The sequence below is a fragment of the Mesoterricola sp. JemC181 genome, assembly GCF_055384585.1.
The window spans coordinates 2,546,610-2,657,333 of sequence record NZ_AP045076.1 but is presented as its reverse complement, the minus strand read 5'-3'; the positions used below and the strand labels follow the sequence as shown (position 1 = coordinate 2,657,333).

Below are 110,724 nucleotides of genomic sequence, written 5' to 3'. Positions count from 1 at the left end.
ACGCCCACGCTCCAGCAGTTCTCGGGCATCTTCCGCAGGGGGATGAGGACGATGAAGAACGTGGGGCGCACGCCTTCGGGGAACGTGTGGTAGCGGGGGGCCTCGCCCCGGGTGATCTCCAGGTAGAGCTCGCCGTCCAGGACGCCGTTGCGCCGGGACAATTCCCGGCAGGCCTCCAGCAGCTCGGCGTCGGAGTAGGGGAATTCCATGCGGAGGGCGGCGGCGCTGTCGCGCATTCGGGCGATGTGCTTGGCGAAAAGCAGGAACCTGCCGTTGACGCAGCGGATCACTTCGAACAACCCGTCGGCGAAGCACAGACCGCGGTCCTGGATGCTCAGGAGCTTGTCGGTCTCCTCGTGGAACCCCCCGTTGAAAAAGATCTGCCGGCCCATGCGACGCTCCCTTTCCTGCGATGATAAATTTGTTACTCGGCGAAGATGCCGTGAAAAATATTTATCAAATGATACCCCCTCATGCCCGGGAGAGCACATCATGGTTGAAGGAAACCCATGATCGAGCCCGAACGGACGTTTTGCGACGGGTCGGCATGTTGCTATGGCCTGGGCACCTTCCTGACGGCGAGTTGAACATGGATCTAGCGCGTGGAATCACCAGAATGCTTCTGGTTCCGGCCCTCTGGCTGGCCCTGGCCGCGACCCTGACCGCGGATGCCGGGGGCGTGCTCCGCATCGGAGGGGCGGGCGCGGGACTGGGGACCTTGCGGATCCTGGCCGGGGAATTCGAAACAGCCCATCCGGGGACCCAGGTGAAGATCGTCCCCAACCTGGGGACCTCCGGGGGGATCAAGGCCCTTCTGGCCGGCGCGGTCGATCTGGCCATCAGCGCCCGGCCCCTGCTGCCCGCCGAAATCCAGGCCGGAGCCCGGCTCCACCCCTATGGCCGGACTCCGTTCGTCTTCATCGCCAACCGGGACGTTCCGGAAACGGACCTCACCACCGCCGGGCTGGCCCGGATCCTGAAGGGCAGCCGTACGGCCTGGGCCGATGGCGGGCGCATCCGGGTGATCCTCCGGCCGGTGACGGATGTGGACACGGCGATCCTCATCGCCCTCTCGCCGGACCTGGGTCCGGCCTTGAAGGAGGCCCACGACCGGCCGGGCATGTTCGTAGCGGCCACCGATCAGGAGGCCCTGGCCTCGGTGGGCCGGATCCCGGGCGCCCTGGGCACCACGTGCCTGGCCCAGCTCTCCACCGAGCCGCATGCCGTGAAGGTGCTCAGCCACAACGGCGTGGTGCCCGGCCTCCAGGCCCTGGCGGAAGGCCGCTATCCCTTGGCCAAACGCATGGCCCTGGTGTCCGCGCCCCGGTCCCCTGCCCTGGCCCAGGCGTTCCTGCGGTTCATCCGCTCCGGCCGGGGCCGCGCCCTGCTTTCGGCCACGGGCCATCTGCCGGAAGAAGGTGCGCCTTGATCGGCCCGGACGGCAGGATCCTGACCCGGGCCGTCCTGTTCACGACGATCTTCTCGCTGGTCGCGGGGTTCGTCCTGCCCGCCGTGTTCGTGGCCCGGTCCATCGGCAGCCTCAGGGGCATCATGGAGACCGAGGCGGAGCTGAACGCCGACCTGGTCAGCCGGATCATCACCGCGAATCCGGACCTGTGGCGCTACGAGACGGCCCGCCTGGAGGAGCTGCTGGCGCGCAGGGGGCGGTCCCGGACCCCGGAGGCCCGGCGCCTGTTCGACAGTCAAGGGACCCTGATCTGCGAAAGCGCTGAACGGCTCCGGTTCCCCACCGTCCGGATCGCCTTCCCCATCCTGGACGCAGGGGCGGCCGCGGGGCGTATCGAGATCGAGCGTTCCTTCCTGCCCGCGCTGGCGGCGTCGGTGCTCCTCTCGCTGGCGGGACTGGCGGGGGGCCTCTGGCTGCGCCGTTTCCTGCCCTTCCAGGCTGCGGCCCAGGGCCATGCCTTCCTGCGGGAGGTCATGGAGGCCTGCAGCAACGCCATCGTGGTGCTGGACCGCCAGGGGCGGATCAGCCACTTCAACGGGCGGTTCAGGACGCTGGCGGGACGGCCCCGGGCGGACCTTGCGGGGCGGACCATGGCCGGCTTCTTCGAAGGCGAGCACCGGTCCCAGGTGGAAGCCCAGCTCCTGGACCTGGCCACCGGCAGGACCGCCAAGGCGGAATTCGAGACTCTGCTCCGCACCCCGGAGGGCGCCTCCCGGAACCTCCTGTTCGACGCGATGCCCCTTTCCGGTGAAGGCATCGTCCTTTCCCTCCTGGATATCACCGAGCGCCGGGCCGCCGAGGCCGGGCTTCGGGAAAGGGAACTCCAGGTTCAGCGTGCCCAGAAGATGCAGAGTCTCGGCAGCCTGGCGGGAGGGGTGGCCCATGACATGAACAATGTCCTCGGGGCCATCCTCGGCCTGGCCTCGGCCCATCTGGAAGTGCAGCCGGCCGGAAGCCCCGTACGGCAGGCCTTCGCCGTCATCGCCCAGGCCGCGGAACGCGGCGGGAAGGTGGTGAAGAGCCTCCTGGGCTTCGCCCGAAGCAAACCAGCGGAGGAGCGCAGGCTGGACATCAACACCCTGCTCCGGGCCCAGGCGAGTCTCCTGGAGCTCACCACCCAATCCACGGTTGAGCTGGAAATGGTCCTGGCAGAGGACCTCCCGCCCATGCTCGGGGACGCCGCCGCCCTCACCACCGCCGTGATGAACCTCTGCTCGAATTCCATGGAAGCCATGGACGGACCCGGCCGGATCACCCTCCGCACCCTGAGGGGCGAGGACGGCTGGATCGAGGTCCGGGTCGAGGACAACGGCCGGGGCATGGCCCGCGAAGTCCTGGAACGCGCCCTGGATCCCTTCTTCACCACCAAGGAGGTGGGCAAGGGCACGGGGCTCGGACTCGCGATGGTCTTCAGCACCGTGCGGGCCCACCGGGGCGAGATGGACCTCCAGAGCGAACCGGGCCACGGCACCTGCGTCCGGATGCGGTTCCCGCCCCTCGCCGAGGGGGCGGAACCGGCCCGGAACCGGCCCGCGGGCGCGGGCCTGAAGGTCCTGCTGGTGGACGACGACGAACTGATCCAGACGTCCCTGGCCCAGGTGCTGGGCATGGGAGGGCACGCGGTGCAGGGGGCGGTCAGCGGCGAGGAGGCCCTGGCGCGGGTCCAGGCCGGTTGCAGGCCCGACGTCGTCATCCTGGACCTGAACATGCCCGGACTGGGGGGGGCCGGATCCCTCCCCCGCCTACGGGCCCTTCTGCCGGACGTGCCGGTCCTCCTGGCCACGGGGCGGGCCGACCAGACCGCCCTGGATCTGGCCTCCGCCTACCCCGCGGTCCTTCTCGTTCCCAAGCCCTTTTCCGCAAGCGACCTGGAGGCGGCCTTCGCGCGGATGGCGCCCTGGAGGGAAATCCCTACTTAGGCACGGTGGCGATCACGTACTCCGAGATCTCCCGTTCGCAGTCCGCGGGCGTCTCCACGAACTCCACGCCGGCGGTGATCCACTGGTCCTTGGGCCCCGCGGCGTCCCTGTGCCAGGCCACCTTGCCCTTCAGGGAGTATTTCTTGGCGTCGGAGTGGAAGAGGATCATGTTCTCCAGGATCGGCTTGCCCTTGAGATACTGGGCCGAGCCGATGGGCAGCTTGACGCAGCACCCGTGGGTGCCGATGTTCGACACCTGGATCTTGTTGAATTCCTTGCCGCCCAGGTGGAACTGGGTGGTGTAGTCCGAGACGAGGGACGTGCGGGAATACTTTCGCTTTTCCATGGAATCCTCCTGGAGGCGCGGTTTCGACAGGCCCTCCCCGCTTGTCGGAGGGGAGCGTCAACGGTGGAACAGGAGGTTAGATGACCCCGGCCACCCCCTGTGACCGCGGGCCGTTAAAAAACCTAAGTCGTGGCGCTGTTAGAGGATATCCACCAGCTCCACGTCGAAAACCAGCATCCCGGCGGGCATCCCCTTCTCGCCCCGGTAGGCCAGCTTCTCGGGGACCCACAGGCGGGCCTTGGCGCCGGGGGAAAGCATCGGGATGGCTTCGGTCCAGCCGCGGATGACCTGGTCCAGGGCGAAGGAGGCGGGCTGGCCCGTCTTCCAGGAACTGTCGAACATGCGTCCGTCGGTGGTCCACCCGGTGTAGTGCACCTGGACGCGGCTCTTGTAGGTGGGGTGGGGCCCCTTCCCCTCCTTGAGGATGCGGATGGCCAGGCCCGAGGACAGGACGCGGGCGCCCTCGCCCGGACCGGCAACGTCGGCCGGGGCCTTGAAGGGGGAAGGCGCGGTTTCCACCAGTTCCATTTCCAGGACGAGGGTTCCGGTTGGGCGGCCCAGGGCCGGGGGAATCCAGAAGCGCCGCTGCTCCCCCGACCGCATGAGCTGGAGCCCTTCGGCCATGCCCTTCATGAGCCGCGGCAAGGGCCGCGTGAAGGGGCCGTCATGGCGGGCGGTGGAATCCACCACCTTGCCGTCCGGGCCCCAGAGGGTGTATTCGACCGTCACCAGGTCCTCGGGGCCGGGCCTGGGCCCGGTGCCGGGGCGGAGCACCACCGAGGCCAGGCCCGTGGCGGTCAGGGCGGCCTGGGCGGGAGCGATCAGGTCCGCGGGGACGGGCGGCACCGGGTAGCGGTCGGCGGCGGAGAGCAGGGCGCAGGGGAGGAGGAGGGCATGGAGTCGCATGGAAGCCATGCTCTCCTGGATGGGGGTCGGGAGGCAAGGTGCCCACCCGCGCGAAGGAAGAGCGATTCCCGGTCCGCCAGGAGCTTGACAAGCCTTCCATTTTGTTGAGAATGAGTCTCATGTCTTTCCTCCCCCCCCTCCTCCTTCCCCTGGCCGTCCTGGGCGCGCCCGCCGCGACCCTGGACCGGGAGGTCCTCTGCATGGGAACCCGCCTGGGCATCCACCTGGAAGGCCCCGGGGTCACCGAGGCCTCGGGCCGCATCCTCCGGGAGCTGGACCGGATCGAGCGCGCCTGCTCCACCTGGGACCCCGGCACGCCCTGGAGCCGGCTCAACGCCGCCAAGGGCGCGCCGGTGAACCTGGACGCCGAGTGGCTGGACCTGCTGGGCGCGGCCAAGGCCTGGAGCCGGCGGACCGGGGGCGCCTTCGATCCGGTGCTGGGGCGGCTCCTGGCGGCCTGGGGCATCCGGTCGGGGGGGCGGGTCCCTTCGGCGGCGGAGCTGGACCGGGCCCGCCGGGCTTCGGGCAGCGCGCTCCTGGTGCTGGAGCCCGGCAGCGCCCGGCTCCTGGATCCGGAGGCGGCCCTGGAGGAGGGCGGCTTCCTGAAAGGCTACGCGCTGGACGCGGCCCGGCGCGTTGCGTCCGGAACCTCGGGCTGGCTGGACTTCGGGGGCCAGATCCTCGCCTGGGGCGCGCCCCGGGAGGTGGGGGTGGCCGACGCGGACGACCGCGGGGCCACCCGGTTCACCCTGGTGCTTCCGGACGGCATGTCCCTTTCCTCCAGCGGCTGCGCGGAACGGGGCCGGCACATCCTGGACCCCGCCACGGGCGGGCCCTGCCCCGACTGGGGCGCGGTGGCCGTGGCGGCGGCCTCCGCGCTGGACGCGGACGTGCTCTCCACGGCCCTCTACGTCATGGGGCCGGACCGCGGGTTCCTCTGGGCCACGGACCACGGGGCGGCCGCGGCCTTCCTCCTCCACGGCGGCGAGGTGCGCGAAACGGCGGCCTTCGCGGCCCTGAAGGCGAGGTGACCGCATGCGCCGGCTTCTGTTCCTCTGCGCCCTGCCCCTCGCGGCCGCCCTACCTTCCCAGCAGGAGGCCCTGGCCCTGGCCTTTCCCGGCGCGACCGTGACCCGCAGGGACCACCCCGCGGCCTTCGAGGCCCGCAGCGGCGGGAAGCTCGTGGGGGTGGCCTTCTTCGACACGCACCGGGTGCGCGCCCAGATGGAGACGGCCATGGTGGCCATCGGCGCGGACGGACGGATCCTCCGGGTGGAGGTGGTGGCCTTTTCCGAACCGGCCGAATACATGGCCCGGGGCGCATGGCTCAGGCAGTTCGACGGGAAGCGCGAGGAGGTGGTCCTGGGAAGGACCATCAAGCCCCTGGCCGGATCCACCCTCACGGCCGCCGCGCTCACGGATGCGGCGAAACGCGCCCTGGCGCAGTTCCAGGCGCTCTACGGAGCGGCGAGATGAGGCCCCTGGAAAGGTGGAGCCTGCATCTGTCCGCCGCGGGCATGGCGCTCACGGGCCTGCTGTACGGCTGGCTCAAGTACTTCCACCAGCGCGCGGGGGATTTCGGCCCCGAACCCTACCGGCTGCAGGGCTGGAGCCAGCACGCCCACGTGGTCCTGGGGCCCCTGCTGGTCTTCACGCTGGGAGTGATGGTGCGGGGGCACGTGGTGCCCGCACTTCGGTCGGGCACCCGCAGGGGACGCCGGTCCGGGCTCTGGGTGGCGGGCATCCTGGCCCCCATGGTGATGGCGGGCTACGGCATGCAGGTCTGCGTGGATCCGGCGTGGCGCGCGGCCCTGGCCTGGGTCCACGGTCCGTCGTCGCTGTTGTTCCTCGCCGCCTACGGCTTCCATCTCCTGGGACGGGCCCGGCGGGAGCGCTTCGACCGGAGGGCGGGGCGAAGGGGCCGGCCGGATTACCTGGGTAAGGACCGGGCGGCCTACCTTCCGGCGGGCTCCGGCCGATAAGGAAGCCGGATACGCAAGCGGCTGGCGATTCCGGATCTTCTGGACCCGTGGGCCTAGCCCTGGGCGCCCAGGCGTCCCAGCACGTGGTGGAGCAGCATGTCCAGGGCCGTGGTGTTCTCGACGCCCACGGGGACGATCAGGTCGGCCCAGCGCTTGCTGGGCTCCACGAATTCCAGGTGCATGGGGCGCACGGAGTTCAGGTACTGGTCGATGACGCTCTCGATGGAGCGGCCGCGCTCGGCGGTGTCGCGCTGGATGCGGCGCAGGATCCGGATGTCGGCGTCGGTGTCCACGAAGATCTTCACGTCCATCTGGTCGCGCAGCTCGGGCAGCGCGAAGAGCAGCAGGCCTTCGAGCACCACCACCTGGCCGGGGGAGAGGGGTTCCTCCCAGCCCACCCGGTCGGAGGTCTTGAAATCATAGATGGGTTTGCGGATGGGCTGCCCCTGGGCCAGGGCCTTGAGGTGGGAGGCCATGAGCTCCAGGTCGAAGGCGTGGGGATGGTCCCAGTTGATGGGGCCGCCGTGGAAGCGGGCCTTCACGACTTCCAGGGGGGCGTAGTAGGCGTCCATGTCCAGGAGGAGGGCGTCGACGCCCTCCTCGCCCATGCGCCGCAGGAGCGCGTTGGCGATGGACGTCTTGCCGCTGCCGGAGCCGCCGACGATGCCGAAGAGCAGGGTCTTGTTTTCCATTCCGTTCACTCCTTGCCCATCCCCCACACCAGGACGGAACCGTCGTTGAGCTTCAGCCCCGCCGGCCGGGCGCGCCGGATCCTCATGGATCCGGCGGGGACGAGGGTCTTCTTCCTGAGGTCGAGGATCTCCACGGAGCCCGAGGGCGCGTCGGGGGAACCGCCGCCGACCACCAGGGCCCGGGTCTTGTCCAGGGGCACCACGGCCGCGCCCGGGCGATCCTTCACGTCGGGACCGGCGGGCGCGGGCCGCAGGGTCGCCAGGAGCGCCTGCAGGTCCTCCCGCCAACCGAGGGGCGTCATGCTGCCGGTGCGCGGATCCACCTGGTCCACCACCTCCCCGATGGCCAGGACCCGGCCGTCGGGCAGGAGGCCCAGTTGGGTCGTGCCCTCCCGCAGGGTTCCGACCACCGCCCCCTGACGGGTGCGGGCGTCCCAGCGGTCCAGGGGATCGCCGAAGGCGGGAGCGCCCATCACCAGGACGCCGCCGTCCTTGAGGGGCACCAGCACGGGACCCAGGTAGCCGTTGGCCAGGCGGGGGCCGGGAACGGCCGCGGGCAGGGCCAGGGGATCCGCGCAGGCGAGGATGCGCAGGCTTCGCTCCGCCAGGTAGAAGCCGCCGTTCCAGGCGGGGCTGGGATTGCCCTGGAGGTCCAGGGCGGGGCCGCGGGTGACCGTCTCCTTGACGGGATCCAGGATGTCCATGTCCGCCACGGGAACATCGGGGTCCAGGCCCACCCCGGCCCACAGGCAGACCCGGCCATCGGCCAGCACTTCGGCCTGGTGCCGGGCCCGGGGCTGGGGGGCCTGGGACCAGGAGGAGAGCGTGGACCAGCGGGGATTGAAGACCTCCACGGGGAGGCTGGGGCCGGAGGCGGCACGCCGGCCACGGACCTTCTGCTCGGAAGGCCAGCCTCCGGTGATGGCCACCCGGCCGTCCTTCAGGCGCACCAGCCGGAAGAAGTTCCGGGGACGGGCCAGGGTGCCCTTGGAGGAGGGGCTTTTCCGGCCGTCCCAGGTGAACAGGGATCCGGAGGCGCCGTCCACCAGGAGCACCCGGTCGTCCAGTTCCACGGCATCCGCGGAAAGGGCGAAGGCGGCCTCGGGCAGGGCCTTGAAGGCCGCGGCGCCCGGTTCCAGGACCTCGGCCGGGGCCGGAGCCTCGGTGCCGCCCAGCACCAGGACCCGGCCGTCCTTCAGGGCCAGGGCGCGGTGGCCCTGCCGGGCCCGGGTCAGGGGAGGGCCCGGGGTGAAGCGGTTGGTGGCGGGATCGAACCACTCGGTGGTGGGGCCCTTGAGGGTGCCGCCGGTGATGAGCACGCGGCCGTCGGGCATGGGGGTGGCCTGGAAGTCCGTGCGGGATTCCAGGAAGGAGCCCACGGAGCGGCCCCGGCCCGTGGCGGGGTCCACGCGCTCGGCAGAACTGCCGGCCGCCGGTACGGTGGGGTCGCCCTTCACGGCGGGGGCGGCGGCCCTGGGAGCCTTGGGGGGCCGGGGCTTCACGGCTCCCGGTGCCAGGACCAGCGCCAGGCTGAGTGCGGTTCCGAGGACCATGGTCAGGCCACGGGATGGTAGATGTTGTCCCGCTGCCAGGGTTCGAAGCCCGCCCCGCGGATCATGCGTTCCATCTCCTCCCGGTTCACCGAATAGCAGGTGCCGGCGGCGCTCACCACGTTCTCCTCCAGCATGAGGCTGCCCATGTCGTCGCAGCCGTAGTGGAGGGCCATCTGCCCGGTCTTGCGGCCCATGGTGACCCAGGAGCTCTGCATGTGGGGGATGTTGTCCATGTAGATGCGGGCGATGGCGATGGTGCGCAGGTACTCGGAGTCGGTGGGCCGGGGCACCTTGCCTTCCCAGAGGGTGTGCCCGCTCTGGAAGGGCCAGGCCGCGAAGGCCGTGTGGCCTCCGCCGTTGGCCCTGGCCAGGGCCCGGTCCTGCTGCTCGCGCAGCACCCGGAAGTGCTCCACCCGCTCGGCCAGGGTCTCGGTGATGCCGAACATCATGGTGCCGGTGGTCTTCATGCCCACGGCGTGGGCGGCCTCCATGACCTCCAGCCACTTCTCCGGTCCGCCCTTGAGGGGGGCGATGCGCTTGCGCACGCGCTCCACCAGGACCTCGGCCCCGCCGCCCGGGATGCTCCCCAGGCCCGCGTCGCGCAGGTCCAGGATCGTCTTTTCCAGGGACTGGCCGCTCAGCTTGGCCATCATCTGGATCTCCACCGGGCTGAACCCGTGGACCCAGATGCCCAGGGACCGCAGGTACGAGCACAGCTCCAGGTAGTAGCTCCAGGGCAGGTCGGGATTCACCCCGCCCTGCAGCAGGAAGCCCGTGCCGCCCACCGCCTTGGTCTCCTCGGCCTTCTGGCGCAGCTGCTCGCGGGTGAGGAGGTAGCCGTCGCGGCTGCCGGGCTTGTGGTAGAAGGCGCAGAAGGTGCAGTAGACGTTGCAGATGTCGGTGTAGTTGACGTTGCGGTCCACCACGTAGCTGACCCGGGCGGGGTCGTTCAGGCGCCTGCGCACGGCGGAGGCCGCCGCGGAGAGGTCCGGGAGGCTGGCGTCCTCGAAGAGGCGCAGGGCCTCATCCTCGTTGATGCGCCGGCCCGCCATCACCGCCTGGAGGATGGACGAGGTGCTCGCTGCCATGGACTCCATGGCTATACCTTGTATCCCATCACGGCCAGGCACCGGCGGCAGATGCACTCCTGGCCCTCCACGGCGTGATTGAAGGCCTCCAGGGGATACTCGATCCTGCACTTCTGGCAGACCTGCTTGGGGACTTCCTGCTTTTCCGCTGCGGGCGTGGCGGGCACTGCTTCGGCCATGCGTTCCTCCATCGCGTCCAGGATACCATCCCCGCGGAATCCAGCCACGCCGGGGCCTCCGGGCATTCGATCTTTTAATCACGAATGGCTGGAATCCTGTTATTCTGCATGCATTCCCAGGGATTCCATGCCCCGCAGCGCCCTGTCCATCTTCCCCATCACCGAGGTCCGCAACCTGCGCTTCCAGTGCAGCGAGCCGGCCCTGCACGCGCACCCCTTCCACCAGATCTTCGTGCTCACCCGGGGCGGGGGCACCCAGACCATGCACGGCGAGACCGTGGCGTTCAAGGCCCCCTGGGTGCTCGTGATCCCCCGGGGCCAGGCGCACCTGTACCTCCCTTCGGCGGACTCCGAGGGCTGGTCCATCGGGTTCACGGACGAATACCTCCCCCCCGGAAGCACCCTCCTTGCGTCCAATGCCTTCCCGGCCGGGGGCGTGGCGGTGGCGGTCCCCGGCATCGCCGAGCGCCTCTGCGGGCTGGCCCGCATCCTCCACGAAGGCGAGGGGGAGGCCAGCGGCAGCTGCCCCACGGTGCAGTTCCACGTGCTGGCCGCCTTCCTGCAGCTGCTGCACCACGCCTGCCAGCTGCAGCAGCCCGCCGACCGGAGCCTGCCCCTGGCGGACCACCTCCTGTTCCAGCGTTTCACCCGGCTTCTGGACGAGGCCTACCGGTCCCGGTGGGAGGTGGGGCGCTTCGCCCGGGAGCTGCGCTGCTCCCAGCGCAAGCTGGTCACCATCTGCCAGCGCACCCTGGGCAAGTCCCCCCACGCCGCCCTGGAGGAACGCCGGATGATCGAGGCCCGGCGGATGCTCACCCAGGGCGCGGAGTCCGTGCAGCAGATCGCCCTGGACCTGGGCTTCGAAGACCCGTCCTACTTCGCCAAGGCCTTCCGCCGGGTGGTGGGCCAGACGCCCACGGACTACCGCAACCAGCGCCTGGGCCTGAACCCGGAATGGGCCAGGAATTACCAGCCCGCGACCCATTAATACCAGGACCTCGCCGGGCCCAGCCCGGGAAGGGTCCGCCCCTTCGGTGAAACCCACTGCCGGCGCGGTTCCAGGGGCCCGGTAAACCAGCCGGGATTCCACCGGAACCTGAGTGATTGTTCCCTGGGTCGCCCAGACCCCCAGCCCTAGGATTAATAAAAGACCTGCTGGTCAATTGACACGGGTCAAGCCTGAAACCTCTACCCCACCTGGGCGGCCAGCGGCCTGCCCATTCAAAGGAGTTACAATGATTTCAAGGCGTACGCTCTCACTTGCCACCGGTCTCCTCGCGGTTGCCGCCGCCGGCCAGGCCCAGGACAAGCCCAACGTCACCATCTACGGCACCCTCATCGCCTTCGCGGACAACGTGCAGGCCTCGGATGCCAGCACCCGCGCCGCGGACGGCAACTCCCTGGTGACCGTCTCGCCCACCGCCACCAACGTCCCCTCCAAGCTGCGCATCACCTGCAGCACGTCCAACCTGGGCTTCAAGGGCGACTTCAAGATCAAGGGCGACGACCTCAAGCTCATCTGGCAGGTGGAGAGCTCCGTGAGCGTGGACGGGGACCAGCCCAGCGTCCTGGCCGGCCGCAACAGCGCCATCGGCCTCTCCGGCGCTTCCTGGGGCACCGTCCTCGTGGGCAACTGGGACACCCCCTACAAGTTCCCCACCCTTTTCACCGGCACCCAGCGCGGGCTCTTCCCCTTCGACAACAGCCTGACCGGCAACCCCGGCTTCAACGTGCCCGGCACCGTCACCAACTCAGGCCGCGCCGGCACCAAGAACGACGCCTCCTTCAACCGCCGCCAGGGCAACAGCCTCCAGTACTGGACCCCCGACATGTCGGGCTTCAGCGCCCGGGTGGCCTACTCGGTCAACGAGACCAAGCCCACCTCCGACGCCCCCACCCAGGTGCAGTACTCCCCCACCGTCATCTCCGCCCTGCTGAGCTACCGCACCGGCGGCCTCACGGTGCACTACGGCTACGAGCGCCACAACGACTACTTCGGCCTCAGCCAGCTCACCGCCGGCGCCACCGCCCCCAGCCTCACCAACGCCTCGTCCAAGGACGAGGGCCAGGAACTGGCGGTGTTCTATGCCATCCCCTCCGCCGGCACCCGCATCACCGGCATCGTGGAGCAGCTGACCTACCGGAACGACGAGACCGTGGCCGGCAAGGTCAGCGAATACAAGCGCACCGCCTGGGGCGTGTCCGCCCAGCAGAGCTTCGGCCAGCACAAGATCTGGGGCCTCTACGGCACCGCCGACAAGGGCAGCGCCAAGCTCGTGGGCGGCGCCGGCGCGAACGTCGAGGGCCTGGGCGCCACCCAGGTGACCCTGGGCTACAACTACGCCATCACCCGGACCGCGGACGTCTTCGCCACCTACTACACCGTCGTCAACAAGGCCGCCGCGACGTACGGCGCCTTCCCCGTCCTCGCCGGCATCAACCCCGGCGCGGACACCCGGGCCTTCGGCGTGGGCGTGCTCTACACCTTCTAACCGCAGAATCCGGGCCCGCGGGCCCGCAAGGAGGAACATCATGAGTGACGAGAAGAACGGACTTTCGAGGCGGGGCTTCCTGGGCGCCGGCGGCGCCATCATGGGCGGCCTGGCCCTGACCCAGCTGCCCCTGGAGGGCGCGGCCCCCAAGGGCGGAACGGTCGTGGATTCCACCATGCCCCGCAAGTGGGACGAGACCTTCGACGTGGTGATCGTGGGCAGCGGCTTCGCCGGCCTGGCCGCGGCGTACGAGGCCAGGAAGGCCGGGGCCTCCGTGGTGGTGCTGGAGAAGATGCCCACCCCGGGCGGCAACTCCATCATCAACGGCGGCATCGTGTCGGCCGCCGGCAGCCCGCTGCAGGCGAAGATGGGCATCAAGGACTCCCCCGAGCTCATGGCCAAGGACATGATGGTGGCGGGCCTCGGGCTCAACCACCCCGGCCTGGTCAAGCTCATCTCCGAGAAGTCCACGGAGACGGTGCTGTGGACCATCAGCGAGCTGGGCGTGAAGTACCTGGACAACGAGCTCGTGCAGGAGGGTGGCCACACCGTCAAGCGCAGCTACAAGACCTACAACTCCAGCGGCTCGGCCATCGTGCTGCCCCAGCTTGCCAAGCTCAAGGCCCTGGGCGTGGAGCCCCGCCTGGAGACCTTCGTCACGAAGATCTACCGGGACAAGGACGGCCGGGTCAAGGGCCTGCAGGTCCGCGAAGGCTACGAGTTCCCCAAGGCCGACAGCGGCAAGCTCAGGACCATCCGCGCCCGCAAGGGCGTCGTGCTGGCCCACGGCGGCTTCGGGCAGGACGTGGCCTACCGCATGATCCAGGACCCCAAGCTCACCGCCAAGGTCGAGAGCACCAACCAGCCCGGAGCCACCGCCGAGCTGTGGCGCGAGGCCTCCCGCATCGGCTGCAACATCATCCAGGGCGACTGGATCCAGGTGGGCCCCTGGGCCAGCCCCGACGAGAAGGGCTTCGGCCTGGCTCCCCACTTCGCCCAGGAGGCCGCCTCGATGTACGGCATCTGGGTGGACGCCACCACCGGCAAGCGCTTCATCGACGAGCTGGCCAACCGCAAGATCCGCGCCGACGCCATCATGATGCTCATGAACCAGGGCCACAAATGCATCGCCTTCGCCGACGCCAAGGCCGTCTCCCGGCTCACCCCCGGCGTCATGGACAAGCTGCAGAAGTCCGGCGTGGTCAAGGCCTTCAACAGCCTTGAAGCCGTGGCGGACGCCTACGGCATGCCCCGGGCCGCCTTCCTGGAGACCGTCGCCAAGTACAACACCAACATCCGCAACAGCGATCCCAAGGATCCCAAGGACGACATCAAGGTCAGCACGAAGCTCCCCCAGGGCACCCTGCCCCTGGAGACCGCGCCCTTCTATGTCTCCCGCCTGCTCCCCAAGGTCCACCACTGCATGGGCGGCATCTACACCAACACCGAAGCCCAGGCCATGGACGTCTCCACGGACAAGGCCATCGAAGGCCTCTACGCGGCCGGCGAAGCCACGGGCGGCGTCCACGGCGCGGTGCGCCTGGGCAGCTGCGCGGTCATCGACTGCCTCGTGATGGGCCGGGCCGCCGGTTCCAACGCCGCCAAGGCGAAGGCCTGGGGCTAGCCATGAAGCTCGTCTCCATCCTCCTTTCGCTGGGGATGCTCCTGCCCCTGGCTGCCGCCCCCAAGCGGCAGCCGGGGGTGGCGGCCACCCAGTGCGCCACCTGCCACGGCAAGGAGAAGGTGCTGCCCGCCGGCCACGCCGAGATCCGCAAGGCCAAGGCGGGCTCCTGCGGCGAATGCCACTCCGGCGAGACGGCCCTTCGGGCCAGGCTCCCCCTGTCGCACCGCCACGCCCTCGCGGGCGTCACCTGCGCGGACTGCCACGGCAAAGGCAGGCCCGAGGCCAAGGCCAAGCCCGAAGCCTGCGTGCGCTGCCACGAAATGGACGCCCTCATCGCCAGGACCGCCCAGGCCAAGGACCACAACCCCCACGCCGACCAGCACGGCTACGCGGCGAACTGCAACCTCTGCCACCACCAGCACAAGCCGTCCAAGAACCACTGTCTGACCTGCCATTCCTACAACTGGCCCGTGCCCTGAGCACGAGCGACCTTTTCCGGAGCACACCATGGGCAACCTGGGCATCACTGAAATCCTTCTGATCGGCGTCTGCCTGCTGATCTTCTTCGGGCCGTCCAAGCTGCCCGAGCTGGGCAAGTCCCTGGGCAGGGGCATCCAGGAATTCAAGAAGGCCAGCAAGGAGCTGACCAGCTCCGTCACCGACGAAAAGGCCTAGGCCATGGACTCCGCCGCCGTGACGACCGCCGACGAACGCATGTCCTTCCGGGAGCATCTGCAGGAACTGCGGGTGCGCCTGGTGCGCTCGGCCCTCACGGTGGCGGGGGCCTTCGCCCTGACCTACGCCTTCCGCCTCCGCCTGTGGACCTGGGCCCAGTGGCCCTTCCTGCAGGCCATGGGGCGCCAGCTGAAACAGGACCCGGCGAGGCTGCAGCCCTGGGCCTTCACCGACCTCACCGAACCCTTCTTCAGCCTCATGCGCCTGAGCGTCTGGGTCGCCGCCTTCCTGGCCGCGCCCGTGATCTTCCTGCAGGTGTGGGGCTTCATCAAGCCCGCCCTGGGCCCGCGGGAAAAGCGCCTGTTCATCCCCTTCATCCTGGCCACCAGCGGCATGTTCCTGCTGGGGCTGGCCTTCGCGTACACCCAGGCCTTCCGGTTCCTGGGGGACATCCTCTTCCAGGAGGCCGCCGGGGCGGGGCTTCGGGCCAACCTCCACATCGACAGCTATCTGGATCTCTTCCTCTCCACGCTGGTCGTCACCGGGCTGATGTTCGAGCTGCCGGTGCTCACCTTCTTCCTGGCCCGCTTCCGCATCGTCACGGCGAAGATGATGCTGAAGTACTGGCGCCACGCCACGCTGGCGATCGTGGTGGCGTCGGCCTTCTTCACGCCCGGCGACGTGGTGCTGACGACGCTCTTCTTCAGCTTCGTGCTCCTGGGCCTCTACTTCGTGTCCGTGCTGGTGGCCTGGGCGGCTGAACCGCGGCGGGCGCGCGGCTGAGGGTGTTCGCAAGGGCGCTGGAAAGGGGCGTCGGCATTTCCCGAACGCACCATCAGGAAGGCGCGCCGTCCGTCCCGCCGGGTCCCCACTGTTTCCAGACGATGTAGCCCCCCCAGGCCAGCGCGGCGAGCATGAGGCCGGCTCCGGCGAGCCAGAACAGCCGCGCGATGCGGACATCGTGGAGCAGCAGCCCGGTGCGGGAGAGGAGCTGGAACCAGTCGTGGCCCTCCCAATCCGTCTGCCCGGTCTCCCCGCTGGTGAGCAGCAGCTGGCGCACCCGGGCATCGGCGATGTAGGGCGCGCAGTCCAGGAGGCTCTGGCCCAGCCACCACGCCCCCGAACACGCTCCGAACGGGTTGTCCTGCTTCAGGAAGACCCCCGCCACCAGGAGGGGCACCAGCAGCTGCCCCAGGGTCCCCCCCAGGATCTGGAGGAAGGTGCCCAGGGGGCTGAAGACCACGTGGCCGGCCTCGTGGAAGGGCAGGTCGATCCAGTGGAGGAAGGACCCCATCAGCCAGGGCCCCTGCATGGGAAGGAGCAGGATCCGGAGGGTGACGATCCCCAGGAGCACCAGGAAGGCCCCCCGCACCGCCACCAGGCCCCGGTCCTCGCTGGGCCCGATGTGGAACATCCGCTCCTCCAGCCAGGAGGGTTCCCGTTCCTCGGGCCTGGGCCGGGGGCGGTAGCGGCTGAAGACGACGCCGCAGTGGACGCATTCCTCGAGCCCTTCGTCCTGGGGCTTCTGGCAGCGGGGGCAGAACATGGCCGGGAGCCCTCCTTCAGGAAATCAACAAAAAAGGCTTTCGGAATATGGGATCCATTGGTGTTTTTGTTGTACGATTTATATTATCCCATCAACCCCTGGAGGGTTGCCATGTCCGCGAACATCTGCCCCATCTGTTCCGGGGAGATCATGACATACAGGCGGTTCATGAAGGAGGCCGAGCCTTCCGGGGTCTCCGTTTGCCAGTGCTGCGGAGCCCGCCTGCGGCGCAGCCGGGGCGCGTCGCCCCTGCTGGTGTTCCTGGGGCTGGGCGCGACGGCGCTCTCGGCCCTGGCGGTGAACCTGGCGGTGCGGGAGGCGATTTCCATCGAGGCTTCGACGGCGATCGTGGCGGCGCTGGCCGGAGGCTACGTCCTGGTGGTCACCTTCCTCGGGAGGCGGCTGGCGGGATGGGTCGTGGACCGCCTGCACGTCGGGAGCATGGCCCTTGGCCGGAAATGAGTCGCGCATTCTATTGGGTTGGTCCTGGGCCCAAGGGATTGTAAGGTTTTCGAAGGAACCCCCTCCCGAGGTCCGATGACCCAAGCTCTGACCGTCAGCCAGCAGGCCAGAATCCTGAAATGGGCCATGGAGCGGGGCCTGCTGACGCAGGAGGAGATCGGGCTGTCCACCCACGCGGATGCGGCCACCCTCTCCGAATCGGACCTGTCCGACCGCTTCAACGCCCTCCATGCCGCCGGCCGCCTCAAGGGCGTGCTGGACACGGCCATCGCCTGGGACCAGGAGGTGACGGCCGTCACCTCGGGCACGCCGGACTGGCTCCGGGCCATGGGCGAGGTGGCCGCCGCCATGGATCCCGAGGACCTGGCCGGTTTCGCCCTGCCCCGCGACGGGCGCTACCTGCCCCTGGCCTTCCTGGGGGACGGCGGCATGGGCTGCGTGTACAAGGCCTTCGACCAGCAGCTCAAGCGGGTGGTGGCCCTGAAGTTCCTCAAGCGCCTGGAGCGCGCGCCCATGGAGCGCTTCATCCAGGAGGGCCGGTCCCAGGCCCGCATCGAGCACCCCAACATCTGCAACGTCTACTCGGTCGATGAGTTCGAGGGGCAGCCCTACCTCTCCATGCGGTTCATCGCCGGCCCCACCCTCAGGGCGGCCCTGCCCCGCCTGAGCCTGGAGCAGAAGGTGCGCATCCTGGTGCAGGTGGCCCAGGCGCTCCACAGCTGCCACCGGGAGGGCATCGTCCACCGGGACATCAAGCCGACCAACATCATGCTCGAGGCCCGGGAGGACGGCTCCTGGTGGCCGTACCTGATGGACTTCGGCCTGGCCCGGGACCTGGGCGACGAGGGCCTGACCGTGCCCGGGATGCTCATCGGCACCCCCATCTACTGCAGCCCCGAGCAGGTGCAGGGGCGCATGGGGGAGGTGGACCGGCGCTCCGACGTCTATTCCCTGGGGGCCACCCTCTACGAGTGCCTGGTGGGCGCGCCCCCCTTCCCTTCCGGCGGCGCCCTGGTGGATCTCATCCGGCGCATCGCGGAGGAGGAACCCGTTCCGCCCCGCGACCGGGTCCCCGGCATCCCCAAGGACCTCCAGACCGTCGTCCTGAAGGCCCTGGAGAAGGATCCCGGCAGCCGGTACGAATCCGCGCGGGCCCTTGCGGAGGACCTGCAGCGGTACCTGGACGGGGATCCGATCCTGGCCCACCGCACCAGCCTGGCCTACCGCATCAACCGGCGCATCCGCAAGAACCGCGCCCTGGCCCTGGTCCTGGCCGTCTCCTCCCTGGCGGTGGTGGGCTTCGCGGCCTTCGGCGTCACCATGGCCGTGCGGGGCCGGGTCCAGAGCCAGAGCATCCAGCGCTACGGCCGCGAGGCCGAATACATGGAAGGCATCCTCCTCAAGGCCTACACCCTGCCCCTCCACGACGTGCGCATGGAGCGCGCCTATGTGCAGCAGCAGGTGGACCGGATCCTCGCCTCCATGGGAACCCTGGGACCCTGGTCCCGGCCCGCGGCGCGCCAGGCGCTGGGGCGCGGCTACCTGGCCCTGGACCGCCTGGAGGAGGCGCGCCGCGAACTGGAGCCCTCCCCGGGCGCGACCCCCCAGGACCCGGACAACGCCCTGGCCCTGGGCCTCACCCTCACCCGCCTCTACCAGGCCGAGCTGGAAGGCCTGCGCGGCAAGGCCCTGGAAGACCGGAAGAAGGAAACCGAGCAGGACCTGCGGCGCCCCGCCCTGGCCTGCCTGCGCCGCGCCCAGGGCGCCCACCAGGACGGCCCCGCCTACGTGGAGGGCATGCTGGCCCTCGTGGAGGAGCGCTACGAGGACGCCATCGCCAAGGCAAAGGAATACCAGCGCCTGGCCCCCTGGGCCTACGAGGCCTGGCTCCTGGAGGCCGACGCCCACCGGGCCCTGGCGGCCCAGGCCTACGGCACCGGGGACTTCAACGGCACCGAGCAGCGCCTGGCCCTGGCCGGCGAGGCCCTTCTCCAGGCCCGCAACGTGGCCCGCAGCGCGCCCCTGGCCTACCTGGGGGAGGTGCAGCGCCGCATCCTCCTGTTCCAGGTGAGGATGGACCGGGGCCGGGGCACCGAGGCCGACCGGGACTGGGCCCTGGAGGCCGCCGACCTGTGCCTGAAGGCCAACCCCGGGGACTGGAAGGCGCTGGGCTACCGCGCCGCCATCAACCGGCGCTGGGGCGTCGCCCTCATGAATCGGGACCAGGACCCCACGGCCAGCCTCGACGCCGCGGTGGCCGACGCGGAGAAGGGCCTGGCCTTCCGCCCCACCGACAATCCCCTGTGGAACAACCTGGGCACCTGCCTGCGCAACCGCGCCGACTGGGAACAGCGCCGGGGCCTGGACCCCACCCGCACCCTGGCCCGGGCCGTGGAGGCCCTGGGCAAGGCCCTGGACCGGCCCCAGTACAAGGACTGGCTGCTGGACAGCATCGGCAACTGCCACGCCCTCCTGGCCCGCTACCAGCTGGAGCACGGGCAGGATCCCACCGCCTCCGTCCTCATGGCCGTGGACCTGCTGGGCCAGGCCGCGGCCCTCAAGCCCTGGGTGGGCCACAACTCGTCCCAGGGCTATGCCCTGACGGACCTGGCCGCCTACCTCAAGATGAAGGGCCAGGATCCCATGCCCCGCTACGAGGAGGCCCGCAGGGCCTTCGAGGCCGGCCTGAGCCTCAACGCCAATTCCTACCTTTCCCGGCTGGGCATCGCCAACCTCCTGCTGGACCGCGCCGAGACCTGCCTGGAACGGGGCGTCTCCCCCGGGGACGACCTGGTCCGGGCCGCCGCCCACCTGGAAGCCGCCCTGAAGGTGAACCCCCGCGTGAGTCCCGAGGCCTACCCCGCCAGGGCCCGCTGCCGCGCCCTGGAGGCCCTGGCCGCAAAGTCCGCCGCCCCGCTGGCCGCGGCCCGCGCTGACCTGGCCAGGGCCGCCGCCGTCTCGGCCGACCGACCCGAAGTGGCCCAGGCCATGGCCCAGGCCTGGCTCCTGGTGCACCGGGCCGACCCCCAGGGCGGTGCCGCGGCCCGGGGCCTCGAGGCGCTGCGCCCGGCCCTCAAGGGGCATCCCTGGTCAGCGCAGGCCCTGTTCACCCAGGGCAGGCTCCTGGCCGCCCTGGGCCGGCGCGCCGAGGCGGAACGGGCCAGGGCCAGGGCGGTGGCCCTGAATTCCAACCTGGCGGGAGCCTGAAGGGCGTTCCGCGCCACCACAGCCAGGAGGTGATCCGCTCGAACAGGCCCCTGGGCTCCTCCCCGGTGACGGCGGGGACACCGGGCGTGGAGAGCGCGAGGTTCATCTCCCAGGCCGTCTCGTCCGCCGCGCGGTCCGCACGGCCCGGCGCGTCGAGGTGCGGCCCCATCGCCAGCCTCAGGTCGTTCTCGCTGAAGACCACCTCGTCACCCGTGCGCACGTCCAGGTGGTCGCAGTTCCGGCGAGTCCGGCCGCGGACGCGCCCCTCAAGCGCCGAGCCGGTTGATGGAATACATCGTCAGGGCAGCGAAACTCCAGACGGAAAGGATGATTGCGATCTCGAGACCAGTCATTGGGTCCTCCTTGAGCATGAATTGCGTATTAATGGCCCTTGGTTCCTTTGTTGAATTCCCAGGCCCGGGGGCGAAGAATCCAGGATGTTTCCGTACGGCCCCCAAAGGCCGATAAAGTCTAGGCAGGAGGCCCAGGTGCACTATCTACTGATCTACGACTACATCCCCGAAATCATGGAGCGGCGCGGCGCGTTCCGCGCCGAGCACCTGACCCTGGCGCGGCAGTACCAGGACCGGAACGAGCTCCTGCTGGGCGGCGTGCTCACCGAACCCGTGGACACCGGCCTGCTGCTGTTCCAGGGCGACGGCCCGGAAGCGGCCGAAGCCTTCGCCAAGGCCGACCCTTATGTGAAAAACGGTCTGGTGACCAGGTGGCAGGTGCGCCAGTGGCTGACCGTCGTGGGGCGCGACGCGGCCAGTCCGGTCCAGTAGCCATGGGGATCCTGGAGGCCATCGGCAACACCTCCCTGGTCCGCCTCGGGAAGCTGGGGCCCGCCGTGTCCGTGAAACTCGAGTGGGAAAACCCCACGGGCAGCGTCAAGGACCGCATGGCGCTGGCCGTTATCGGCCGGGCGGAGGCCGACGGGCGCCTGAAGCCCGGCGGCACCGTGGTGGAATACACCGGCGGTAGCACGGGCACCTCCCTGGCGCTGGTGTGCTCGGCCAAGGGCTACCGGCTGCGCATCGTCACCTCGGACGCCTTCAGCCGCCAGAAGCTGGACCACATGGAGGCCCTGGGCGCGGAGCTGACGCTCGTCCCCAGCGAGGGCGGACTCACCACCCGCAAGCTCATCCAGGACATGATCGAGGTGGCCCGGGAGCTGAGCCGTGAACCCGGCACCTACTGGACCGACCAGCTGCGGAACCGGGACAGCATCGCCGGCTACCATGCCCTGGGCGAGGAGATCTGGGAACAGTCGGGAGGCCGGGTGGACGCCTTCGTGCACAGCGTGGGCACGGCCGCCTCGCTGCTCGGGGCCGCGGCGGCGCTCCGGGCGCACAACCCGGCCATCCGCATCGTCGCCGTGGAACCGGCGGAATCGCCGGTGCTCCAGGGCGGCCAGCCCGGGCCCCACAAGATCGAGGGCGTGGGCATCGGCGCCATCCCGCCCCTGTGGGATCCGGCCCAGGTGGACGAGATCATCGGGGTGCCCACCGCCGAGGCCAAGGCCATGGCGCGCCGGCTCGCCCGGGAGGAGGGTCTCTTCGCCGGAACCTCCTCGGGCGCCAATGTCCTGGCCGCCCTGCAGGTGGCCCAGCGGCTCGGCCCGGACGCGCGGGTGGTGACCCTCATGGTCGACTCCGGCCTGAAGTACCTGGGCACGGACGTGTTCAGGGCGCGGGAAACGCCAGAAGGATAGGCCCCAGGGCCGCCTGGACGCGCTCCCGCTGGGCGGGAGTCGTGATCAGCTGGAACAGCTCCTGGAAGTTGGGATGGGCGACGCCGGTCTCCAGGAAGGCGTGGCGCTTGGCGCGCAGGAGGCCGCCGTGGATCTCCAGGCGCTCGGTTTCGTGGAACTCCCGGCCCAGGTACATGCCGAGGTTGTCCAGGTCCAGGAGGGCCTGGGTCTGCAGGAGGCTGTCCACCGCGGCCAGGAGCCAGATGAAATCGTCCATCGTGGCGTCCCGGGCCGGGTCGTCCAGGTTCCGGAAGACGCGCAGCGCCTCCAGGTGGTCCAGCCGGGCGTGCTGGGACTCCTCCAGCCAGTGGGCCCGGAAGATCTCCCGGGTGAGGGGGTCCAGCTCGTCGGCGTTCTTCATGGTGCTGGTGTAGTGCTCCTGGGTGAGCCACTCGATGGCCGAGGTGAGGAGCAGCACCGCCCCCTTCCTCCGGCCCAGGACGGCCTTGGCCACCTCGGCCTCCCCCTCCAGGAGGCGCAGGGGAAAGCCCAGCTGCTCGTCCACCCGGTGCCGGATCTCCTTGAACAGGTGCATGTGCTTGATCTCCTCCGAGGCGAAGTTGGTGAGGGCCTCGAAGGCGGCGGGGTGGGCGGTGCCGCATTCCTGGGCCAGGTTCACCATCTCGGGGGCGATGAAGGCCTCCACGAAACCGAACAAGTGGGCATACGATCCCATCTCCACGTGGGTCATGCGCAGCTTCTCGTCGGCATCGAGGCAGGTGAGCCCGGAGGCGCCCGACAAGGGCGCCGGCAGCCAGGGGCGGTCCGGGTCGAAGTCCACGAAGCCCAACACCTCCTTGATCTTCCAACCCACCCGGTAGGACCGGGTCAGACAATCCGCGTAGGTGTAGGTGGCCATGGATTCACCTCCTCATGCGCATCCTTCCGGCAAGCCTCGGGAATATGAGTCTCAATCCTGAAGAAGTCAACCCGGCCGTATGCCCGTGAGGCATTTCAACGTGGCGGCCGCGCGGGTGGAGCCAACGGGTTGTTCGCCCAGGCCGTCAAGCACGACCCGGGTCCCAACTTCACCTTCGCCGGCGGAACGAAAAAGCCCAGGCGCGAGCCTGGGCTTTTCCCTGCGCCAAAGGGGGGGTTCAGGCCTCGGCCTCGGTCGCCAGCACTTCGGGGAGCTTGCCCTTGTAGCCCGCCTGGCGCTTCCCGGCATGTCGGTGGGCCTGCACTTCAAGCTTGTCCAAGGCTTGGGAGAGGCTCTGATACATGTCGGTGCTCTCGGCGGAAGCGATGAAATCCCCATCGCTCGTCTTCAGGGTGATCTCAGCCGTGTGGCGGTGCTTCTCCACGCTGAAAATGACGTGAACGTCGATGATGTCGTCCAGGTACGCTTGCATCTTGTCCAGACCCTCCTGCGCGGACTGGCGCAGGCTGTCGGACACTTCAACGTGGCGGCCGGTGTAGATGACCTTCATCGTGGACTCCTTTGAAGGGGGGACCTTGCGGGTCCGGTGAAAAACGACACTACGTCCTGAGTGCGCCGACCGGGGGTTTCGTTCAACGTCGTCTGCGCCGGGATGCGGGGGGGATCTTGCATTCCTCGCGGTACTTGTTGACGGTCCTCCGGGCGACCTTGATGCCGTCCCGCTCCAGGAGCTTGGCGATGGTCTCGTCCGACAAGGGCTTGGCAGGGTCCTCGGCCTGCACCAATGCCTTGATCTTGTGCTTGACCACCGTCGCGGAGACGTCGTCGCCGCTGTTGGAGCCGAGGCTGGCACTGAAAAAGTAGTTGAGGTCGAACAGGCCCTGAGGCGTGTGGATGGTCTTGGCCTTCACCACGCGCGAAATAGTGGATTCATGGAATCCGGTGGACTCGGCCACGTCCCGGAGGACCATGGGGCGCAGGCGCTCGATGCCGTGCTCCAGGAATTCCCTCTGCAGGTCCACGATGGATGCGGAAACCCGCAGGACGGTGCGGTTGCGGTCCTCCACGCCCCGGATGAAGTCCCGGGCGGAACGGTACTTGTCCCGGATGAAATCCTTGTCGTCCTTGGCCTCGGCGCTGGCCAGGAAGTGGCGGTACTCGCCGCTCACCCGCAGGCGGGGGACGGTCTCGTCGTTGAGGTACACCTTCCAGTTGCCGTCCTCGCCCTTGAGCACCACCACGTCGGGCTTCACGACCCGCTCGCTCTCCGGATCGAAGGCCCGGCCCGGCGTGGGGTGGAGGTGGCGCAGGATGGCCAGGGCCTCGCCCAGATCCTCCTCGGTGCAGCCCATGGCCTTGCGCAGCTTGACGTTGTCCCGCTGGCTGAGGAGGTCGGCCTGCTCCAGGATGATGCGCACGGCCAGGTCGTCGGGTTCGGCCCCGGCGTGGCGCAGCTGCACCAGGAGGCTCTCCTTCACGTTGAAGCAGCCGACGCCGGAGGGATCGAACTCCTGGAGGATCTCCAGCAATTCGCGGAGCAGCTCCTCGTCGATGCCCAGTTCCCGGGCCAGCTCCTTCGGAGTGGTCTCGGCGGGCTGGTCGGGGTCCAGGCGGAGGAAGCCCTTGGGATCCACGTGATCGATGAGCGCTTCCAGATGGAAGGCCCTCGGATCATCCGGGTCCAACGTCTGGTAGAGCTGTCCGATGAGGTGCTCCTGCAGCGTTTCGGTGCTGCTGAGGCGGTCCTCCCAGCTGGTGCGCTCGTCGTCCGGCAGGCTGCTGGTGCGGGGTACGTCCAGGTCCCAGGAGTTCTCGGCGCCCATCTCGGTTTCCTGCACCTGGGAGATGCCGGCCTCGGTGAAGGCCTCCAGGTCCGCTTCGGGGTTCATCTCCCCGGGGGTTTCGGGCAGGGGGCCCAGGTCCACGGAATCGCTGCCTTCGGGGACTTCCCCGCCGGCCTCGGCTTCGGTCACCTCGGAGTCGTGGCCCTCTTCCAGGGCTTCCAGGGTGGGGGTCTCGTCCCCGTCCTCCAGCAGTTCCAGGAGGGGGTTCTCGCCGAGCTCCCGCTCGATGGTTTGGCTCAGTTCGAGGAGGTTCATCTGCCACAGCTTGAGTTTCAGCTGCATGGCGGGCGTGAGCGCCAGAGTCTGGCTCTGGGCTAGGCGCTGGGAGAGGTTATGTCCGAGGTTCGCCATCAATCCAGCCTGAAACGGTCGCCGAGGTAGACCCGGCGGATGTCGGGATCGTCGGCGATCTCCTGGGGCAAGCCGTGCTTCATGATCATTCCATCTGCAAGGATGTACGCGCGGTCGGCGATCTGCAAGGTCTCCCGAACATTGTGGTCCGTGATCAGCACGCCGATTCCCCTTGCCTTCAGATCGGCAATGAGGCCCTGGATCTCCAGTACGGATTTCGGGTCCACGCCCGCGAAGGGTTCGTCCAGCAGCATGATGCGAGGGTCCGTGACCAGGGCCCGGGCCATTTCGCACCGCCTCCGCTCGCCGCCGGACAGGGACATGCCCAGGGTCTCCCGCACCTTCTGCAGGTGGAAATCGGCCAGGAGCTTCTCGCACCGGGCCAGCTGCTCGTCCTTGCCCACGGGTTGCAACTCGGCCAGGGCCAGCAGGTTCTCCCAGACCGTCAAGCCCCTGAAGACGCTGGACTCCTGGGGGAGGTAGCCGATTCCCTGGCGGGCCCGCCGGTGCATCGGCATGTTGGTGATGTCCTGCCCCTGCCAGAAGATGCTGCCCCGGTCGGGGGCCTCCACGCCGACGACCATATAGAAGGTGGTGGTCTTGCCGGCGCCGTTGGGGCCCAGGAGGCCCACCACTTCGCCCGGCGAGACATTCAGGGAGACGTCACGCACGACCGTGCGGTCGCCATAGCGTTTGTAGACGTTGCGGGCCTCGAGGCGGATGTCCTGGGTCAAGGGCGGACCTCCGTGAGGGCCTGCACATTCCCATGCCAGGTGGCCACCTGCCTGCCCGGATCCAGGTCCAGGGTGTCCCCCCTGCCCTCCCCCATCCGGCCCCTTAATACAACTGATCCATTCGCAGTCATTTGCTTCACGACATTCCCTGGCCCAAGAGTTACCGAGATGTGCTCCGCTTGCAAGCGCCAGCCTTGGCCCTGGCATTCCACCCGGCTGTCCAGCGTCAGGAGGTCGCCTGCGGCCTGGCCCCGGTCCGCCCGCAGATTGATGTCCCCTTCCTGGGCCGCCAGGGCGCCGGCGATGCCCTGGGGGAAGACCACCCGGTCCTTCGTCTTGATGACCTTGAGGCCGCTGAGGCGCTGCCTGAGCCGGGTCCAGGTGACGGGCCGGCCGGTGAGGGTCATGACGCTGCCCTCCCAGACCAGGGCGTCGCTGCGCACCTGCGCCCCGTCGAAGAACCGGGCCTGGATGGGCCCTTTGAACTGCCATTTCAGGAGGTTGCCGGTGCCCTCCCCGGCCGAGAAGGTGCCCAGCTCGCCCCGCCCCAGGGCCGGGGCCTGGATCCTCCAGGTGCGCTGGCGGTGGCGTCCCTCGATGCGCGGGCTGCTGAGGGAGCGCTCGCCCCAGGTGAGCACGGCCTGGGGTTCCGCCCAGGTCTGGCCCACCTGGAGATCGGGCGGGAGATCGGGTCCGGGGGCGGTGCGCTGCAGGACCCGGGGGGCCCTCAGGGTGGCCTTGAGGCCCTCCAGGGGCTGCTCCCACTTCACGTCCCCCTCCAGGCGCAGGCCGGCGGGGGTCCACCGGGCACCCAGGGAGGTGAGGGTTTCGGGGCCGCCGTCGGTGGCCCGGGTGGCCTTGAAATCACGGAATTCCATGCGGTCGAAGGGGCGGCCCTTGACCGGGCGCGGCGCCAGGGCATGGCCGGCACTGCCCGACCACCCGTCCTCCCGCTGGAAGGCGATGGGCGCGTCGAAGAGGACATCGGCCGGCTGGATGCGCACGAGGGCCGCCTGGACGGCGCCGCCCTCCAGCGCCGCGTCGACCCCCTCCAGCCGGCCGTCCTGGAACCCCAAGGAGGCCTGCATGCGCTGGGCGGTGAGGTTCCGGAGGGCGCCGGGATCGGCGGCCACCCAGTGCACGGGGCCCTTGTCCACGAGGAACCGGCCGTCCAGGCCCCGGTGCCAGCCCGGCGGGAGGGTCCAGCGCCCGCGGCCGTTGCCCTGCAGGTCGTCCCACACCAGGGTGCTCAGGCCCGTCCACACGCCGTGGTCCCAGCCCAGGGCGGGTCCGGTCTCCTTCATGACGCCCCGGCCGGCGGGGACCTTGAGGGCGGTGTCCTGGGCGTCCACGGTCATGGGCCCCATGAGGGTCCAGATGCCCTTGATGCGCTGGGCGGCCGGGGACACCATGCCCCAGACCGTCAGGGGCTCCTCCAGGCGTCCCTTGACCTTGTCCAGGGTGATCTCGTCCTGGGTGCCCTGGATCGTCTCGTAGGACAGGGCGAACCGGCCCTCCCCCAGCTGCTCGACGAACGTGCCGAAGCGCCCCCGGGTGCCCGAGCCCAGGTCGAACGGGTCCCCGTTCTCGGGCTTGAGGGGTCGCGGCCCCCGGCCCATGTAGACGCCGGTGATGCCCAGGATGCCCAGCACCAGCGCGCCACCGGCCACCCGCCACAGGGGGCTCCGGGTGTTGAGGAGGGCCCAGGCGCTCATGGGGCCTCCCGGGGATCCACCGAGCCGTCCACCCGCCAGGAGCGCCCCCAGCGGGGGTGGTCCTGGGGGGCCACGGCCAGGCAGAGCCGGCCTTCGAGGCTGCGGGGCTCCTCGGCGAAGAGCGTGAACTCCTCGGCCTCGCCCGCCATCCGGAACTTCCGGTAGCCGGCGCCGAAGGTCCTGGGCTGCCCGAGCAGCTGGCCTTCGACGAGCAGCAGGGGCTCCGGGAAGCCCTGGCCGAAGGGCTCGAGGCGCTCCAGTTCGGCGCGGGAGGGGGCCAGCCGGGTGCCGGCGCCGTCCACCACCACGGCGGCGCCGGGGGCGCCCACCGCCTGTTCCCGGGCGCCCAGCTCCAGGGTCCGCTTGACCATGCGCAGGTTGCTCATGGGAAAGGTCATGCCGGCGGCGTAGCGGTGCCCGCCGCCGGTGGTGAGGTACGGCCGGGCCAGCTCCAGGAGGGCGCGCAGGTCGTAGGCCTCCGGGGCCCGCACGGAGCAGTGGGCCACGCCGTCGATGACGGTGCACACCGCGGAGGGGCGCTGGGCTGCGCGCATGCGGTGGCCGGCCACGATGCCGATGACGCCCTTGTGGGCGGTGGGCTCCACCACCAGGTCGAAGGCCTCCTCCCCCGGCGGGGGGAGCTGCTCGCCCAGGGCGCGCTGGATCTCCCGGCGCTCCAGGTTGAGGGCCTCCACCCGCTCCATGAGGCCGGCGGCGGTGGCCGCGTCCCGGGCCAGGAGGAGGCGCACCGCGTCCTCGGCCCCGCCCATGCGGCCCACGGCGTTGAGGCGGGGGCCGATCTGGAAGCCGATGTCCTTGCCCCGCACCGCGCCGTCGACCTTGGAGGCCCGCAGGAGGGCCGAGAGCCCCGGCCCGTTGGCTCCGGCCATGGCCAGGAGCCCGCGCTTGACCAGGAGGGCGTTCTCGCCCCGCAGCGGCACCATGTCGGCCACCGTGCCCAGGGCCACCAGCTTCAGGAGCCCGTCCAGGAACGGCCCGTCCTCCGCGCGCGGCGTGGGCGCTGCGTCCAGCAGGGCCTGGGCCAGCTTGAAGGCCACCCCCACGCCGGCCAGGGAGGGATTGGCATAGTCCTCCAGGCCCGGGTGCACCACCGGGCAGGGCGGCAGCACGGGGCCCAGGGCGTGGTGGTCGGTGATGATCCAGTCGGCGCCCAGCTCCTTCGTGGCCTCCACCTCCGCCACGCTGCGCACGCCGCAGTCCACGGAGATGAGCAGGGTGGGCCTGCGCTCGGCGACGACCTCCCGGATGCACTCCAGGTTGAGGCCGTAGCCGTCGTTGAACCGGTTGGGGATGAAGAAGCTGGCCCTGGCGCCCAGCTTCTCCAGGACCCGCATGAGCAGGGCCGTGGCCGTGACGCCGTCCACGTCGTAGTCGCCGTAGACGCAGATGGTCTCGCCCGCCTCGCAGGCCGCGCGGACGCGCGCCACCGCCGCGGCCACGCCCGGCAGCAGGAAGGGGTCGGTGGACCGGGCCCAGGAGGGGTCCAGGCGCCAGCCCAGCTCCTCGCCCTCGGCGTCCCGCAGCCACGCCAGGCGCGCCCCTTCGGGGCTGAGGTCCCAGGCCCGGGCAAGGGCCGTCCAGGGGCTGGTGCCCGGCACGGGGGCCCGGCGCATGCGCCAGGGCAGCGGGTTCATCGGACTACGCTGCCCATGCGGGCGAACTTTTCGTAGCGCTGGTCGATGAGCTCCTGCGGCCCCAGGGGGCGCAGGGCCTCCAGGGCCTTGAGCACCGCGTCCTTGAGCAGGGAGGACGCCTGGTCCCAGTCCCCGTGGGCGCCGCCCAGCGGCTCGGGGATGATGCCGTCGATGAGCCCCTGGGCCAGCAGGTGCGGGGCCGTGATCTTCAGGGCCTCCGCGGCCGCCGGGGCCTGGGAGGCGTCCTTCCAGAGGATGGAGGCGCAGCCCTCGGGGGTGATGACGGAGTAGACCGCGTATTCCTGCATGAGGACGGTGTTGGCCACGCCCAGGGCCAGCGCGCCGCCCGAGCCCCCCTCCCCGATGACGACGGCCACCACCGGCACCTTGAGCCGGGCCATCTCCTTCAGGTTCCGGGCGATGGCCTCGGCCTGGCCCCGCTCCTCGGCGTCCAGGCCCGGGTAGGCGCCCTGGGTGTCGATGAGGGTGAGGACGGGCCGGTTGAACTTCTCGGCCAGCTTCATGAGGCGCAGGGCCTTGCGGTAGCCCTCGGGCTTGGGCATCCCGAAATTGCGGATGATCTTCTGCTTGGTGTCCCGGCCCTTCTGCTGGCCCAGGACCATCACCGGGAAGCCCCCGATCCAGCCCATGCCGCCCACGATGGCCGCGTCGTCCCCGAAGTTCCGGTCCCCGTGGATCTCCTCGAACCGGTCGCAGATGCGCTCGATGTAGTCCAGCGTGTAGGGCCGGCGGGGGTGCCGGGCCAGCTGGGTGCGCTGCCAGTCGGTGATGGAGGCGAAGACCTCCGCCTTGAGCTTGTCCACTTTCTTGCGGAGGCGGTCCCGCTCCTTGGTCTTGGCCGGGTCCATCTCCAGGGCCCGGATCTGGGCCTCGAGGTCGAGAATGGGCCGTTCCAGATCGGCAAGGTCAGTGGTTTGTCCGCTCAAAAGCACCTCGGAAGGATGGAAAGTCCAGTTTAGAGGCCCCGGCCCCCAAAGGCCAGCGCCGCCTTCCTTGCGGCGGAGGGCCGGGGCGCCCATCCTTGGGGCTGGAGGTGCGACATGCGAGCCTGGGTCATGGGTTTTCTGGTTTCCGGACTGGCGCTGGCACAGACCCCCGCCATCGACGTGCTCGGGAAGGTCCTCCCGGTGGTGCCGGGCCCGATGCCTTCCGAGCGCCTGCGCGACCTGGCCGGGGGCCCCGGCAATTCCGGCATCGAGGTCAAGATCCGCCGTTCCGCCAGGCGCACCGGCTTCCTTCCGGCCGTGGAGGTGCCCAAGGGGGAGGCCATCGCCGTCACCCACGAGGTTTCCGGCCCCGCGGGCTGGCAGGCCTACCGGGTGGAAACGGCCCCCGGCGAGAAGGTCCACGCCAGGCTCCGTTCGGACCACGAGGCCTGGTACGTGGTGAAGTGCGTGAACAGGAACGGGCAGCTGGAGCAGGGCATGCTCCAGAACCTGATCCGCACGGGGAATCCGGAGGCGACCTACCAGAACCCGGGCAAGCAGGCGGCGACGGTGTTCTTCGTGGTGGATACCACGGAGATCCTCGCGGGGAGGGAGCCTTACGTGGTGACATTCACCCGGGAGAAGGCGCCTGAGGTGGCGGCGAAGTAGATGGACTAGGTTGGCAGGCGGCTTGTCCCCTTGCCCACGACCCACCATGCAATGACTATTTGTTTTCATTACTTAAGGAAAGACTAAACGCTGGGGCGATGAGAAAGACGTCTGCTCTCAGCGCCCCAGCGAATCCTCTGCGTTTGGTCCTTTTCTGACACATTCCGGATTCCACGTTCGATGCGAAGTGGGTCGGCGCAAATGATCGGAAGGACAGCCAACCCAGTCCAGCCAGGTACCGGAACGTAATCCCTCAAGGATTGAGTGCAGGACCCCAATACCGCAAAAGGTGAATATCATTTCACCCTATCCTGTACGGATGCATCTGACATTGACGGCATGCCTACTATTCCAGCCGATCCCTGGGGGAAAGGCGTCGAAGCCGCAGGCGGCCGTCCAGGAAGTCCAGGGAAGCACCATCGAGATCCCGGCCATCCCGCCTTCGGTCCAGGAGGCCAGGACTGGGTATTCCGCCACCCGGGCCCGCATCCTCAAGGAGCTCCAGGACCTGGAAGCCGAGATCGGGGCCTGTTATCAGGCAGATGAGAAGAACGGCAGCTTCAATGCCTTGTCCCGGAATCTGGTCATCGCTGGCAGCCACAGGCAGGCATCCAGCGAGGCAATCACTTACATCAAGGACTTCAAGTTCCTTCAGCTGGAATCCGCCGTGCAAGGCCAATGGAATACATGGCAGTCCTATCTCCTGACAAAAGCCTGGTTCATGGACGGCACAGCCGCCGGTCGGGCCATCAGGTTCGAAGCGGAAATGTACCCTGTGAACTACGTGGACTATGAGCTGGCGGCCAGCAATGAGAAGGTCAGGATCTATACGACCGGGTCCAGCCTGGTCCTCCTCGATGAACTCACCCGCACCCGCAGTCCCTTTTCCGGCGTTCTCGCCATCAAGGCGCTCGACTACCGGTCCCGGGCCGCCGACGCCGAGCGCGTCCTCGGCATGGCCGGACAGCAGCTCCGCGCCCTGGAGGCGCTCTGGAACCCGCTCCGGATCCACCTGGAAAACGCCGCCTCCTCCTTCCTGCGATTCGAATACGAGAACCAGGGCGTCCGGGATCAGGGCATCCAGGCCCTGTTGAAGAAGGCGAAGATCCAGATGCTGGAGCGGTGCCGGTACAGCCTGTGGTTCTGCCTCCTTGTCTGGGCCCATTTCGCCTCCCAGCCGCTGCCCGCCCTGTACCCCAGATTCCCGGGTATCTACTGAATATGGGATCCGCTACTATCTGTTCATCCAATCCAGGGGGTGCAGCGATGACCGGAACGACCCGATCCGCCGTGGAGGATGTCATAACCGGCCGCTATTCCTGCCGCGCCTTCCTGCCCGATCCCGTACCCCGGGAGGAGATCGCCGCGATCCTCTCCCTCGCGTCCCATGCGCCCTCCGGAACCAACATCCAGCCCTGGAAGGCCTGGGTGCTGACGGGCGCCGCCTTGAAGCGGGTCAGCGAACGGCTGGTCGCGCTCTGCAACGATCCGGAGGCATCGGCGGCCCACTCGGATCCCTACCCGTACTACCCGAAGAGCTGGATCTCGCCCTACGTCGAGCGCCGGCGCAAGGTCGGCTTCGCGCTGTACGGCCTGCTGGGCATCCAGAAGGGCGACGCAAGGCGCATGCAGGAACAGCATGCCCGGAACTTCAAGTTCTTCGATGCGCCGGTGGGGCTCATCTTCACGGTGGACACCGTCCTGGAGCAGGGAAGCTGGCTGGACTACGGGATGTTCCTGCAGACCCTCATGCTGGCCGCCAAGGCCCGGGGCCTGGACACGTGTCCGCAGGCCGCGTTCATCCAGTTCCACCGCGTCCTGCGGGAGGAGCTCGGCATTCCCGACAGCCAGGCGATCGTCTGCGGCATGTCGCTTGGGCACGCCGACCCTCAAGCTCCCGAAAATGCGCTGCGCACCGAGCGCGCGCCCCTGGAGGACTGGGTCCAGTTCAGGGACTGACGCCGGCGCTGCCCCCCTCCCCTTCGCGAGGTCCCCCCTGCCATCGATACTCCCAGCACCCGATGAAGGCGAACTGCGTGCGGCCTTGGGCCCCGCCTTCCCCCTCTGGGACGGCATCCTCGCGGCCGCCGAGGCGGTGCGGTCCCCCCTCGAACGGACCTGGAAGCCGTCCAAGACGCCCTTCGGGCGCATGTGCCTGCTTCAGTACCGGGGGCGGACCCTGCTCTACCTCACGCCGGATGAAGGCAGGGTGTGGGTGGCGGTCGTGCTGGGCGGCCGGGCCTATCAGGCGGCGATGGCCGGGCCCCTGCCCGCGGGCATCAAGCAGCTCCTCGCGGAGGCCAGGCCCTATGCGGAAGGCCGGGGGATCCGCTTCGCCGTGGTGGAAGCCGGGGAGCTACCGGCCGTTGCGGAATTGGTGCAGCTGAAGATCCTGTAGGAGCGGGAAGGGCTGGAACCTCCATCCGTAATCAATCATAAATACTAGATGCGACACCTCCCCGCCTCCCTACGCCGGCCCCTGCAGCTTCTGTCCCTCCTTACAACCTCCTTTCTGGCCCTGCCCCTGGCCGCCAACCCCCTCCCTCCGCCCCAGGAGCGCAAGGAGGAGAAGGAGGCCCCCAAGCCCTTGCCCCCTTCCCCGGACGCGCGCGTGGTGCCCTTCGACGCGGCGAAGGTCCGCCATTGGCCCGGGCTGCCCAACCAGGGCGCGGCGTGTTTCATCAACGCCTCCTTCAAGCTGCTCGCCAGCGTCCCGGCCCTGGATCCCGTCCTGGCCGACACGCCCGGGGACGACCTCCCCACGGCCAACCTCCGCCGCCAGTTGCGCCAGGTGATCAACTTCATCCGGTCCGCCGATGCCCCCGGGCAGCCTCCGGCGAAGGACGTCGTCGCCGGCTTCTTCGACGCTCTGGTCAGGCACGAACGCACGACCACCACCTTCAAACGGGCGCAGGCCTACGGCGGTCAGCCGTCCGACTTCATCGACCTGTTGCTGTCGGTCCTCGGGAAACCGGACGCCTTCGCCATCGCCACGACTGTCCGGACCACCTCGACGGACCCGGCGGCAACCGCTACCTATGACGATTCCTTCCCCCTCAGGTTGAACCTGTCCGCAGGCCCGGGCGGCCGGGACCTGGCGCCCGTGCACACGCTGGCCGATTTCCTCGTCCGGGTCCTCACGGTGCCCGACTGCTGGAGCGTTGGCGCCCACACGACCCATGTCCACACCTATCCCACCCTTGTGCCGGAAACGGCCTTCCTGAGCGTCAACCGGGTCCCCGCGCCGGGCAAGCCCGTGGCCTTCTCTGCCACCGTGCAGATCCCCACGTTCACGGTGGACAAGGGCCAGGGCACCGCCACCCCCCGGGGCAGCATCACCCTCCACCCCACGGCACTGGGCATGGACTCGGAAAATCATGCCTGGGCGGTCGTGCGCGGGAACGACGGCTGGTACGTCCAGGACGACGAGCTGCCCCCCCGCCCCGCCACGCCCGCGGAGCTGGACGACCATGAGGACCCGGCCGAGGAGAGGTCCCGCCGGGTCGGGTTCGTGGTCTATCACAAGTGAGGGGGCCCCAACCTGGCGGCGCAAGGAGTTGAACGGCCTGAAACGCAATCGACCATCCACCTGGATCGTTCCGCGGATGTGTTGGCTGCTTTGGAGCCCTTCAAGACGGGACCCGCCGACTTTGCAGACTGCCTCGCGCTCCATCAGGCGAGGTCGTCAGGGGCAAGGAAACTGCTCACGTTTGATAGGAAATCGGCAAAGGCGGCAGGGGCGGACAAGCTGGTTTGAGACTTCTGCCGGGCCTTTGCATGCAGTGCGGCCGCGGTCCATCACACGTGAGGAGGTCCCTGGCCGAGCCAGTCTTCCAGGGCCCCCGGGGTGTCCACGTCGGCCCAGCAGGGGTGGGGCCAGGGCACGGTCACCGTGGGGAGGGCGCGGGCCAGGTCCCTCAGGCTGGCGGCCTGCAGGGTGGCCAGAGTCCCCAGCAGGCGGGTTGGGAGGAAGCTCCCCAGGTACTGGGCATGGTCGTCCACGTGGGCCATAACCCAGCGTTCGGCCCGAGGGTCGGCCTCCAGGACCCGGCCATGCCAGGCGGCCAGGGCCTCGGGGGTCCAGCGCACCTGGTCGCAGGCCACCACCCACCAGCGCTCGGGGGTCCCCGCCGCCCGGCCGGCCCAGTGCGCCAGGGCGGCGGCGGGGCCCTGGCCGGGGTCGGCCATGGGGATCAGGTCCGGCCGGTCCGGGAGGGGTTCGCCCAGCACCTGGACCGGTCCGCCGGGAAAGACCGCCTCGAATACGCCCGCCAGGTACCCGCCCCAGGTGCCGCCCCGAGGATGGGGCTGGGCGTGCTTGGGGCCGCCGAACCGGCGGCCCTTGCCTCCGGTGAGGAGGAGCAGTCCGGCCTTCACTCGACCTTGTCCAGGACGTCCTGGACCCAGGTGTAGACGGCCACGGAGGAGGGCATGCCCAAGGTCGAGGCGCCCAGGGCCACCACCTGCTCCAGTTCCTCCCGGGTGATGCCGGCCTTGAGGGCCTTGCGCACGGCGGAGTGCACGGCCCCTTCCCGGAAGGCGCCCATGGCCACGGCCAGCTTCACCAGGCGCTGGGTGCGGGCGTCCAGGGGGCCCTGGGCCTCTTCCCGGTGGATCGTGTTCCAGGCTTCCCCAAGTGCGGGAAACCGCTTGATGAAATCCATGTATTTCATTGTGGAGTCAGGCGTTCTCTTCATGGCTGCCCCTACCAGAGGGTGAACTGGGCGTCCGTGGCCTTGCGGTCGGCGGGGGAGCCGGGGAAGGCGAACCGGAATTCCGGCAGGGCCGCCACGGATCCGGTCACCCGCAGCCGGGCGGGACAGTGCACGTCGGACTGCAGGATATAGCGCTCCAGCTCGGGCCGCATGTTGGTGCGCCAGCTCTGGGCGAAGCCCACGAAGAACCGCTGTTCGGGCGAAAGGCCGTCCACCACGGCCCGGGGCTTGCCGGCGGTGGCCAGCTTCCAGGCTTCCAGGGCGATCTTGAGGCCGCCGATGTCGGCCAGGTTCTCGCCCAGGGTCTGGCGGCCCTGCACGTGGACGCCCGGGAAGGGCTCGTAGGCGTCGTATTGCCGCACGACGGCTTCGGTCTGGGCCTCGTACGCCTTGCGGTCCTCGGGGGTCCACCAGTTGCGCATGTTGCCTTCGGCGTCGAACTGGCTGCCCTGGTCGTCGAAGCCGTGGAGGAGCTCGTGGCCGATGGTGGAGGACAGCTCGCCGTAGTTGCTGGCGTCATCGGCCCGCTCGTCGAAGAAGGGGGGCTGGAGGATGCCCGCGGGCAGGACGATCTCGTTGAGGGACGGGTTGTAGTAGGCGTTGTTGGTCTGGGGGCTCATGTCCCACTCGCCCGGATCCACGGGCCGGCCCAGTTTGGCCAGGGCGCGCCGGGCCTCGAAGGCCTTGGCGGCCAGGACGTTCAGGACGTAGGGCTGGGGCCTGAGGCCCATGGAGCCGTAGTCCCGCCAGGTGTCGGGGTAGCCCACCTTGGCGTGCAGCGAATCCAGTTTCTTCAGGGCCTGCACCTTGGTGGCCGCGCCCATCCAGGTGGCGCGCTGGATGGAGGCCCGCAGGGCCTCCAGGTGGAACTTCACCATCTCCTGGACCTTGGCCTTGGCCTGGGGGGAGAAGGCCCGCTGGACGTACAGCTGGCCCAGGTCCTCGCCGATGCCCGCGTCCACCACCCCCAGGACGCGTTCCCAGCGGGGGCGCATCTCCTGCGAACCGGTGAGCTTCCGGCCGTAGAAGGCGAAGTCCTCGGCCTCCAGGGCGGAGCCGAGGTAGGGGGCGAGGGTGCTGAGGAGCCGGTAGGTGAGGTAGGCCTTCCAGTCGGCCACGGGGACTGTGCGAACCAGGCGGCCCAGGCCCCGGACGTATTCGGGCTGGCCCACGTCCAGGAAGCGCTGGGAGGCGGGCAGCTCGACGGCCTGGAACCAGGCGGCCCAGGGGAAGCCGGGGGCCGCGGCGGCCAGGGCCTCCCGGTCCAGCTTGTGGTAGTTGGCCTCGGGGTCGCGCAGGTCCACCAGCTTGCGGCTCACCTTGGCCAGGCGGGTCTCCAGGGCCAGGACCCGCGCCGCGGAGCCGGGCCGCGCGCCGGCGAGCTCGAACATGCGGTCGATGTGCTTCACATAGGCGGCCCGCTGGTCCCGGGTGGTGGCGTCCTGGCGGAAGTAGAACTCCCGCTCGGGGAGGCCCAGGCCGCCCTGGGCCACGACGGGCAGGTGCGTGCGGCTGGACTTGGGGTCCTGCTCCACGCCGAACGCGAAGCCCGCGGTGACCCCCATGCGGCTCATGCGGCCCATGATGCCGGCCAGGTCCGCGGGGGTGCGGGCGGCGCGGATGGCCTTCAGCATCGGGGCCAGGGGTTCCACGCCGGCCTTGTCGACGGCCGCCTGGTCCATGCCGCTCAGGTAGAAGTCCCGGATGCGCTGGGCGGGCGTGCCCCCGGGCGCGGCCTCCCGGGCGCAGGACTCGAGGATCTCCTTGAGGATGGCCCGGTTGCGGTTGTCGATTTCCAGGTTCACGCCGCAGTAGGAGCGCTCGGGAGGAATGGGCTGCTGGTCGAAGGCGCCGTTGGCATACCGGTAGAAGTCGGAAGCCGGAGCGGCGGCGCGGTCCATGAGGCGGGTATCGATGCCCGGGGTGGCCGCGGAGAGGGAGCCGGCAAGAAGGACGATCCCGATCGTGGCTTGGGCGGATGGACGCATGGATTCTCCTGGACCGGACGAATGGATTCGCCTCCATTCTACCGGCCCGGCCTCCCGGAACCGCCGGGCCGGGCGGGATGTGATGAAATCCCGGAAGGCTCGGAGGGGTTGTTACAGATTCAGCTTGTCCAGCTGGTCCGGCCGGTCCCGCCAGCCTTCGGCGACCTTGATGTGCAGGGCCAGGCGCACGGGGCGCTGGAGGAGCTTCTTCAGCTCCCGCTGGGCGCTCTGGCGGATGTCCTTGATCATCTCGCCGCCCGAGCCCAGGAGGATCTTGCGGTGGCCGGCGCGCTCCACGAGGATCTGGGCCTCGATGTAGGTGCCGCCCTCGGGGCCGTCCTCGGGATAGTCGGCCTCGCCCGCCTCCACCCAGGCCTGGATGGCCACGGCGACGCCGTGGGGGACCTCCTCGCGGGTCTTGCGCAGGATCTTCTCGCGGATGAACTCCGTGGCCATGGCCCGCTCGGTCTGGTCCGTGAAGGTCTCGTCGCCGTAGGTCCACTCGTGGTCCAGGGCGTCCCGCTCCAGGATGGCCCAGAGGGGGTCCAGGTTCTGGGCCAGCTTGGCGCCCACGGGGATGATCTCCCTGAATTCCAGGAGGTCCTTGTACTCGGCGATCTTCTCCAGGAGCGTGCCCTTGGAGACCAGGTCCAGCTTGTTGAGGACGAGGTACACGGGCTGGCGCGCCCCCTGGAGGCGCTTGGCCAGCTCCCGTTCGCCGGGGCCCAGGAAGCCGCTGGCGTCCACCACCCACAGCAGCAGGTCGGCCTCGTCCAGGGCCATGTCCACGTAGTGGAGCATGCGTTGGTTGAGGGCGTGGCGGGCCAGGTGCACCCCGGGGGTGTCCAGGAAGGCCAGCTGGGCGCTGCCGCGGTTGACGATGCCGGTGATGCGGCCCCGGGTGGTCTGGGGCATCTGGCTCACGGCGGCCAGCTTCTCGCCGACGAGCGTATTGAGCAGGGTGGACTTGCCGGAGTTGGGCAGGCCCACGAGGGCCACGGTGGCCGAACGGGGCTTCTCAACCACGGTGGATGCCCCGCTTGCTCTCGCGGATGAAGCGGGTGAGGATGCCGACCTCGGGAATGCCGGAGAGTTCCTGTTCCACCTTGGCCAGGGCCTCCTCGCGGAGCAGGCCGGAGTGGAAGAGGATCCGGTGGGCCTTGACCAGCCCCTCCACGGAGGCGTCGGGAAAGCCCTTGCGGCGAAGGCCGATGGTGTTGACGCCGTAGCTCTTGGTGTCGCGGGCGCCGGCGGTCTTCATGTAGGGGAGCACGTCCATGGTGGCCACGGTGAACCCGCCCATGAAGGCGTGGGGACCCACCCGGCAGAACTGGTGGACGGCGGAGAAGGCGCCGATGTTGCTGAAGTCGCCCACTTCCACGTGGCCGGCCAGGGTGGCGCAGTTGGCGAAAATGCAGTTCGAGCCCACGTGGCAGTCGTGGGCGACGTGGGAACCGGTCATCATGAAGTTGCCGTCGCCCACGGTGGTGAGCCCGCCGCCGCCCTCGGTGCCGCGGTGCAGGGTGCAGCCCTCGCGGAACACGTTGCGGTCGCCGATCTTCAGCCGGGTGGGGGCGCCCTTGAACTTCAGGTCCTGGGGGCCCATGCCGACGGTGCAGTGGGGGTAGATGTCGTTGTCCTCGCCGATCTCCGTGAAGGGGCCGATGACGACATGGCTGCGCAGGACGGTGCGGGCGCCGATGCGGGAGCCGCCCTCCACGACGCAGAACGGCCCTATGACGACGCCCTCCCCAAGGACGGCTTCAGGGCTGACGACGGAGAGGGGATGGATCTGTGCGCTCATTTGGCCTCACTTTTCGGGGCATCTACCAGCATGGACATGAACTCGGCCTCGGCCACCTTCTGGCCGTCGACGAAGGCCTCCCCGCGGAGCTTGGCCACCTTGCCGCGGTTGGTCAGGACCTTGACCTCCATGACGAGCTGATCGCCGGGGACCACGGGCTTGCGGAACTTGACGTTGTCGATGGCCATGAAATATATGAGTTTATCATGACGATCCGCGAGGGTCTGGAGCACCAGGCAGCCGCCGGTCTGGGCCATGGCCTCCACGATGAGGACCCCCGGGAAGACCGGATTCTTGGGGAAGTGGCCCAGGAAGATCTGCTCGCCGATGGTGACGTTCTTGACGCCGCGGATCCACTCGCCGGGCTCGTAGTCCAGGATCCGGTCCACCAGTAAGATGGGGTACCGGTGGGGAAGCAGGTCTTGGATGGCGAGAACGTCGAAGGTTCTGGGCGTGCGCTCGGGGCTTTCGGACATGAGGACTCCAAGCCTCCATTTTGGCATAGCCTGCCTGGGACCCGAACCCAAAGTTGGCTCAGGCCCGGCCGGGCACGGTCCTTTCATAGACCTTCGCCTCGATGAACAGGTCCAGCAGATCGCCGTCCACGTGGCCCTCCGCGGCGTCCTGCCGCAGGATGTCCAGGCTGCGCGCCAGGGGCACCGCGGACTTGTAGGGGCGGTCCTGGGCGGTGAGCGCGTCGAAGATGTCGGTGATGGCCATGGCCTTGCTCTGCAGGGGGATCTCGGGGCCCGTGAGGTGGCGGGGGTAGCCCTTGCCGTTGAGGCGCTCGTGGTGCGCGTAGGCGATGGCGGGGACCATGGCGAGGTCGGGCGTCCAGGGGATCTTCTGGAGGAACTCGTAGGTGTGGGTGACGTGGCTCTCGATCTCCAGGCGCTCGGCCTCCGAGAGGCTGCCCCGGCGGATGTTCAGGCAGTCCAGGTCCGAGGGCTCCAGGACGGAGGCGGTGGCGCCGTCCCAACTGGTGAAGTGGAGGGTCCCCAGCCGGCCCAGGCCGTCGTGGGCGTCCTGGGTCATGAGCGTGGGCTCGTTGCTCCGGATGAGGAGGGCGATCAGCGCGTCGGCCTCGGCCTGGTGGCGGGCCTGGAGCCCGGTCCAGTGCTCGGGCTCGAAGGGCCGGCCCGATTCCCAGTCGGCGCGCAGGAGGGCCAGCATCTCCTCCTGCTGGCGCTGGCGCAGGCGCTGGAGGAGGATCTCCAGGCGGTTGGGGCCCAGCTTCTTGGACTTCACCAGCACCTGCTCGCGCACGCCCACCTTGCCGAAATCGTGGAGGAGGCTGGCGTAGCGGATCTCCCGCAGCTGGGAGTCGCTGAAGAACACCCCCCCGAAGGGGCCGTCGTGGGTGAGGTTGACGGCCTGGGCCAGGCCTTCGGTGAGGGTGGCCACGCGCCCGGAATGGCCCCGGGTGACCGGATCCCGCTGCTCGATGGCCTTCACCGAGGCGTCCACGAACTTCTCGAAGAGGATCTCGATGTCCTTGCGCAGGTTGGCGTTCTTGATGGCCACTCCCGCCTGGCCCGCCAGGCTCTGGGCCAGGTGCACGTCGCCGGGGTGGAAGGGGACGGTGCCCTCCTCGGACTGGCGGTTGATGAACTGGAGCACCCCCAGGATCTCGCCCCGGGTGTCCTTGATGGGCACCACCAGCATGGAAGTGGAGCGGTAACCGGCCTGCTTGTCGTAGCTGTCATTGAAGCGGTAGGGAGCCTCGGGGGGGACCCGGTACACGTCGTCCAGGTTCAGGGTCTCGCCGGTCAGCGCCGCGAAGCCGGCCATGGACTGGCCGGTGATGGGCATCTGGAAGCGGGTGTAGGGCAGGTTCACCTTCGCGTTCTGGGTGTGGGCGAAGAGCAGCTCGTGCTCCTGGACCACCAGGTAGATGGACCCCGCCTCGGCCTGGAGGAGGTTGCGGCCATGGGTGAGGATCTGGTCCAGGAGGCGGTCCAGGTCCTGCTCGGAGGCCAGGGCCTTGCCCACCTCGTGGAGCCGCTCCATGTTCCTTCGGTCCAGGAGGCGCTCGAAACCCACCTTGACCAGGGCCAGGGCGGCCTCGTCCCCGGGCCAGACGGCGCAGTGGGCCAGGAGCCCTTCCCCTTCCATCCCCAGGACCACGTCCGCGGGTCCGCCCCCGGTCCATTCCAGGACTTTTCGAACCTCGCGGCCCAGGGACGCCTCGAGGCTGCTACGGTGCATGGGGGGGATGGCGACCGTGAGACGCAATGTGCAACCACCAGTGAAGGCAAAAGGTCAGTCTGAAGTCTACCGGAAGCCGGCCTCCCCGGCCGTGAAATCCCTCCTCACCGTCGAGCGCCTGGCCTGGGGCGGCAAGGGCGTGGCCCGGGCGGAGGACGGCCGGGTCATCCTGCTGTCGGCGCCCCTGGCCCTGTTCCCCGGGGAGCAGGTGGAGGCCGACGTCCGCTGGAAGCCCCGCCACGGCGAGGGCGAGGTCACCCGCTGGGTGCGCCGGGATCCCCGGAGGGCCCAGGCCGGGTGCCCCGTGGCGGCCACGTGCGGCGGCTGCGAACTGTGGGAGGCCGGACGCGAGACCGCGAACCTGAAGAAGGCCATGGTGGCCGACCTCCTGGGCCGGGCGCTGCCCGAGGCCCCGGACTGGCGCTGGCTGGAGGCTCCGGCCGAGGCGCGCCGGCACCGCATCCAGCTGCACTGGACGGGCCGCGACCTGGGCTACCACCGGCGCAACAGCCATTCCCTGGTGCCGGTATCGGCCTGCCCCGCAGCCTCCCCTGCCCTGTCCCAGGCCATTCCCCGCTTCCTGGACGCCATGGAGGGCCGCATGCTGCCCACCCGGCCCCAGCGCTGGGAGCTGGCCACCGGCACGCCCGCGGGCGAGGTGTACGCCACCGATGAGCAGGGCCGCACCTGGCACCTGGAGCCGGACGGCTGGAAGCCCTTCCAGGGCGGCATCGTCCACCGTTTCGGGGAGGTCCGGCTGGCCCACCGCCCCGGGGGCTTCTTCCAGGTGTGCCCGCCCTGGGCCTGGCAGGCCTTCGGCGAGATCCTGGACGGCTGGGAGCTGCCCTCGGGCACGCTCTTCGACCTCTACGGGGGCGTGGGGTTCTTCACGGCGCTGAGGGGCGCCAGGGCCGCCCGCAGCGTGCTGGTGGAGTTCGACGCCCCGGCGGTGGCCTGGGCCGCGCGCAACCTGCCGGAGGCCGAGTGCATCGAGGCCGACGCGGCGGAATGGGTGAGCGAGGGGCTGGGTGCGCCCGGGGACCTCATCCTGCTGGATCCCCCCCGGACGGGCCTGACGCCCGAGCTGTGCGCGAAGCTGCAGACCGCCGGCGCCGGGGACCTGGTGCTGGTGGGCTGCGACGGGGCCGCCTTCTGCCGGGACGTCAAGCGCCTGGAGCCCGCCTGGAAACTCGAGGGGCTGGCCGTGGCCGACCTGTTCCCCCTGACCAGCCACGTGGAGTGCGTGGGGTGGTTCCGCCGGGCCTGAGCCCGGATTCAGGGGAGCGTGCCCAGCGCCACCAGGGCGGCCTTCGCAAGGATCTTCGTCAGCACGGCGGACCTCAACGGGATTCCCGGCGCCTCCCTCCTGCCCTTTCGGCCGGAGGTTCGCACCTGAACGCCATCAATGTTTTCCATTCCGTTTGGGTTTCACGGAATCCTTCGTCAGGGCAACTCATGGTCCAGCAGGGCCCGCTTCCGATGCAGGCCGCCCGCGTAGCCCGTGAGGCCGCCGCCGGCGCCGACGAGCCGGTGGCAGGGAATGATGATGGAGATGGGGTTGGCGCCGTTGGCCGCGCCCACGGCGCGGGCGAGGAGCGGGTCCCCGAGGCTCCGGGCCAGCTCCCCGTAGGTGGCGGTCCGCCCGTGGGGGATGCGCCGCAGCTCCTCCCACACCCGCAGCTGGAAAGGCGTGCCCCGGGGGGCCAGGGGAAGGTCGAAGGTGGTGCGGACCCGGCGGAAGTAGGCGTCCAGCTGGCGTTCCGCCGGGGCGAAGGCGGCGGGATCATCGGTCAGGCCCCCTTCCCGGGCCAGCCTCCGGAGCAGGCGCAGGCGCGGCTCGTGGTCCGCGAAGCCCAGGTAGACCAGGGCGCCCCCGGCATCGGCGGCCATGGCCAGGGGGCCCAGGGGGCTGGCCCAGATCCTCACGCGGGCACGCCCTTCAGGCTCGCCCAGAGGTGGAAGGTGGCCAGGCTGCGGTGGGGGGCGAAGGGGGCCATGAGCCGCGCGGTCTCCTTGACGTCGGGGCGGTGGTCCAGGCCGTAGTGGCGCTGGAGGGCGGCCGTCAGGCCCGCGTCGCCCAGGGGCACGCAGTCCCCGAAGCCGCAGCCGCGCATCATGACGTAGTGGGTGGTCCAGGGCCCGATGCCGCGGCGCGCCGAGAGCCTGGCCTCGGCGGTGGTGGCGGCCCCCGCGGGCAGGGCCTCCACGGGGAGTTCGCCCGCGGCCACGGCCCGGGCGGCCTCCACCACGTACTCGGCCTTGCTGCGCGAGAACTGCAGGGGCGCCAGGTCCGCGGGGTCCAGGGCCGCCACGGCCCCGGGCGTGGGGTGGGCCTTCAGGCCCCCGGACACCGCGCCGCCGCACAGGTCCGTGAGGCGCCGGCGCAGGGAATAGGCGAAGGCGAGGTTCACCTGCTGGCCCAGGATGGCCCACACCAGGGACTCCCACACGTCCGCGGTGAGCGGGATGCGCAGGCCGCGCCGGGCCTCCACCAGGGCCTGGAACGAAGGATCCGCGCACGCGTAGCCCTCGAAGGGGGCGGGGTCGGTGCCCAGCCCGAGCATGCGCACCACGCGGTGGTGGACCTTGCCCATGAAGATGGGATCGGCCTTCTCCGCCGGGCGCACCCGCACCTTCACCGCCTTCCCGCGGAACTCCAGCTCGAGGAGCGTGTCGGTGTCCTCCACGCGCAGGGCCTTGAAGAAGGTGGCGCCCTCGACGCGCTCCGAAAGGCTGAGCGGATCGCGCCCGTGGTATGCGAGCACGTCCTCCTGCCGGTACCCCGCGGGCAGGTCCACGGTGAACGAGGCCCCTTCGCGGCCCAGGGACTGGTACTTCCCGGGCGTCATCCCCGTCAGCCGGTGGAAGCTGGCCTGGAAGGCCGCGGGGCTCAGGAAGCCGCAGCTCTCCCCCGCCTGGACCGTGGGGCCGAAGTGGTTGAGCAGGCGCCTGCAGGCGTAGCCCACGCGCGCCTGGTCCAGGAAGACCTCCGGCGGCCGGTGGGCGTGCAGCCGGAAGAGCTCCTCCAGACGGCCCAGGTCCACCCCCGCCGCCGCGGCCATGGCGGCGACCGTCCGGTACTCGCCGGGGTTCAGGCGCACTTTCGCGATGAGCTTTTCCAGGAGCGAGCGCTCCGGATTTTCCTGACCGATTTTTCCCGTGGGCTGGCTCATCACCCAAGTCTAGATAAAATGAAAGAATGGCAAGCACAAATCCTTTCCGGATCTCGATCATCGACTACCTGAACGCCGCGCCCTTGAATTACGGATTCAAGCATGGCCTTGGGTACGAGCACTTCCACCTCAAGTTCCACGTGCCTTCCCTGTGCGCGAACCAGCTGAAATCGGGCGAAGTGGATGCGGGTCTCATCAGCTCAATTGAATACCTCCGCATCCCCAAATTGAAGATCGTACCGGGCCTCTGCATCGCCTCCCCCAAACGCGTCCGCTCGGTGGTGATCCTCTCCAAGGTGCCGCCCGAGGAGATCCGCACCCTGGCCCTGGACACCTCCAGCCGCACCTCCGTCGTCCTGGCCCAGATCCTTCTCCGGGAGCGGTTCGGCGTGGACGTGCGGGCCGTGGACATGGCGCCCGACCAGGGTGCGATGCTCGCGGAGTGCGACGCGGCCCTGCTCATCGGGGACGTGGCCATGCGCACGCGGCGCGAGGGCCTCATCGTCCTGGACCTGGCCGAGGAGTGGCACGCCTGGACGGGCCTGCCCTTCGTGTTCGCGCTTTGGCAGGTGCGGGAGGACGCCGCCCGCCTGGACATCCCCGGGGGCGTGGGCCCCTTCTTCCACCGGAGCCTCGAGATGGGGCGCGAGAACCTCGCGGCCATCGTGGACGAGGCCTGGCGCACCATCGGCTGGACCAAGCCGGAGCTGCGGGAATACCTCACGGAGAACATCTCCTACAGCCTGGGGGAGGCGGAGCGGGAGAGCCTGGCGATGTTCTTCGAGAAGGCGGTGTCCAACGGCTTCGCGCCGGAGAACCGGGCCTTGTCGTTCCTCTAGGGGCCTCCTATTACGTAGACAGGCGCCTAGCTCTTGCTCATCAGCAGGTTGAGCAGGTCGGAGGGGGTGGTGGAGGCCACAGGGGTGACGGCCGTGCTGCCGGTCGTCGCGCCGGTCTGGGCGGCCGCCGTGATGTCGGCGTCCTGATGGGGATGATGATGGTGGGCCTTCCTGGCGGCATCGAGATCCGTCTGCAGGGACTGGAAGGCCAACTGGGCGGCCGACAGGTTCCCGCTGGCCAGGGCCTGGCCGAGGGCGTTCATGTCGGAGGCGGCGGGGGTCGTGGAGGCGGTCGATTGTGCCGAGGCGGTGCCGTCCAGGATCGACTGGAACAGCTCGGCGAAGGCATTGTTTGCCGTTCCCGTCTCCTGGGTGCTCCCGCCCGCCTGGGACGGCAGGACCTTGCCAAGATAAGTCGAATTATTAATAGAGTTGATATTGGACATGTTTTGCCCCCCGCGTTTCCGGAATGCAATCGCCGTTCCACCCCCCCGGTCCGGGGTCGCAAACGGGGCCTTTTGGCCCATAATCGCCGTAGGCCCACCGCCATCATGGAGTAAGCATGCCCATCAAAGGACTTTTCCTCGATCACCTCGCCACCCGCACGGCCTACGCGGAAAAGGCGCTGGCGGCCACGGGCTTCGACGCCCTGGTGATCTCCAGCGGGCAGCCTTTCACCTATTTCTCCGACGACCAGGACGCCCCCTTCAACACCGTCCCCCATTTCCGCCACTACTGCCCGCTCACCGGGCCCCACCACGTGCTCATCCTCAAGCCCGGGACCAAGCCCATGCTGGTGCGCTACGCCCCCGAGGACTTCTGGTACGAGCAGCTGCCCCTGGGCTCCCCCTTCTGGGCTGACGGCTTCGACCTGGTGGAGGTCCCCAGCCTCGATGCGGTGTGGGAGCAGGTGGGCCACCCCGCCCGCGCCGCCTACATCGGCAACGAGACCGACCGGGCCGCCCTTGCGGGCCTGGACGTGAACCCCGCCTCGGTCACCGCCTACCTGGACTGGGGCCGCAGCTACAAGACCCCCTATGAGATCCACTGCATCGAGGAGGCCACCGTCACCGCCGCCAAGGGTCACGCGGCCGGCCGCAAGGCCTTCCTGGCCGGCGCCTCGGAGCTGGAGATCCACTACGCGTTCATGGAAGCGGTGGGCTGCCTGGAGTTCGAGCTGGCCTTCGCCTCCATCGTGGCCCAGAACGAGAAGGGCGCCACCCTCCACTACGAGAACAAGCGCAGCTTCCGCGGAGGCAACACCCTGCTGCTGGACTGCGGCGCGCGCCACCTGGGCTACGCCTCCGACATCACGCGCACCACCCCGGCCCCCTCCTGCGATCCCCGGTTCAAGGCCCTGGTGGACGGCATGGAGAAGAACATGCTCGAGATCTGCGCGGCCGTGCGGCCCAACATGCCCTTCGGCGAGCTGCACCACTTCTCCCATCTCAAGCTGGCCGGGCTCCTCAAGGAGCAGGGCCTGGTGGACGCCGGGGCCGAGGAGGCCGTGGCGCTGGGCCTCACCCGCCCCTTCTATCCCCACGGCCTGGGCCACCACCTGGGAATCCAGGTGCACGACGTGGCCGGCAAGCTCGCGGGCCCGGACGGCAGCATCGCCCCGCCCCCCGCGGCCCACCCCACCCTGCGCACCACCCGCATGATCGAGACCGGCCACGTCATCACCATCGAGCCCGGCCTCTACTTCATCCCCATGCTCCTGCGCCCCTTCCGGGAGAACGAGCACAAGGCCCGCTTCAACTGGAAGCTCATCGACGAACTGGCCCCCAACGGCGGCATCCGCATCGAGGACGACATGCTGGTCACCGAGACGGGCGGCCGGAACCTGACCCGCCCGCACCTGCCTAACTGATCAATCTGATCGGAAGGAATCCAATTTGATCAGCCCGGGAGCGCCCTTCCCGGGCTGTTCATATTTATGTAATCGGAAGAACAGACTTACCCTCCGGCACGGATGATGCCAAGCAGGAGTGTGCAACGGATCCCCGAGGTTCCTCCCGGTCCGGTTGTTCCCACTTACGAAGCTGCCCCCGGGGAGTCGCCCATGAGAAACCGCCTTATCGTCCTTTTCACCAGCCTGACCCTTCTGGTCATCCTGGCCGGCTGCATCCTGCCGGGCCCCGAGCCCCGGGGCGGCCGGCACCGGCGCGAACCCGAACGGGAGCACGAACGGGAGCGCGAGCACGAACGGGAACACGACAGGGGTCACGAGGAACGCCACTAGCCACCCCCTGCCATCCGCCGCCGATGAAGGTACCGCACGCGCGGTCCTTCATCGGCGGTCCTGCGTCGCAACGGAAACCGGGCAGAGGGTGGAGTCCGGTCAGTCGGTGACCGCGAAGACCACCTTCTCGTTGCGGAAGCGGTCCTTGGCCAGGAAGGTGACGGTGGCCGAGCTCTTGTCCTCGGGCTGGGCCACGGTGTAGTGCTTGTCCTTGAGGAGCGAGCCGGGGACGACGGAGATCCGGCCGATCTTCTTCAGGCCCACCTCGGCGGCGGTGATGGTGAGCGTGGCCTGTTCCCGGAGGTCCAGCCCCTTGGTGAAGATCCCGTCGGCCCAGTTGGTGCCGGCGCGGTCCTTGGAGAACACGGGGACGACGATGATGCCGCGGGTTTCCAGGTCCTTGCGCTCGCCCACCAGGTAGTGGAGGGAGTTCAGCTGGGACTTCTGGGCCATGCTGGTGGCGGTCATGGCCTGGAGGTCGGCGATCATGGTGGTCTTCTCCGCCTGGAGCCCTTCCATGTCGGCGAGGATCTTCGCCTTCTGGGCATTCAGGTCGGCCAGTTCCTCGGTGATGCGCGAAACCTGCGTCTTGGCGTCGTCACGCTCGTTCTCGAGCTTGGCCTTGGCTTCCGCCTGGAGCTCGGTGGGGGTGACGTTGGACTTGCCCTGGGAGACCCAGCTGCCGTAGACGCCGTTGCTGTAGAAGTGGTAGACCTCGAAGCCCGGGGCCATCCGGTCCATGACCAGGACGCGGCTCACGAGCTTGCGGGCCTGCTCCTCCCCGACGCCCTTTTTGCGCAGGAACCGCATGGCCATGCCGTAGTGGCTGTCGTTCTCCCGGGCCACGTCGGGCCTGGGGAGGACGGCGCGCAGCGCGGCCATCTTGCCGTTCATCTCCTTGATCTCGGTGTCCTTGTCCAGGACCTCCTGGAGCAGGGCCTGGTACGAGCTGTTCTTCTCGGCCTTGAGGCGGGCCTCCAGGGCGGCCTTCTGGGGCTCGGTGAGCTGGAGGGTGTCGGGGCTGGGCTTCATGTCGTTGACGCCGGCCTCCTTGAGCTTCTGGGCCTGGCCGGCTCCGGCGGTCCTGGCGGTCTGGGAGAGCTTGTCCAGTTCTCCCGCCTTCTGCGCGAGTTCGCGCATCTCGGGGGTTTCGGCCTCCTTCTTGGACTCGCAGGCGGGTGCGAGCGCGAGGGCCGCGGCGGCGAAGGCGCCCAGGAAGTACCGGGTGAGGAAGTGGCTTTGCATGGGGAACTCCGGGGAAAGGGGTTGGCGGGCACGTGCCCGCGAATCCAGCAAACCCTATGCCATGCAACAACTGTTTTAGATTTAGCATTAACGGTCCCAGGGCTGCCCCGGGGACCGTTCCTTCGATCGTTTTGAACTAGTTGAGGACCCAGGCGGGGGAGGTCCCGACCGAGTTCACGCCGTACTTGATCCACATGAAACCGTTGATCCCCCACTGGCTGCTCCAGGAGTTCTTGAGGAGCCAGGCGCCCTTGGCGTCGTCCCAGCCCACGAGCAGGACCGCGTGGTTGGGCTGGGCGCGGTTGTCGGTGCCGCTGAACACGCCTCGCCGGTAGGCCTGGAAGGCCGAGTCCGCGTAGACCCCGACGCTCACGGAGCCCCACTTGGAGATGGCGGCCTTGATGGCGGTCACCGACGGGATGGAGTAGCCGTTGCCCACGTACCCCCACTGGCTCACCGGGGTGTACGAGGTCTGGAGGCTGAAGCTGCAGGCGACCCGGTTGGACACGTAGGGGAAGGCGGTGGCGGGCACGGCGCCCTTGTAGTAGCCGAAGCCCCGGTTGGCGTTGGTGGGCATGAGCATGTCGTAGGAATACCACCCGCCCTGGCAGCCGTAGCCGTCGGGGTTGCAGCTGAGCACCTGCTGCTCGGAAAGGCTGGTGACGACGCCGCTGGGGGTGATGGAGCCGTCGGCGTTGACCCGTCCCTGGGGGGCGCCGTGCTTCTTCAGGGCGGCGCCCTCGAGGTTGCCGATGGTGGCGAAGGCCCAGCAGGAGCCGCACTGGCCCTGGTCCTTCACGGGGCTGAACCAGCCCGTGAACGTGGCGGGGTAGACCGTCGCCGTCAGCTCCTCCACCTCGTTGTTGAGGTGGCCGCCCTGGGCGTGGGAGGCGAAGTCGTACTGGCGGAGCTCGGGCCGGAGGCCGCAGAGCTGGTCGAGGCTGTACTGCATCGCCGGATTCACCCCCACTTCGAAGTCCTTGCCCTGCCGCCGGAGCTCCTGGCGGAGCAGGTCGACACGGGTGGTGAGCTGGGGGTCGAACTGCTGCGCGCCGCGCTCCTGGGCCACCAGGAAGGACGGGGCGGCCAGGGCCAGGGCCAGGGCGAAGGTGGAAACGAGGGGAGACTTGTTCATCTCGGACTCCGAAAGGGTGGGTGGGCGCGCCGACGGCCTGCCGGCGCGGAACCCGGTTGCTGGAAAGGGGACGAATTCGACCCGGAGAAGGACGGGCGGGAGGAAAAGGCCCGGCACCGTTTGTTCCGTGCGACCACCGGGCTTTTTTCCAGCCCAGCCTCGCAACCCAAGGTTCGGTTCAGGGACCTCCATGCGCAATACCTGCAAGTGTTTACGTGACCATGGTCATGATGTTGAGACACGCTCTCATTCTTGACCCATGCACATTCAAGGGAGGTTACGGCTACGCTTAACCATCAACCGGAGTGTCCATGTGGAAAGCCTCGTTCGCCCTTGCCACCGTCCTGGCCCACGCCGCCCAGGACGGGGCCAAGCTCTCCATCGATAGCCTTTACCATCCCGCGCACAAGGTCTCCTATGTGGAGGCCCTGGGCTCGCGCTATGTGTGGCGTCCCGACGGGACCCTCCTGGAGGAACGCACCGAAAAGGGCTCCCTGGCCGCCATCAACCGCATCCAGCCCGGGACCTTCGCCGGATCGAGGCTCCTGGACCGCGCGCAGCTGGCGGCGGCCCTGGCCGCGGCCGGAGCCGACGCCGAGGACCAGAAGGAGGCCGCGGGCGGTGGGCTCACCTGGAACGCGAACCGGGATGCCTTCGTGGTGAAGGGGGCGCGGGACCTCTACCTCCTGGAACTGGCCTCGGGCAGGGCCCGGCGCCTGGGCGCGGGGGACACCCCCTCCTTCAGCCCCGACGGAGCCTGGGTCGCCTTCCTGGACGGGTCCGACATCCGCGCCGTGGAACTGGCCACCGGCAAGGAGGCCGCCATAACTACCGGCGGCGACGCCACCCACCTCAATGGCCGCCTGGACTGGGTCTACCAGGAGGAGGTCTTCAACCAGCGGGGCAACTTCAAGGGCTACTGGTGGTCCCCGGATTCCAGGCACATCGCCTACCTCAGCCTGGACGAGAGCCACGTGCCGGTCTTCACCGTCATGGACGACCGCACCCAGCCCCAGAAGCGCGTGGACACCCGCTACCCCAAGGCCGGCGACCCCCTTCCCACGGTGCGGGTGGGCCTGGCAACCCTGGACGGCCAGACCACCTGGATGCAGGATCCCTTCCCCGGCCAGGAAACCCTGGTCCCCCAGGTGGGCTTCGATCCTTCGGGCCGCCTCCTGGTGCACTTCACCGACCGCATCCAGTCCTGGCTGGAGTGCCGCGTCTTCGAGGGCACCGCCAGCAGGCCGCTGGTGGTGGAGCGGAGCCGGGCCTGGGTCGAGCATCTCCCCCTGCCCCACTTCCTGAAGGACGGGCGCTTCCTTTGGCGGTCGGGCCGCAGCGGCTTCCAGCACCTCTACCTGTACGACCCCCAGGGGCGCCTGCTCTCCACCGTCACCCAGGGCGCCTGGGACGTGCACCGGATCCTGGGGGCCGACGCCTCCAACGTCTACTTCGAGGCCACCCTGCGCAACGCGGTGGGCATGGACGTGTACCGGGCCGGCCTGGGGGGCGTGAACGACCGCATGCGCCTGCTCACCCAGGCCCCGGGCTCCCATTCCGTGTCCTTCAACGCCACCTTCACCGCCGCCGTTGACCGCTGGAGCGATGTGGAAACCCCGCCCCAGGACCTCTTCCTGGATGCGGAAGGCGCCGTCCTCCACAAGGTTGAGAGCCGGACTTCGAACGCCTTCAAGGCGCTCCCCAAGGCCCGGGTGGTCTTCCAGCAGGTGAAGACCCGGGACGGGTTCCCCATGGAGACCATGCTGGTCCTGCCCCCCGGCTTCGACCCCTCGAAGAAGTACCCCGTCTTCCACTACGTGTACGGGGGCCCCAACGCCCCCCTGGTGAAGAACGCCTACAGCCGCACATCGCTCTGGTACCAGTTCCTGGCCCAGCAGGGCATCGTCACCTGGATCTGCGACAACCGCAGCGCCTCCGGCAAGGGCAACGCCGCCTTCGGCGCGTGGCGCAACCTGGGCGCCCTGGAGCTCCAGGACCAGCTGGACGGCCTGGCCTGGCTCAAGGCCCAGGGCTGGGCCGACATGGATCGCGTCGCCCTGCACGGCTACAGCTACGGGGGCTTCCTGGCCGCCTACGCCCTGACCCACAGCAAGGCCTGGAAGTTGGGCATCATCGGCGCCCCCGTCACGGACTGGCGGCTCTACGACTGCGTCTACACCGAGCGCTACATGGGCCTGCCCAGGGACAACGCGGCCGGCTACGACGCCTCCAGCGCGATCCGCGCGGCCGGCGACCTGGGCGGCAAGGTCATGCTCCTCCACGGAACGATGGACAGCAACGTCCATCTGCAGAACTCAGTGCAGTTCCTGGACGCCCTCGGCAAGGCGGGCTTCACCGCGCCCCTGGTGCTGATGCCCGGCTCCGACCACAGCCCGAGGGCGGCCCAGAACCAGTGGGAGATGTACGCCGGGATGTGGGAGTTCCTGAAGGCCAATCTCTGACCGGGGACTGCCGGCAAACCCCGAGAACCCCTGAGCAGGGATGAGGGAGCAAGTCGTAAGAGGACCTATCCCCTTTTATCCCGCGCATCTGCGTTCATCCCTGTTCCGCAGGGCCAACGCAGGCATGGGTCCTGGCCCCGTTTACTGTCAAAGTCGACCCATCCCAGCATCCGCCCTGCGGAACAGCGATGAACGCAGATGCGCGGGATGAAGGCGATGGCGATCGCCAATCCCTGGCCATCCGAGGGTGTTCCTCGCCGCCTGGTCAAGCTTTACCGACCGTATTGCCCCTAGTTCGTGTCGCCGTCCACGTAGGCCCACTTCCCGGCCTCCCTCACGAACCGGCTCCGCTCCCGGTGCAGCATCCGCTTGCCGTTGATCAGGAGCTTGGCGTGGAAGACGACCACCCCGGTCTCGTCGTCCTTTCCGCCCCGCTCGGTCTCGAGGATGCGCAGGGAGATGCACTTGACGGCCCGGCAGTAGCGCTCCAGCTCGTCCTGGTCGATCTTGGCGCGCTCCTCCTCGCTGGTGGTGGCCACCAGGTAGTCGGCCCGGACCATGGCGTAGGCGGAGAAACGGCTTCGCATGAGCTTCTCGGCCGTCTCGGGGAAGGCCTTGCCCAGGAGGTAGGGCTCGCAGCAGCGGTCATAGGTCCGCTTGGATTCGCAGGGGCAGAGTCGGGACATGGGGGACCTCTTGTAATAACTATGTCCTACCAGGGTAATGCATAAAGCCGAAAGCCGCGCCCCGTCTCGCCGGATGTCACTCCCTGATTGACTTTGGGGGGGGTGGTGATAGGCTTGGGCCGAATACCCTTCCCACGTTTCTGCCACGGAATCCCTTCCTTTAGCTCCCCGGCCTCCGGGCTGGGCTCTGTTTCACTTTTTTTCATAGGAGTATCCATGCTTCGAGCCTGGATGGACAAACTCAAGCTCACACCGCTGACGCGCCGGATCTACCTGGGCGTCATGATGTGCTTCTTCGCCCTGGCCTATGCCTGGGGCCAGGTCGCGGCCCCCGCCGCCGTGGCCGCCGAGACGGAGGGCGCCAAGTTCGAGTATTTCGCCCTCTTCAACAAGGTCAGCAACGAGTTCACCAGCGCCGAGCGCATCGGCCTGATGTTCGTCCTGGGCATCGCCGTCATCGGCCTGCTCTACGCGCTCCTGCTCATGAGGCAGGTCAACGCCGCCGACGAGGGCACCCCCAAGATGCAGGAGGTGGCCGCCGCCGTGCGCGAGGGCTCCAACGCCTACCTCGCCGCCCAGTTCAAGAAGATCGGGCCCCTCATCGTCGTCATCACCGTGGTCCTGTGGTTCACGGTCGCCGACAAGCACTTCGCCTTCGGCCGCGCCGGCGCCTTCCTCATGGGCTCCCTGTTCAGCTGGGCCGTGGGCTTCGTGGGCATGCGCCTGGCCACCACCGGCAACCTGCGCGTCGCCGCCGCCGCACGCCACAGCTACGGCGAGGCCATGCAGCTCGGCTACCGCACCGGCACCGTCACCGGCATGCTCACGGACGGCCTCGGCCTCCTGGGCGGCACGATGATCTTCATCATCTACGGCGTGCACGCCTACGAGGCCCTGCTGGGCTTCGGCTTCGGCGGCACGCTGCTCGCGCTGTTCATGCGCGTGGGCGGCGGCATCTACACCAAGGCCGCCGACGTGGGCGCCGACCTGGTCGGCAAGATCGAGAAGGACATCCCCGAGGACGATCCGCGCAACGCCGCCACCATCGCCGACAACGTGGGCGACAACGTGGGCGACTGCGCCGGCATGGCCGCCGACATCTTCGAGAGCTACGAAGTGACCATCGTGGCCGCCATGATCCTGGGCATGGCCTCCTTCGGCCACAAGGGCGTCATCTTCCCCCTGCTGGTGCGCGGCATCGGCGTGCTGGGCTCGATCATCTCCACCTACACCGTCAAGGCCGGCAGCGAGGACACCTCCGACACCGCCCTGAAGAGCGTGCACCGCGGCTTCTGGATCGGCTCGCTGATCTCCGTGGCCGGCTTCTTCATCCTCGGCTACTTCTACCTGCACTTCACCCCCCAGTACCTGAGCAACAACGCCCTGGCCGCGGCCGGCTTCCCCGGCAACGACCCCAAGAACCTCGCCGTGTGGTTCAACTTCGGCGTGCCCGACCTGGACATGCGCCCGGCCATCACCTGCCTCATCGGCGTGTTCCTGGCCGTGGCCCTGAACAAGGTGACCAGCTACTACACGCACACCACCCACGCCCCGGTGAAGAGCCTGGCCCGCGCCTGCACCACCGGCCACGCCACCAACATCATCGAAGGCTTCGCGCTGGGCTATGAGTCCACCGTCGCCATGATGGTCGTCATCGTCGTCGCCATCTTCCTCTCCGTGCTCACCTACCACGGCGCCCCGCCGATGTTCGTGGCCTACGGCGTGGCCATGACCGGCATCGGCATGCTGACCCTCACGGGCAACACCATCTCCATGGACGTCTTCGGCCCCGTCGCCGACAACGCCAACGGCATCGGCGAGATGGGCTACGAGAAGGAACAGATGGAGAAGGAGAAGCCCGGCTCCTACAAGCGCGCCCGGCAGATCCTCGCCGACCTCGACGCCGTGGGCAACACCACGAAGGCCGAAACCAAGGGCATCGCCATCGGCTCCGCCGTCATCGCGGCCGTGTCCCTCTTCTCCAGCTTCATCGCGGTCATCGCGGTGGGCTCGGAAGCCAACATCAGCAAGATGACCCTCGGCCAGTACCACGACCAGGCCGGGTTCCTCTCCGTGGCCGAGCCCAAGGTCTTCATCGGGCTGCTCATTGGCGGCTGCGTTCCCTTCCTGTTCAGCAGCCAGCTCATCCGCGCCGTCGGCCGGGCCGCCTACCACATCGTCATCGAGTGCCGCGCGCAGTTCCGCGACGCCGAGATCTGGGCCGGCACCAAGAAGCCCGACTACGGCCGCGTGGTCGACATCTGCACCAACACCGCCCAGAAGGAACTGGTGGGTCCCGGCCTCCTGGCCATCACCGCCCCCCTGCTCGTCGGCCTTCTCCTGGGCCCCTACGCCCTGGGCGGCTTCCTGGCGGGCATGATCCTGGTCGGCCAGCTGCTGGCGGTCTTCATGGCCAATGCCGGCGGCGCCTGGGACAACGCGAAGAAGATGATCGAGGACGGCCTCTACGGCGGCAAGGGCAGTGAGGCCCACAAGGCCTCCGTCACGGGCGACACCGTGGGCGATCCCCTCAAGGACACCGCCGGCCCGGCCATCAACCCCCTGATCAAGGTCATGAACATGGTCAGCCTGCTCACCCTGGGCGTGCTGATGAAGTACACGCTCTTCCCCGTGGCCGGGCAGCTCGACGGCAACAAGATCGGCGGCATCATCGGCGCCGCGATCTGCATCGCCGCCATCGTCTGGTCGATCATCAAGAGCAAGCAGGAAACCCCCGGCCTCATCGCCGAGGAGGACATGAAGTAGGTCTTTTCAACTCCGCGAAAACGCCGCCTCCGGGCGGCGTTTTCCGTTGAGGCGCGGTGGCGTGCCTGGGGACGGACAGGACGCCCTCCGCCGGCGGGAACCGATCGGCGGGAACCGGGGTCGCGAAGAGGCCCCTTTATTCGATTATTTTCTATCGAATCATCCTTGAAAAACAAGGCAATCGGCGCAATAAAGAGCATTGGCTCCGTAATCGGTTTGAGAATCGAAAATCCTGGAGCATACTAAGCGCCTCCACGTGATCATGTTTGCCAGTCTCGCTGAAATCACCCCAACAATCGCCGGATGCGCCGCATCCGTTATTGCGGAAGGAAGGAGTACCCATGTCCGTTGCTGAACCCAGCCTGGCCGGTGCCGCCAAGACCAGTCCAGGCTTCCTGGACTCATCCGTGGGGAAGAAGGTGGTGATGGCCGTTACCGGCATCATGCTCTTCGGCTTCGTCACGGTGCACATGCTGGGGAACCTGCAGGCCTACATGGGCGAGGCGCCCATGAACCACTATGCGGAGTTCCTCCACACCATGATCCACGGCATGGGCATCTGGGTCTTCCGGGGCGTGATGCTCGTGGCCGTGGTCCTCCACGGCTGGGCCGCGCTGAGCCTCACCCTCTCCAACATGGCCGCGCGCCCCGTGGGCTACCGCGCCACGCAGGTCCAGGCCGCCACCTTCGCGTCGCGCACCATGCGCTGGACCGGCGTGATCCTCGGGATCTTCATCATCTACCACCTGCTGCACCTCACCACCGGCACGGTGCATCCCAGCTTCGACCCCGCCAATCCCTACAAGAACTTCGTCACCGGCTTCCAGGCTCCGCTGGCCTCCGCGTTCTACATCGTGGCCCAGCTCTGCCTGGGCTTCCACATGTGGCACGGCGTGTGGAGCCTGACGCAGACGCTCGGCTGGTCCCATCCGCGCTACGACCGCCTGCGCCGCAGGTTCGCCTACGTGATGGCCACCCTGGTGGCCGCCGTCAACATTTCGTTCCCCATCGCCGTCCTCACCGGCATCATCCACCTGTAGAAGGCATGACCATGGAACTGAAATCGAACTGCCCGACCGGACCCATCGCCGACCAGTGGGACAAATACCGCTTCGACCTGAAGCTGGTCAACCCCACCAACAAGCGCAGGTACAAGATCATCATCGTGGGCTCAGGCCTCGCCGGCGCGGCCGCCGCCGCGTCCCTGGCCGAGCTGGGCTACGACGTGCACTGCTTCTGCTACCAGGACAGCCCGCGCCGCGCCCACTCCATCGCCGCGCAGGGCGGCATCAACGCCTCCAAGAACTACCACAACGACGGCGACAGCACCTTCCGCCTCTTCTACGACACCGTCAAGGGCGGCGACTTCCGCGCCCGCGAGGCCAACGTCTACCGCCTCGCCCAGGTGTCGGTGAACATCATCGACCAGTGCGTGGGCCAGGGCGTGCCCTTCGCCCGCGAATACGGCGGGCTCCTGGACAACCGCAGCTTCGGCGGCGCCCAGGTGAGCCGCACGTTCTACGCCCGTGGGCAGACGGGGCAGCAGCTGCTGCTGGGCGCCTACCAGTCCCTGGAGCGCCAGATCGGCCTGGGCACCGTGAAGATGTACACCCGGCACGAGATGCAGGAAGTCATCGTGGTCGACGGCGTGGCCAAGGGCATCGTCACCCGCGACATGGTCACGGGCAAGATCGAAAGCCATGTGGCCGACGCGGTGGCTCTCGGCACCGGCGGCTACGGCAACGTCTTCTACCTGGCCACCTACGCCAAGGGCTGCAACACCACGGCCATCTGGCGCGCCTACCAGAAGGGCGCGGCCTTCGCCAACCCCTGCTACACGCAGATCCACCCCACCTGCATCCCCGTCACCGGCGACCACCAGTCCAAGCTGACCCTCATGTCCGAGAGCCTTCGCAACGACGGCCGCATCTGGGTGCCCAAGAAGCAGGGCGACAAGCGCGCCCCGGGCGACATCCCCGAGGACGAGCGCGACTACTACCTCGAGCGCAAGTACCCCTCGTACGGCAACCTCGCCCCCCGCGACATCTCCAGCCGCGCCGCCAAGCAGGTCTGCGACGAAGGCCGGGGCGTGGGCGACACGGGCCTGGGCGTCTACCTGGACTTCAGCGACGCCACCAAGCGCCTGGGCGAGAACAAGATCCGCGAGAAGTACGGCAACCTCTTCGAGATGTACGAGCGCATCACGGGCGAGGACCCCTACAAGGTGCCCATGCGCATCTACCCCGCCAGCCACTACACCATGGGCGGCCTGTGGGTGGACTACAACCTCATGACCACGATCCCGGGCCTCTTCTGCATGGGCGAGGCCAACTTCTCCGACCACGGCGCCAACCGCCTGGGGGCCTCGGCCCTCATGCAGGGCCTCGCCGACGGCTACTTCGTCCTCCCCGCCACCATCGGCGGCTACCTGGCCACGATCAAGCCCGGCTCGCGCATCACCACGGACCACCCCGCGGCCAAGGCCGCCGAGGAATCCGTGCGCGCCAAGAACAACAGGCTCCTGTCCGTCAACGGCAAGGAGACCCCCACGGAGCTGCACCGCGCGCTCGGGAAGATCATGTGGGAGAACTGCGGCATGGGCCGCACCGAGGCCAGCCTCAAGAAGGCCCTCCAGGAGATCCCCGCCCTCAAGGAGCGGTTCTGGAAGAACCTGAAGGTCCCCGGCAGCATGGCGGACGTGAACCAGTCGCTGGAACTGGCCGGGCGCGTCGCCGACTTCATCGAACTGGGCGAGCTCATGTGCCTGGACGCCCTGGAGCGCCGCGAGTCCTGCGGCGGCCACTTCCGCGAGGAATGGCAGACTCCGGACGGCGAGGCCCTGCGCGACGACGAGAACTTCTGCCATGTGGCGGGCTGGGAGTACACCGGCGACGGGAACGCCCCCAAGCGCCACGTGGAAGAGCTCCAGTTCGAAAACGTCCACCTCGCTACCCGCAGCTACAAGTAAGGAAGGCAGGCCATGGAAAAGCACATCAACGTCAAGCTGCACGTATGGCGCCAGAAGAACGCCGCGGACAAGGGCCACTTCCAGGATCTCGAGGCCAAGAAGGTCTCCACCGAGATGTCCTTCCTGGAAATGCTCGACGTGGTCAACGAGGACCTCATCCACAAGGGCGAGGAGCCCATCGTCGTCGACCATGACTGCCGCGAGGGCATCTGCGGCGCCTGCAACCTCGTCATCAACGGCCGCCCCCACGGACCCAAGGAACGCACCACCACCTGCCAGCTGCACATGCGCAGCTTCCAGGACGGCGACGACATCACCATCGAGCCGGTGCGCGCCGACGCGTTCCCGGTGATCAAGGACCTGATGGTGGACCGCTCCGCCTTCGACCGCATCATCGCCAAGGGCGGCTTCATCAGCGTCCCCACCGGCAGCTGCTGCGACGCCAACGCCCTGCCCGTGGCCAAGGAGAACGCCGACCTGGCCATGGACGCCGCCGCCTGCATCGGGTGCGGCGCCTGCGTCGCGGCCTGCCCCAACGCCAGCGCCATGCTTTTCGTGGCCGCCAAGATCAGCCACCTCGCCCTGCTCCCCCAGGGCCAGCCCGAACGCTACACCCGCGCCCGGGCCATGGTGAACCAGATGGACGCGGAGGGCTTCGGCACCTGCACCAACCACGGCGAGTGCGAGGCCGCCTGCCCCAAGGGCATCACCCTCGACAACATCGCCCGCATGAACCGCGACTACATCAAGGCCAGCATCACCTACCGTCCCGAAAGCGCCACGGGCGGATTCTAGCCCCGGCGGACCGACACCCCCGGCCGTTCGCTTTGGCGGACGACCGGGGGTGTTCGTGTACCGCCGGGCTTCTGGCGTTCGGCCGCCACTGCGCCGGAGGCCTGTCGAATGAAATCGTTAAATAAGAATTCTATTGTGTGAACGTTTTTGTATATGCTTAAACGTAAATATACCTAGGAGGTCCCATGTTGCCCGTGTTGCTCCTCAGCGCACTCCTTCAGGCCGCCCCCGCACCCCAGGCCAAGCCGGCGCCTGCGCAGGCGCCCCAACCCTCCTTCAAGGTCAACGAGGTCCGCCCCGGCCTTTACACGGGTGGGCTCATGACCTACGAGACCCTGTCCGGGCTCAAGAAGCTGGGGATCCAGACGGTGCTCCATCTCCGCCCGGAGAAGGAGGCGCTTTCGCTGCCCGCCACCGAGCGGGTCGCCGTGGAGGGCATGGGCCTGACCTACGCGCACTCCCCAGTCACCCCCCAGTTCGAGGACGAGGAGTTCGACGCCGTCCGCAGGGCGATCAAGGCCATCGACCTGAAGAAGGGCGCGATCCTGCACTGCTTCAACGGCAACCGGGCCTCGGCCTCGCTGCTGACCTACTTCGTCCTGGACGAGAAGCTGCCCCTGGACCAGGCCCTGGTCCTGGCCCGCAAGGGCGGGCTCACCCTGGTGGCGGCCGAGAACGCTGCGCGCTTCTACATCAGCCGCAACGGGGGGCCGGCCTACGTGGAGCAGGCGGGAGCGGTCAAGCACTAACGGCGCCCGCTCACGGCCTCCCGCCCACCACGACCGCCGCCCCGAGGATCTCCGCGGCCCGGGCCCGGCGCAGGTAGAGGGTGCGGAGGTATTCCTGCTGCTCCACCACCTTCGCCTTGTCCATCGGCTCAGCGGCCCGCAGGCGGTCCAGCTCGCCTTCGGCCTGGGCCAGCGTCGTGCTGAGGGGAATCACCTCGATGGAGCGGACCTTGGTCTTCCCCGCGTTGCGCTCCTGCCAGTTGTTGCGGGTCCACAGGGGCTCGCAGCGTGCGTCCTCAACCCGCACCGGCTCGGAGCCGTCCGCAAGCTTGAGCTTCACGAACCGGCAGCGGAACAGGACGCCGTCCCGGCTGTCGCCCCCGGCCACGGGGAAGAGGTCGGCCCGGTACATGCGGTCCTGGTTGGAGATGAAGTTGCCCAGCGAATAGGCCACGACGGTGCGGAGGGGGCCGGTCTCCAGCACCTCCACGGCCTGGAGCACGTGGGGGTGGTGGCCCAGGATGAGGTCGGCGCCGGCCCGGGCCAGGCGCCGGGCCACGTCCTTCTGGCGCGGCAGGGGCGCGTGGAGGTATTCGGCACCCCAGTGGATGCTCACCACCACGGCGTCGGACTGGGCCCGGGCGGCGGCCACGGCCCTTTCGGCTTCGGCGGGGTCGAGGGAGCGCACCCAGGGGCTTGCGGCCTTCTGGTTGAGGTTGACGTTGAAGATGTCCGTGAAGGCCAGGAAGGCGATCCTCAGGCCCTTCACCTCCAGGATCCGCGGCGCCTCGGCCAGGGCCCGGGTGGGTCCGCTGCCCACGGCGGGGAGGCCGGCGGCCTCCAGGCGCTCGAGGGTTTCCGCCAAGCCTTTGGGCCCCTGGTCGAAGGCGTGGTTGTTGGCGGTGGAGACGATGGTGAGGCCGGAAGCCTTGAGGGCGGCGGGCAGGTCCTCGGGGGCGTTGAACTGGAAGGGGCGGCCGGGGCGGCCGGTCCTCGGGGCGATGGGGGTCTCCAGGTTGGCGAAGGCGATGTCCGCCTGTTTGAAGAGGGGCGTGACCTCCTTCCAGAGCTCGGTAAGGCTCCCCGCCTGGACGGCGGAGGTCTTGACGTCCTGGTGCATGAGGATGTCCCCCACCGCCACCAGCTCCACGCGCGCCAGTTCCTCGGCAAGGCGGCCGTCGGGCGTGCCCGGGGCCACCGGGGCGCGGCTCCCCAGGGTCAGGGCCAGGAGACCGGCCAGGAGCAGTCTAGGCGGGACCGTAGAAGACCTCCACCGGCAGGCCTGGCACTCCGTCCATCACCTTGGCAGCCAGCAGGTCCAGGTCGCGGGCCGGCAGGGGCCTGGCCTCGGGCTCGGGCGTGGGGCGCGCCACGGTGTAGAGCTGGATGGCCTGGAGGGTTCCCCGTTCCCGCACGGTCCGCAGGCACTGCAGGTAGGCCTCCACCTCGCCGTCGGAGGGGCCCTTGCCCCGCCATTCCAGGAAGAGGGTCTGGATCACGATGGGCCAGCGTTCCGCGGTGGCCCCCAGGTTGTCCAGGATGCGTGAGAAGGGCACCTTGGAGCGGTTCACCTCCCGGTAGTAGGCTTCCGTCCCGGCGTCCAGCTTGGCCCAGATCTCGCCGTTGTTGGCCATCAGGAGGCCCAGCCCCTCGACGATCTCGGGCGCCTGGAGCCGCGAGGAATCGGTGATGAGGACCAGCTTCACGTCCTGGAGGCCCTTGCGGGCCTTCAGGGCTGCGATGCGCTCCACGGCCCGGGGGAACTCGCGCAGGGTCGTGGGCTCGCCGTCCCCGGAGAAGGCGATGTCGTTCAGGCGCCGGTGGCGCTGGTCGGCGGTGTGGAAGGGGGGCGTGGCGAAGAGCTCGCCGGTTTGCGTGAGGTCCAGCAGCACCTCCATCTCGCGCTCCAGCTGGTCCAGGTCCACATCCCTGCGCCGGGCCGGCGTGGCGCGGTCCACTTCGCAGTAGACGCAATCGAAGTTGCACACCTTGTCGGGGTTCAGGTTCACGCCGAGGCTCACGCCCTTGCTGCGGCGGGAGATGACCGGGTAGCAGTAGTCGAAGTCCTGCCAGCTGCGCCGATGGTCCAGGTGGGCTGTGACGAGCTCGTTCATGCCTGAAGGATACTACGGGTCCCGCGTCCGCCCTTCGCTTGGGCGGGCAGAGACACAGACCGCCGTGGACCGGTCCCTCCAACCGGTGTGACCACATCATTAAAATTTGGCAAAAGCCTTCATTCCCTTGAGGTAGTATGGATTTACGAAAAAAATATTACGGGAGGGCCTCATATGAAGAATATTTGCGTGCTCGGCGCCGGCCGCGTCGGCGCGACCATGGCCCTTGACCTCGCCCGGGACGGGGAGTTCGACGTCACCGTGGCCGATCTCTCGGAAAAGGCCCTGGCGCGGCTTTCGTCCAAGGGCCTCAAGGTCACCGCCCGCGACCTCTCCCGGCCCGCCGAAGTGACCGCGGCCATCCAGGGCGCGGACCTGGTGGTGGGCGCCGTGCCCGGCTTCATGGGCTTCCGGACCATGAAGACCGTGCTGGAGGCCGGCAAGCCCATCGTCGACATCTCCTTCTTCCCCGAGGACCCCTTCCTCCTGGACGGCCTGGCCAAGGAGAAGGGGCTCATCGCGATCATGGACGCCGGCGTGGCCCCGGGCTGCGACAACTTCATCGTGGGCGACCTGCAGCGGCGCCTGGACTCCATCAGCAACTTCGAGTGCTACGTGGGCGGCCTCCCCGCCATCCGCACCTGGCCCTTCGAGTACAAGGCCGGCTTCAGCCCGGTGGACGTGGTGGAGGAGTACACCCGCCCCGCCCGCTACGTGGCCCACGGCAAGGAGATCGTGATGCCCGCCCTCAGCGAGCCCGAGCTCATGGACTTCCCCGGCGTGGGCACCCTGGAGGCCTTCAACACCGACGGCCTGCGCTCCCTCATCCACACCGTGGACGCCCCCTTCAAGAAGGAGAAGACCCTGCGCTACCCCGGCCACATCGAAAAGATGCGCATGCTGAGGGAAGCCGGGTTCTTCGGCCTGGAGCCCATCGACGTGGGCGGCGTGAAGGTGGCCCCCATGGACCTCACCACCCGGCTCCTCTTCCCCATGTGGCAGATGGAGGAGAACGACGAGGACTTCACCGTCATGCGCGTCATCGTCGACGGCATGAAGGACGGGAAGCCCGAGCACCACGTGTGGGACCTGCTGGACCGCTACGACCGGGAGACGAAGATCACCTCCATGGCGCGGTCCACCGGCTACTCCTGCACCGCCACGGTGCGCCTGGTGGCCGCGGGGCTGTTCACCCGCAAGGGCATCGCGCCGCCGGAATACGTGGGCAAGGTGGAGGGGTGCTGGGAGTTCATCCGGAAGGATCTGGCCCGCCACAACGTGAACTGGATCGAGACGAGGTCCTGACCGGGTTAGGAGTCGGCCTGGCAGGTCGCACCTATCACGCCAATCAGCTCCTGCCCGATGCCGCCACCAACCGCCTGGTCGGGGTCCGCCAGGAGACCTCCACGGGCAACACGCTGGTGACGTTCAACAACCTGGCCACCGGCACCCAGCTCGGGTTCCTGTCCCTTCCCGGCGCGTCCAACGCCTCCATGCGCATGCTGCGCTTCGGAAAGCGGGGGCTCGCCATTGTCTCGCACGTCTACAGCGAAACCCTCAGCCGGCTGGACCTGTTCGAATCGGACCTGCTTTCGGCCTTTCCATGAGGCGGGCCCGCTCCAGCAGGGCCTGAGCCCGGAGCGGGTCCTTCCCGCCGCCCTGCCCTTCCCTGAGCATCCCGGCCAGCCGGATCATCGCCTTCGGGTGTCCCGCATCGACCGCCCGCTCCAGCCAATGCCGCCCGGACGCATCATCCCGGTGGAGATCGGCCTCGCCCCCCAGATACTGGGCAGCCATCTGGAAGCAGGCCTCCGGGTCCCCGTCCCGGGCCCGGTCGATGAGGTCATGGGTCGCCCGGGTGTAGCGTTGGCCACGGTCCCGCAGGCGATACCCCAGGATCAGGAAGATGGGGGCCACCGGCAGGAGGATCCAGAAAGGGTTGTCGTGTTCGCCCGGAAGGCCCCGCGCGGCGGCGAAGGCGGCCCACAAGCCCAGAAGGGCGAAAGCCACGCCGGCAACGAGAAGAGACACGGTCAGGCGCGGCGCCCAGCGCCCTGGCTTCAAGGCTCGCCGGCCGCCGCCGGCCGTCCCATCAGGGGGAACCGGTCGCAGGGCTCGTAGCGGGGGCCGATCCAGTCGAACAGCGTGAGGTTGCGCACCTCGAAGGAGAGCCGCAGGTCCTGCTGCAGGACCAGGTCCACGGCCTGGCCGTAGGTGCCCCTGGCGGCATCCCCCTGGGCCAGGGTGACGTGGGGCACCCAGCGCTCGGGGTGGTACAGGGGCGGGATCTGGCCGCCCCGCTTCGTGAGCTCGGCGCAGACGGCCTGGTGCAGCTCGAGCAGGACGGGCGTCTTCACAACAGGGGCGTAGAGGATCCGGGCCGGAGCGCCGAACAGGCCGATGCCGCTGGTCTCCAGCATGAAGGGGGGCATGGACTGGGAGATCCGCTCCAGGAGATCCTTGACGTCGTGGTGGGTCAGCTGGTCGAAGGCGAGGAGGGTGACATGGGGAAAGGGGACCTTGTGGACCCCTGACAGGCCGAACTCCGCTTCCAGCAGCGACCAGATCCCCCGCACCCGGCTGGCGGCCGGGTCATGAAGAACCAATGCGATTGTGGACATGGACAGAAGTATACCCGAAGGCCCGGGTCAGAACCGCGCGGTGAGCGTGAGGCCCTTGAAGCCGGGGGAAAAAGCCGGTGTGACGTTGAACTCCGCGCGGCCGGCCCGGGAGCGGATCCCCTGGTTCACCCGCACGACGGCTCGGCCCATGACGGTGCCCACCAGGGCGCCGGCTACCACATCCGAGGCGAAGTGATCCCGGGTGCCGAGGCGGGAGGCCCCCACCAGGCCGGCGACGCCGTAGGCGCACCAGCCCACCCATGGCTCGGCCGAACGCATGGACAGCACCGAGGCCATGGCGAAGGCCTGGGTCGCGTGACCGGAAGGAAAGGCATTCTGGTGGGAGAGGGGATGGAAATCGTGCGTGCCCTTCTCCTCCGCGGGACGGGTCCGGCCGAGGCCGACCTTCAGCGGCAGGATCGCCACCTGGGCCAGCACGGTGGCCACGCCCATGTCCACGACGACCGAGCGGGCCTCCTCCTTGCCGAGAAGGGTGAAGCCCAGGTAGCCCGCGCCCATGAGGACGAGGCCGCCGGTGCCGCCGGGCTGGGAGAGGTTCTTGAAGAGCCTGTCCCGGGAGTCGGTGCGGTTGCGCCGCGAGGCATCGTCCAGGGTCGTGTCCAGGAGGAGGGCGGTGCCCACCACGGCCGCGGCGCCCAGGCCCAGGGCCTGCCAGTCGGAGGCGACCCAGGAACCCGGGGCCCGGGCCAAGGTCGTGGCGTCCTCCCAGGCCAGGCCGGGGAGCCGGGTGAAGTCGTCGCAACGGCTGGGGGTCTGGCTCCAGGCGACCGTGCCCGCGAGGGCCAGCGCAAGCGCCCGCATCAGGCCTTGGCCGCCAGGCGCTGGGCCATGGCCTTGCCCATGTCGGCGGGGCTCACCACCACGGTGATGCCCGCGGCCTCCAGGGCGGCCATCTTCTCCTTGGCGGTGCCCTTGCCGCCGCTGATGATGGCGCCGGCATGGCCCATGCGCCGGCCCGGAGGGGCGGTCTGGCCCGCGATGAAGGCCACCACGGGCTTGGTGACGTTGGCCTTGACGTAGGCGGCGGCCTCCTCCTCGGCGTTGCCGCCGATCTCGCCCACCATCACGATGGCGTGGGTGTCGGGGTCGGCCTGGAAGAGCTTGAGGCAGTCGATGAAGTTGGTGCCGTTGATGGGATCGCCGCCGATGCCCACGCAGGTGCTCTGCCCGATGCCCAGGGCCGTGAGCTGGCCCACGGCCTCGTAGGCCAGGGTGCCGGAGCGGCTGATGATGCCCACGTGGCCGGCCAGGTGGATGCGCCCGGGCATGATGCCGATCTTGGCCTGGCCGGGGGTGATGACGCCGGGGCAGTTGGGCCCCACGAGGCGCTGGCCGGGGTGCTCGGCCAGCACCCGGTTCACCTTGACCATGTCCTGCACGGGAATGCCCTCGGTGATGCAGACGATGAGCTCGATGCCCGCGTCCAGGGCCTCGAGGATGGCGTCGGCGGCCGCGGGGGGCGGCACGAAGATCATGGTGGCGTTGGCGCCCGTGGCCTTGCGGGCGTCCTTCACGGTGTTGAAGACGGGGAAGCCGTCCACCTCGGTGCCGCCCTTGCCGGGCGTGACGCCGCCCACCACCTGGGTGCCGTAGTCCCGGCAGCCCTTGGCGTGGAAGAGGCCTTCCCGGCCGGTGATGCCCTGGACGATCAAGCGCGTGGAATTGCCGAGAAGGATGGACATGGTTGACCTCGGAAGAAGGGGTTCAGGCGTCGTCGCGGAAGGAGTCGGGATCCGGCCCCGGCGCGGGCCGGGACGCGGGGATGCGGGAGTCCGGCAGCCGCGACTTGAGGGCGCGGAGCTCGGTGAGGTACTGGCGCTTGACGGCGTCGAGCTCCAGGTTCCTGCGGTACAGCTGCAGCACGAGGGCCGCCACCACCGCCAGGTTGAGCGGCACGGCGATCCACATGAGGAGCGGGGCGTGGAAGGTCGTCTTCTCCCAGTTGCCCGCGCCCACGATCCAGATGAAGAGCCACATCATGGGCAGGAAGCCCACGGTGACGTAGAAGAAGCCCCACCCGATGCGCCAGGCTCCCCGGTGCATCACGGACTGGTACTCGGCCCACTTGGCCTCGTACTCGGCCTTGGGATCGGCAGCGCTCATTGGATGGAGGCCACGACCTTGCGCGCCGCGTCGTCGAGGTTGGCGGCCACCTGGATGCGCAGCCCGCTCTCGGAAAGGATCTTCTTGCCCTGCTCGACGTTGGTGCCCTCGAGGCGCACCACCACGGGGATCGTCACGCCGATGTCCTTGGCCGCGTTCACCACGCCCGCGGCCACGATGTCGCAGCGCATGATGCCGCCGAAGATGTTGACCAGCACGGCCTTGACGCCGGGGTCCTGGAGGATGATGCGGAAGGCGTTCTTCACGGCCTCCTCGGAGGCTCCGCCCCCGACGTCCAGGAAATTGGCCGGGCTCGAGCCGTGGTGCTGGATGATGTCCATGGTGGCCATGGCGAGTCCGGCGCCGTTGACCATGCAGCCGATGCTGCCGTCGAGCTTGATGAAGTTCAGGCCAAACTTCGAGGCCTCGATCTCGGCATGGGCCTCCTCGTCGAGGTCGCGGTAGGCCACGATCTCCGGGTGGCGGAACAGCGCGTTGTCGTCGAAGGCGATCTTGGCGTCCAGGGCGCAGACGTCGCCCTGCACGGTGACCACCAGGGGGTTGATCTCGACCATGGAGCAGTCCTTCTCCACGAAGAGGCGGTACAGGTTCTGGAAGAACGCGGCGCCCTTCTTCCAGCTGTCGCCCTCCAGGCCCAGCGCGAAGGCCAGTTCCCGGGCCTGGTGGCCGGAGAGTCCCAGCGCGGGATCCACGGCGATCTTCACGATCTTCTCGGGGGAGTGCTCGGCGACCTCCTCGATCTCGACGCCGCCCTCGGTGGAGGCCAGGGCCGTGACCCGGCCGGTGGCGCGGTCCACCAGGAAGCTCAAGTAAAGCTCCCGGGCGATGTCCACGGGGTCGGAGAGGAAGACGGTGTGGACCGTGCGGCCCTCGGCGCCGGTCTGCTTCGTGACCAGATTCATCCCGTTCATCTTCGTGAAGAGCTCGGAGGCCTCCTCGGGGGTCTTGGCGAACTTGACGCCGCCGCCCTTGCCGCGGCCGCCGGCGTGGATCTGCGCCTTCACGACGCTCTTCCCGCCCATCTCCTTCGTGATGGCGGCGGCTTCGGCCGCGTCCCGGGCCACCCTGCCTCCAGGCGTGGCGACGCCGTACTGCCTTAGTAGTTCCTTGGCCTGGTATTCGTGAATGTTCATCAGGTCTCCTGGAGCATGGCGCGGGTTGCGGATCGCCTAGTGTAGCCGGATCCTGGGTCTTTGTATCAACGAGTCCGGAGCCGGATTCGGCTAGACTGGGGGGGCCCCACGGAGCCCGCCATGCCCCAGTTGGACCGACTGCTGGCCCACATCACCCCGCGGGGCGGCCACCGGCTCCGCCTGGAACCCAACGCCCCGCCCATCCTGGAAATGGCCGGGGGGGTGGAGATGCCGCTCCTGGCCAACCCCCTGCCCCCGTCCATGGTCGAGGCCCTGGCCAAGGAGGTCGTGCCCACCGCCAAGGAGGCCGCGCTGGCCGCCACCGGCGAGGCCTACTTCGACCACGAGGCCGGCGGGGAACTGTACCGCGTCCTGGTGAGCCGCGGACCCCAGGGCACCCGGATCACCGCCGAGCCCTCCCGGGGCGCCGCCACGGAAACCCAGCCCCTGCCCCGGCGAACGAACCCGCCGGCCGCGCCGGTCACGGCGCCCCTCCCGGTCCCCGCGGCCCCGCCCCCGGGCCAGAAGGGCGGAACCCGCGCCCAGCCCATCTACGGCACCCACCCCATGGCGGAGGCGATGTTCCGGGCCCTCCTGGAGCGCAAGGGATCCGACCTCCACCTCAGCTCCTTCGAGGCGCCCATCGCCCGGGTTCACGGGGACCTGGAGGACCTCACGGACTTCGGGATCCTGGGCCCCACCCAGATCATGGAGATCATGGAGGCCCTGGCGCCCGTGGCCGCGTGGCGGCAGTTCGCCGAGAAGAGCGACGCCGACTTCGCCTACCCCTTCGAGGCCGGCGGCTGCCGCCTGCGGGTGAACTACTTCATGGACCGGGTGGGGCCCGGGATGGTGTGCCGGGTCATTCCCAACGAGATCCCGGACCCGGACAGGCTGGGCCTGCCCGACCCCGTCCGGCGCCTGGCGGGCCTCAACAAGGGCCTGGTGCTCGTCACCGGCCCCACCGGCTCGGGCAAGTCCACCACCCTGGCCGCCATCATCGACCTCGCCAACAAGCAGCGCGACGACCATATCCTCACCATCGAGGATCCCATCGAGTTCGTGCACGCCCGCAAGCGCTGCCTGGTGAACCAGCGGGAGGTGGGCACCCACACCGAGTCGTTCAAGTCGGGCCTGAGGGCCGCCCTGCGCGAGGACCCCGACATCGTCATGGTGGGGGAGATGCGGGACCTGGAGACCATCTCCATCGCCCTCGAGACGGCCATCACCGGTCATCTGGTCTTCGGCACCCTGCACACCTCCAGCGCCATCGGCACCGTGGACCGCATCGTGGACCAGTTCCCCGCGGACCGCCAGCAGCAGATCCGGGTGATGCTCGCCGACGCCCTGAAGTGCGTCATCAGCCAGGCCCTGCTCAAGCGCATCGGCGGGGGCCGCATCGCCGCCCTGGAGACCCTCTTCATCACGCCGGCCATCTCCAACCTCATCCGCGAAGGCAAGAACTTCCAGATCCCCAGCGCCATGCAGACGGGCCGCGCCTACGGCCAGAAGCTCATGAACGACGCCCTGGTGGAAATGATCCTGGCCAAGCAGATCGAGGCCAAGGAAGGGTACATGAAGTGCCCCGACAAGGAATCGTACATGAACGCCCTGAAGCGGGCCGGCATCGAGTGGGATCTGCGGGCCCACGAGGCGCAGCAGGGCTGACAGGCTGGCCCAGCCTTCCTCGGCGAACCTCGGCCCCCGGCCTCCTCGGCGATGCATTCTGTTTCAGCCCTCTCCGGCGCATCTGTTCCTGAATCCGTGAGCCTCTCCCGGAACAATTCGACCCATTTCTTGTGAATTCAAGGAACCGAGCCCTTCCTATTCCATCGGAAGGTTCACAGGAGCCGTGAACGCTCGGGGAATAACTCCATAGGTGCACATTCCTTCAGCCTCCTCCCAACGAAGAACGAATACCAGGCCGAGTCCCTTGGATCCCCACCAGGGCTTCTGCCAAGCAGGACCTTAGGGTTTCCCGGTTCCCCGCCGGGTCTTCCTTTCTCTGGCTTGCAACGACCCAGGCTGCTTGGAACCAATCCCTCATGGGGCCGAAGCGCCCCTTCCCCCTCAGCTCAGCCGCCACGGCCTGGTGCACTTCCTTGGGCAGGTCCGCCAGCCACTCCCCTTGGTTTCTGGGCACCGGGAGGGCCAGGGCGAAGGTATAGGGTGAAAGAGGCTTCTCCCGGTAGGGCAACCATGCGATCCAAAGGCGCCAGAGAGAGCGGGAACTGGGCCACCGGTGCAGGGCCGCCTCCAGGTCGGGCATCAACCGAGAGGCCTTCCTGACCCAGATGCTTGGGGCTGGGGACCAGGGCCCCTTGGGGTCCACCTCCAAAGGAATTCCCGCCCTGGCGGCGTCTTCGGCTAGAGTCCCCTCCAGGGCCGAATTGGGCATACGGGGGCGCAGCAGGGCGAAACGCTCTCGGCGGGCGTCCAGGTGGTCGGGATTCTGCCGGATGAACGTGCTGAGTCGCTGGAGGCGAGTGGGGCCGGAGGCGCTGAGTTCTAGGGCCAGGAGGGCGGGGGCCGGAAGGGCGTCTCCTGACGCCAGGAGGGTGGAGGACCCTTGGTAAATCGCCCACCTAGGGGCCTCCAACCCCAGTGCGGCCAGGGCCGTCTCGTCCTCTGGGGTGGACGGCGTCCAGCTGAGTTCGTCCGGGCCCCAGGGGGCTAGGGCCGGGGTCCGGGCAAGGGACATCCAGTCCTTGGACCAGGCCGGGCTTCCCCACAGGACCATTCTGATGGGCGAGGGCCCTGGAGGGGGAGGTAGATCCGGGAGGGGGTCGCTCGCCAACAATTCGAGGAATTCTCGAGGGGGGTCCCCGGGCCCGGAATCGGGGGCGGAGGGTGGAGGCCCTGAGGACTTGGGGGGAATGGCGGTCATGGGGGCATCGGGCTTTGCCGGGGGAGCCCCCTTCGGCTTCTCTGCGTTAGGGGTTTCCTTGGGTGAATGTTCCTTAGAATTCTTTTGGGGGTTGGTCTGATATCCGGTGGGGGCGGTAGGGGGCGGAGCCTTCGAGAATTCCCTCAGGAGGCTCATCCCCTTCCAGCCAGCCCCGCTCCACCGCCGACAGTCCCCCAAGGCCGCTTGGGCTGGCTCCCAGCGGCCCAAGTGGGCGTTGGCCCGGGCAACAAGGCCCGCATGGTCGGCTTCGCGGTGAAGATAGGTTTTCCACTGCACGGAACTCACGGGGCCCTCTGGAGGGTCAGTAGGGACTGTGGCCAGGAACGCCAGGATCTTCTCCTGGTCAAAGACCTGATTGGCGGCGAATAAGAGCAGGTCGTACGAGGGGAAGATGCACCCTGGAGCGGGGATGAGGCGAGGCAGGCTCCCTGGGCTTCCACCCTCCAAGGTCCAATCGCAGGCGGCCCACAGGGCCGAGAGACCAGACAGCGACTGCCCATCATAACTGGCCTCCGAATTGGGGCTCCGAGCCCACTCCCCCAAGGCCGCCCTCCGTAATTGATGCAACACCGCCACCATGCGGGGGGAGGCTCCGGCCTCGAACGCCCTCAGGAATAGGCCCAGGTGGGAGACGGCGGTGGGGCCCAATCTCCACCCATCGGGCAAGGCCATAAGGCGCTCCAGGGACTCTGCCGTCTCCGCGAAGACCCGGTCCGCTGCCGTGCCCGCCTCGTCCTGGCCCAAGGTGAGGTGCCCGGAGCGGTCCAGGCCGCTGGGCAAGGCCTTGCCGTCCTCGACCAAATTCTTGTATCGGTACGCGGCCAGATAGAGGGAGGAGATCAGCCGTGCCTCCAGGGCCTCGCCATTGTCCGGGTTCTCCCGAAGGAAGGCCTCCCGACTCTCCCAGCGGGTCTTCTCCTCCACGGTGTGGATAGCGGCCAGGATTTCTTCTCCCTTGGGCGTCCCCTCCCCATCGAACACCTTCTCCCCCGTGCGCTCCAGGAGCAACCAATGGGGCACCATTCCCCAGTCATGGAGGGCCCAAATTCGAGTGACTGCTGCCGGGTCCAGCCCTTGGATGTCCAGTTCCTGGTCTGCGGAGAGCCGGGCCAGGTCGCCGTCCCGGCGCCACCACGTGGCCTTTTGATCTCCAGACCGTACAAGGAGCGTCCATTGCTTCCGCTCCGGGGGCGCCTTGCTCCATTCTTGGAGGTAGGCCGCCCAACTATCTTGGGCGAAGCAGGAAACCGCGCAAGGGGCCAAGGCGAGGCCCGCGATCAGAAGCCGTCGAATTGAGGTTTCCATAAAACAAGCTTACCTGAAACCGCGAACCATTTGTTGTTTCATTTATGGCAAGCTTAAACATATCAACAAAAGGATTAAACTCTCCCCTCCCTCCGTCTGTCTAATCTTTTGTGGGAGGCGGGATGAGCGGAATTGGGATGCGAGGGTCAGAGCGTCTGGTGCTCACGGGCGTGGGCGGGATTGCCTTGGTCGGGAACGCATTGTTTCGTTACACGGACTTCCGTTCCACCTTCACCCGGACGTTCCACAAGGGCCGAGGCGGGATCGCCTGGGGTGACGTGCTGACGCCCTACGTGGCCTCGCTGGCCACGGGCAAGAGCGACTTTGAGGCTCTGCGTTCCTGGTCTGGCCAGGCATGGGTTGCCAAGGCCCTCCGGATCGGCCGCGTGGCCTCGCCGGAAACGCTCCGGCAGCACCTGGACAATCTGGCCGACGGCCACCTGGAGGAGGCGCTGCGGATGGTCCGTCAGGCCAGCCTGGATCTCATCCGGCGGTCTGGGGCCTCAATCACGCCTTGCAGCACCGGGCACGTCTGCCTGGACGGGGACACCACGCCCCAGGACAACGGCAAGACCAAGAAGGAGGGCGTGAGCCGGACCTATATGCCGGACGTCTTTGGCTTCGCGCCGATGTTCGTTTTCGCTGGGGTCGAGGGCTGGTGCATCCGCGAAGAATTCCGGCCCGGCAAACAGCATGGCCAGAAAGGAGCCACGGCGGTCCTGCGGGCAGCAATCAAGGATCTCCGCAGCCTGGGTGTGGAGTTGATCCTGATCCGACTGGATTCCGCCTTCGACGCCGCCGAGAACTATGCGATGGCCCAGGGGGAGGGCGTGGACTTCCTGGTGAAGGGGAACCCGGCGCACGTTCGCTGGAACTGGCTGGAGGAGGCCCAGGCGCTCTCCGGTCGCGCCTGGACGCGCACAGGCCGGAACCGCCGGGAGACCTATCTCAGCCGGATGGAAATGCGGGAATTCGAGGGGAAGCAGATTCCCGTGCGCCGGTTCCTCAAGATCACCAAGCGGCTGATGTGGGAATTGGAAGATGTGCCGCCCGGCCAGAGGCTGCTGCTTCGGCGCTGGCCCAAGTACGAGATGGAGACATGGGTGACCAGCCTGGACCTGCCCGGCGAGAAGCTGTTCGATCTCTACTGCGAGCACGCGACGGCCGAACAGTACCACGCGGAGATCAAGAGCGAACTGGACCTGGAGCGGATGCCGAGCGGCGCGTTCAAGACCAACGCCCTCGTGCTGGGCCTTGGGATGCTGGCCTACAACGTGCTTCGCCTGCTCGGAATCCTCGGAAAGGGCGTCATCCGCCACCGTCACCCCGCCAAACGCCGTCGCATGAAGACGATCATCCAGGAACTGATCCAGATTCCCGCTCGGATTCTGCGTGGCTCCGGCCAACTCAAACTGGACATCGGTCGTGTCCTCCCTGGCCGGGAAGCCTTCCTTGCCCTTCTTCGGAGCATGGCAGCCCCCTTTCCAAACCCGGCCTGACCGCCGTCCCCATCTGAAGGGCGCCTGCCATCGCCACGATTGGCTGAAGGCTTAGGCGGAGTGACCTCGGAATTGCCCATGGAGGCCTTCTGAACATGACCAGCAAGGTCCCGAGCCGAAATACTAGCCTGTGAACGGTCCTGGCGGTGGGGCGGTCGGGCAAAATGGAGCCATTCGGCCTGGTTCTCTCAAGCGTTCACGGATCCAGGCTGTTTTTTGCGCCGCGGGATCGAGGAAAGAAAGGCATCGTCGAGGTAGCCGAGGTTCGCCGAGGAGGGAAATCAGCTGCTCCGGGCCAGCAGGATGTCCGGGATGTCCAGCAGGAGCCGCTTGGTGCCCGCGTGCCCCTCCACCTTCTCCAGCGCCGCGGTCGCGGCCTCCGAGGCGCGGCGGGCCAGGTCGCGCGTCTCGGAGAGCGCCTCGTGGCGCTCCAGGAGATCGCGCAGGGACTTCTCGTCGGCGGGCGCGATGGGGACCTTCTCGCCGTTCTCCCAGATGCGGGCGATGATGGGCCGGGCCTCCAGGGGGGCCCGCTCCATGAGGGTGAGCATGGGGAGGGTCAGCTTGCCTTCCCGCAGGTCCGAGAAGACCGGCTTGCCCATCTCGGCCTCGGTGGAGGTGTAGTCCAGGAGGTCGTCCACCAGCTGGAAGGCCCTGCCGATCTCCAGGCCGTAGCGGCGCAGGGCCTCGCAGTCGGCCTCGGGGCGCTTCGCCAGCACGGCGCCGGTCTCGGTGCAGCCGGCGAAGAGGAGGGCCGTCTTGCGCTCCTGGATGTCGAAGTAGTCCTTGCGGGTGGTGTCCAGGTTGAAAAGGCAGTCGTTCTGGATGAGCTCGCCCTCGATCATGCGCGTGGTGACGTCGGCCATGATCTCCAGCATGCGGAAGGACCTGCCGGCGATGGCCGAGGACATGGAGTGCAGGTAGAGGAGGTCCCCGAAGAGCACGGTGAGGGTGTTGCCCCAGAGCGAGTTGAGGGTCGGCCTGGCCCGGCGGGTCTGGGCGTGGTCGATGACGTCGTCGTGGATGAGCGTGGCGGTGTGGACCAGTTCGAAGACCACGGCGAACCGCACGTCCTCGCTGGATTCGACGCCGCAGAGGCGGCTGCCCAGGAGCACCAGGGCCGGCCGCAGGCGCTTGCCCTTGCCCGAGCCCACGTGCTCGGCCAGCCTGCTGATCACGGCCACATCGGACTTGAGCTTGCGCTGCAGTTCCTCCTCCACCTCGGCCAGCTTGCCGGAGATGGGCAGGAAATAGCGCAGCAGGTCGATGCGGGCCATCGTTCAGTTCCGGTAGTTCGTGAACTGGAGATCGAGCCCCTGGTCGTTCTTCTTGAAGAGGGCGATGGCCTCCTGCAGGTCGTCCCGGTTCTTGCCCGAGACCCGCAGCTGGTCGCCCTGGATGGAGGCCTGCACCTTGACCTTGGCGTCCTTGAGGACCTTCACCAGGCCCTTGGCCTTTTCGGAGGGGATGCCCTGGAGGATCTTGACCTCCTGGCGGCAGGTGCCCTTGGTGGCGGGTTCCACCTTGCCGAACTCCATGGCCCGGATGCTCACGCCGCGCTTGACCAGCTTGCTCTGGAGCACGTCCACCACGGCCTTGAGGCGCACCTCGTCGTCGCTGGCCAGGACGAGGACCCCTTCCTCCTTCAGGTCGATCTTGGAGATGGAACCCTTGAAATCGAAGCGCTGGCCGATCTCCTTCATGGCCTGCGTGACGGCGTTCTTCACCTCGTCCATGTCCACCTTGGAGACAACATCGAACGAACAATCACTGGCCATCAATCCCTCCGTGATCCTCCAATGTAGCATCCCCGTGACGATTTAGGTCCCTCTTGAGGTCCTCCCACCCCTCCCACAGGAACATGCGCAGAAGGGCCACCTGCACCAGCGCATGCTCGATGCGGCCGTCCCTCAGCATCGCCTCGGCCTCCACCCAGGGCACGGCCCATACCCGGAGTTCCTCGGAGGGATCCAGGTCCAGCGCAGCCTCCTGCCGGCAGCCCAGGGCCAGGAAGAAGTGGCAGCGGTTGTCCTGGATGGCGGGGTTGGGCAGGCAGCTGCCCAGGCTGATCCAGCGGTCCGGGGCGTGGCCGGTCTCCTCCAGCAGCTCCCGCCGTCCGGAGGTGCCCGGATCCTCGCCGGGGTCGCAGACCCCTCCCACCACCTCCAGCGTGCTCGCCCCGATCCCGTGGCGGAACTGCTCGACCAGGAGCAGTTCCCCCTCCCGGGTGAAGGCCACCACGTTCACCCAGTCCGGGCACAGGAGCCGGGTGAAGCCGTGTTCCCGGTCCGTGTGGGGCGAGCTGCGCTGGACGAGTATGTGCTGGAACAAACGGGTTTCACTTTTCACCTCCACGACCTTGTCGAGCCAGGGACGGGAGGGATCGAAACCGGGGGAGTGCTGGGCGAGTAGGCGCATGGGACCAGTCTAATCTTCATTCCAGGTCGGGTTGGTGCTATGGTTCCGCCATGGACTTCCCGCGAGCATCGATCCTGGCCCTGGCGGCGGTGTTGCTAACCGGCTGCGGCTCGGAGGATCCCCGCCTTCCGGAAAAATTGTATGAAGAAGCCATAGAACTCAACCGGCAAGGGCGGAACCAGGAGGCCCAGAGCCTCATGAAGCAGCTGGCCTCCCAGTACCCCGAGTCCCCCAAGGGCCAGCAGGCCACCAAGGACCTCTTCACCCTGGAGGCCCTGCTCCGGCAGGACCTGCGGGACCGCACCCGGCAGCTCCACGGCACCATGAAGCGCATCTCGGACGCCCTCACGCGCTACAAGGGCAACCACGGCGAGTACCCGCGGTTCCTCTCCGCCCTGGTGCCCGAGTACCTGGAGCAGATGCCCGAGACCCCCTGGAAGCACCCCTTCTTCTACCGGCCCTACGTGACCTCCCCGATCATGGACGTCAAGGACCGCCGGGGCCGCGTGGCCCAGGTGTTCAGCTCCAAGCTCGACGGCTACCTCCTGGTGTGCCTGGGCGTGGACATGCAGGTGGGCGGCGACGACCTCGCCGCGGACACCTACGTGGTGAACGGCGAGTGGTACAAGGGCAGCGCGCCCCCGACCATCCCGACCCCCCAGCCGGTGCGCTGACTAGGACTTCATCCGCTTCGAGATGGCCCGCATATGGGAAGGCGTGACCCCGGTAACGGAGCGGAAGGCGCGGGTCAGGGCGCTGTGGTCATAGAAGCCGCAGTTCTGGGCGATCTCGGCGATGTTCTGGTCCGTGTCCCTCAGCTGGCGGGTCGCCTCGGTGAGGCGCACCTGGTTGATGAGCTGGCTGGGCGTGACCCGGAAGATCCTCTTGATGAGCCGCGCGAAACGGACCGGAGCGATGCCGCAGCGCGCCGAGAGGTTCAGCGGGGAGATGGGCTCGTCGAAATGGCACTCGAGGTGATTGAGAGCCTCGGCTAGGGTCGGAGGAATCTCCACGTGTTCACCCGGGGCCAGAAGGACGCGGCTGGTCGCGACCAGTCCGACGATCTTCCTCCCCTGGTCCATCAAGGGGATCTTCGTCATGAGGCACCACCCCGGCCGGCGGAAGGAGTACCAATCCAGCTCCAGGTGGTTGATGAAGGATTTCCCGGATTGCATGACGAGCTGGTCCTGGGCCTCGAAGATCGCAGCGAGGGCCTTGGGGTAGATGTCCCAAACCGTCCGGCCGTAAAGTTCGGACTTGTTCTTGAGGCCCACCCGGGCCACCAGGGCCTGGTTGACGCCCACATACCGGCCGCCGAGATCCTTGATTGCGAAGACAGTGTTGGGCTGCTGGTCGAAGAGTTCCTCGAATGCGGATTGGCCGGCGAACAAGGGCGTGACGTCAGGGAGGGCGTGCGGCAGGGGTCCCCGGTTCGGGGGCCCCGTGGGAGGCGCCGGACTGGGCCGGCCTGGATTCAAGGAGTTGGGGAGACTCATACGTTCGATGGTAGCCTTATTGATTGAAGAGGTCCTGGAATCGATCCCGGAGCTTCATGACGGTGACCTTCCCGTCTCCATCCACAAGGATCCGGGCCGGACGCGGAAACGCATTCGCGTTGCTGGCCATGAAGTGGCCGGAATAGGCTCCCGTGTCCCGGACGACCAGGGTGTCGCCGCGACGGGGGCGGCGGTGCAGGCAGGTCTTGAAGGGAGTGAGCAGATCTCCAGAGAAGCAGAGGTTGCCGGCGATGAAGGTCTCGAAGGGTTCGGACTCGGCCGGTCCCCCCAGAAGCTGCCACCGGTTGGCCCCCCCTTCCAGGAGGGCGTCCGCATGGCTCGTGATGCCCATCTCCACGGCCACAAGGTTGTGGGCCGACGCGACGCGCCGGACCTGGGAGACCGTGCAGAGGGTGATCCCCGCGTCCTCCACGATGCTGCGCCCCGGCTCCACCATCAGTTCCGGTCCCTCCAGGGACGCCAGCGCCTCGAGGGTGCCCAGAGCCCGGCCCTCCACCTGGACCTGACCCTGGAGGATCGCCCGCAGCATCGCCGCCTTGGGCCAGGGGCTGTGGAAGGCGGTTCCGTGCCAGCGGAAGGCATCCAGGACGCCGTCCGCGCCCGTGCGCAGACCTCCCGTGGCCCCATTCCAGCCGAAGCCGTCCTGGGCGGCGAGGCGCCGGAGCAGGGTGTCCCAGGCCGGCCGGTCAAGGTAGTTGACGGGAAAGCCGCCCCCCAGGTTCAGGATGGAACATCTCCCCGTCCGGGCCTTCAGGGCCCGGGCCAGTTCCACCATGCGTCCCAGCACCGCGAGATAGGGTTCCGGGTGCGTCACCTGGGAGCCGATGTGGGCGTGGAGCCCCAGGAAACGGAGCGACGGGAAAGCGGAGAGGTTTTCCAGCAGATCCTGGATCTCGTTGATCTGGATGCCGAATTTCGACCAGGTGCCGCTCGTGAGGATGCTGGCCCCCGTCACCTCCCCCAGGGCGAAGCCCGAGAGCCTCAGGAGCAGGCGCGCCTGGCGTCCCTGACTGCGGGCCACAGCCTCCACCTGGGCCAGTTCCTCCACAGAGTCGGCCACCAGGAGCATGTCCTGGGCCACGGCCTCCCCGATGAGCCCGTCGTCCTTTGCGTTCCCGTTGACGTTCACGGCCTGGGCGGGGATTCCGGCCTGCAGGGCGCAGCGGACCTCGAAGGGCGAGGCGGCGTCGGCCCCTGCCCCGTCCTGCGCCACCGCAGCCAGCAGCGCCGGATGGCCCGAGGCCTTCACGGCGTAGCGGATCGAGCCTTGGGGATACAGGTCGCGAAATACCTGGGCGAAGTCCCGCAGGTTGTTCCGGACTGGGGGAAGGAACGTGACGTGGAGCGGCAGGCCGTAGGCCTCCGGCCACGCCTCGGCGGAGCAGCCGAACCCCTCCCCCAGGTCCATGGGCCTCAAACTCGCTTCATCCGCTTCAGGAACGCCGGATCGATGTCGGCACCCAACCCGGGTTTCTCCGGCAGGGTGACGACGCCTTGGCGGACCGTCATTCCGTCGATGACCGGATCATCCCCGAATTCCAGGAAGGCATCGAGATCGGCGAAGGTTATGTTCTGGCGCGCCGCGTGGACATGGGCCGCGGCTGTCAGGCCGAGGCGGCTCTCGGCCATGCACCCGACCATGCATGGGATGCCGGCGGCCTCCGCGATCCAGGAGATCCTGAGGGCGTTGCTGATGCCGCCGGATTTCATGAGCTTGATATTGAAGTAGTCGCACGCCTGGGCGCGGATCAGCGCGAGGGCGTCATGGGGTGAGAAGAGGGCCTCGTCCGCCATGATCGGGATCGGGCTGGCGTTGCGAACATGGCGCAGGCCCTCGAGGTCCGAGGCCGCCAGGGGCTGCTCGCAGCACTGGATGTTGAACTTCTCCATGCGCCGCAGGGCCTGTACGGCCTGGGGGACGGAGTACCCCTGGTTGGCATCGATGCGGATGGTGCAGTCGTAGCCCACGGCGTCCCGGATGGCCTGGAGCCTGGCGACGTCCGGATCGGGTTCCGTCCCCAGCTTGACCTTGTGGATCCTGAAGCCCTTGGCGAGGTGGTCGCGCACATCCTGGGCCATCTTCTCCGGGGTGCCCAGGCCCGTGGTCCAATCGGTCTCGAAGGACGTCTGGTCCCCGCCCAGCAGCCGGAACAAGGGGAGGCCTGCGGCTTTGCCGAGCAGGTCGTAGAGGGCCATATCGAAGGCCGCGATGATGCTGGGGTTCGAATGGAGGTAGCCGCCGAACACCTTCTGGGCGCCCTCGATGGCCAGGGGGTCCCTGCCCTTGAGCAGGTCGCGCAGGTGGCGGGCCACATCAAGGTTGGTGGCCTGGTTGTCGCCCGTGACCGACTGGAGGGGGCTGGACTCGCCCAGGCCCACCAGCCCGGAATCCGTGAGGATCCGGATCAGGACCCCCTGGGTGCCCTCGATGACATCAAAGGCGATCTTGAATGGCTGGTTGAACTTCAGATCGAAGCAGTAGACTTCCACGTCCTTGATCTTCATCCGCCCCGTGACCTTCCGGGCTTCCGTGAGCGCGCGGGAGGCGGAGGCGGCAGGGAGGGCAAGGCCGCCGCTGGCCACTGCCAGGGCCCCTGCGCCCAGGGTCTTCAGGAACTCGTTGCGCGTGAAGGGCATGTCATACCTCGGAAAGGAGACTCAGAACTGGATCTTGACGCCCAGGGTGTAGCGCCGGCCCTGGACCCAGGCCCTTGACTGCTCGAGCTTCGGGTCCCGGTCGCCCGGATCGCCGGTGAAGGGCTGGGTGGCCGTCTCATAGACGTAGGTGGTCTTTCGGGTGTTGAAAAGGTTGAAGCAATCCACGAAGGGGGTCGCCTTGAGGCCCATGGGCAGGCTTACCTGGTAGTCCAGGTGCAGATCGAAATTCGTGATCCAGGGGGTGCGGCCGAACTGGCCCAGGCGCCCACCCGCCGGTGAAGCGGCGCCGGCCCCGGTGAAATCGCCGTGGTTGTCGAAGTGGCTGATGGGCACGCCACTGGTGGAGTCGCCGCTGAGGCCGGCGTTGAGGTCGTTGCCGGCCACCGTGAAGCGGTGGGAGGCCTGGAGCTTGATGGCGTGGGTCCGGTCCCCGATGAGGAGGCCCGAGCCGACCATGAAGGCGTTGTTGTAGGCTTGGCCTATGTTGGCAAAGCCCGCGGAGGTTGTGCTGGGGCTGGCGCTGTAGCTCACCCCCTGGTAGTTGCCGCTCAGGCGGGACCAGGTATAGCTGAACTGCAAGGCATCGCGGTCCGAGCGCTTCGCCAGGGAAATGTCGATGGATTTGTATTCGTTGTACATTTTCGGGTAGTGGGTATCGTTGACCGTGATCTTCTGGCCGCTGTTCTGGCTGCTGGGATCCGTGCGGGCGGTCCAGGATGCCGTCGGTCCGGGATTCCAAAGAATGCCCTGGCCGGGCCACTGGACGGGACTGCCGCCGATGAAGGCGCTCGCGACCCCGGAATCGTAGTAGTTGCCCTCCGTGTCGGCGAGGGCGGAGATCTCGATGGGATCCGTGAGCTTGCGGTATTTCGCATGCAGGCCCAGCCACCAGCCGCGGGACAGGTCCTTGTCGAAGCCGAATATCCATTCCGTGCGCTTGGGGAGCTTGATCCCATCCGCGACGGGGGCCGACTTCGTCTGGCCGCTGGAGTCCTGCATCAGGTCATAGCCATTGGGGTCGAGGATGATCGGCTGGCCGTTGTTGTAGGTGAAGGCGGTACTGGGGCCGAAGTAGCCGAATATTCGCTGTGTGAAGGTCTGGTCCCCCGCAAGGGCGACGGCGATGAAATTCGGCATGGCCTCGTAGTACACGGCATAGCTCGCCGAGAACTTGGTCCTGCCATCATTGGCCGGATCCCAGGTGAGGCCGAGCCTCGGCTGGAGGTAGTCCTTCCCCTTGAACGAGAGGATGGTCTGCCCACCCACCTGCCGGACGCTCTGGGATTCCATCCGGGCGCCGTACATCAACCGCAGGCCGGGCAACGCCTCCCAGATGTCCTGGGCGTAGAAGGCCGAGTATCTGGATTTACCGGTGGTCTTGCTGTGCAGCTCCACCACGTCGAGCATGGGCCATTCATTGGCGAGGACGTAGTACAGGAGCGGATACTGGCCATTCTCGCTCATGGGACTGAGAGGTCCGGTGGTGGTCTGGCCGTTGTGCACCGTGGCGTCGATCTGGCTGAACCCGAATTTGAAGGCATGCTGGTTCCAGAGCCAGGACAGATCGATGCGGGCCTGGTTGCTGGCGCTGTCGGTGGGGGCGGTGTTCACCACGCCCCGGCCGCCGCTGTAATGCGCGACCTTGCCCGCCAGTTCGGGGTGGGTCGCCGCGCCCGGTCCGCCGATGTAATAGTAGTAGTCCCAGACCGCCTGGGTGCGCTGGACGGACTCGGCCGAATAGGTGTAGTCGGTAGCGACCTTGACTGAGCCCACCTTGGCGGAGAGGAGGAGGTTCGAGGCGATGGTCCAATCGAAGCTGAGGCTCAGGTTGGTTACGGTGTCCCGCTGGTCCAGGCCCTGGTTCAGGGTGCCGCCCCCCTGGTAGATGGGATCCTGGTTGTTCTTGGTGACGTCGGTGGAAGCCGCGAAGGTGAACTGGACGTCCTGGGTGGCAAACCAGTTGATCTTGCCCAGGGCCTGCAGCCGGTCCAGGGTGGGCCTGCCGCCCACGAGTCCCGGGTCGTCATTGGGAAGGGGCCGCTGGCCCTTGGAGGATTCCGAATCCACCCCGGCAAAGTAGAAGAGCTTCTCCTTGATGACCGGCCCGCCCAGTTCGAAGCCGAAGTCGGTGCGCGACCTTGGCGGGTCCTGCTTCGCGAATTCGTTGCCCTTGGCAACCGCCTGGCAGCCGCCCGGGTCCCAGGTCATCCAGGCGCTGCCCCGGGTCGTGTTCGTCCCCGACTTCGTCACCACATTGACCACGCCGCCCAGGGCGGAGTATTCCGGCCGGAAACCGCCCGTCTGGACCTCGATCTGTTCGATGAAATCGGTCTTGAGGCCCGAGCTCTGGGTGCCGAACCGGTAGTCGTTGGTGTTCATTCCGTCGATGACGAACTGGTTCTCGGCGGCGGAAGCTCCGCTGATGTTCACCCCCGACACGCCCATCACCCCCGGGTTGTAGTCGGCGGAGGAGCCCGGAGCCAGGAGCGCGAGCGAATTGAAATTGCGGGTCTTGGGAAGGGAATCGATGGCCTTGCGGTCCAGGTTCAGGCCCTGGGTCGTGCTGGTGAAGTCCACGGTGCCGGCGGTCTCGACCACCTCGACGATCATTTCCTTCATCAAGCCGAGTTTCACATTGACCGTCTGGTCATTGTTGGTGGCCACGGACAACCGTGTCTGGAACCGCACGAAGCCTGGCTTGGCAATCTCCAGCAGCCATTCGCCCGGGTTCAGAAGGCCGAAGTGGTAGGTCCCGTTCGCCTGGGACACGGTGGATCGCCGCACCTGGCTGCTGGAAACCGTCACGGCCGCCCCGGCCACAGGCGAACCGTCAGGGGCGCGCAGGATCCCCGAAATGGCTCCGGTGGTCATGCTCTGGGAATAGGCTGCTGGACCGGAGGCGGCGAGGACCAGCGTTAGGACGCCTAGCCTAAGGATGGATCGGCTCATGATCGAGGCTCCTGGAAAGCGTTCGCCGCAGGGACGGCGAGCAAGGTGGGGAACTTCAAATCAAAACAAGGGCTTGGGTTTTACCAATCATCAGAGAAATCGGGGTCTGCCGCTTGGTCCGCTGCCCGGGTTTTCCTGTGAATTTGATACAACCTTGCCCCTTCAAGGTCAGCGAACCCGTTCGAGTTTCCGGAGGAAGGCGGGGTCGATGTCGGCCCCCAGGCCGGGCTGCTCGGGCAGTGTCACCAGGCCCCCCGCGACCCGGATGCCGCCGAGGATGGGGTCCACGGTAAAGTCATAATGGCTGTCGAGGTCGGCCATGGTGATGGCCCGCCCGGCCCCGTGGACATGGGCTGCCGCCGTCAGGCCCAGGCGGCTCTCAAGCATGCACCCCACCATGCAGGGCACGCCTCCGGCCTCGGCGATCCAGGCGATCTTCAGGGCGCTGGTGATGCCTCCGCACTTCATGAGCTTGATGTTGAAGAAGTCGCAGGCCTCCTCCCTCAGGAGCCGGAGCGCGTCGGAGGGCGAGAAGAGGGACTCGTCCGCCATCAGCGGGATCGGGCTGACGGTGCGCAGGTACCGCATGCCCTCCAGATCCTTGTGGTCCAACGGTTGTTCACAACATTGAAGGTTGAACCGCTCCATGTGCTGGAGGGCATACCGGGCCTGGGGCACCGTGTAGCCCTGGTTGGCGTCAATGCGCAGCGTCACCGCGCCGCCCACGGCCTCCCGGATCGCCTGGAGCCGCGCGAGGTCCGCCGCGGGTTCCTGGCCGAGCTTGATCTTCAGGGTCCTGAACCCCTGGGCCAGGGACGCCCGGGCACTCGCGGCCATCGCCTCGGGGGTGTCCAGCCCGATGGTCAGGTCCGTCTCGAAGGTGGTCGTGTCGCCCCCCAGGAGGCGAAAGATGGGGAGCCCCGCCGCCTTGCCGAGGAGATCCCAGAGGGCCATGTCGAAGGCGGCGACGATGGCGGGATTCGAGTGGAGATGGACGCCGATGAGTCCGAGGGTGCGCTCGATGGCCAGGGGGTCCTTGCCGACCAGGAGATCCCGGATCTGCCGGGCGGCGTGGACCGCCGTAGCCTGGGTGTCGCCTGTCACCCGGAGCAGCGGGCTGGCTTCGCCCAGGCCCGTGAGGCCGGCGTCGGTGCGGATGCGGATCAGGACGCCCTTGGAATGGTCGAACGTTTCGAAGGCAACCGTGAAGGGTTCCTTCATTCTCAACTCGAAGGGATAGATCTCCACGTCCCGGATCCGCATCCTGGCCGCCAGGGCCCTGGCTTCCGGCAGGACGCCGCCGCCCCCGGCCAGCGCGGGCAAGGGCGGCTTGGCCACCGCCCAGGCCATGCTTCCCATGCCGAGCGTCTTCAGAAAATCCAACCTGGAACAGGTCATATCCAGCCCTCCCCGAGGCTTCATGTTCCGTGATGGCCCAGGGGCGGCGCTTGGCTGGAAGCCGTGCGGAACCTGCGAAATCCCGCCTAGTGCGGTGGATTGGTCGGATTTGGCAGAGGGCGGCGCGATCGGCACCAAGCTGCCGCGCCATAATGTCAGGACAATTCCAGCCATGAACTCCACCGCGAACCCCGTGAACCGGGGACTGGCCTGACCCTCAGGGAGAACGTCCCATGCCGATTCCGTCCCGCCTGTCCAGACTTCCCAGCCTGCTCCTGCTGGGGTTCGCCGCCCTGCTTGGGCAGGCGGAATCGCCCCGGGCCGCGCCGGCCGCCCCGCCCGCCCTGACGGCACAGGATGCCCAGGCGTGGCTGGACGGGCTCCTCGGCTATGGGATTCCGTCCGCGGACGTGGCCAGCGCCGTGGTCACGGTCGTCAAGGATGGCAGGATCCTGGTGAGCCGCGGCTACGGCTCCGCGGACATCGCCTCCGGGAAGCCTGTGGATCCCGCCACCACCATGTTCCGGCCTGGATCGGTATCCAAACTGCTCACCTGGACGGCGGTGATGCAACTGGTCGAGCAGGGCAAGCTGGATCTGGACAAGGACGTCAACACCTACCTCGACTACCGCATCCCGGACCGGGGAGGGCGCCCCGTCACGCTCCGCAACCTCATGACCCACACGGCGGGTTTCGAGGAGTGCATCCGGGGCCTCATCATCCCGGACCAGGCCGATTTCATGAGCAACGGCGCGACCTTGAAGCGCTGGGTCCCCGAACGGGCATACGCGCCCGGCAAGGTGCCCGCCTATTCGAACTATGGCGCATCCGTCGCCGGATACCTGGTGGAGCGGGTCAGCGGCATGCCCTTCGAGGCGTACGTCGAGCAGAACATCTTCCGCCCCCTCGGCATGGAGCACAGCACCTTCGTCCAGCCCCTTCCGGACCGTTTCAAGGGGCACATGGCCACCACCTACCAGCTGGCCTCGGAGCCCCCTAAGTACTTCGAGCTCATCTCCATGGCCCCGGCTGGCAGCTTGTCCGCATCCGCAGACGACATGGGCCGCTTCATGATCGCCCATCTCAATGAAGGCCGCTACAACGACGCCCAGATCCTCAAGCCGTCCACGGCGCGGATGATGCACGAATTCGAGCTGACCTGCACCCCGGGGGCCCACCCCATGGCCCTGGGCTTCTACCGCCAGGACCGCAACGGACAGACCATCATCGCCCACGGCGGGGACACGATGTTCTTCCACAGCGACCTGATGCTGCTTACCCGGGCGAAAGTGGGGCTCTACCTGTCCATCGACGGGGTCGGCCAGGACAAGGCCGCCTACCGGCTCCGCCAGGCCATCGAGGACGGCTTCCTCGACCGCTATTTCCCCATGCCGGCAGCCGCCGCGCCCCGGGCGCTGCCCACCGCGCGCGAGCATGGCGCGCAGGTCGCGGGGAACTACTGGTGCAGCCGGAATCCGAAAAGCAGTTTCCTCTATGCCCTGCGGTTCCTGGGGATGCAGGAATTCAGGCAGGACGGCCAGGGCGACCTGGTGTGGAAGGACCTGCTGACCGGCAAACCCAGGCATTTCCGCGAGGTGGCGCCCTTCGTCTGGCAGGACCTCCAAGGCCAGGACCAGCTGGTCTTCGTGGTGGAGGGCGGCAAGGTCCAGCACATGGCCATCGAACCCTACTCGCCGATCATGGTCTTCTTCCCAGCGACCGCATGGCAGTCCTTTCTCGGCAGCAAGGTGGTGCTGGGCTATGCGTTGACCGTTCTCCTCGCCGCCCTGGCGCTTTGGCCCCTCGCGGCCCTGGTCCGCTGGCGGTGCGGGAAACCGTCCGGGCTCTCCCCCCGGGCCCAGGGGTGGTACCGGGCCAGCCGGCTCGCGGCCCTGACGAACCTGGCTTGTGCGGGCGGGTTCGCCTATTGGCTCCAATCCATGGGTGAGCACCATCTGGTCTTCGCGGATGCTCTCCAGCGGCTGTTCCAGATCCTTGGGCTGATCTCCCTGGCCGGGACGGTCGCGGCCATCGGCAATGCCGTCCTCGCCTGGACCGAATCCAGTGGCTGGTGGCGCAAGCTGAACAGCGCCGCCCTTGCGGTGGCGTGCATTCTCGCTTCGCTCCTCTCCCTCGGCCTGCACCTGCTCAAGATGGGCCTTGACTACTGAGTCCCTCGGATTTGACGAGGTGGGCCGGCCCCTCAGATTATTGAGCCGACCCACCCAGTCAGGCTAGACGCCCCAGTCCAGGATGACCTTCCCTGACTTCCCGCTGCCCATGACCTCGAACCCCTTCCGGAATTCGTCGATGGGGAAGTGGTGCGTGATGATGGGACTGATGTCCAGCCCGCCCTGGATCATGGCGGCCATCTTGTACCAGGTCTCGAACATCTCCCGCCCGTAGATCCCCTTCAGGAACAGGCCCTTGAAGATCACCTTGCCCCAGTCCACGGCCACGTCCTCGCCGAGGATCCCGAGCATGGCGATGCGGCCGCCGTTGGCCATGGAGTCGATCATGCCCCGGAAGGCGCCGCCGTTGCCGCTCATCTCCATGCCCACGTCGAAGCCCTCGGTCATGCCCAGCTCCTTCTCCACGTCGGCCAGCTTCTCCCTGCTGACGTCCACGGCGCGGGTGGCGCCCATCTTCCGGGCGAGGTCCAGGCGGTAGGGGTTCACGTCGGTGATGACGACGTTGCGGGCGCCCACGTGCTTGGCGATGGCCACGGCCATGATCCCGATGGGGCCGGCGCCGGTGATGAGGACGTCCTCGCCCACCATGTCGAAGGAGAGGGCCGTGTGGGCCGCGTTGCCGTACGGGTCGAAGATGGAGGCCAGGTCGTCGGAGATGCCGTCGGGCACCTTGAAGAGGTTCGAGGCCGGCAGCGACAGGTACTCGGCGAACGAGCCCGGGCGGTTCACGCCCACGCCCCGGGTGTTGGGGCAGAGATGGCGCTTGCCGGCGCGGCAGTTGCGGCAGTGGCCGCAGACGATGTGGCCCTCGCCCGAGACCCGGTCGCCCACCTTGTAGCCCTCGACCTCCGCGCCCACCTGCTCGATGATGCCCACGTACTCGTGGCCGACGTGCATCGGCACGGGGATCGTCTTCTGGCTCCAGGCGTCCCAGTTCCAGATGTGCATGTCCGTGCCGCAGATGGCGGACTTGTGGATGCGGATCAGCACGTCGTTGGGGCCCGTCTCCGGCATCGGGACGTCCTCCATCCAAAGCCCGGGTTCCCGCCTGCTCTTGACCAATGCCTTCATGGGGTGCCTCCGTATGCTACTTGATGACGCCCAGGGCGCGTCCGACCTTGGCGAAGGCGGCGATGGCCACGTCCAGGTCCTCCCGGCTGTGGCCGGCCGACATCTGGGTGCGGATGCGGGCCTGGCCCTTGGGCACGACGGGGAAGAAGAACCCCGTGACGTAGACGCCCTCCTCCAGCAGCCGGGACGCGAATTCCTGCGCCAGGGGCGCGTCGTAGAACATCACCGGGATGATGGGATGCTCCCCGGGCAGGAGCTTGAAGCCCAGCCTGCCCATCTCCGTGCGGAAGTGCAGCGCGTTGGCCCGGAGCTGGTTGCGCAGGCCGTCGCCCTGCTCGAGCATCTCCAGGACCTTGATGCTGGTGGCGGTGATGGAGGGGGCCAGCGTGTTGGAGAAGAGGTAGGGCCTGGACTTCTGCCGCAGCCAGTCGATGACCTCCTTCGAGGAGGAGACGTAGCCGCCCGAGGCGCCGCCCAGGGCCTTGCCCAGGGTGCCCGTGATGATGTCCACCCGGCCCATGACCCCGTGGTGCTCGTGGGTGCCCCGGCCCTTGGCGCCGATGAAGCCCACCGCGTGGCTGTCGTCCACCATCACCATGGCGCCGTACTTCTCCGCCAGGTCGCAGATGGCGGGAAGGTTGGCCAGGTAGCCGTCCATGCTGAACACGCCGTCGGTGACCACCAGCTTGAACCGGGCTCCCGAGGCCTCCTGGAGCCGGGCTTCCAGGTCGGCCATGTCGCTGTTGGCGTAGCGGTAGCGCTGGGCCTTGCAAAGCCGGATGCCGTCGATCAGCGACGCGTGGTTGAGGGCGTCCGAGATGATGGCGTCCTCCTCGCCCAGCAGCGGCTCGAAGACCCCGCCGTTGGCGTCGAAGCAGCTGGAGTAGAGCTGGGTGTCCTCCATGCCCAGGAAGGTGCTGATCCGGGCCTCCAGCTCCTTGTGGATGTCCTGGGTCCCGCAGATGAAGCGCACGCTGGACAGGCCGAACCCGCGGCGGGCCAGGGCCTCCTGGGCCGCCTCGACCAGGGCGGGGTGGTTGGCCAGGCCCAGGTAATTGTTGGCGCAGAGGTTGATGACCTTCTTCCCGTTGGCCTCGACCCAGGGGCCCTGGGGGCTGGTCATCACCCGCTCGTTCTTGTAGAGCCCCTGCTCCCGGAGGGCGCGGGTTTCCTGGGCGAGATGGTCGAGGAAGAGCTTGTTCACGTTGGACCCCTTTTCGGCTCGGCCATTATAGGACGGGGAATTCGTGAGACTAGTCACGTACTCCTGGGGCCACTAGAATTGGGCCAGAGGGCCACCCCCATGCGCATGCTGCTCGCAGTACCCTTCCTGGTCACCTTTCTCGCCTGCGGTTCGTCCAAGCTCTCCCGGAGGGAGGCCGAAGGCGACATCAAGAAGGACTACCCGGTCCAGATCGTGGTGACCATTCCCGAGTCCGCCTCGGCCATCAAGGGTTCCGCGGAACACGCCAGGCTCGTGGCCCTCCAGGAGGCCGCCGGCAAGGGCGCCTTCGCCGTGACCCGGAAGGTCGAAGGGGATCGCGAGACCTTCTCCTTCAAGCCGGGCGCGTCGTCCCCCAAGGAGGTCCGGCTTTCGCCCAATGGCTACGAGCTCCCCGCGGCCGAGGCGGAGTTCGTCCGGGCCCTGAGGATCGAGTACATGCGGGATTCCGCCCGGGTCACCTACCAGATCCGGCTGGGCAGGCCCACGGCCTGGTTCGGCCTCTTCCAGACCCTCCACCCGGGCGTGCGCGCCGGGGAGACCAAGGAACGCCACGCCTCCTACCGGAAGGAGGGCCGCAGCTGGGTCCTGCAGAGCACCGACGAGACCCTGAAGAAGGCGCGTTAGCCTCTGGTATCATCAAGTTTTAGGGGCCCCCATGCATCATGAACGCGTCGCCATCCTCGATTTCGGGTCCCAGTACACGCGCCTGATAACCCGGCGGCTGCGCGACCTCGGGGCCTTCGGGCTGGTCTACGGCCCGGGCGCCACGGCCCAGGAGATCGGCGGGCCCGACCTCAAGGGCGTGATCCTCTCCGGCGGCCCCAACTCCGTCATGGAGGCCGGCGCGCCGGACCTGGATCCGGCCATCCTGGCCCTGGGGGTGCCCATCCTGGGCATCTGCTACGGCCAGCAGCTCCTGGCGCGCAATCTGGGCGGGGTCATCCACCGCTCCAGCCGCAGGGAGTACGGCAAGGCCATGATCCGCATCCAGGACCCCGAGAGCCTCCTCTTCCGGGGGCTGGAGAACGAGCTGCAGGTGTGGATGAGCCACGGGGACCACGTGGAGAAGGCCCCCGCGGGCTTCGGGATCACCAGCCACACCCGGGGCGTCCCGGTGGCGGCCATGGAGGACCGGGCCCGGCGCATCTACTGCATCCAGTTCCACCCGGAAGTCACCCACACCCAGCACGGTTCCAAGGTCCTGATGAACTTCCTCCACGTCTGCGGCATGAAGCTGGACTGGAACACGGGCCAGTTCATCGAGGAGAAGACCCGGGCCATCCGCAGGCAGGTCGGCGAAGGCCGCGTCGTCCTGGGCCTCTCGGGCGGCGTGGACTCCAGCGTGGCCGCGGTGCTGCTGCACAAGGCCATCGGCAAGCAGCTCACCTGCGTGTTCGTGGACACCGGCGTCATGCGCAAGGACGAGATGACCCAGGTGCAGGAGGCCTTCGCGCCCTTCGACATGACCGTGAAGTGGGTGGATGCCCGCGCCGCCTTCCTGGGGGCCCTGGAGGGCGTGAGCGACCCCGAGCAGAAGCGCAAGATCATCGGCCGGACCTTCATCGAGGTCTTCGACAAGGAGGCCGGGACCGTGCAGGCGGACTTCCTGGCCCAGGGCACGCTCTACCCGGACGTCATCGAGAGCTCCGGCGTGGGCGGGGCGGTGCTTGTCAAGTCCCACCACAACGTGGGCGGCCTTCCCGACGTCATGAAGCTCAAGCTCGTGGAGCCCCTGCGGGAGCTCTTCAAGGACGAGGTGCGCCGCGCGGGCCTGGCCCTGGGCCTGCCCGAGGACATGGTCTGGCGCCACCCCTTCCCGGGCCCCGGCCTCGCGGTGCGCATCCCCGGCTGCGTCACGGCCGAGCGCGTGGCGATCCTCCAGAACGCCGACGCCATCTTCATCGAGGAGCTCAAGGCCTCCGGGTGGTACCGCAACACCTCCCAGTGCTTCGCCGTGCTGCTGCCGGTGCAGACCGTGGGCATCATGGGCGACGAGCGCACCTACGAGAACATGTGCGCCCTGCGTGCCGTGACCAGCGAGGACTTCATGACCGCCGACTGGGCGCGCCTGCCCCACGATCTCCTGGAGAAGGTGGCCCAGCGCATCGTCAACGAGGTCAAGGGCATCAACCGGGTGGTCTTCGACATCACGAGCAAGCCCCCCGCGACCATCGAGTACGAATAAACGGGAGCGGAAGGCCCGCCTCCGGCATCACATCCTTGATGGAGGAACAGCGATGGCGGAGCTGAAGATCGTGGTCCTGGCCGGCGGCACGGGACTGGTGGGCAGGCACCTGGCGGATTCCCTCTCCCGGGACGGGGTGGAGGTGCGGGTGCTGAGCCGGAGGCCGGGCTCTCCTTTCTCGTGGGACGACCTGCCCCGGGCCCTGGAGGGGGCCGACGCCGTCGTGAATCTCGCCGGGGAGGGCATCGCCGACAAGCGTTGGACCCCCTCCCGCAAGGACGCCATCCTCCGCAGCCGGGTGGAGTCCACGAACCGCCTCGTGGCGGCCATGGGCGCCCTGCCCTCCCCGCCCCGGGCCTTGGTGAACGCCAGCGCGGTTGGGTTCTACGGCCCCATGGACGGGCGCCCCGTGGAGGAGGGGCGCGGACCCGGGAAGGGCTTCCTGGCCAAGGTCTGCCGCCAATGGGAGGCCGCGGCGGACGCGGCCACTCCGCTGGGCATCCGGGTGGTGAAGCTGAGGCTGGGCGTCGTCCTGGCCCGGGACGGCGGCGCCCTGCCGAAGATGGCCTTTCCCGTCCGCATGTTCCAGGGCGCCAGGCTCGGCCACGGCCAGCAGGGCCTGAGCTGGATCCACATCGACGACCTGGTGCGCCTGGTCCGGGAGGCCGCGGAGAACCCCGCCTTCTCCGGGGCCCTGAACGCAACCTCCCCCCGCCCCGTCACCAACGAGACCTTCACCCGCGCCCTGGCCCGCCGCCTCCGCCGGCCCATGCTGCCCATCCCCGGCTTCGTGACCCGCACGGCCCTGGACCTCCTGTTCGGGGAGATGGGGCGCGAGATGCTCCTGGAAGGATCCTTCGTCTATCCCAGGAAGGCCCTGGAACTCGGGTTCACGTTCAGGTTCGAAAAGGTGGAGGAGGCCTTGGCGGACCTGCTCTAGGGTTTGGTCCGGCTCCGCTCCGACAGCTTCCTGCTGAAGATCGCGAGGCTGGCGTACAGCTCCACGTTCTCCACGATGATGTCGTCGGGCACGTCCAGGGTGATGGGGGCGAAGTTCCACATGGCCCGGATGCCGCTCTGCACCATCACCTCGGCCAGGTGCTGGGCGCGGTCGGCGGGGATGGTGAGGATGCCGATGGTGATGTGGAGGCGCCGGATCACCTCCTCCAGCTTGTCCACGGGGTACACGGGCACGCCGTGGATCTTCTTGCCGATCTTGGAGGGGTGGGCGTCGAAGGCGGCGGTGATGCGGATGCCGGCCTTGTCGAAGCCGGGATAGCCCAGCAGGGCCGAGCCGAGGTTGCCCGCCCCCACGAGGCAGGCGTCGGAGGCCGAGTTCCAGTTCAGGAAGGTCTCGATGGAGGCCAGCAGATCGGCGACGCGGTGGCCGACCTTGGGCTTGCCCTGGCTGCCGGTGGCGGCCAGGTCCTTGCGCACCTGGGTGTGGTGGATGCCCAGATCCTCGGCCATCTGCGTGGCGGAGATGATCTCCTGGCCCTCGCCGTGGATGCGCTTCAAATAATGGTAATACTTCGGTAACCGACGCAAGGTAGGAGTGGGTACCGCCGAGGCTGCCATGGATTTTCTCCGATCCGAGTATACCCAGTAACGCTAGGGTAGCTCAGCACGAAGAAAATGGGGGCCGGCCCCGGTGACGCGGATGTCCACCAGTTCCCCGAAGGGGAGCCGGCGGCCTTCCGGTACGGCCAGGTGGACGTTCTTCCATTCCCCGGTGCGGGCCAGCCAGTGGCCTCCGTCCAGGGCGCCCTTGCTCTCCACCCGGGCCTTGAGGGAACGCCCCACCATCCTCCGGTTGCTCTCCAGGGTCAGTTCGGTCTGGCGAGCCTGGAGGCGCGTGAGGCGCCGGGACTTCTCGGCGTGGGGCAGGTCGTCCGCGAGCTTGAGCGCCGGGGTTCCGGGGCGGGGGGAGTACACGAAGCTGAAGGACATGTCGTACCGGACCCGCTCCAGCAGGGCCAGGGTGCCCTCGAAGTCCTCCTCGGTCTCCCCGGGGAAGCCGACGATGAAGTCCGTGGAGAGGTTGATGCGCTCCCGGGCATTCCCCAGATAGGCCAGGCGCTCGAGGTACTGGTCCACCGTGTACTCCCGGCGCATGCGCCGGAGCACCGCGTCGCTGCCGCTCTGCACCGGCAGGTGCAGGAAGGGCGCGACCTTGGGGTTGGACACCAGGGTGCGGGCCAGTTCCTCGGTGAAGTTCATGGGATGGCTGGTGGTGAACCGGATCCACTCCAGCCCGTCCACCTCCGCCACGCGGTCCAGGAGCTGCGCGAAGGTGCAGCCGCCCATGTAGCTGTTCACGTTCTGCCCCAGCAGCTCCACTTCCCGGAAGCCCATGGCCGCCAGGTCCTCCACCTCGGCGACGACGTCCTTCCAGGGCCGGTGGCGCTCCACGCCGCGGGTGGTGGGAACGATGCAGTAGGTGCAGGCGTGGTTGCAGCCCTCGATGATGGTCACCAGGGCCTTGGCGGTGCTGTGGCGCAGGGTGGTCTCCGGGGGGAACAGGTGGTTGTCGGGGTAGTCCCCGGTGTCGATGACGCGGGCCCTGCCGGCCCGGGCCTCCTCCACCAGCCGCGGCAGCTGCTGGATGGCCATGGTGCCCAGCACGAAGTCGATCTGGGGGGCCCTCCGGAAGAGCCCGGCCTTCTCCTGCTGGGCCAGGCAGCCCGTGACCCCCACCAGGAGGGGCCTGCGCCTCTTCTCGTCCCGCAGGCGCCCCAGCTCCGTGTAGACCTTGTTCACGGCCTTTTCCCGGATGGAGCAGGTGTTGAGGAGCACCACATCGGCGTCCTCCACCCCCGCGGCGGCCTCGAAACCTTCTTTTTCCATCAGACCCGCCAGCTTCTCGCTGTCGTGGTCGTTCATCTGGCATCCCCAGGTCTGGATCAGGTACTTCATCGCCCACCGCAAATGGACATTCTACCGGGTGTCAGCGCGTGAGGGTGAACTGGTCGAGGACGGCCCCGGCCCCGTACATCTGCCTGAATCGGAGCCGGTCCCGGTCGAGGTCCAGGACCGAAAAGGAGTGCCGGTCGGCGATCAGGGCCTGGTGGAAGGGTTTGGGCCCCTTCGCGGGGACCCGGAAGCGGTTGGCGTGGCTGATTCCGCCCCCGGCGCCCGTGATGATCTGGATGGGGCCGGCGGCCTTCGTCGTGGCGGCGCCGTCGTAGGCCAGGTCCGGGAGGACGTGGGCCTCGTCGACGCCGCCCGGGGCGAGGGTGAAGGGGCGGGTGCGGGCGTAGGCGTGGAGGTGGCCGTTGACGACCAGGTCCACCCGGTGCCGCTGGAGGACCGGCCACAGCTGGGCCATATGCCAATCATTAGTATGTTTGAAGCTGGATTGGTTGAACCCGGGGTGGTGGTAGAGGACGATGCGCCAGAAGCCCGCGGGGGCGCCGTCCAGGGCCGTTTCCACCCAGTGCCGCAGGGCCGGGTCGTCCCAGTGCATGTAGCGGTTGGAGTCCAGCACCACGAAGCGCGCATCGCCGGAATCGAACCAGAAGTTGCCCATGGCCGGGTAGCGGGCGCCGGCGGCCTGCCGGAACGGGGCCCAGGCCTGGGCCGGGCTCAGGTTGGCCACGTGGCCCCCCTGCAGGAGGCCGGGGCCGTTGAGGGGCTGGTCCCAGCAGTAGTAGTAGGCCAGGCTCCCCAGCGGCGGGGGCGCTCCGCGGTCCACGTGGGCCACGTCGTGGTTGCCCAGGATGCCCACCATGAGCCGGGAGCGCATGAAGGGGGCCGGGCCTCCGTTGTAGGTGGGGTAGAAGTGCGCCCGGTACTCCTGGTAGGTGCCGTGCGGGTAGGAGAGATCCCCCACCGCCAGCATGAGGTCGGGCTTCTGGGCCGCGATCCCCTCGGCGATGGAGCGGGACGCGGGGTTGCCGGGTTCCACCAGGTCGCCGGCGATCACCACCCGCTGGCGCTGGCCCGGGGCCATCCGGGCCCGGGCCCCGTTCACCTGGAAGACCCGACGACCGTCCCGGAGGACCCGGTAGTCGAAGGTCCCCCCCGGCTCGAGGGGCTTCAGGACGGCGGTCCAGGCCCGCTGGGCGGGCACCTGGGTGCCCGGGATGTCCACCAAGGTGGAGGCCGGGTCGGCCATGCGGACCCACGTCCCGGTGGTGCGCACCTCCACGGCCCAGGTCCCGGTGTCGTCCGCCGGCGCGTGCCACATGAGGCCGAGCCGGTCCGGGCGGTCCGGGGCCTCCCCCAGTTGGAGGCAGGGCGGGACGGTGAAGCTGGCCGGGTCCTCGAAGTCCGGAGACGGTTTCACCTGGACCTTCACGGCCTCGGAGCGGACCTGGCCCGAAGGTGACGTGACCGTGAGGACGACGGAGGTGTCGCCCAAGGGCACGAAGGCCAGGGCCTGGCCGCTGGCGATGGCCCCCAGGCCCGGGTCCAGGGCGCCCTTTCCCCCGGTGAACTCGGCCCGCAACGTCACCGGGCTGCCGGCTTCCACCGGATTGGGATCGGCCTCGAACCGGAGGATGACCGGGGCCGCGGGCGGGTCGGCGGGGGCCTTGGACCCCCCTCCCCGGCAGGCGGCCAGGACCAGGAGAACGCAGGTCAGGACAAGGGTTCCGGCGGGGCGCGGAGAGTTCATGATTGATTTATGTCATTGCCCACCGACAGGTTCCCGGTAGGCTCGGGGTGGAGATTTCGCGATGACGGATGACTGGACCCAGGCCTGGCGGACCGCGACGGTCACGGACAACAGGGAGGTGGGCCGGGGCTTCCACCTGCTCCACCTGGAGGTGGCCGACGCCCTGCCCTTCCCCTTCGAGCCCGGCCATGTGGTGGTCCTGCGCCACGAGGGCCACCGCCACCCCTATACCCTCTCCCGGACGGACCCCGCCGCGCGCAGGGTGGGCCTGCTGTTCCGGGTGGTCAAGGGTGGACGCCTGACCCCGTCCCTGGGCACGGCGGCCCCCGGCACGGAAGTCGAGATCAGCGGCCTGCACCACGAGCCCATCGCGGACATGATCGCCCCGGAGGCCCTGGCCCTGGTCGGCCTTTCAACCGGCTCGGGCATCGGCCCCCTGTGGGGTTTCGCCGAACGTGCCCTGGCCGCGGGGTTCGACCGCCCCATCACGCTCGTCGCCGGCTACCGGGAGGAGGAGGACATCTGCCTGGCGCCGGAGCTCGACGCGCTCCAGGCCGCGCACCCCGGGTTCGCCTGGCACCCTACGCTCACGCAGCCCGGACCCGGGTGGACCGGCCTGCGGGGCCGCGTCGGCACAAGCGCGGCGGCCCTGGTAAGGGACCCCCGGGCCTGCCATTTCCACCTGGTGGGCAACGGGGCCATGCTCGCGGAGGTGAAGGCCGCCCTGGCGCTGTGCGGGGTTCCGGCGCCCCAGGTCACCTCGGAGGTGTTCTTCAACTTCAAGGCGGAGGCCGATCCGGAGGCGGTGGAGGAACTCGCGAGGCGGTTCGGCGGAGCTTGACCCCGGCTGATCAGCAGGCACCCTCTCAGACGGACATTGAATGATGGAGCTGAAATTCAAGGCGCTTATCGCTGGGGATGGCTGGGGGGGCTTGGGCCTGCAACCGAAGAAGAATTCGTGCTCGCCGCACACAGCGCCGACGCATAGCGCCACGAAGACAAAGATCTTCAGCGTTCCCCACCAGTCTTCCATGAGCTCGCCTCGAATCATGGAGAACCAATCTGGCGTGAAGTAGAAACGGACACATTCCCAAAAGCCGCTCCAGCTTCGAAAGATCACCCATCCAAGTCCGAGGTACAAAGGAATGTTGAGGAGAGCGATGACCACCCAGCGGGTAATATCGTTGTCCATGATTCGCCCCACGAAGACCGGGAGAAGGAGGCCATCCGTATGGCTGGCCGTTGGAAGGGATGATTCGCCTTGAGCTGGATCGATTACCCAAGAGGGTATCACCATGTGAGGGAAACCTTCGCCGGTTGAACTCCAGCCCTGGGTCCTGGCAGAATCCGGCAATTGCCTTGAAATCGGTTCTTCACGGGATTGGGGGAGGCGCAGGCCCATCCATGCTTTGGCTTGTGCCTGGAAGGGAGGCTGGGGCTGGTCGTGGGAGGCCGTCCTGACCCCCATCATCCAGGCAGGTTGAGACGAAAAGCCTCTCGCCGAGGCGCCGAGGGGCCGAGGTCCGCCGAGAAAAGATCTTCTTCTATTCCTCGGCGAGGGACCCTTCGATGGCGTTTGCCGGGTTCATCGGGCAACAGGTCGGCGGCAGTGGACTTCGGACATCTTGGGTCTGTCGACTCAAGGAGGAAGGAGGCCGCTTCTGCCTGTCATAGGATGACGCAGGTCCCCCGGACGGCGTCCTCATCCTGGATGGCCTTGCGCAGCTCAGCCAAGGGCAGGACGATCCGCACCGTCACGGCGCCGGCCATCCAGAGGCTGCCGGTGCCGCTCCGGATGCAAAGGGCGCCATCGTCCTCCAGAACCAGGCGTGCAAGGGGCCCCGCCGTAGCGGTGTGCCAACGGGTGGCGCCGTCGGCGTCCGTGAGCACCAGATTGCCGTCCTCCCGCATCGTTAGGGCGCCCGCGCCCTCGAAGCCCTCCCCGGGCGACTCCCACTGCAGGACCGCGGCCGGAGCCAGGCGGTACACCGCCACCTTGCCGTCGTCCCGCACGTCCAGGCGATACGCCCCGTTGCGGGAGGTGAGAGACTGCCCCTTGGCGAGGCTCGCACCGCTGGCCAGCGTGTCCTGCGCACCCGCGACGGCGCCCGCTCCGATCAGCAGGGAAGGAAGGATCCAGGATCTTGAAATTCGCACGCTCCACCTTGGGGACAGGGAAACCTTTTTTCATCCTCTTTCCCGGCTAATTTTTCGTTTGGTTTTGCCGGGGATGGACGGGGGTGGACAGGGATAAGGACGGCCTAACGCCATGCCGAGAGGATGCGCGCAAGGGCGGACAGGTTCGCTCCCCGGCAAAAAGAAAGGGGCCCCGAAAGGCCCCTTCCCCTTTTGCCCTTAAGGCCGTGGCTAGTACATGTCTTCCATGCCGCCGCCCATGCCGCCGGGGCCGCCCATGGGAGGATTCTTCTTGTCCTCGGGCAGGTCGCAGACGATGGCTTCGGTGGTGAGCATCATGGACGCCACGGAGGCGGCGTTGCGCAGGGCGCTCTTGGTCACCTTGGCGGGGTCGATGACGCCGAAGGCCACCATGTCGCCGAACTCGCCGGTGGCGGCGTTGAAGCCGAAGTTGCCCTTCTCCTCCTTGACGCGGTTGACGATGACGCTGCCTTCCACGCCGGCGTTGTTGGCGATCTGGCGGAGGGGCTCCTCCAGGGACTTCTTGACGATCTCCACGCCCGTGGCCTGGTCGCCGGTGAGCTTCAGGGTGGCGAGCTTGACCAGGGAGCGGAGCAGCGCGACGCCGCCGCCGGCCACGATGCCGTCCTCGACGGCGGCCTTGGTGGCGTGCATGGCGTCCTCGACGCGGGCCTTCTTCTCCTTCATCTCGGTTTCGGAAGCCGCGCCCACCTTGATGACGGCGACGCCGCCCACGAGCTTGGCCAGGCGCTCCTGCAGCTTCTCCTTGTCGTAGTCGCTGGTGGAGATCTCCACCTGCGAGCGGATCTGCTTGACGCGGCCCTGGATGGCGCTGGGCTCGCCGGCGCCCTCGATGATGGTGGTGTTCTCCTTGTCGATGACGATCTTCTTGGCGGTGCCGAGATCCTCGATCTTCAGGTTCTCGAGCTTGAGGCCGAGATCCTCGGTGACGGCCTTGCCGCCGGTGAGGATGGCGATGTCCTCGAGCATGGCCTTGCGGCGGTCCCCGAAGCCGGGGGCCTTGACGGCGGCGATGTTGAGGGTGCCGCGGATCTTGTTGACCACCAGGGTGGCCAGGGCCTCGCCGTCCACGTCCTCGGCGATGATCAGCAGGGGGCGGCGGCTGTTGACGACCTGCTCCAGGAGGGGCAGGAGGTCGCGCATGTTGGAGATCTTCTTCTCGTAGATCAGGACGAGGGGGCTCTCCAGCTCGACCTTCATCTGGTCGGGGTTGGTGACGAAGTAGGGGCTGAGGTAGCCGCGGTCGAACTGCATGCCCTCGACGACGGTGAGCTCGGTGTCGCGGCCCTTGGCCTCTTCCACGGTGATGACGCCGTCCTTGCCGACCTTGGCCATGGCGTCGGCGATGATCTTGCCGATCTCCTGGTCGCCGTTGGCGGAAATGGCGCCCACCTGGGCGATGGCGTTGCCCTCGACGGGCTTCTTGATCTCGTCGATGGCGGCGACGACGCAATCCACGGCGAGATCGATGCCCTTCTTGATCTCCATGGTGTTGGCGCCGCTCACGACGGCCTTGATGCCTTCCTTGTAGATGGCGCGGGCCAGCACGGTGGCGGTGGTGGTGCCGTCGCCGGCGATGTCGGAGGTCTTGGAGGCCACTTCACGGACCAGCTGGGCGCCCATGTTCTCGTGCTTGTCCTTGAGCTCGATCTCCTTGGCGACGGTGACGCCGTCCTTGGTCATGAGGGGGGAACCGAACTTCTTCTCGATCAGGACGTTGCGGCCTTTGGGGCCGAGGGTGACCTGCACGGCGTCGGCGAGCTTGTTGACCCCGCGCAGGATGGCCTGGCGGGCTTCTTCGGCGTAGATGATGGATTTGGCGGACATTGTTTATCTCCTGAAGGGTTTCCGGAATTCGTTTCTAGCCGACGATGGCGAGGATCTCGTCTTCGCGAACGATGACGTGGTCGATGCCTTCGATCTTCACTTCGGTGCCGGTGTACTTGCCGATCAGGACCTTGTTGCCGGCCTTGACGGACATGGGGATGCGCTTGCCGTCCTCGGCGAACTTGCCGTCGCCCACCGCCACGACCTCGGCTTCCATGGGCTTCTCCTTGGCGGTGTCGGGGATGATGATCCCTCCCTTGACCGTTTCGGCAGGCTCGCTGCGCTTGAGCAGGACACGATCGTATAGGGGCTTGATTGCCATGATGGCCTCCGTGTGAAAAGGGACCCGGGAGCGTCCCCCGGGGTGGCTGTTAGCACTTACTATCAGCGAGTGCTAATCTAGCCCGCCCCCAAATGGATGTCAAGGGGGGCATTCCATGCTTGAGCCCAATTGGCTCATATTTTATTAATCATTTTATTTCGATCTTTGGAGGAGATTGCCCCGCCTCCACGGTCCGCTTGGGGGTAGGCTAGAGGAATGAGTCAGCTTTCCCTCCTGATCGAACTCCAGACCGTGCATGACAATCTGCACGTCATCCAAAGGGACCTGAGCGCATTCCCGCCCGACCTGGCCGCCCTGGATTCCGAACTCAAGATGCTGGCGAAAAAGCTCGAGGAGACCGGCAGGGCCCTGGCGTCCTCCCGGACCCAGCAGGCCACCCTCACCACGAACCTCGCCGCCGCCCAGAAGCAGGAGGACCTGTCCAAGGCCGCCGTCAAGGAGACGAAGCAGAAGGCGCAGTTCACCCTGGCCATCCGCGAGCTGGACGACCGCCAGCGGCAGAAGACCGCCATCGCCCGCCCCCTGAAGGACGTGGAGACCCGCATCGAGGCCCTGGAACGGGCCGAGGGCGAGATGCGCACCCGGCAGGCCGAGGCGCAGAAGCAGTTCGACGAGCTCCGGGCGGTCTTCCTCTCCGAGCACGAGAACCAGGTGGAGGGTGAACGCCGCCTCCAGAAGCGCCGGGCGGAGATCTCCGAGGCCGTGGACCCCGCCGTGCTGGTCAAGTTCGACCGGCTCCTCCAGCAGCGCCAGGGCCGCGCCGTGGTCCCCATCGACAAGGGTTCCTGCGGCGGCTGCCGCACCCGCCTGAGAACCCCCTTCCTGGCCCAGCTCCGGGAAGAGAAGAACCTCTATTGCGAGTCCTGCCAGCGAATCATCTACGATCCCGCACAACTCCAGTGAGCTTCAAGGGATGAGCCTACTCGGTGCCCGCGTTGCCCGGTTGCGATCCCGCATCCAGCGGGCGTGCGAGGACTGCGGCCGGGATCCCGGCGGGGTGGAACTCCTGCCGGTCTCCAAGCGCCAGCCCATGGCCCTGGTGCGGGAGGCCGCGGACCTGGGCTTCGGGAGCTTCGGGGAGAACTACGTCCAGGAGGCCCTGGCCAAGATCGCGGAGGCCCCGGACCTGGACTTCGTCCTCATCGGCCCCCTGCAGCGCAACAAGGCCAAGGCGGCACTGGCGCATTTCCGGCAGATCATGACCGTGGACCGCCCGGACCTGGCCCTGCGCCTGCGCCACCTGGCGGCGGAACTGGACGTCGTGCGCGGAATCTGGCTCCAGGTGGATCTCTGGGGGGAGACGACCAAGGTGGGCGGCGCCGGCGCGGGCGACCTGGAAGCCCTATTCGCCGCGCTGGAGGACGATCCCCGGCTGCCCGTGCAGGGCTTCATGGCCATCCCTCCGCCCGAGGACCCCGGCTCCTTCCGGGCCCTGGACGAGCTGAGGGCCCGCTGGCAGGAGAAGGTGGGCCGCAGGCTGAGGCTCTCCATGGGCATGAGCGGCGACCTGGAAGAGGCCATCCGGGCCGGCAGCGACCAGATCCGCATCGGGACGGCCTTCTTTGGGACGCGCTGAGCCAACTTTGTTGTCATAATTTACGTTCGACCATTTATGATTCAGTACACCTTTTGCACATTCCCAACCCGCCTGGCTAGGAGTCTGAGATGGAATTCTGGAAATCACTGAGCATCAGGAAGAAGCTGAGCTATTCCATCCTCGCGCTCACCCTGCTTCTCGGCATCTTCGCGGGCATCGTTTCGGGATGGAAGCTGACCTCGACGCAGACCGAGGGGATCTGGTCCAAGGGCCACAGCCTTTCCGCCGTGCTGGCCGAGGCGACCACCTCCTCCTACCTCTCCGACGATCTGGGCACCACCACGGGCGCCACCGAGCGCGCCCTGGAGTTCGTCAAGGACGACCAGGACGTGAGCATCGCCGCCGTGGTGGCCGTGGACACCGCCACCAAGGCCGTCGCCGTGAAGTTCCAGAAGCGCTACCGCGCCGACGCCAAGGTCGACACGGCCGTCCTCTGCGAGCCCCTGGGCAAGGGCGGCCTCAAGTACGAGAAGGGGGGCTTCATGATCACCGCCTCCCCCCTCGGGGCCGAAGCCCAGGACCCCGCCAAGAAGGTCTACCAGGTGCTGGTCATGAACGACACCAACATCTCCAAGGAGAACCTGAAGAGCATGGGGATGATGTTCGTCCTGGGCCTGCTCATGGTGGCCTTGGGCTACGTGGCGTCCCAGGTGCTGGGCAACGCCATCGTCAAGCCGCTTGAGACCATCCAGAGCCGCATGCGCGACATCTCCGAAGGCGAGGGGGACCTCACGGCCCGCCTCGACGTGGTCGGCACCGACGAGATCGCCCAGCTCTCCCTGCACTTCAACCGGTTCGTGGAGAACATCCAGGGCATCGTCCACCAGGTGATCACCATCTCCACCAACATCGCCTCGGGCTCGCTGCAGATGACCGCCGGCATGTCCGAGATGGCCTCCACCGCCGACGCCATCGCCCACACCGCCGAGAACCAGAAGTCCAGCGTGCGCCAGGCCAACGACAGCGTGGGCACCATCGCCAACTCCTCCAAGGTCATCTTCTCCACGGTCTCGGACGCCCTGAACGTGTTCGACCAGGCCCAGGAGGCCGCCGGCAAGGGCGGGACCGCCGTGGGCGCCGCCGTCAGCGGCATGCAGGTCATCAACCAGAACTCCAAGCAGATCGGCAACATCCTCAACGTCATCACCGAGATCGCCAACCAGACCAACCTGCTGAGCCTGAACGCCGCCATCGAGGCCGCCAAGGCCGGCGAGCACGGCAAGGGCTTCGCCGTGGTGGCCGAGGAGGTCCGCAAGCTGGCCGAGCGCAGCGCCCAGGCCGCCAAGGAGATCACCGCCCTCATCCAGACCTCCAGCAAGAGCATCGACGACGGCACGTCCATGGTGAACACCGCCGGCTCCGCCCTGCGCAGCATCGAGGAGTCCATCAAGGCCAGCGCCGAGCGCATGAAGACCATCGGCAGCCAGAGCCAGACCCAGAGCCAGGACAGCTCCACCGTGGTGAACGCCATGGGCAGCCTGTCCAGCATCGCCGAGGGGAACGCCGCCGCCACCGAGCAGATGGCCGCCACGATCCGGGAGACCACCCGCACCGTCAACGAACTGAGCAACCTGGCCGAGAACCTCAACAACCTCGTTTCGAGGTTCAAAGTCTGAAGCTTACCTTTCCTCCCCGGCTGCCGATAAGTCTTGGGTTCGGCCAATTCCGAGGAGGCAGCCCATGGGTTTCCGGATCAAGGCGTTCGCTGCGATGGCGCTTGCCTTCGCGGTCCTGTCCGCGGGCGACCTCGCCCCGGACCAGCAGGCCAAGTTCATCAAGATCCTCGCCAGCAGCGCGGGTTCCGCCGGCAAGGTGGCGTGCAAGGACGCCGCCCTGGCCGGCGAACTGGCCAAGATGGGCATGGCCAACGACGCCGGGTCCAAGGTCGCCTGGGCATCCTCGGAAGCCGAGGTGAAGAGCCTCAAGGCCGCCGGCAAGCTGGTCATCTGCGGCAGGCTGGAGTGGCTGGCTGCGGGCGGGGGCATCGCCATCGTGGAAGAGGGGGGGAAGCCGCAGATCATCTTGAGCATGGGCAACATCGCGGCGTCGGGCATCACCCTGTCGGACGCGGTGCTCAAGATCGGCAAGAAGCTGAACTAGGATTACCCCGGGGGTTTTTATCCTTTTTCATCCCCGTTCAGCCCCGGCAAATTAAACGCTGAATTTGCCGGACATGAACGGGAACGAAAAGGATAAAGACAGAAATAATTATCTCTATCTCACGGGGCCAGGATGGGGTGATGCAGGGCCAGGCCGCTCAGGACGCGGCTGCCGGTGGCGTGAGGGTTGTCCAGGCTCATCCAGAGCAGGGCCTTGGCCACCTGGGAGGCCTCGATGGGGGCGTAACGCCATAGGAGGGCTGAGCGGGGGGCCAGATAGCGGGCGGCCGCCAGGTAGGGTTTGGCCAGCAGGAATGCGCCCAGGCGCTCGGCCAGGCGGAACTCCTCCCGTTCGCCCAGGAGCAGGGAGGGACGCACGATGAGGTAGGGGAGGCCGCTGGCCACCAGCACCCTCTCCGCCTCGGCCTTGGTCTCCAGGTAGAGGCCCCGGGGATGGCCGGCCCCGGCGCTGGAGACCAGCGCGAAGGCGGGGCGGGGCTGCAGGGCGGCGAGGCGGGTGATGAGGGCGGCGGGGTAGCCCAGGTCCACTTCCCGGAAGGCCTCGGGGGAACCCGCCTTCTTCAACGTGGTTCCCAGGGCGCAGAGGAGGAGGTCGCAGGGGATCTCGGTTCCCAGGCGCTCCAGGTCGGCCGGGGAGCGGTAGTCGAAGACCACCTCCTTCACCCGGCCCGACAGGGACCTGAGGGTGCCCGCGCGGCGCACCAGGGCGGTGAAGTCCACGTCCCTGCGCGCTTCCAGCTGCCTCACCAGCTCGCGCCCCACGAGGCCCGTGGCCCCGGCGATCACCACGTTTCTCATTCGCTGGCTTCCTTGGAAATGGCCAGCAGCAGCCCCAGGGACGCGAGGCTCGCGATGAGGCTCGAGCTGCCGTAGCTGATGAACGGCAGGGGGATCCCCTTGTTGGGGGCGAGGCTGAGGACCACGCTGAGGTTCATGAGGGCCTGCACCACCAGCAGGAGGGTGAAACCCATGGCGCAGAGCTTCAGGAAGCTGTCCCGCACCCGGTGGGCGATCCGGTAGCCGCGCCAGAGGATGCCCACGAACAGGGCCAGGACGAGGATGCTGCCGATGAGCCCGGCCTCCTCGGCGATGACGGCGTAGATGAAGTCCGTGTGCGCCTCGGGGAGGTAGTTCAGCTTCTGCATGGAGGCGCCCAGTCCCACGCCCGTGATGCCGCCGTTGCCCACGGCGATCAGGCTCTGCAGGGCCTGGTGGCCCTTGCCCAGCGGGTCGGCCTCGGGGTTGAGGAAGCTGAGCACCCGGGCCCGCCGGTACGGCTCGAACCACACGAAGGCGAAGCCCACGGCGCCCAGCGCGGGGGCCGCCACCGCGAAGATCCACCGCTGCGCCCCGCCCAGGAAGGTCACCAGGAGGGCCACGAAGAGTATCAGGAACGTGGTGCCGAAGTCCGGTTCGCGAAGGATCAGGGCCAGGGGCGCAAGGAGGATGGCGAAGAGGGTCACCAGCTTGGGGATGGACTCCCGGCTCCCCCTGCCCCACAGGTCCCGGTGCCGGATCATCCACCAGGCGGTGATGAGCACGGAGATGGGCTTGAACAGCTCCGAGGGCTGCAGGCTCAGCCGGCCGAACCGGATCCACCGGTGGGCGTGGTTGATGGCCGGGAAGAAGAACACCGCCCCCAGCAGCAGCAGGAACACCACGTAGAGGACCTGGAGCGTCCGGGGGTTGTCCCGCAGCATGACCAGGTCGGTCTGGGTGAGGGCCAGCATGATGGCCACGCCCACGAACCCGCCCACCATCTGGTTCACCAGGAAGGTGGTGGCGGCGCTGTGGTTCTTGAAGGCGGAGGCGGAAAAGACCCAGACCATCCCCACGGCCATGAGGGCCAGGGCGAAGAAGAGAAGCAGGCGATCGATGGGGCGGCGGACGTCGGGGCTCAAGGCGGGCTCGGTGGCAAGGTGAAAAGACCATTCTAGCCATTCCACGCCGCCGGCGCCCTGCCGGAAAAAGGTCCCGGGGGGGGGAGCTAGGTGCTGGCCCGCACCATGGAGGCCTTGAGGGTCTCGTCGATGGTGGCCCGGCATTCGGCGATGTGCGCCCGGGTCTCCCTCGAGAAGCCCTGCCTGCGGGCCGCGGCCGCAAGCTGCGTGCGCAGGGCCGCGAGCTCCTCCCGCGCCAGGGCGCGGGCGTCGTCGGGGGTGACCGGGCCGGATTTCAGGACCAGGGTGATGAGCTGGCGCAGGTGCTCCTTCTGGAGGCCCCGGCGGGTGGCGGTGGGCTCGACGCCCTTGCGGAGCTCCTCCCAGATGGCGGCGTGGAGGCCGTCGAAGAGTTCCGAAAGGCGGAAGACGTCCTTGTCGGCGGTCTTCTCGGGGGCGTCCAGGATGCGGGCCATGGCCCAGGGGTTGAGGACCCGCGCGAGGACCGCCTTCTGGATGGAGAGGGCCCGGGCCGACACCGAGAAGTCCGGGACGCTCCCGGTGGGGCCGTAGCCCCGGTCGAAGGGGTCCAGGGTGAGCCGGGAGACGAAGTCCGGCCTCAGCCGCAGCGCGTCCATGGTGAACACGGAATCGGTGATCAGCTTGAGCGCGGCCCGCTGCCGGGCGCCGCTCACGGGCGTCAGGGGCGTCCGGGGGGAGCCCGCGTGGTCGCGCAGGTACACCACCCCGCCCAGATACTTGGCGGCGTTGAAGGTGGCCGAGGCCATCTGGTTCAGGGCAAGGCTGGTGGTGCGGCGGAGCTGCTTGTAGTTGTCGCCGGGCTGGAAGGTGCGCTCCTGGAGCCGGCCCAGGAGCTCGTGGCTGAGGGCGATGCGCTTGCCGAGGTACGCCAGGGGGTCCTGGCCCAGGTCGAAGCGGTTGACCTCGGGGTCCATGGCGGCGCTGCCCGAGCCGGCCTCCTCGTCCGTGGCGTAGGCCAGGAGCGGGTCGGTCTCGCCCCGGGCCGCGATGCGGGCCAGGTCCGCCTTCTCCTCGGCGGGGGGCAGGACCGCGTAGGCGTATTCGATGGCCCAGAAGTCGTAGGGCCCCAGGGTGGGCATCGTGTAGTCGGCCTGGGGGTGGCCGTCCAGGGCCAGGTTGACGGGGGTGTAGTCCATGACCGAGCCCGCGATGCCGTGGGCGGAGGTGAAGGCCTTGTCCGCCAGCTGCGCCTCCGTGTAGGCGATGGAGGCCCTGAAGTTGTGCCGGAGCCCCAGGGTGTGGCCCACCTCGTGCATGACCACGCTCTTGAGGTAGGCCTGCACGAAGGCGTCCGCCCCGGGCGACCCGGGCTCCATGCCGCCCCGCGCCTCCAGGAGGTCGGCCCCGAAGGCCAGCTCGTCCCGGCCCTCGGCCAGGTAGCGGCACGCGGCCCTGCCGCCCTGGGGCACCTCCTCCCGCGAGCTCTCCCGGATGCTGCGGGCGAAGCCGTCGCCCACGGCGATGTCGGCCTCGAGGATCTCGCCCGTTCGCGGGTCCACGAGGCTGGGCCCGATGGCGAAGCCCGCGTCCACGCCCAGGAACCAGCGGATGGAGGCGTGCCGGAGGCCGTGGGCGTCCGGGTCGGCGTCCGCGGGCTGCTGGCGGACTTCCAGGGCGTCCTGGAAGCCGATGCGCTCGAAGGCCTTGTTCCATTCCAGGATCCCGGCCCGCACGGTGTCCCGGTACTTCTCGGGGATGTTGCGGTCCAGCCAGAAGACGATGGGCTGCTTCGGGCGGCTGAGCGGACTCGACGGGTCCGCCTTTTCCAGCCGCCAGCGGTTGATCAGGCGGGTCCGGGGATCCGGACGGTCGTCCTGGGAGAAGTCCCAGACGGTGGCCACGAAATGCCCCAGCCGGTCATCGGCCTCCCGGACCTTCATGGGTTCCCCGGGCAGCCTGGCGAGGGTGTACCGGAACCCCAGGAACAGGCTGCGCAGGTCCTCCAGGGTGCCCGGCAGGGGCGCGGCGGAAATCACCGGCCTGGCCATGGCGAAGTGCGCGCTGACCTGGAAGGAGGCATAGTCGGGGGAAGCCGAGGCGCTGGCGAAGGAGCTGTTGGGCAGGTCCATGGCGTAGGGCTGGCGGAAGGCGGCCTCCAGGTCCAGGGTGGCCATGGGAAGGTCTTTCAGGAAAAGGAGGTTGGCCTCCACCAGGAAGCCCTTGCCCCGCGGATCGGGCAGCGACACCACGGGGGCCGAGGCCAGCAGGCTGTCGGAGAAGCCATCAGCCACGGCGTGCGCCATGGGCGTGCCGGCCCGGGCGGTGAAGGCGGCATTGCGCGCGAGCAGCTGGAGGGTGTTGCCGATGCGCTTGAAATAGACCAGGTGGCTGTCGCCCATCATGCCGCCGTAGATGCCCCGCTCGCCCAGGCCGCTGGGGAAGGTCCAGGACAGGAAGAAGAGGGGGCCCAGCTGATCGGGCTTCAGATCGATCCAGATCTTCTCGTCCTTGCGCCAGAGCGTGAACAGGCCGTGCTGCTCCCGGGCGCCCTGCACCACGTCGGCGTAGGGCTTGAGAGGGACGGGGGCCTCCTTCGCCATGACGACCGAAATGGGGGCCTGGGGAAGCGGGGTCGGGGGCGGAGGCGGCTCGGCGGAAAAGAGGAAGGCCGAGGCTGAGACCAGGGCCAGGACAACGTGCTTCATCGAACCTCCATGGGTCAAACCTAGGGCTTTTCAGCTCCATGTCGATGACAGGAGGGGACTTCCGTTCCTTCGGCCGCTCACTTTATGACGTCTGCCCGCTCGATCCAAATAGTTAAATAATTCGGCTTTTTGATTCCATGCGCCCGCACGTCCGCCATCCGGATTGTGACGGCGACCACGACCTGACGTTGCATCAAATTATAAGCAAACAGGAACGTTGTGCGCACCCGGCGAGACCCGTCGGCCCATGGGGCAAAGTGTAAAAAAAAGGCACAACTGTCGCATCCATGTGAATTTTTCAAATGGGGCGTTGACGGAGGGCCCGGCGACCCTAAGTTTAGGACCTCGCCGGTCGGCGAGACCTTCCCAACCCCAAGCGGAGCTATGCTTCGCACGATCCAGGAGGTCCGCAATGTTGATTTCAGCTATGTTCCTTATGGCTTCCGTCCTGTCTCCGATCCCGGCCGTGCCGGGCGAGGCAACGGCCGTCGTGGAACCCTCCCCCACCGCCACGATCTGCCCGGTCTGCGGCAAGTCCATCGAACCCGGCCAGGGGACGAAGATTTCCCTCCGCGGGCGTGAATACATCGTGGACGACACGGCCTGCAGCGATCAGCTGATGACGGATCCGGACAAGTTCCTGGAACCCGACGGAACGCCGAAGAACGCCAAGAAGTAGAGCCTCGATTTCCGGCGGCCCTCCGCGAAGGGCCGCCGGGAACCGGCTTTTCTAGAGCACGAGCCGTTCCTGGTATTCCCCGAACACGGTCCTCATCGCATCGCACACCTCGCCCACCGTCGCCTCGGCCTTCACGGCGTCGAGGATCAGGGGCATGAGGTTGCCGGTGCCCTTGGAGGCGGCGGTGAGGGCTTCCAGTTTCCCGCGCACGGCGCCGTTGTCCCGTTCGGACCGGTACTGGGCCACCTGCGTGCGGCGCCGGGCGCCGAGGGCCTCGTCGACCCGCAGCAGGTCGGGCTTGGCCTCGTTCTGGATGGTGAACTTGTTCACGCCCACCACCACCTGTTCGCCGCGCTCCACGCCCTTCTGGAACTCGTAGGCGGCGTTCTGGATCTCGCGCTGGGGGATGCCCTTCTCGATGGCCGAGACCATGCCGCCGGCCTCGTCCACCTTCCTGATGAGGGCCTCGGCACGGGCTTCCAGCTCGTCGGTGAGGCTCTCGATGAGGTAGCTGCCGGCGAAGGGATCCACGGTGTCGGCGATGCGGGATTCGTAGGCCAGGATCTGCTGCGTGCGCAGCGCGATGCGGGCGCTCACCTCGGTGGGCAGGGCGAGGGCCTCGTCGCGGCTGTTGGTGTGCAGGGACTGCGTGCCGCCCAGGACGGCGGCCATGGCCTGCACGGTGGTGCGCACGATGTTGTTGTCGGGCTGCTGGGCGGTGAGGGTGGAGCCCGCGGTCTGGGTGTGGAAGCGCAGCATCTGGCTCTTGGGGTCGTCCGAGCCGAAGCGCTCCTTGATGATCTTCGCCCACATGCGCCGCGCGGCGCGGAACTTGGCGATCTCCTCGAAGAACTGGTTGTGGGCGTTGAAGAAGAAGCTGAGCCGGGGCGCGAAGTCCTCGAGCTTCAGGCCCGAGGCCAGCGCGGCCTCCACGTAGGCGATGCCGTCGGCCAGGGTGAAGGCGATCTCCTGGGCCGCGGTGCAGCCCGCCTCGCGGATGTGGTACCCGGAAATCG

At 68.1% G+C, this 110,724-nt stretch carries 101 protein-coding genes (2 of these 101 running past the window's edge); 45 read left to right on the top strand and 56 right to left on the bottom strand.

The features are described from left to right. Positions 1–392, bottom strand: partial view of an aminotransferase class IV gene (locus ACZ5MC_RS11695; RefSeq protein ID WP_464515890.1) — the beginning only. 469 nt of this gene lie to the left of the window's left edge; the window shows 392 of its 861 coding nt (coding positions 1–392); the start codon lies at positions 390–392; its stop codon lies beyond the left edge, outside the window. 224 nt (positions 393–616) lie between these two features. On the opposite strand from ACZ5MC_RS11695, the gene ACZ5MC_RS11690 reads away from it, so the two are divergent. Then, positions 617–1,429 carry a substrate-binding domain-containing protein gene (locus ACZ5MC_RS11690; protein ID WP_464515889.1) on the top strand — a complete coding sequence of 271 codons (813 nt, stop codon included), beginning with the start codon at positions 617–619 and terminating at the stop codon, positions 1,427–1,429. Beyond that, positions 1,426–3,387 carry a hybrid sensor histidine kinase/response regulator gene (locus ACZ5MC_RS11685; RefSeq protein WP_464515888.1) on the top strand — a complete coding sequence of 654 codons (1,962 nt, stop codon included), beginning with the start codon at positions 1,426–1,428 and terminating at the stop codon, positions 3,385–3,387. Before ACZ5MC_RS11690 ends, ACZ5MC_RS11685 begins: the two co-directional genes overlap by 4 nt. Here the strand turns inward: ACZ5MC_RS11685 and ACZ5MC_RS11680 are convergent. Next, a complete protein-coding gene (locus tag ACZ5MC_RS11680; protein ID WP_306600601.1) occupies positions 3,380–3,733 on the bottom strand; it encodes a PilZ domain-containing protein in 354 nt (117 codons plus the stop codon). The two genes, ACZ5MC_RS11685 and ACZ5MC_RS11680, sit on opposite strands and share 8 nt — an antisense overlap. Before the next feature lie 138 nt (positions 3,734–3,871). Then, positions 3,872–4,639 carry an FKBP-type peptidyl-prolyl cis-trans isomerase gene (locus ACZ5MC_RS11675; protein WP_464515887.1) on the bottom strand — a complete coding sequence of 256 codons (768 nt, stop codon included), beginning with the start codon at positions 4,637–4,639 and terminating at the stop codon, positions 3,872–3,874. A 119-nt stretch (positions 4,640–4,758) separates the two neighbouring features. Between ACZ5MC_RS11675 and ACZ5MC_RS11670 the strand changes: the two genes are divergently transcribed. The 3 genes from ACZ5MC_RS11670 to ACZ5MC_RS11660 are packed head-to-tail and all read left to right on the top strand — an operon-like array spanning position 4,759 to position 6,621. Beyond that, positions 4,759–5,670, top strand: coding sequence for an FAD:protein FMN transferase (locus tag ACZ5MC_RS11670; RefSeq protein WP_464515886.1), 912 nt, complete (start codon positions 4,759–4,761; stop codon positions 5,668–5,670). Positions 5,671–5,674: 4 nt separating this feature from the next. Then, a complete protein-coding gene (locus tag ACZ5MC_RS11665; protein WP_306600598.1) occupies positions 5,675–6,115 on the top strand; it encodes an FMN-binding protein in 441 nt (146 codons plus the stop codon). Next, positions 6,112–6,621, top strand: a complete 510-nt coding sequence (locus tag ACZ5MC_RS11660) for a hypothetical protein (protein ID WP_306600597.1) — start codon at positions 6,112–6,114, stop codon at positions 6,619–6,621. Before ACZ5MC_RS11665 ends, ACZ5MC_RS11660 begins: the two co-directional genes overlap by 4 nt. A 53-nt stretch (positions 6,622–6,674) precedes the next feature. On the opposite strand, the gene udk is transcribed toward ACZ5MC_RS11660, so the two are convergent. From udk to ACZ5MC_RS11640, 4 genes are read right to left on the bottom strand one after another with little or no spacing between them, the layout of a single operon-like run. After that, a complete protein-coding gene (gene udk / locus ACZ5MC_RS11655) occupies positions 6,675–7,313 on the bottom strand; it encodes a uridine kinase (protein ID WP_306600596.1) in 639 nt (212 codons plus the stop codon). A 5-nt stretch (positions 7,314–7,318) separates the two neighbouring features. Then, positions 7,319–8,866, bottom strand: a complete 1,548-nt coding sequence (locus ACZ5MC_RS11650; protein WP_464515885.1) for a Kelch repeat-containing protein — start codon at positions 8,864–8,866, stop codon at positions 7,319–7,321. Positions 8,867–8,868: 2 nt separating this feature from the next. Continuing rightward, positions 8,869–9,954, bottom strand: coding sequence for a CofH family radical SAM protein (locus ACZ5MC_RS11645; RefSeq protein ID WP_464515884.1), 1,086 nt, complete (start codon positions 9,952–9,954; stop codon positions 8,869–8,871). 11 nt (positions 9,955–9,965) lie between these two features. Beyond that, positions 9,966–10,133 carry a hypothetical protein gene (locus ACZ5MC_RS11640; protein WP_306600593.1) on the bottom strand — a complete coding sequence of 56 codons (168 nt, stop codon included), beginning with the start codon at positions 10,131–10,133 and terminating at the stop codon, positions 9,966–9,968. A gap of 127 nt (positions 10,134–10,260) precedes the next feature. Here ACZ5MC_RS11640 and ACZ5MC_RS11635 point away from each other — a divergent pair, with 127 nt between their 5' ends. The 6 genes from ACZ5MC_RS11635 (at position 10,261) to tatC (ending at position 15,707) form a co-directional block, all read left to right on the top strand. Next, on the top strand, positions 10,261–11,121 hold the full coding sequence (locus ACZ5MC_RS11635; protein ID WP_306600592.1) for a helix-turn-helix transcriptional regulator: 861 nt from the start codon (positions 10,261–10,263) through the stop codon (positions 11,119–11,121). 247 nt (positions 11,122–11,368) lie between these two features. Beyond that, positions 11,369–12,625, top strand: coding sequence for a porin (locus ACZ5MC_RS11630; protein ID WP_464515883.1), 1,257 nt, complete (start codon positions 11,369–11,371; stop codon positions 12,623–12,625). A gap of 40 nt (positions 12,626–12,665) precedes the next feature. After that, positions 12,666–14,249 (top strand): flavocytochrome c, encoded by a 1,584-nt coding sequence (locus ACZ5MC_RS11625; protein WP_306600590.1) that lies wholly within the window; start codon positions 12,666–12,668, stop codon positions 14,247–14,249. Between the two features lie 2 nt (positions 14,250–14,251). Further along, the gene (locus ACZ5MC_RS11620; protein ID WP_306600589.1) at positions 14,252–14,728 is read left to right on the top strand and encodes a cytochrome c3 family protein; all 477 of its coding nucleotides are present in this window, start codon (positions 14,252–14,254) and stop codon (positions 14,726–14,728) included. A 28-nt stretch (positions 14,729–14,756) separates the two neighbouring features. Next, the gene (locus ACZ5MC_RS11615; RefSeq protein WP_306600588.1) at positions 14,757–14,924 is read left to right on the top strand and encodes a twin-arginine translocase TatA/TatE family subunit; all 168 of its coding nucleotides are present in this window, start codon (positions 14,757–14,759) and stop codon (positions 14,922–14,924) included. Between the two features lie 3 nt (positions 14,925–14,927). Further along, positions 14,928–15,707: a twin-arginine translocase subunit TatC gene (tatC, locus tag ACZ5MC_RS11610; protein ID WP_306600587.1), complete on the top strand. Its 780-nt coding sequence runs from the start codon at positions 14,928–14,930 to the stop codon at positions 15,705–15,707. A gap of 52 nt (positions 15,708–15,759) precedes the next feature. Here tatC and ACZ5MC_RS11605 read toward each other — a convergent pair whose 3' ends face one another. Beyond that, positions 15,760–16,470, bottom strand: coding sequence for a hypothetical protein (locus ACZ5MC_RS11605; RefSeq protein ID WP_306600586.1), 711 nt, complete (start codon positions 16,468–16,470; stop codon positions 15,760–15,762). A 111-nt stretch (positions 16,471–16,581) separates the two neighbouring features. Here ACZ5MC_RS11605 and ACZ5MC_RS11600 point away from each other — a divergent pair, with 111 nt between their 5' ends. From ACZ5MC_RS11600 to ACZ5MC_RS11585, 4 genes are all read left to right on the top strand, one after another. Next, on the top strand, positions 16,582–16,932 hold the full coding sequence (locus ACZ5MC_RS11600; protein ID WP_306600585.1) for a hypothetical protein: 351 nt from the start codon (positions 16,582–16,584) through the stop codon (positions 16,930–16,932). 75 nt (positions 16,933–17,007) lie between these two features. Further along, the gene (locus ACZ5MC_RS11595; RefSeq protein ID WP_464515882.1) at positions 17,008–20,139 is read left to right on the top strand and encodes a serine/threonine-protein kinase; all 3,132 of its coding nucleotides are present in this window, start codon (positions 17,008–17,010) and stop codon (positions 20,137–20,139) included. A 488-nt stretch (positions 20,140–20,627) separates the two neighbouring features. Further along, positions 20,628–20,924 (top strand): YciI-like protein, encoded by a 297-nt coding sequence (locus tag ACZ5MC_RS11590; protein ID WP_464515881.1) that lies wholly within the window; start codon positions 20,628–20,630, stop codon positions 20,922–20,924. Between the two features lie 2 nt (positions 20,925–20,926). Further along, positions 20,927–21,853, top strand: coding sequence for a PLP-dependent cysteine synthase family protein (locus ACZ5MC_RS11585; RefSeq protein WP_306600582.1), 927 nt, complete (start codon positions 20,927–20,929; stop codon positions 21,851–21,853). Here the strand turns inward: ACZ5MC_RS11585 and ACZ5MC_RS11580 are convergent. From ACZ5MC_RS11580 to ACZ5MC_RS11550, 7 genes are all read right to left on the bottom strand, one after another. After that, complete coding sequence (locus tag ACZ5MC_RS11580) at positions 21,825–22,751, bottom strand: diiron oxygenase (RefSeq protein ID WP_464515880.1); 927 nt, start codon at positions 22,749–22,751, stop codon at positions 21,825–21,827. The two genes, ACZ5MC_RS11585 and ACZ5MC_RS11580, sit on opposite strands and share 29 nt — an antisense overlap. Positions 22,752–22,989: 238 nt before the next feature. Next, positions 22,990–23,322, bottom strand: a complete 333-nt coding sequence (hpf, locus tag ACZ5MC_RS11575; RefSeq protein WP_306600580.1) for a ribosome hibernation-promoting factor, HPF/YfiA family — start codon at positions 23,320–23,322, stop codon at positions 22,990–22,992. Positions 23,323–23,404: 82 nt separating this feature from the next. Then, a complete protein-coding gene (gene rpoN, locus ACZ5MC_RS11570; RefSeq protein ID WP_306600579.1) occupies positions 23,405–24,967 on the bottom strand; it encodes an RNA polymerase factor sigma-54 in 1,563 nt (520 codons plus the stop codon). Then, a complete protein-coding gene (gene lptB / locus ACZ5MC_RS11565; protein ID WP_306600578.1) occupies positions 24,967–25,701 on the bottom strand; it encodes an LPS export ABC transporter ATP-binding protein in 735 nt (244 codons plus the stop codon). The genes rpoN and lptB overlap by 1 nt, the downstream gene beginning before the upstream one ends. After that, positions 25,698–27,416 carry a hypothetical protein gene (locus tag ACZ5MC_RS11560; RefSeq protein WP_306600577.1) on the bottom strand — a complete coding sequence of 573 codons (1,719 nt, stop codon included), beginning with the start codon at positions 27,414–27,416 and terminating at the stop codon, positions 25,698–25,700. The genes lptB and ACZ5MC_RS11560 overlap by 4 nt, the downstream gene beginning before the upstream one ends. Beyond that, on the bottom strand, positions 27,413–29,071 hold the full coding sequence (locus ACZ5MC_RS11555; protein ID WP_306600576.1) for a single-stranded-DNA-specific exonuclease RecJ: 1,659 nt from the start codon (positions 29,069–29,071) through the stop codon (positions 27,413–27,415). Before ACZ5MC_RS11555 ends, ACZ5MC_RS11560 begins: the two co-directional genes overlap by 4 nt. Next, positions 29,068–30,018 carry an acetyl-CoA carboxylase carboxyltransferase subunit alpha gene (locus tag ACZ5MC_RS11550; RefSeq protein WP_306600575.1) on the bottom strand — a complete coding sequence of 317 codons (951 nt, stop codon included), beginning with the start codon at positions 30,016–30,018 and terminating at the stop codon, positions 29,068–29,070. The genes ACZ5MC_RS11555 and ACZ5MC_RS11550 overlap by 4 nt, the downstream gene beginning before the upstream one ends. A gap of 114 nt (positions 30,019–30,132) precedes the next feature. Here ACZ5MC_RS11550 and ACZ5MC_RS11545 point away from each other — a divergent pair, with 114 nt between their 5' ends. The 5 genes from ACZ5MC_RS11545 (at position 30,133) to ACZ5MC_RS11525 (ending at position 34,216) form a co-directional block, all read left to right on the top strand. Next, entirely contained in the window at positions 30,133–30,687 is a 555-nt protein-coding gene (locus ACZ5MC_RS11545) for a hypothetical protein (RefSeq protein ID WP_464515879.1), read from the top strand. Positions 30,688–31,006: 319 nt separating this feature from the next. Continuing rightward, positions 31,007–31,906, top strand: coding sequence for a hypothetical protein (locus ACZ5MC_RS11540; RefSeq protein WP_464515878.1), 900 nt, complete (start codon positions 31,007–31,009; stop codon positions 31,904–31,906). A 47-nt stretch (positions 31,907–31,953) separates the two neighbouring features. Next, entirely contained in the window at positions 31,954–32,646 is a 693-nt protein-coding gene (locus ACZ5MC_RS11535; protein WP_306600572.1) for a nitroreductase, read from the top strand. Then, positions 32,591–33,085: a DUF3788 family protein gene (locus ACZ5MC_RS11530; RefSeq protein ID WP_464515877.1), complete on the top strand. Its 495-nt coding sequence runs from the start codon at positions 32,591–32,593 to the stop codon at positions 33,083–33,085. Before ACZ5MC_RS11535 ends, ACZ5MC_RS11530 begins: the two co-directional genes overlap by 56 nt. Before the next feature lie 48 nt (positions 33,086–33,133). Then, positions 33,134–34,216 carry a hypothetical protein gene (locus ACZ5MC_RS11525; RefSeq protein ID WP_464515876.1) on the top strand — a complete coding sequence of 361 codons (1,083 nt, stop codon included), beginning with the start codon at positions 33,134–33,136 and terminating at the stop codon, positions 34,214–34,216. Between the two features lie 269 nt (positions 34,217–34,485). Here ACZ5MC_RS11525 and mobA read toward each other — a convergent pair whose 3' ends face one another. From mobA to ACZ5MC_RS11490, 7 genes are all read right to left on the bottom strand, one after another. Next, positions 34,486–35,064 (bottom strand): molybdenum cofactor guanylyltransferase, encoded by a 579-nt coding sequence (gene mobA / locus ACZ5MC_RS11520; protein WP_306600569.1) that lies wholly within the window; start codon positions 35,062–35,064, stop codon positions 34,486–34,488. Beyond that, the gene (locus ACZ5MC_RS11515) at positions 35,061–35,351 is read right to left on the bottom strand and encodes a carboxymuconolactone decarboxylase family protein (RefSeq protein WP_464515875.1); all 291 of its coding nucleotides are present in this window, start codon (positions 35,349–35,351) and stop codon (positions 35,061–35,063) included. The genes mobA and ACZ5MC_RS11515 overlap by 4 nt, the downstream gene beginning before the upstream one ends. A 41-nt stretch (positions 35,352–35,392) precedes the next feature. Further along, positions 35,393–37,390 carry a M13 family metallopeptidase gene (locus ACZ5MC_RS11510; protein ID WP_464515874.1) on the bottom strand — a complete coding sequence of 666 codons (1,998 nt, stop codon included), beginning with the start codon at positions 37,388–37,390 and terminating at the stop codon, positions 35,393–35,395. Between the two features lie 111 nt (positions 37,391–37,501). After that, a complete protein-coding gene (gene era / locus ACZ5MC_RS11505; RefSeq protein ID WP_306600566.1) occupies positions 37,502–38,416 on the bottom strand; it encodes a GTPase Era in 915 nt (304 codons plus the stop codon). After that, positions 38,409–39,194 carry an acyl-ACP--UDP-N-acetylglucosamine O-acyltransferase gene (lpxA, locus tag ACZ5MC_RS11500; RefSeq protein ID WP_306600564.1) on the bottom strand — a complete coding sequence of 262 codons (786 nt, stop codon included), beginning with the start codon at positions 39,192–39,194 and terminating at the stop codon, positions 38,409–38,411. The genes era and lpxA overlap by 8 nt, the downstream gene beginning before the upstream one ends. Beyond that, the gene (fabZ, locus tag ACZ5MC_RS11495; protein WP_306600563.1) at positions 39,191–39,670 is read right to left on the bottom strand and encodes a 3-hydroxyacyl-ACP dehydratase FabZ; all 480 of its coding nucleotides are present in this window, start codon (positions 39,668–39,670) and stop codon (positions 39,191–39,193) included. The genes lpxA and fabZ overlap by 4 nt, the downstream gene beginning before the upstream one ends. Positions 39,671–39,728: 58 nt before the next feature. Further along, on the bottom strand, positions 39,729–41,402 hold the full coding sequence (locus ACZ5MC_RS11490) for an HD domain-containing phosphohydrolase (RefSeq protein ID WP_464515873.1): 1,674 nt from the start codon (positions 41,400–41,402) through the stop codon (positions 39,729–39,731). Between the two features lie 91 nt (positions 41,403–41,493). Between ACZ5MC_RS11490 and ACZ5MC_RS11485 the strand changes: the two genes are divergently transcribed. Next, positions 41,494–42,669 carry a class I SAM-dependent RNA methyltransferase gene (locus tag ACZ5MC_RS11485; protein ID WP_306600561.1) on the top strand — a complete coding sequence of 392 codons (1,176 nt, stop codon included), beginning with the start codon at positions 41,494–41,496 and terminating at the stop codon, positions 42,667–42,669. Positions 42,670–42,845: 176 nt separating this feature from the next. On the opposite strand, the gene ACZ5MC_RS11480 is transcribed toward ACZ5MC_RS11485, so the two are convergent. Continuing rightward, the gene (locus ACZ5MC_RS11480) at positions 42,846–43,328 is read right to left on the bottom strand and encodes a methylated-DNA--[protein]-cysteine S-methyltransferase (RefSeq protein WP_306600560.1); all 483 of its coding nucleotides are present in this window, start codon (positions 43,326–43,328) and stop codon (positions 42,846–42,848) included. After that, the gene (locus tag ACZ5MC_RS11475) at positions 43,325–44,575 is read right to left on the bottom strand and encodes a DNA-3-methyladenine glycosylase 2 (RefSeq protein ID WP_306600559.1); all 1,251 of its coding nucleotides are present in this window, start codon (positions 44,573–44,575) and stop codon (positions 43,325–43,327) included. The genes ACZ5MC_RS11480 and ACZ5MC_RS11475 overlap by 4 nt, the downstream gene beginning before the upstream one ends. 26 nt (positions 44,576–44,601) lie before the next feature. On the opposite strand from ACZ5MC_RS11475, the gene ACZ5MC_RS11470 reads away from it, so the two are divergent. Further along, the gene (locus ACZ5MC_RS11470) at positions 44,602–45,414 is read left to right on the top strand and encodes a menaquinone biosynthetic enzyme MqnA/MqnD family protein (protein ID WP_306600558.1); all 813 of its coding nucleotides are present in this window, start codon (positions 44,602–44,604) and stop codon (positions 45,412–45,414) included. Between the two features lie 26 nt (positions 45,415–45,440). On the opposite strand, the gene ACZ5MC_RS11465 is transcribed toward ACZ5MC_RS11470, so the two are convergent. Beyond that, on the bottom strand, positions 45,441–45,860 hold the full coding sequence (locus tag ACZ5MC_RS11465) for a hypothetical protein (RefSeq protein ID WP_464515872.1): 420 nt from the start codon (positions 45,858–45,860) through the stop codon (positions 45,441–45,443). A gap of 116 nt (positions 45,861–45,976) precedes the next feature. Between ACZ5MC_RS11465 and pepQ the strand changes: the two genes are divergently transcribed. Both pepQ and ACZ5MC_RS11455 read left to right on the top strand, forming a co-directional pair. Next, on the top strand, positions 45,977–47,284 hold the full coding sequence (pepQ, locus tag ACZ5MC_RS11460) for a Xaa-Pro dipeptidase (RefSeq protein WP_464515871.1): 1,308 nt from the start codon (positions 45,977–45,979) through the stop codon (positions 47,282–47,284). A gap of 192 nt (positions 47,285–47,476) precedes the next feature. Beyond that, complete coding sequence (locus tag ACZ5MC_RS11455; protein ID WP_306600555.1) at positions 47,477–47,656, top strand: hypothetical protein; 180 nt, start codon at positions 47,477–47,479, stop codon at positions 47,654–47,656. A gap of 99 nt (positions 47,657–47,755) precedes the next feature. On the opposite strand, the gene ACZ5MC_RS11450 is transcribed toward ACZ5MC_RS11455, so the two are convergent. Both ACZ5MC_RS11450 and ACZ5MC_RS11445 read right to left on the bottom strand, forming a co-directional pair. Further along, on the bottom strand, positions 47,756–48,901 hold the full coding sequence (locus tag ACZ5MC_RS11450; protein WP_306600554.1) for a coiled-coil domain-containing protein: 1,146 nt from the start codon (positions 48,899–48,901) through the stop codon (positions 47,756–47,758). 136 nt (positions 48,902–49,037) lie between these two features. Next, a complete protein-coding gene (locus tag ACZ5MC_RS11445) occupies positions 49,038–50,036 on the bottom strand; it encodes a C1 family peptidase (protein ID WP_464515870.1) in 999 nt (332 codons plus the stop codon). A 311-nt stretch (positions 50,037–50,347) separates the two neighbouring features. On the opposite strand from ACZ5MC_RS11445, the gene ACZ5MC_RS11440 reads away from it, so the two are divergent. Next, positions 50,348–52,498, top strand: coding sequence for a S9 family peptidase (locus ACZ5MC_RS11440; protein ID WP_464515869.1), 2,151 nt, complete (start codon positions 50,348–50,350; stop codon positions 52,496–52,498). Between the two features lie 290 nt (positions 52,499–52,788). On the opposite strand, the gene ACZ5MC_RS11435 is transcribed toward ACZ5MC_RS11440, so the two are convergent. Then, complete coding sequence (locus ACZ5MC_RS11435) at positions 52,789–53,184, bottom strand: YchJ family protein (protein WP_306600551.1); 396 nt, start codon at positions 53,182–53,184, stop codon at positions 52,789–52,791. Between the two features lie 216 nt (positions 53,185–53,400). Here ACZ5MC_RS11435 and ACZ5MC_RS11430 point away from each other — a divergent pair, with 216 nt between their 5' ends. From ACZ5MC_RS11430 to ACZ5MC_RS11410, 5 genes are all read left to right on the top strand, one after another. Then, positions 53,401–55,950, top strand: a complete 2,550-nt coding sequence (locus tag ACZ5MC_RS11430; RefSeq protein ID WP_306600550.1) for a sodium-translocating pyrophosphatase — start codon at positions 53,401–53,403, stop codon at positions 55,948–55,950. A gap of 341 nt (positions 55,951–56,291) precedes the next feature. Then, positions 56,292–56,990 carry a succinate dehydrogenase cytochrome b subunit gene (locus ACZ5MC_RS11425; RefSeq protein WP_306600549.1) on the top strand — a complete coding sequence of 233 codons (699 nt, stop codon included), beginning with the start codon at positions 56,292–56,294 and terminating at the stop codon, positions 56,988–56,990. Positions 56,991–57,001: 11 nt separating this feature from the next. Continuing rightward, positions 57,002–58,918 carry a fumarate reductase/succinate dehydrogenase flavoprotein subunit gene (locus tag ACZ5MC_RS11420; protein ID WP_306600548.1) on the top strand — a complete coding sequence of 639 codons (1,917 nt, stop codon included), beginning with the start codon at positions 57,002–57,004 and terminating at the stop codon, positions 58,916–58,918. 12 nt (positions 58,919–58,930) lie between these two features. Next, positions 58,931–59,713: a succinate dehydrogenase/fumarate reductase iron-sulfur subunit gene (locus ACZ5MC_RS11415; protein ID WP_306600547.1), complete on the top strand. Its 783-nt coding sequence runs from the start codon at positions 58,931–58,933 to the stop codon at positions 59,711–59,713. Positions 59,714–59,898: 185 nt separating this feature from the next. Then, positions 59,899–60,462, top strand: coding sequence for a protein-tyrosine phosphatase family protein (locus tag ACZ5MC_RS11410; RefSeq protein ID WP_306600546.1), 564 nt, complete (start codon positions 59,899–59,901; stop codon positions 60,460–60,462). Positions 60,463–60,472: 10 nt separating this feature from the next. Here the strand turns inward: ACZ5MC_RS11410 and ACZ5MC_RS11405 are convergent, their stop codons facing one another. Next, the gene (locus ACZ5MC_RS11405) at positions 60,473–61,639 is read right to left on the bottom strand and encodes a CapA family protein (protein ID WP_464515868.1); all 1,167 of its coding nucleotides are present in this window, start codon (positions 61,637–61,639) and stop codon (positions 60,473–60,475) included. 49 nt (positions 61,640–61,688) lie between these two features. Then, positions 61,689–62,555, bottom strand: a complete 867-nt coding sequence (locus ACZ5MC_RS11400) for a radical SAM protein (protein WP_464515867.1) — start codon at positions 62,553–62,555, stop codon at positions 61,689–61,691. A gap of 174 nt (positions 62,556–62,729) precedes the next feature. Here ACZ5MC_RS11400 and ACZ5MC_RS11395 point away from each other — a divergent pair, with 174 nt between their 5' ends. Both ACZ5MC_RS11395 and ACZ5MC_RS11390 read left to right on the top strand, forming a co-directional pair. Next, a complete protein-coding gene (locus tag ACZ5MC_RS11395; protein ID WP_306600543.1) occupies positions 62,730–63,860 on the top strand; it encodes a saccharopine dehydrogenase family protein in 1,131 nt (376 codons plus the stop codon). Beyond that, entirely contained in the window at positions 63,794–64,162 is a 369-nt protein-coding gene (locus tag ACZ5MC_RS11390) for a hypothetical protein (RefSeq protein ID WP_464515866.1), read from the top strand. Before ACZ5MC_RS11395 ends, ACZ5MC_RS11390 begins: the two co-directional genes overlap by 67 nt. Here ACZ5MC_RS11390 and ACZ5MC_RS11385 read toward each other — a convergent pair. Genes ACZ5MC_RS11385 through sucC form a run of 6 tightly spaced genes read right to left on the bottom strand, consistent with a single transcriptional unit; the run spans position 64,113 to position 68,454 of the window. Beyond that, positions 64,113–64,565, bottom strand: coding sequence for a tetratricopeptide repeat protein (locus tag ACZ5MC_RS11385; RefSeq protein WP_464515865.1), 453 nt, complete (start codon positions 64,563–64,565; stop codon positions 64,113–64,115). The genes ACZ5MC_RS11390 and ACZ5MC_RS11385 overlap by 50 nt on opposite strands. 50 nt (positions 64,566–64,615) lie before the next feature. Then, entirely contained in the window at positions 64,616–65,176 is a 561-nt protein-coding gene (locus ACZ5MC_RS11380; protein WP_464515864.1) for a 2'-5' RNA ligase family protein, read from the bottom strand. A 27-nt stretch (positions 65,177–65,203) separates the two neighbouring features. After that, positions 65,204–65,998 carry a phosphatase PAP2 family protein gene (locus ACZ5MC_RS11375; protein WP_306600539.1) on the bottom strand — a complete coding sequence of 265 codons (795 nt, stop codon included), beginning with the start codon at positions 65,996–65,998 and terminating at the stop codon, positions 65,204–65,206. Then, positions 65,998–66,879 carry a succinate--CoA ligase subunit alpha gene (gene sucD / locus ACZ5MC_RS11370; RefSeq protein WP_306600538.1) on the bottom strand — a complete coding sequence of 294 codons (882 nt, stop codon included), beginning with the start codon at positions 66,877–66,879 and terminating at the stop codon, positions 65,998–66,000. Before sucD ends, ACZ5MC_RS11375 begins: the two co-directional genes overlap by 1 nt. Before the next feature lie 22 nt (positions 66,880–66,901). Then, entirely contained in the window at positions 66,902–67,300 is a 399-nt protein-coding gene (locus ACZ5MC_RS11365) for a hypothetical protein (RefSeq protein WP_306600537.1), read from the bottom strand. Beyond that, the gene (sucC, locus tag ACZ5MC_RS11360; RefSeq protein WP_464517766.1) at positions 67,297–68,454 is read right to left on the bottom strand and encodes an ADP-forming succinate--CoA ligase subunit beta; all 1,158 of its coding nucleotides are present in this window, start codon (positions 68,452–68,454) and stop codon (positions 67,297–67,299) included. The genes ACZ5MC_RS11365 and sucC overlap by 4 nt, the downstream gene beginning before the upstream one ends. A 120-nt stretch (positions 68,455–68,574) precedes the next feature. Here sucC and ACZ5MC_RS11355 point away from each other — a divergent pair, with 120 nt between their 5' ends. Both ACZ5MC_RS11355 and ACZ5MC_RS11350 read left to right on the top strand, forming a co-directional pair. Then, positions 68,575–70,122: a type IV pilus twitching motility protein PilT gene (locus tag ACZ5MC_RS11355; protein WP_464517765.1), complete on the top strand. Its 1,548-nt coding sequence runs from the start codon at positions 68,575–68,577 to the stop codon at positions 70,120–70,122. 2,667 nt (positions 70,123–72,789) lie between these two features. Next, positions 72,790–74,166, top strand: a complete 1,377-nt coding sequence (locus ACZ5MC_RS11350; protein WP_464517764.1) for an IS1380 family transposase — start codon at positions 72,790–72,792, stop codon at positions 74,164–74,166. Between the two features lie 281 nt (positions 74,167–74,447). Here ACZ5MC_RS11350 and ACZ5MC_RS11345 read toward each other — a convergent pair whose 3' ends face one another. The 3 genes from ACZ5MC_RS11345 to ACZ5MC_RS11335 are packed head-to-tail and all read right to left on the bottom strand — an operon-like array spanning position 74,448 to position 76,584. Then, entirely contained in the window at positions 74,448–75,443 is a 996-nt protein-coding gene (locus ACZ5MC_RS11345) for a polyprenyl synthetase family protein (protein ID WP_306600534.1), read from the bottom strand. A 3-nt stretch (positions 75,444–75,446) separates the two neighbouring features. Continuing rightward, the gene (locus ACZ5MC_RS11340) at positions 75,447–75,944 is read right to left on the bottom strand and encodes a YajQ family cyclic di-GMP-binding protein (protein WP_306600533.1); all 498 of its coding nucleotides are present in this window, start codon (positions 75,942–75,944) and stop codon (positions 75,447–75,449) included. Beyond that, entirely contained in the window at positions 75,934–76,584 is a 651-nt protein-coding gene (locus tag ACZ5MC_RS11335; RefSeq protein WP_464517763.1) for an NUDIX hydrolase, read from the bottom strand. Before ACZ5MC_RS11335 ends, ACZ5MC_RS11340 begins: the two co-directional genes overlap by 11 nt. A 50-nt stretch (positions 76,585–76,634) precedes the next feature. Here ACZ5MC_RS11335 and ACZ5MC_RS11330 point away from each other — a divergent pair, with 50 nt between their 5' ends. Beyond that, positions 76,635–77,258 carry an outer membrane protein assembly factor BamD gene (locus ACZ5MC_RS11330; RefSeq protein ID WP_306600531.1) on the top strand — a complete coding sequence of 208 codons (624 nt, stop codon included), beginning with the start codon at positions 76,635–76,637 and terminating at the stop codon, positions 77,256–77,258. On the opposite strand, the gene ACZ5MC_RS11325 is transcribed toward ACZ5MC_RS11330, so the two are convergent. The 5 genes from ACZ5MC_RS11325 to ACZ5MC_RS11305 all read right to left on the bottom strand — a co-directional run bounded on the left by ACZ5MC_RS11325 (position 77,259) and on the right by ACZ5MC_RS11305 (position 85,067). Beyond that, positions 77,259–77,975 carry a helix-turn-helix domain-containing protein gene (locus tag ACZ5MC_RS11325; RefSeq protein WP_306600529.1) on the bottom strand — a complete coding sequence of 239 codons (717 nt, stop codon included), beginning with the start codon at positions 77,973–77,975 and terminating at the stop codon, positions 77,259–77,261. Between the two features lie 121 nt (positions 77,976–78,096). After that, entirely contained in the window at positions 78,097–79,509 is a 1,413-nt protein-coding gene (locus tag ACZ5MC_RS11320) for an alanine racemase (RefSeq protein ID WP_464517783.1), read from the bottom strand. Positions 79,510–79,514: 5 nt separating this feature from the next. Then, positions 79,515–80,738, bottom strand: a complete 1,224-nt coding sequence (locus ACZ5MC_RS11315; protein ID WP_306600528.1) for a mandelate racemase/muconate lactonizing enzyme family protein — start codon at positions 80,736–80,738, stop codon at positions 79,515–79,517. A 21-nt stretch (positions 80,739–80,759) separates the two neighbouring features. Continuing rightward, positions 80,760–83,708, bottom strand: a complete 2,949-nt coding sequence (locus tag ACZ5MC_RS11310; protein ID WP_464517762.1) for a TonB-dependent receptor — start codon at positions 83,706–83,708, stop codon at positions 80,760–80,762. Positions 83,709–83,876: 168 nt separating this feature from the next. Continuing rightward, positions 83,877–85,067: a mandelate racemase/muconate lactonizing enzyme family protein gene (locus ACZ5MC_RS11305; RefSeq protein ID WP_464517761.1), complete on the bottom strand. Its 1,191-nt coding sequence runs from the start codon at positions 85,065–85,067 to the stop codon at positions 83,877–83,879. Between the two features lie 272 nt (positions 85,068–85,339). Here ACZ5MC_RS11305 and ACZ5MC_RS11300 point away from each other — a divergent pair, with 272 nt between their 5' ends. Continuing rightward, on the top strand, positions 85,340–87,277 hold the full coding sequence (locus tag ACZ5MC_RS11300) for a serine hydrolase domain-containing protein (protein WP_464517760.1): 1,938 nt from the start codon (positions 85,340–85,342) through the stop codon (positions 87,275–87,277). Positions 87,278–87,340: 63 nt separating this feature from the next. On the opposite strand, the gene tdh is transcribed toward ACZ5MC_RS11300, so the two are convergent. Then, positions 87,341–88,369 carry an L-threonine 3-dehydrogenase gene (tdh, locus tag ACZ5MC_RS11295; RefSeq protein ID WP_464517759.1) on the bottom strand — a complete coding sequence of 343 codons (1,029 nt, stop codon included), beginning with the start codon at positions 88,367–88,369 and terminating at the stop codon, positions 87,341–87,343. 16 nt (positions 88,370–88,385) lie between these two features. Continuing rightward, positions 88,386–89,573 (bottom strand): glycine C-acetyltransferase, encoded by a 1,188-nt coding sequence (locus ACZ5MC_RS11290; RefSeq protein WP_306600523.1) that lies wholly within the window; start codon positions 89,571–89,573, stop codon positions 88,386–88,388. 105 nt (positions 89,574–89,678) lie between these two features. Here ACZ5MC_RS11290 and ACZ5MC_RS11285 point away from each other — a divergent pair, with 105 nt between their 5' ends. From ACZ5MC_RS11285 to ACZ5MC_RS11275, 3 genes are read left to right on the top strand one after another with little or no spacing between them, the layout of a single operon-like run. Beyond that, positions 89,679–90,218 carry a hypothetical protein gene (locus ACZ5MC_RS11285; protein ID WP_464517758.1) on the top strand — a complete coding sequence of 180 codons (540 nt, stop codon included), beginning with the start codon at positions 89,679–89,681 and terminating at the stop codon, positions 90,216–90,218. A 31-nt stretch (positions 90,219–90,249) separates the two neighbouring features. After that, a complete protein-coding gene (guaA, locus tag ACZ5MC_RS11280) occupies positions 90,250–91,779 on the top strand; it encodes a glutamine-hydrolyzing GMP synthase (RefSeq protein WP_464517757.1) in 1,530 nt (509 codons plus the stop codon). Positions 91,780–91,831: 52 nt separating this feature from the next. Continuing rightward, positions 91,832–92,719 (top strand): TIGR01777 family oxidoreductase, encoded by an 888-nt coding sequence (locus tag ACZ5MC_RS11275; protein WP_306600520.1) that lies wholly within the window; start codon positions 91,832–91,834, stop codon positions 92,717–92,719. Here ACZ5MC_RS11275 and ACZ5MC_RS11270 read toward each other — a convergent pair. From ACZ5MC_RS11270 to ACZ5MC_RS11260, 3 genes are read right to left on the bottom strand one after another with little or no spacing between them, the layout of a single operon-like run. Next, entirely contained in the window at positions 92,716–93,357 is a 642-nt protein-coding gene (locus tag ACZ5MC_RS11270) for a redox-sensing transcriptional repressor Rex (protein ID WP_306600519.1), read from the bottom strand. The genes ACZ5MC_RS11275 and ACZ5MC_RS11270 overlap by 4 nt on opposite strands. 33 nt (positions 93,358–93,390) lie before the next feature. Next, on the bottom strand, positions 93,391–94,695 hold the full coding sequence (miaB, locus tag ACZ5MC_RS11265) for a tRNA (N6-isopentenyl adenosine(37)-C2)-methylthiotransferase MiaB (protein ID WP_306600518.1): 1,305 nt from the start codon (positions 94,693–94,695) through the stop codon (positions 93,391–93,393). A 31-nt stretch (positions 94,696–94,726) separates the two neighbouring features. Further along, a complete protein-coding gene (locus ACZ5MC_RS11260; protein WP_464517756.1) occupies positions 94,727–96,397 on the bottom strand; it encodes a metallophosphoesterase family protein in 1,671 nt (556 codons plus the stop codon). Between the two features lie 61 nt (positions 96,398–96,458). On the opposite strand from ACZ5MC_RS11260, the gene ACZ5MC_RS11255 reads away from it, so the two are divergent. Continuing rightward, entirely contained in the window at positions 96,459–97,238 is a 780-nt protein-coding gene (locus ACZ5MC_RS11255) for a ferredoxin--NADP reductase (protein WP_306600516.1), read from the top strand. A gap of 827 nt (positions 97,239–98,065) precedes the next feature. On the opposite strand, the gene ACZ5MC_RS11250 is transcribed toward ACZ5MC_RS11255, so the two are convergent. The 3 genes from ACZ5MC_RS11250 to ACZ5MC_RS11240 form a co-directional block, all read right to left on the bottom strand. Continuing rightward, positions 98,066–98,554 (bottom strand): hypothetical protein, encoded by a 489-nt coding sequence (locus ACZ5MC_RS11250; RefSeq protein ID WP_464517755.1) that lies wholly within the window; start codon positions 98,552–98,554, stop codon positions 98,066–98,068. Between the two features lie 210 nt (positions 98,555–98,764). Then, entirely contained in the window at positions 98,765–100,402 is a 1,638-nt protein-coding gene (gene groL, locus ACZ5MC_RS11245; RefSeq protein ID WP_306600514.1) for a chaperonin GroEL, read from the bottom strand. A gap of 34 nt (positions 100,403–100,436) precedes the next feature. Continuing rightward, on the bottom strand, positions 100,437–100,724 hold the full coding sequence (locus ACZ5MC_RS11240) for a co-chaperone GroES (RefSeq protein ID WP_306600513.1): 288 nt from the start codon (positions 100,722–100,724) through the stop codon (positions 100,437–100,439). A gap of 216 nt (positions 100,725–100,940) precedes the next feature. On the opposite strand from ACZ5MC_RS11240, the gene ACZ5MC_RS11235 reads away from it, so the two are divergent. The 4 genes from ACZ5MC_RS11235 (at position 100,941) to ACZ5MC_RS11220 (ending at position 104,442) form a co-directional block, all read left to right on the top strand. Then, entirely contained in the window at positions 100,941–101,648 is a 708-nt protein-coding gene (locus ACZ5MC_RS11235) for a zinc ribbon domain-containing protein (protein ID WP_306600512.1), read from the top strand. A gap of 10 nt (positions 101,649–101,658) precedes the next feature. Further along, positions 101,659–102,321 carry a YggS family pyridoxal phosphate-dependent enzyme gene (locus ACZ5MC_RS11230; protein WP_306600511.1) on the top strand — a complete coding sequence of 221 codons (663 nt, stop codon included), beginning with the start codon at positions 101,659–101,661 and terminating at the stop codon, positions 102,319–102,321. An 89-nt stretch (positions 102,322–102,410) separates the two neighbouring features. Then, complete coding sequence (locus tag ACZ5MC_RS11225; protein WP_306600510.1) at positions 102,411–103,958, top strand: methyl-accepting chemotaxis protein; 1,548 nt, start codon at positions 102,411–102,413, stop codon at positions 103,956–103,958. A 64-nt stretch (positions 103,959–104,022) separates the two neighbouring features. Next, complete coding sequence (locus ACZ5MC_RS11220; protein WP_306600509.1) at positions 104,023–104,442, top strand: YfiR family protein; 420 nt, start codon at positions 104,023–104,025, stop codon at positions 104,440–104,442. A 119-nt stretch (positions 104,443–104,561) separates the two neighbouring features. Here the strand turns inward: ACZ5MC_RS11220 and ACZ5MC_RS11215 are convergent, their stop codons facing one another. The 3 genes from ACZ5MC_RS11215 to ACZ5MC_RS11205 form a co-directional block, all read right to left on the bottom strand. Continuing rightward, positions 104,562–105,260 (bottom strand): NAD(P)H-binding protein, encoded by a 699-nt coding sequence (locus tag ACZ5MC_RS11215; protein WP_464517754.1) that lies wholly within the window; start codon positions 105,258–105,260, stop codon positions 104,562–104,564. Further along, positions 105,257–106,363: a putative lipid II flippase FtsW gene (ftsW, locus tag ACZ5MC_RS11210; protein ID WP_306600507.1), complete on the bottom strand. Its 1,107-nt coding sequence runs from the start codon at positions 106,361–106,363 to the stop codon at positions 105,257–105,259. Before ftsW ends, ACZ5MC_RS11215 begins: the two co-directional genes overlap by 4 nt. A gap of 86 nt (positions 106,364–106,449) precedes the next feature. Continuing rightward, on the bottom strand, positions 106,450–109,029 hold the full coding sequence (locus ACZ5MC_RS11205; protein ID WP_464517753.1) for a zinc-dependent metalloprotease: 2,580 nt from the start codon (positions 109,027–109,029) through the stop codon (positions 106,450–106,452). 412 nt (positions 109,030–109,441) lie between these two features. Here ACZ5MC_RS11205 and ACZ5MC_RS11200 point away from each other — a divergent pair, with 412 nt between their 5' ends. Further along, complete coding sequence (locus tag ACZ5MC_RS11200; RefSeq protein WP_306600505.1) at positions 109,442–109,708, top strand: hypothetical protein; 267 nt, start codon at positions 109,442–109,444, stop codon at positions 109,706–109,708. A 51-nt stretch (positions 109,709–109,759) separates the two neighbouring features. Here the strand turns inward: ACZ5MC_RS11200 and ACZ5MC_RS11195 are convergent, their stop codons facing one another. Beyond that, a protein-coding gene (locus tag ACZ5MC_RS11195; protein ID WP_306600504.1) for an acyl-CoA mutase large subunit family protein crosses the window boundary here: on the bottom strand, positions 109,760–110,724 show its 3' portion. Its footprint extends 691 nt past the window's final position; only the last 965 of its 1,656 coding nucleotides appear in the window; its start codon lies off the right edge, out of view; the stop codon is at positions 109,760–109,762.

What these genes read in the sequence shown, in the direction of transcription:
- ACZ5MC_RS11690 (WP_464515889.1), top strand. Translation starts at nt 617, where the DNA reads ATGCTTCTGGTTCCGGCCCTCTGGCTGGCCCTGGCCGCGACCCTGACC.
- ACZ5MC_RS11680 (WP_306600601.1), bottom strand. Translation starts at nt 3,733, where the DNA reads ATGGAAAAGCGAAAGTATTCCCGCACGTCCCTCGTCTCGGACTACACC.
- ACZ5MC_RS11675 (WP_464515887.1), bottom strand. Translation starts at nt 4,639, where the DNA reads ATGCGACTCCATGCCCTCCTCCTCCCCTGCGCCCTGCTCTCCGCCGCC.
- ACZ5MC_RS11670 (WP_464515886.1), top strand. Translation starts at nt 4,759, where the DNA reads ATGTCTTTCCTCCCCCCCCTCCTCCTTCCCCTGGCCGTCCTGGGCGCG.
- ACZ5MC_RS11665 (WP_306600598.1), top strand. Translation starts at nt 5,675, where the DNA reads ATGCGCCGGCTTCTGTTCCTCTGCGCCCTGCCCCTCGCGGCCGCCCTA.
- ACZ5MC_RS11660 (WP_306600597.1), top strand. Translation starts at nt 6,112, where the DNA reads ATGAGGCCCCTGGAAAGGTGGAGCCTGCATCTGTCCGCCGCGGGCATG.
- udk (WP_306600596.1), bottom strand. Translation starts at nt 7,313, where the DNA reads ATGGAAAACAAGACCCTGCTCTTCGGCATCGTCGGCGGCTCCGGCAGC.
- ACZ5MC_RS11650 (WP_464515885.1), bottom strand. Translation starts at nt 8,866, where the DNA reads ATGGTCCTCGGAACCGCACTCAGCCTGGCGCTGGTCCTGGCACCGGGA.
- ACZ5MC_RS11645 (WP_464515884.1), bottom strand. Translation starts at nt 9,954, where the DNA reads ATGGCAGCGAGCACCTCGTCCATCCTCCAGGCGGTGATGGCGGGCCGG.
- ACZ5MC_RS11640 (WP_306600593.1), bottom strand. Translation starts at nt 10,133, where the DNA reads ATGGCCGAAGCAGTGCCCGCCACGCCCGCAGCGGAAAAGCAGGAAGTC.
- ACZ5MC_RS11635 (WP_306600592.1), top strand. Translation starts at nt 10,261, where the DNA reads ATGCCCCGCAGCGCCCTGTCCATCTTCCCCATCACCGAGGTCCGCAAC.
- ACZ5MC_RS11630 (WP_464515883.1), top strand. Translation starts at nt 11,369, where the DNA reads ATGATTTCAAGGCGTACGCTCTCACTTGCCACCGGTCTCCTCGCGGTT.
- ACZ5MC_RS11625 (WP_306600590.1), top strand. Translation starts at nt 12,666, where the DNA reads ATGAGTGACGAGAAGAACGGACTTTCGAGGCGGGGCTTCCTGGGCGCC.
- ACZ5MC_RS11620 (WP_306600589.1), top strand. Translation starts at nt 14,252, where the DNA reads ATGAAGCTCGTCTCCATCCTCCTTTCGCTGGGGATGCTCCTGCCCCTG.
- ACZ5MC_RS11615 (WP_306600588.1), top strand. Translation starts at nt 14,757, where the DNA reads ATGGGCAACCTGGGCATCACTGAAATCCTTCTGATCGGCGTCTGCCTG.
- tatC (WP_306600587.1), top strand. Translation starts at nt 14,928, where the DNA reads ATGGACTCCGCCGCCGTGACGACCGCCGACGAACGCATGTCCTTCCGG.
- ACZ5MC_RS11605 (WP_306600586.1), bottom strand. Translation starts at nt 16,470, where the DNA reads ATGTTCTGCCCCCGCTGCCAGAAGCCCCAGGACGAAGGGCTCGAGGAA.
- ACZ5MC_RS11600 (WP_306600585.1), top strand. Translation starts at nt 16,582, where the DNA reads ATGTCCGCGAACATCTGCCCCATCTGTTCCGGGGAGATCATGACATAC.
- ACZ5MC_RS11595 (WP_464515882.1), top strand. Translation starts at nt 17,008, where the DNA reads ATGACCCAAGCTCTGACCGTCAGCCAGCAGGCCAGAATCCTGAAATGG.
- ACZ5MC_RS11585 (WP_306600582.1), top strand. Translation starts at nt 20,927, where the DNA reads ATGGGGATCCTGGAGGCCATCGGCAACACCTCCCTGGTCCGCCTCGGG.
- ACZ5MC_RS11580 (WP_464515880.1), bottom strand. Translation starts at nt 22,751, where the DNA reads ATGGCCACCTACACCTACGCGGATTGTCTGACCCGGTCCTACCGGGTG.
- hpf (WP_306600580.1), bottom strand. Translation starts at nt 23,322, where the DNA reads ATGAAGGTCATCTACACCGGCCGCCACGTTGAAGTGTCCGACAGCCTG.
- rpoN (WP_306600579.1), bottom strand. Translation starts at nt 24,967, where the DNA reads ATGGCGAACCTCGGACATAACCTCTCCCAGCGCCTAGCCCAGAGCCAG.
- ACZ5MC_RS11560 (WP_306600577.1), bottom strand. Translation starts at nt 27,416, where the DNA reads ATGAGCGCCTGGGCCCTCCTCAACACCCGGAGCCCCCTGTGGCGGGTG.
- ACZ5MC_RS11555 (WP_306600576.1), bottom strand. Translation starts at nt 29,071, where the DNA reads ATGAACCCGCTGCCCTGGCGCATGCGCCGGGCCCCCGTGCCGGGCACC.
- ACZ5MC_RS11545 (WP_464515879.1), top strand. Translation starts at nt 30,133, where the DNA reads ATGCGAGCCTGGGTCATGGGTTTTCTGGTTTCCGGACTGGCGCTGGCA.
- ACZ5MC_RS11540 (WP_464515878.1), top strand. Translation starts at nt 31,007, where the DNA reads ATGCATCTGACATTGACGGCATGCCTACTATTCCAGCCGATCCCTGGG.
- ACZ5MC_RS11535 (WP_306600572.1), top strand. Translation starts at nt 31,954, where the DNA reads ATGACCGGAACGACCCGATCCGCCGTGGAGGATGTCATAACCGGCCGC.
- ACZ5MC_RS11530 (WP_464515877.1), top strand. Translation starts at nt 32,591, where the DNA reads ATGCGCTGCGCACCGAGCGCGCGCCCCTGGAGGACTGGGTCCAGTTCA.
- ACZ5MC_RS11525 (WP_464515876.1), top strand. Translation starts at nt 33,134, where the DNA reads ATGCGACACCTCCCCGCCTCCCTACGCCGGCCCCTGCAGCTTCTGTCC.
- ACZ5MC_RS11515 (WP_464515875.1), bottom strand. Translation starts at nt 35,351, where the DNA reads ATGGATTTCATCAAGCGGTTTCCCGCACTTGGGGAAGCCTGGAACACG.
- ACZ5MC_RS11510 (WP_464515874.1), bottom strand. Translation starts at nt 37,390, where the DNA reads ATGCGTCCATCCGCCCAAGCCACGATCGGGATCGTCCTTCTTGCCGGC.
- lpxA (WP_306600564.1), bottom strand. Translation starts at nt 39,194, where the DNA reads ATGAGCGCACAGATCCATCCCCTCTCCGTCGTCAGCCCTGAAGCCGTC.
- fabZ (WP_306600563.1), bottom strand. Translation starts at nt 39,670, where the DNA reads ATGTCCGAAAGCCCCGAGCGCACGCCCAGAACCTTCGACGTTCTCGCC.
- ACZ5MC_RS11490 (WP_464515873.1), bottom strand. Translation starts at nt 41,402, where the DNA reads ATGCACCGTAGCAGCCTCGAGGCGTCCCTGGGCCGCGAGGTTCGAAAA.
- ACZ5MC_RS11475 (WP_306600559.1), bottom strand. Translation starts at nt 44,575, where the DNA reads ATGAGCCAGCCCACGGGAAAAATCGGTCAGGAAAATCCGGAGCGCTCG.
- ACZ5MC_RS11470 (WP_306600558.1), top strand. Translation starts at nt 44,602, where the DNA reads ATGGCAAGCACAAATCCTTTCCGGATCTCGATCATCGACTACCTGAAC.
- ACZ5MC_RS11465 (WP_464515872.1), bottom strand. Translation starts at nt 45,860, where the DNA reads ATGTCCAATATCAACTCTATTAATAATTCGACTTATCTTGGCAAGGTC.
- pepQ (WP_464515871.1), top strand. Translation starts at nt 45,977, where the DNA reads ATGCCCATCAAAGGACTTTTCCTCGATCACCTCGCCACCCGCACGGCC.
- ACZ5MC_RS11455 (WP_306600555.1), top strand. Translation starts at nt 47,477, where the DNA reads ATGAGAAACCGCCTTATCGTCCTTTTCACCAGCCTGACCCTTCTGGTC.
- ACZ5MC_RS11450 (WP_306600554.1), bottom strand. Translation starts at nt 48,901, where the DNA reads ATGCAAAGCCACTTCCTCACCCGGTACTTCCTGGGCGCCTTCGCCGCC.
- ACZ5MC_RS11445 (WP_464515870.1), bottom strand. Translation starts at nt 50,036, where the DNA reads ATGAACAAGTCTCCCCTCGTTTCCACCTTCGCCCTGGCCCTGGCCCTG.
- ACZ5MC_RS11440 (WP_464515869.1), top strand. Translation starts at nt 50,348, where the DNA reads ATGTGGAAAGCCTCGTTCGCCCTTGCCACCGTCCTGGCCCACGCCGCC.
- ACZ5MC_RS11435 (WP_306600551.1), bottom strand. Translation starts at nt 53,184, where the DNA reads ATGTCCCGACTCTGCCCCTGCGAATCCAAGCGGACCTATGACCGCTGC.
- ACZ5MC_RS11430 (WP_306600550.1), top strand. Translation starts at nt 53,401, where the DNA reads ATGCTTCGAGCCTGGATGGACAAACTCAAGCTCACACCGCTGACGCGC.
- ACZ5MC_RS11425 (WP_306600549.1), top strand. Translation starts at nt 56,292, where the DNA reads ATGTCCGTTGCTGAACCCAGCCTGGCCGGTGCCGCCAAGACCAGTCCA.
- ACZ5MC_RS11420 (WP_306600548.1), top strand. Translation starts at nt 57,002, where the DNA reads ATGGAACTGAAATCGAACTGCCCGACCGGACCCATCGCCGACCAGTGG.
- ACZ5MC_RS11415 (WP_306600547.1), top strand. Translation starts at nt 58,931, where the DNA reads ATGGAAAAGCACATCAACGTCAAGCTGCACGTATGGCGCCAGAAGAAC.
- ACZ5MC_RS11410 (WP_306600546.1), top strand. Translation starts at nt 59,899, where the DNA reads ATGTTGCCCGTGTTGCTCCTCAGCGCACTCCTTCAGGCCGCCCCCGCA.
- ACZ5MC_RS11400 (WP_464515867.1), bottom strand. Translation starts at nt 62,555, where the DNA reads ATGAACGAGCTCGTCACAGCCCACCTGGACCATCGGCGCAGCTGGCAG.
- ACZ5MC_RS11395 (WP_306600543.1), top strand. Translation starts at nt 62,730, where the DNA reads ATGAAGAATATTTGCGTGCTCGGCGCCGGCCGCGTCGGCGCGACCATG.
- ACZ5MC_RS11380 (WP_464515864.1), bottom strand. Translation starts at nt 65,176, where the DNA reads ATGTCCACAATCGCATTGGTTCTTCATGACCCGGCCGCCAGCCGGGTG.
- ACZ5MC_RS11375 (WP_306600539.1), bottom strand. Translation starts at nt 65,998, where the DNA reads ATGCGGGCGCTTGCGCTGGCCCTCGCGGGCACGGTCGCCTGGAGCCAG.
- sucD (WP_306600538.1), bottom strand. Translation starts at nt 66,879, where the DNA reads ATGTCCATCCTTCTCGGCAATTCCACGCGCTTGATCGTCCAGGGCATC.
- ACZ5MC_RS11365 (WP_306600537.1), bottom strand. Translation starts at nt 67,300, where the DNA reads ATGAGCGCTGCCGATCCCAAGGCCGAGTACGAGGCCAAGTGGGCCGAG.
- sucC (WP_464517766.1), bottom strand. Translation starts at nt 68,454, where the DNA reads ATGAACATTCACGAATACCAGGCCAAGGAACTACTAAGGCAGTACGGC.
- ACZ5MC_RS11355 (WP_464517765.1), top strand. Translation starts at nt 68,575, where the DNA reads ATGCCCCAGTTGGACCGACTGCTGGCCCACATCACCCCGCGGGGCGGC.
- ACZ5MC_RS11350 (WP_464517764.1), top strand. Translation starts at nt 72,790, where the DNA reads ATGAGCGGAATTGGGATGCGAGGGTCAGAGCGTCTGGTGCTCACGGGC.
- ACZ5MC_RS11345 (WP_306600534.1), bottom strand. Translation starts at nt 75,443, where the DNA reads ATGGCCCGCATCGACCTGCTGCGCTATTTCCTGCCCATCTCCGGCAAG.
- ACZ5MC_RS11340 (WP_306600533.1), bottom strand. Translation starts at nt 75,944, where the DNA reads ATGGCCAGTGATTGTTCGTTCGATGTTGTCTCCAAGGTGGACATGGAC.
- ACZ5MC_RS11335 (WP_464517763.1), bottom strand. Translation starts at nt 76,584, where the DNA reads ATGCGCCTACTCGCCCAGCACTCCCCCGGTTTCGATCCCTCCCGTCCC.
- ACZ5MC_RS11330 (WP_306600531.1), top strand. Translation starts at nt 76,635, where the DNA reads ATGGACTTCCCGCGAGCATCGATCCTGGCCCTGGCGGCGGTGTTGCTA.
- ACZ5MC_RS11320 (WP_464517783.1), bottom strand. Translation starts at nt 79,509, where the DNA reads ATGGACCTGGGGGAGGGGTTCGGCTGCTCCGCCGAGGCGTGGCCGGAG.
- ACZ5MC_RS11315 (WP_306600528.1), bottom strand. Translation starts at nt 80,738, where the DNA reads ATGCCCTTCACGCGCAACGAGTTCCTGAAGACCCTGGGCGCAGGGGCC.
- ACZ5MC_RS11310 (WP_464517762.1), bottom strand. Translation starts at nt 83,708, where the DNA reads ATGAGCCGATCCATCCTTAGGCTAGGCGTCCTAACGCTGGTCCTCGCC.
- ACZ5MC_RS11305 (WP_464517761.1), bottom strand. Translation starts at nt 85,067, where the DNA reads ATGGGAAGCATGGCCTGGGCGGTGGCCAAGCCGCCCTTGCCCGCGCTG.
- ACZ5MC_RS11300 (WP_464517760.1), top strand. Translation starts at nt 85,340, where the DNA reads ATGCCGATTCCGTCCCGCCTGTCCAGACTTCCCAGCCTGCTCCTGCTG.
- tdh (WP_464517759.1), bottom strand. Translation starts at nt 88,369, where the DNA reads ATGAAGGCATTGGTCAAGAGCAGGCGGGAACCCGGGCTTTGGATGGAG.
- ACZ5MC_RS11285 (WP_464517758.1), top strand. Translation starts at nt 89,679, where the DNA reads ATGCTGCTCGCAGTACCCTTCCTGGTCACCTTTCTCGCCTGCGGTTCG.
- guaA (WP_464517757.1), top strand. Translation starts at nt 90,250, where the DNA reads ATGCATCATGAACGCGTCGCCATCCTCGATTTCGGGTCCCAGTACACG.
- ACZ5MC_RS11275 (WP_306600520.1), top strand. Translation starts at nt 91,832, where the DNA reads ATGGCGGAGCTGAAGATCGTGGTCCTGGCCGGCGGCACGGGACTGGTG.
- ACZ5MC_RS11270 (WP_306600519.1), bottom strand. Translation starts at nt 93,357, where the DNA reads ATGGCAGCCTCGGCGGTACCCACTCCTACCTTGCGTCGGTTACCGAAG.
- miaB (WP_306600518.1), bottom strand. Translation starts at nt 94,695, where the DNA reads ATGAAGTACCTGATCCAGACCTGGGGATGCCAGATGAACGACCACGAC.
- ACZ5MC_RS11260 (WP_464517756.1), bottom strand. Translation starts at nt 96,397, where the DNA reads ATGAACTCTCCGCGCCCCGCCGGAACCCTTGTCCTGACCTGCGTTCTC.
- ACZ5MC_RS11255 (WP_306600516.1), top strand. Translation starts at nt 96,459, where the DNA reads ATGACGGATGACTGGACCCAGGCCTGGCGGACCGCGACGGTCACGGAC.
- groL (WP_306600514.1), bottom strand. Translation starts at nt 100,402, where the DNA reads ATGTCCGCCAAATCCATCATCTACGCCGAAGAAGCCCGCCAGGCCATC.
- ACZ5MC_RS11240 (WP_306600513.1), bottom strand. Translation starts at nt 100,724, where the DNA reads ATGGCAATCAAGCCCCTATACGATCGTGTCCTGCTCAAGCGCAGCGAG.
- ACZ5MC_RS11235 (WP_306600512.1), top strand. Translation starts at nt 100,941, where the DNA reads ATGAGTCAGCTTTCCCTCCTGATCGAACTCCAGACCGTGCATGACAAT.
- ACZ5MC_RS11230 (WP_306600511.1), top strand. Translation starts at nt 101,659, where the DNA reads ATGAGCCTACTCGGTGCCCGCGTTGCCCGGTTGCGATCCCGCATCCAG.
- ACZ5MC_RS11225 (WP_306600510.1), top strand. Translation starts at nt 102,411, where the DNA reads ATGGAATTCTGGAAATCACTGAGCATCAGGAAGAAGCTGAGCTATTCC.
- ACZ5MC_RS11220 (WP_306600509.1), top strand. Translation starts at nt 104,023, where the DNA reads ATGGGTTTCCGGATCAAGGCGTTCGCTGCGATGGCGCTTGCCTTCGCG.
- ACZ5MC_RS11215 (WP_464517754.1), bottom strand. Translation starts at nt 105,260, where the DNA reads ATGAGAAACGTGGTGATCGCCGGGGCCACGGGCCTCGTGGGGCGCGAG.
- ACZ5MC_RS11205 (WP_464517753.1), bottom strand. Translation starts at nt 109,029, where the DNA reads ATGAAGCACGTTGTCCTGGCCCTGGTCTCAGCCTCGGCCTTCCTCTTT.
- ACZ5MC_RS11200 (WP_306600505.1), top strand. Translation starts at nt 109,442, where the DNA reads ATGTTGATTTCAGCTATGTTCCTTATGGCTTCCGTCCTGTCTCCGATC.